The organism is Pseudomonas sp. NFR09 (assembly GCF_900111535.1).
In the GTDB taxonomy this organism is placed as follows: Bacteria; Pseudomonadota; Gammaproteobacteria; order Pseudomonadales; family Pseudomonadaceae; genus Aquipseudomonas; species Aquipseudomonas extremorientalis.
The window spans coordinates 685953-801295 of sequence record NZ_FOIH01000001.1; the positions used below are offsets into that span (position 1 = coordinate 685953).

The following is a 115343-nucleotide window of genomic DNA, read 5'->3' on the forward strand; positions in this document are numbered from 1 at the left end:
AGATGCGCTGCTCAAAGATGCAGTCGCCGCATTCAAGGCTCGCGCCCAACTGGCCACTGATGCGCTGGGCGGCAAGGGCTACAAGATCGTCAACCTGAACTTCAACACCAATGGCTACCCGATGCCTTACGCCCGTGGCGGGATGATGATGAAGGCCGCGATGGCTGATTCAGCACCCACACCTGAAGTGGAAGCCGGCACCAGCCAAGTCAACATGAGCGCCGATGGCGTGATTGAAGTGCAGATGCCATGACCCCTACCTGATAGACATGAACGGCGTTACCCTCGGTGGCGCCGTTTTCGTTTGGGCAGCTTATATACACCTGCCACTTCAGGGGTCTCCATGGAAAGAATTGCCTTAAAACCGCTCCTCCTCGCCGCCGGACTGCTGGCCTTCATGCCAGTGGCCCACGCGGCCAGTACCCTGGTCTATTGCTCCGAAGCCAGCCCCGCCGGCTTCGACCCCAGCCAGTACACCAGCGGCACCGATTTCGATGCGTCGGCCGAGACCGTGTTCAACCGCCTCACGCAGTTCAAGCGTGGCGGCACCGAAGTCGAACCGGGCTTGGCGACAAGCTGGGACATCTCCAAAGACGGCCTGACCTACACCTTCCATCTGCGCGATGGCGTCAAGTTCCACACCACCGATTTCTTCACCCCTACCCGCGATTTCAACGCGGATGATGTGCTGTTTACCTTCAATCGCCTGCTGGATGCCGACAGCCCGTTCCGCAAGGCTTACCCCTCCGAGTCGCCGTACTTCACCGACATGGGCTTGAATACCACGATCAAGAGCGTCGAGAAACTTGACGACTATACCGTGCGCTTCAACCTGAACAACGTCGATGCGTCGTTTGTGCAAAACCTGGCCATGAGCTTTGCCTCGGTGCAATCGGCCGAGTACGCCGCGCAACTGCTCAAGCAGGGCAAGGCCGAAGAGATCAACCAGAAACCGGTGGGCACCGGGCCGTTTGTGTTCAAGCGCTACCAGAAGGATTCGCAGATCCGCTACGTGGCCAATAAACAGTACTGGAAACCCGAGGATGTGAAACTCGACAACCTGGTGTTCGCCATCACCCCGGATGCCGCGTCACGCCTACAGAAACTCAAGGCCGGCGAATGCCAAGTCAGCGGTTATCCGCGTCCTGCCGACATCGAAGTGATGAATCAGGACCCAAACCTGCGTGTACTGCAACAAGCCGGTTTCAACCTGGGTTTCCTGGCCTACAACGTGACCCACCCGCCGCTGGATCAGCTCAAGGTGCGCCAGGCCCTGGACATGGCCATCGACAAGCCGGCGATTATCAAGGCGGTGTACCAGAGCGCCGGACAATTGGCGCAGAACGCGCTGCCTCCAGCGCAGTGGTCTTATGACCCCACCATCAAGGACGCGCCCCATGACCCGGTCAAGGCCAAGGCGCTACTAAAAGAAGCAGGGGTTGCACCAGGAACTACCATCAACCTGTGGGCAATGACCGTGCAGCGCGCTTCAAACCCGAACGCACGCATGTCGGCACAAATGATCCAGCAGGATTGGGAGAAGATCGGCATCAAGGCCAATATCGTCAGCTATGAATGGGGCGAATACATCAAGCGCGCCAAAAATGGCGAGCATGACGCCATGATTTATGGTTGGACGGGCGACAATGGCGACCCGGATAACTGGCTCGGCGTGCTCTACAGTTGTGCTGCGGTGAAGGGCAGCAACTACGCCAAATGGTGTAACCCGGCCTATGACAAATTGGTGCAGCAGGCCAAGGTCAGCAACGACCGCGAACAGCGCATCAAGTGGTATCAACAGGCACAAAAAATCCTTAAGGAACAGGTACCTATAACGCCTATTGCAAACTCGACGGTTTTCCAGCCCCTGCGCAAGGAAGTTCGGGACTTCAAGATCAGCCCCTTTGGCCTGACACCGTTCTACGGCGTGAGTCTAGATAAGTAACAGAAGCGCCCCAACCGAGTGCGCCAGACGCCTCGGATGGGCCTTTTTGGTGCGACGGATGCACCGAAAAAACCCTCGAAATATACGCAAATATGTCGAAACTTTCATAATTGCGACATTCCTGTACGTTCGTACCACTGTTTCAGCCTCGCAACGGTTCAGCATCTTGCAATGGGTATGGCGCCTGCATAAGTATCCGCAGGCCGACTCACGAGGTCGCCCTCACCACCAAAAATGACAACAAATCATGAGGCCAACATGCTTAAACACGCAGTCATTCCGTTAATTGTTAGCGCTGGCCTTATGGCCGCAGCTCCTTTCGCCCAAGCGGCGACTAACCTGGTGTTCTGCTCCGAAGGGAGCCCGGCCGGTTTCGACCCAGGCCAGTACACCACCGGAACAGACTTCGATGCCTCGGCCGAAACCATGTTCAACCGCCTGACCCAGTTCGAACGCGGCGGCACCGCTGTGATTCCTGGGCTGGCTACCAGCTGGGACGTGTCTCCGGATGGCTTGACCTACACCTTCCACCTGCGTGATGGCGTCAAGTTCCATACCACCCCGTACTTCAAGCCGACCCGTACCTTCAATGCCGATGACGTGCTGTTCACGTTCAACCGCATGATCAACAAGGACGATCCATTCCGTAAGGCCTACCCCACCGAGTTCCCGTACTTCACGGACATGGGGATGGACACCAACATCAAGAACATCGAGAAAGTCGATGACCATACTGTCAAGTTCACCCTTGGCACCGTGGACGCCGCCTTCATCCAGAACCTGGCGATGAGCTTTGCCTCGATCCAGTCGGCTGAATACGCCGCCCAACTGTTGAAAGAAGGCAAGGCTGCGGACATCAACCAGAAGCCGGTCGGCACTGGCCCGTTCGTGTTCAAGAGCTACCAGAAAGACTCGAACATCCGCTACACCGGCAACAAGGACTACTGGAAACCTGAAGACGTGAAGATCGACAACCTGATCTTCGCCATCACCACCGACCCGTCGGTGCGCATCCAGAAGCTCAAGAAAAACGAATGCCAGATCACCCTGTTCCCACGTCCGGCCGACCTCAAGGCGCTGGAAGCGGACAAGGACCTGAAACTGCCGAACCAGGCCGGTTTCAACCTGGGCTATATCGCCTACAACGTCATGGACAAGGTCAAGGGCAGCGACCAGCCAAACCCATTGGCTGACCTGCGCGTACGCCAGGCGCTGGACATGTCGGTGAACAAACAGCAGATTATCGACTCCGTGTACCAGGGCGCCGGCCAACTGGCTGTCAACGCCATGCCGCCGACCCAATGGTCGTATGACACCACCATCAAGGACGCCAAGTACGACCCTGAGAAAGCCAAGTCGCTGCTCAAGGAAGCCGGCGTCAAGGAAGGTACTGAAATCGTTCTGTGGGCCATGCCGGTTCAGCGTCCGTACAACCCGAACGCCAAGCTGATGGCAGAAATGCTGCAAAACGACTGGAAGAAGATCGGTCTCAACGTGAAGATCACCAGCTACGAGTGGGGCGAGTACATCAAGCGCTCCAAAGGTGGCGAGAACCAAGCCATGATCATTGGCTGGAGCGGTGACAATGGTGACCCGGACAACTGGCTGAACGTGCTGTTCGGCTGCGACTCGCTGTCCGGTAACAACTTCTCGAAATGGTGCGACAAGAAATTCGATGGCATCGTGAAAGAAGCCAAGGCCACGTCGGACGTCGCCAAACGCACCGAGCTGTACAAGCAGGCGCAACATATCCTCAAAGATGCAGTCCCGATGACACCTATCGCGCACTCGACGGTGTATCAACCCATGCGCAACACCGTACAGGACTTCAAGATCAGCCCGTTTGGCTTGAACTCCTTCTACGGCGTGAGCGTAAGCGGCAAGTAAGAAGCCATGACGGCGACGGTTCATAACGTCGCCGTTATTGCATCCGCCTGGCCCGTAGGAAACAGACCACGCTCGCAATCGTTGCCTCCTACAGCAACGAACTGCGATGCACGGCGCCGTTGCCTACAGGGTCAATCCGATTTGGCGCATTTACTGCGAAGTCCGCGACCCATAACGTCGTAGGACAGCAGAGGCTCCAAACTCGGAAAGGCACTTGCTGCGTGTGGGATCAGTGATGTCCCCCTGGCTGAATGCCGGGGTGATTGCTCGCTGATGACAACTACAAACAAGGATCGGGATCGTCATGCGCCATACCACCGTTCTATCCGCAATTTTTGGTACCAGCCTGCTGGCTGCGGCCACAATGGGCCACGCCGCTGACAAGCGCAGCCTGGTGTTCTGCTCGGAAGGCAGCCCGGCCGGCTTTGACACCGCGCAGTACACCACCGCCACCGATAACGATGCGGCCGAGCCGCTGTACAACCGCCTGGTTGAGTTTGAAAAAGGCGAGACCGGTGTCGTACCCGCGCTGGCAACCAAGTGGGATATTTCGCAGGACGGCCTGACTTACACCTTTCACCTGCGTGAAGGGGTGAAATTCCACAGCAACAAGGAATTCAAGCCGACTCGGGACTTCAACGCCGACGACGTGCTGTTCACCTTCAACCGCATGCTTGACCCCGACCATCCGTTTCGCAAGGCCTACCCCACCGAGTTTCCGTACTTCAACGGGATGAGCCTGAACAAGAACATTGCCAAGGTCGCGAAAACCGACCCGCACACCGTGGTGATTACCCTGAACACGGTCGATGCCGCGTTTATCCAGAACATCGCCATGAGCTTCGCCGCGATCCTGTCGGCCGAATACGCCGAGCAATTGCTCAAGGCCGGTAAGCCCAGTGACATCAACCAGAAGCCGATCGGCACTGGCCCCTTCGTGTTCCAGCGTTACCAGAAAGATTCGCAGATCCGCTATGTGGCCAACAAACAGTACTGGGACCCGAGCAAGGTCAAGCTCGACCAGCTGATTTTCGCCATCAACACCGACGCTTCGGTGCGCGTGCAAAAGCTCAAGGCCGGCGAATGCCAGGTGACCCTGCATCCGCGCCCGGCTGACGTCGACGCCCTCAAGGCCGACCCGAACCTGAAACTGCTGACCAAGCCGGGGTTCAACCTCGGCTACATCGCCTACAACGTGCGCCACAAGCCGTTCGACCAGCTTGAAGTGCGCCAGGCGCTGGACATGGCGGTGAACAAGCAGAGCATCCTGAATGCCGTGTACCAGGGCGCCGGGCAATTGGCCGTAAACGCCATGCCGCCGACGCAGTGGTCCTACGACGAGACTATCAAGGACGCCGCCTACAACCCGGAAAAAGCCAAGGAACTGCTCAAGGCTGCCGGCGTGAAGGAAGGCACCGAAATCACCCTGTGGGCGATGCCGGTGCAACGGCCGTACAACCCCAACGCCAAGCTGATGGCCGAGATGCTGCAAAGCGACTGGGCCAGGATCGGCCTCAAGGTCAAGATCGTCAGCTACGAGTGGGGCGAGTACATCAAGCGCACCAAGAACGGTGAGCACGATGTGAGCCTGATCGGCTGGACCGGCGATAACGGTGACCCGGACAACTGGCTGGGCACCCTCTACAGCTGTGACGCCATCGGCGGGAACAACTACTCCATGTGGTGTGACCCGGCGTACGACAAGCTGATCAAGCAAGCCAAGGTCGTGACCGACCGCGAACAACGGACTGTTCTGTACAAACAGGCGCAGCAACTGCTCAAGCAGCAGGTGCCGATCACGCCCGTCGCCCACTCGACGGTCAACCAGCCGTTAAGCGCCAAAGTCGAAGGGTTCAAGGTCAGCCCCTTCGGCCGCAACGTGTTCTCGGGCGTCAGTATCACCCCATAAGAAAATAACCGGATTGCGCAGGGCGGCCCCCGCCTTGCTGCAAACGCGCGGCCTTTTGTTGGGATTTTTCCTACGCCAAACGTTTGCAATGGCTTGAACGAGTTACACACCCAATAGCCGGATCACCAAAAAAGACCGGCATTAAAAAGAGAACCAAAGGAGCTTCAACCCATGAAACTGAGCAGCAAAGCGCTTCTGGCCCTGGCCATCAGCAGCATCACGGCCACCGCCTACGCGGAACCCGCCAGCCAGGACTTCGTGCCGACCACACTGGCCGGCACCAGCGCGCAAAGCGAGGCCAAGGGCTTCATCGACGGTCAAAGCCTGGGCGGTACCACTCGCAACTGGTATGCGAACGAAATGAAGTTTCGCAACGACCGCTTCAGCTATCGCAAAGACGGCGTGAAGACGCCGATCTCGCGCCGTATCAACTGGGCCCAGGGCACCATCCTCAACTACACCTCGGGCTTCACCCAAGGCACTGTCGGGGTCAGCACTGAAGTCGCTGCCTACAACTTCATCGCCCTCGACCGCGACCGCAAAGATATCGCCGGCGGTTCCAACCGTACCCTGGCGGATTCCGGCGGCGACGCTGTAGGCCAGTGGAGCAAACTGGGCCTGGCCAACGTCAAGTTCCGTGTCTCCAACACCACCTTGACCGCCGGTCGCCAGAACTTCAGCACCGGTATCGTCGACACCATCGGCAACCGTGCGCTGCCTTCGAGCTTTGAAGGTGTGAGCTTCAACAGCGAAGAGTTCAGCAACCTGTCGTTCCAGGGCGGTATCTTCGATCGCGTTTCGCCGCGTACCGAGCAGAGCCTGTCGAAATTCCGTTCCGAATACGGCAATGGCCAGGAAACCGACAAGGTCAAGACCCTGGGCTTCAACTACCAGCCGTTCAAGAGCCTGAAAACCAGCGTGTTCGCCGCCAACGTCGAAGACTTCTGGAACCAGTACTACTTCGGCGCAACCCACGAACTGGGTGATGCTCAGACCCTGGCACTGACCACCGGCCTGAACTACTACAAGACCACCGACACCGGCAGCAAGAAGATGGGCAACATCGACAACGACACCTACTCGTTGTCCCTGGGCTTGACCCACCAGGCCCACAGCCTGACCTTCTCGTACCAGGAAGTGAACGGTGACGAGTACTTCGACTACCTGCACGAAACCAACGGCATCTACCTGGCAAACTCCCTGACTTCGGACTTCAACAGCCCGAACGAGAAGTCTTTCCAGATCGCCTACGCCATCAACATGGCCGAATACGGCGTGCCAGGCCTGAAGTTCAACGTCTACTCGGCGCGCGGTTGGGGCATCGACGGTACTCACTACAACGGCACCGCCTACGGCGAAGCCGGCGCATCGCGTAGCGACCTGCGCCTGATGGACGGCGAGAAACACCAGGAATACGGCGTTGGTACTTCCTACGCAATTCAGAGCGGCCCGCTCAAGGCCACTACGATCCGTGGCACCTACGTGACTCACCGCGCCAGCGCCCAACAAGCTGACGGCAACATCAAAGAGTTCCGCCTGGTCACCACCATCCCGTTCAACATTCTTTAATCAGCGCCAAGTAAGCGGCGGGCTCAGGACGAGCCCGCCGTCTACGCTTGTCTGGTCCCATCGATTGCAGAGGGCTCCGAATGAAATTGCTCCCACTACAAGCCGCCATGGCTGCCGCGCTGTTGAGCGTGGCCATCGGCGTTTCGGCCAAACCACTGGTGGTCTGCACCGAAGCCAGCCCGGAAGGTTTCGACCCGGTCCTGTACACCACGGCCGTGACGGCTGACGCCGCTGCTGAAACCATGTTCAACCGTTTGGTGGACTTCAAGCCAGGCACCACTGAAATTGTTCCCGCGCTCGCCAAGAGCTGGGAAATCAGTGACGACGGCCTGACCTATACGTTCCACCTGCGCGATGACGTCAAGTTCCACACCACCGACTATTTCAAACCCACGCGTAACTTGAATGCCGATGACGTGCTCTGGAGCTTCCAGCGCCAGTTGGACCCGAAACACCCTTGGCATAACAAATCCACCACGGGTTTCCCCTATTTCGAAAGCATGGGCTTCAAGGAACTGCTCAAAAGTGTCGAGAAGACTGATGACCACACGGTGGTCTTCACCCTGACGCGCCCTGAAGCACCGTTCCTGGCCGATGTCGCGATGCCGTTTACCGCCATCCACTCCGCTGAATACGCCGACAAACTGCTCGCCGCCGGTAAGACCGATGAGCTCAATAGCAAGCCGATCGGTACCGGCCCGTTCATCTTCATCCGCTACCAGAAAGATGCCCAGGTGCGCTTCAAGGCCAACCCGGAGTACTTCCGTGGCAAGCCGCCGGCCGATCCGTTGATCCTGGCCATTGCGGTCGACAACAACGTGCGCCTGCAGAAGCTCAAGGCCAACGAATGCCAGGTCGCGCTATATCCCAAGCCCGATGACCTGCCAAGCATCAAGAAAGACCCGAACCTGAAGGTCGATGAACTGGCGGCGATGACCACCGCCTACACCGCACTGAACACCACACACAAGTACATGAGCGACGCGCGGGTGCGTCACGCGATCAACATCGCGTTCGACAAAAAAGGCTACAACGAATCGCTGTACGGCAAAGGCAACGCTGTCGATGCCACCGGCCCGTTTCCCCCCACGCTGCTGGGCTTCAACGACAAGCTGAAAAACCCACCGCGCGACCTCGACAAGGCCCGTGCCCTGCTCAAGGAAGCGGGTGTGCCGGAAGGCACCGAGTTCACCCTGTTCACCCGTAACGGCGGCGGCCCGACCAACCCTAACCCGATGCTCGGCGCCCAGCGCATGCAGGCGGATCTGGCGCAGATTGGCCTGAAGGTGAATATCAAAGTCATGGAATGGGGCGAAATGCTCAAGCGTGCTAAAAACGGTGAACACGACATGGTATCCGCCGGATGGGCGGGGGATAACGGCGACCCGGATAACTTCCTCACGCCGAACCTGAGTTGCGATGCAGCGAAAAACGGCGAAAACTACGCGCGCTGGTGTAACAAAGAGTTTCAAGACTTGATCGACAAGGCGCGCGCTGTGGCTGAACCCGCACAACGCGCTGCACTCTATGAACAAGCCATGGACGTTTTCGACAAGGACCAACCATGGATCCCCATGGCTTACCCGAAAATGTTCACCGCTATGCGCAAGAACGTCGAGGGTTATACCCAAAGCCCTCTGACGAACAATAACTTCGCCACCACCCAGGTGAAGTAAATAAGAAAAACGCTCGGCGCCGTCGACATTGACGGCGCCGGACCTGCCTAACCGGCTGATTGAGGTACACGACAAGATGTTTAGTTTTATTGCCCGCCGACTGGGGTTATTGATCCCCACGTTCTTCGGCATCACGTTGCTCACGTTTGCGTTGATTCGCATGATCCCTGGCGACCCCGTCGAAGTCATGATGGGCGAGCGGCGCGTCGACCCCGAGATGCACGCACAGGCAATGGAACGCCTCGGCCTTAACAAGCCGCTGTATGCGCAATACCTGGATTACGTCGGCAAACTCGCCCAGGGTGACCTTGGCGAATCGCTGCGTACCCGCACCAGCGTGTGGACTGAATTCACCGCCCTGTTCCCCGCGACCCTGGAACTGTCCATGGCCGCCCTGTTGTTCGCCGGTATCCTGGGCCTGTTGGCCGGGGTGATCGCGGCCCTGAAACGAGGATCCCTGTTCGACCATGGGGTGATGGGCATCTCCCTGGCGGGATATTCGATGCCGATCTTCTGGTGGGGCCTGATCCTGATCATGTTCTTCTCGGTGAGCCTGGGCTGGACCCCGGTTTCCGGGCGTATCGACCTGCTCTACGACATCGAGCCGCGCACCGGCTTCATGCTGATCGACACGCTGCTGGCTGACGAGCCGGACGCGTTCTTCGACGCCCTGCACCACCTGATCCTGCCGGCCATCGTGCTCGGCACCATCCCGCTGGCGGTGATCGCGCGGATGACCCGTTCGTCGATGCTCGAAGTGCTGCGCGAAGATTACATCCGCACCGCCAAGGCCAAAGGCCTGTCGCCGACGCGCGTGGTGTTCGTGCACGGCCTGCGTAACGCACTGATCCCGGTGTTGACCGTGGTCGGCCTGCAAGTCGGCACGCTGCTGGCCGGTGCGGTCCTGACCGAGACCATCTTCTCGTGGCCCGGCATCGGCAAATGGCTGATCGAAGCCATTGGCGCGCGGGACTACCCGGTGGTGCAGAACGGCATCCTGCTGATCGCCTGCCTGGTGATCCTGGTGAACTTCGTGGTGGATATCCTCTACGGCTTCGCCAACCCACGCATCCGTCACCAGCGCTGAGATCATGACCATGACCACACCTACTCCAGTGTCAGCAGTCGATCAAAGCCTGCTGTACCCGTCCCCGTACAAAGAATTCTGGCAAGCCTTCTCCAAGAACAAAGGCGCGGTTGCCGGCCTGCTGTTCATGTTGCTGATCGTGTTCTGCGCGATCTTTGCCCCGTGGGTTGCACCGCATAACCCGAGCGAGCAATACCGCGACTTCCTGCTGACCCCGCCAGCCTGGCTGGAGGGTGGGCAGATGCAATTCCTGCTCGGCACCGACGAACTGGGCCGCGACCTGCTTTCACGCCTGATCCAGGGCTCGCGCCTGTCGTTGCTGATCGGCTTGTCGTCGGTGGTGATGTCGCTGATCCCGGGCATTCTGCTGGGTCTGTTCGCCGGGTTCTTCCCGCGCTTGCTCGGCCCGACCATCATGCGTCTGATGGACATCATGCTGGCCCTGCCGTCGCTGCTGCTGGCCGTGGCCATTGTGGCAATCCTCGGCCCTGGCCTGATCAACACCGTGATCGCCATCGCTATCGTGTCGCTGCCGTCCTACGTGCGCCTGACCCGCGCGGCGGTGATGGGCGAACTGAACCGCGACTACGTGACCGCCGCGCGCCTCGCCGGTGCCGGCCTGCCGCGCCTGATGTTCATTACTGTGCTGCCCAACTGCATGGCACCGCTGATCGTCCAGGCCACCCTGAGTTTCTCTTCGGCGATCCTCGATGCAGCGGCCCTTGGCTTCCTCGGCCTTGGCGTACAACCGCCAACCCCGGAGTGGGGCACCATGCTGGCTTCGGCCCGTGACTACATCGAACGCGCCTGGTGGGTGGTAAGCCTGCCGGGTCTGACCATTTTGCTCAGCGTGCTGGCAATCAACTTGATGGGCGACGGCCTGCGCGATGCGCTGGACCCGAAACTCAAGAACGCCGCCTGAGGAGATTCCCATGTCACTGTTAGAAATCAAGAATCTCAACGTGCGCTTCGGCGACAAGACCGCCGTGCCGGTGGTCGATGGCCTCGACATTTCCGTCGACAAAGGCGAAGTACTGGCCATCGTTGGCGAGTCGGGCTCGGGAAAATCCGTGACCATGATGGCGCTGATGGGCCTGATCGAGCACCCCGGCATCGTCACCGCCGACGCCCTGAACTTCGACGGCAAGGACATGCTCAAGTTGAGCAATCGCCAGCGTCGCCAGATCGTCGGCAAAGACCTGGCGATGGTGTTCCAGGACCCGATGACCGCGCTGAACCCCAGCTACACCGTGGGCTTCCAGATCGAAGAAGTGTTGCGCCTGCACCTGAAAATGTCCGGCAAACAAGCGCGCAAACGCGCCATCGAACTGTTGGAAAAGGTTGAAATCCCGGGCGCTGCCAGCCGTATGGATGCCTACCCGCACCAACTGTCCGGCGGTATGAGCCAGCGTGTAGCAATCGCTATGGCGATTGCCGGCGAGCCGAAACTGCTGATCGCGGATGAGCCCACCACCGCACTGGACGTCACCATTCAAGCGCAGATCATGGACCTGCTGCTGGCCCTGCAGAAAGAACAGAACATGGGCCTGGTGCTGATCACCCACGACCTCGCGGTCGTGGCGGAAACCGCCCAGCGCGTGTGCGTGATGTATGCCGGCCAAGCGGTGGAAGTCGGCCAGGTGCCGCAACTGTTCGACATCCCGGCGCACCCGTACAGCGAAGCCCTGCTCAAGGCGATCCCGGAGCACAGCCTGGGCGCCACGCGCCTGGCCACGTTGCCCGGTATCGTACCCGGCCGCTATGACCGTCCGCAGGGCTGCCTGCTGTCGCCGCGATGCCCGTACGTGCAGGAAAACTGCCGGAGCCAGCGCCCCGGCCTTGATCCGAAAACCAACAGCCTTGCGCGCTGCTTCTACCCCTTGAACCAGGAGGTGGCGTAATGGCCGTCGTTCTTACCGCCCGCGACCTGACCCGTCACTACGAAGTGTCCCGTGGCCTGTTCAAGGGCCACGCCACTGTGCGCGCCCTCAATGGCGTGTCCTTTGAGTTGGAAGCCGGCAAGACCCTCGCCGTTGTAGGCGAGTCGGGTTGCGGCAAATCCACCCTGGCCCGTGCGCTCACATTGATCGAAGAGCCGTCTTCCGGTTCCTTGAAAATCGCCGGCCAGGAAGTGGCCGGCGCCGACAAGGCCCAGCGCAAGCAATTGCGCAAAGACGTGCAGATGGTATTCCAGAGCCCGTACGCGTCGCTCAACCCACGGCAGAAAGTTGGTGATCAACTGGGCGAGCCGCTGTTGATCAACACCAACCTGTCCGCCGCCGAACGCCGCGAAAAAGTGCAGGCGATGATGAAGCAAGTGGGCCTGCGCCCCGAGCATTATCAGCGCTACCCGCACATGTTCTCCGGCGGCCAACGCCAACGCATCGCCCTGGCCCGCGCGATGATGCTGCAACCGAAAGTGCTGGTGGCGGATGAACCGACCTCGGCGCTCGACGTATCGATCCAGGCCCAGGTGCTCAACCTGTTCATGGACCTGCAGCAGGAATTCAACACGGCCTACGTGTTCATCTCCCACAACCTGGCGGTGGTGCAGCATGTCGCCGATGACGTGATGGTGATGTACCTCGGTCGCCCGGTGGAAGTGGGCCCCAAGGAAGACATCTACGCACGCCCGCTGCACCCGTACACCCAGGCGCTGCTGTCGGCCACCCCGACCATCCACCCGGACCCGAACAAGCCGAAGATCAAGATTGTCGGCGAGCTGCCCAACCCACTGAACCCACCGCCGGGCTGCGCGTTCCACAAGCGTTGCCCGTATGCGACGGCGCGGTGCAGCAGCGAGGAGCCGCAACTGCGGGCCTTGGATAACCGCCAGGTGGCCTGCCATTATGCGGAGCAGTTCGTCGCGTGATGCTCGGCTGGAGCGGTCTCCCCCACTCCAGCTAGAGGTTGACGCTCCGAGTTCCACAGCCCCTGCCACCAGGTTGCGCATCAGCCTAGCGGCAGGGGCTTTTTATTAATGATTCAAAACACACCACGTGTGTAGTCCATCCTTAAATACTGCTGTTTTCAGTGCAACTTTATTATAGTACGCACGCCTCTATTCCTAAACCTGTAACACCATCTAAGCCTCTATTGTTAATTGCAAAATCAATGATTAGATTCAGTCGCCTCATCATTGAAAATCGATAACGCCATGAAATATCGCCCCGTATCACGTTCTCTTGAGCACTTGCTGAACACCATTTACCAGGACGACGACATCACCATGGGTGAGTTTAAGCGGCTTCAGGCCGAGTCGGATATACGCTGGGAAAACGTAATAAAAGAATTGGGCCACAACAACACTCTGATCTCTTTTCAGAGCGCCATGGATGTAGCCCTGCACCTATTGTATTTGTGTGTCGAACATATCAAGCATCAAGAGCTGAGTGATTTTAACGAGGCCCTTGTGAAAGATGCGGTTCATGCACAAGTTGAGACCGTTCGGGCTGGGGCCAATCTTGCACTGAAACAACTTCAGGTCGGACCAAACACGTTATAAGAGGACGGGAGGTGGCTTGCCACCTTCCATCCTTTAAATCCTCCATAGCCTTGGACACTATGTCTGGCTGTCGCCTTCAGCGTCCGGATCATCGCTGTCCGGCTCGTCGGTGGTGGAGTCATCGTCGTCCTCACTGCCACCCTGGCCCTTGTCGCCAGGCTCCGCCTCGGACTTCGCCAGTTGCAGATCCTGGCAGTGCCCCGAAGCCACAACACCGCTCTGCACCGGGCTATGCGCCCAGGCCGACGACATCCCCAACGACAACAGCACCAGCACTTTTATCAACAGCACAACTCGTTGAAAAATACTCATGGTTGATTCCGTCCAGTCAGTAGGTCAATCCCGCGCGACAGCCGTCTACCGCCGCCAGTATTGACGCTAGCCCCGATGCCGGGTTTACGCCAAGTCTCAGGTCTCACCGTCGTCGAAGGTAGCACTGTCCTCCCCCTCGTTATAGGGATTTTCCGCATCCTCCTTGGGCGCAGGCTGGGCCTGGGGCTGCCAGCTGCCAGAGTTGACCTCCTGCTGCTTTTTCTTGGTGACAGGGCCCGTGTCCTTCCATTGGGGCGTGCCGGCGCCGGCCAGGGCCAATGAGGCGAACAAGCCCAAAGCCCCCAGCAGCACCAGTTGAATGACGCGTTGAGTTATACGCACGGTGGCCTCCTATTCCGTCGATGGGTGAGTGAAATACTTCAAACGCTAGACGGGATGTGGGTTTCTCGCCAATAGCCCTGATCGATGAAGATCAAAATGTGGGAGGGGCGGTGCGACGATTCGACTTGCCCCCGATGGCGGCGTACCAGCCAGCGGATTTATTGATTGACCCACTGCTATCGGGGGCAAGTCGAATCGTCGCACCGCCCCTCCCACATTTTTATTTGTGTTTGGCCAATAAAAAGGGCGAAGCCATCACAGCTTCGCCCTGTTCTTTACCGCTTGGACCTTAATGGTGCTCACGGGTCGCGCGGAATTTCACATCCGGCCAGCGTTCTTCCATCAGCGCCAGGTTCACCCGGGTCGGCGCCAGGTAGGTCAAGTGCCCACCGCCGTCCACCGCGAGGTTTTCCACGGCCTTGTTGGAGAACTCTTCCAGCTTCTTCTTATCGCTGCACTCGATCCAGCGCGCGGAGTACACGGTGATCGGCTCATACGAGCACTCCACCTTGTATTCCTCTTTCAAGCGGCTGGCGACCACATCGAACTGCAGCACACCGACGGCGCCGAGGATGATGTCGTTGCTGCGCTCGGGGAAGAACACCTGGGTGGCCCCCTCTTCCGCCAGTTGCTGCAAGCCCTGGCGCAGTTGCTTGGATTTGAGCGGGTCGCGCAGGCGTACACGGCGGAACAGTTCCGGGGCGAAGTGCGGGATACCGGTAAAGCCCAGCGCTTCGCCTTCGGTGAAGGTGTCGCCGATCTGGATGGTGCCGTGGTTGTGCAGGCCGATGATGTCACCGGCGTAGGCTTCTTCGAGCTGTTCACGCTCGGAGGAGAAGAACGTCAGGGCGTCGCCGATGCGCACGTCCTTGCCGGTGCGCACGTGGCGCATCTTCATGCCTTTTTCGTATTTGCCGGAGCAGATGCGCATGAAGGCAATGCGGTCGCGGTGTTTTGGGTCCATGTTCGCTTGGATCTTGAACACGAAGCCGGTGAATTTCTCTTCGACCGGTTCCACGGTGCGCTCGTTGGCAACACGGGCCAGAGGCTTGGGCGCCCAGTCGACAACGGCGTCGAGTACATGGTCGACACCGAAGTTGCCCAGGGCGGTCCCGAAGAACACCGGGGTCAGTTGGCCGTCGAGGAACTCCTGCTGGTTGAACTCGTGGCAGGCGCCCTGCACCAGTTCCAGCTGATCGACAAAGCGGTCGTACTCGTCACCCAGGTGGGCGCGGGCTTCGTCGGAGTCGAGTTTCTCGATGATCTTGGTTTCGGTGCGCTCGTGACCGTGGCCGGCGGTGTAGACAATGATGTAGTCGTCAGCCAGGTGGTACACGCCCTTGAAGTCGCGGTAGCAACCGATCGGCCAGGTGATCGGCGCGGCCTTGATCTTCAGGACGGCTTCGATTTCATCCAGCAGCTCGATGGGGTCGCGGATGTCGCGGTCGAGTTTGTTGATGAAGCTGACGATCGGCGTGTCACGCAGACGGCACACGTCCATCAGCGCGATGGTGCGGGGCTCGACGCCTTTACCGCCGTCGAGGACCATCAGCGCCGAGTCCACCGCGGTCAGGGTGCGGTAGGTGTCTTCGGAGAAGTCTTCGTGGCCCGGGGTATCGAGCAGGTTGACCATATGGTCGCGATACGGGAACTGCATGACCGACGTGGTAATGGAGATACCCCGTTGTTTTTCCATTTCCATCCAGTCGGAGGTGGCATGGCGGTCGGATTTGCGGGATTTCACCGTGCCGGCCACTGCGATTGCCTTGCCCATCAGCAAGAGCTTCTCGGTGATGGTGGTTTTACCGGCATCGGGGTGGGAAATAATGGCGAAAGTGCGGCGTTTCGCGACTTCGGCGGCCTGGTGGGTCATGGGAAATCGCCTGGCAGGTGAGTCAAAAAAGGGCGGCGAGTATAGCGCAAACCCAGGAGGACGGACCACCGTTCAGCCCATTGGGGGTGGCTAAATGCTGCCAAGTGTGGAACCTTTTAAAAGGTAGAGACGTCCACTCCCCTGCTACCGCACTCGGAACAGGGGCTGATAAATCAGCAAGTTAGCCTGACGAGGCTGCGCTCATGGCTCGATCGCATACCGCGTTGCCGGTATCGGCGAGCTGCATTTCGCGACCACATTCAGAGGCAGCCAGGAATGGCATTGCCGCCGGAGAATGTGGGCGCCGACAGAAGAAAAAAGGAGTCCGCCTGTGGCTATTCGCTATGGCAAAGGGCTGATAGGAGGAGCGGTTGTCGTCGCCCTCTTGGCCCTGCTGGTCCACTGGATCGGCATCAACACGATCGAACTGTACCGCGACGATTTGTTGTTTTACCTGCAAGCTCATCTGATCCTCGTTCTTGTCTCCATGCTGGCCGCCCTGATTGTGGGCATCCCCGCCGGTATCCTGCTCAGCCGACCGCACATGGTCGGGCGCGCAGAACGCTTCATGCAGATCTTCAACATCGGCAACACCGTCCCGCCCCTGGCCGTACTGGCCATCGCCCTCGGCGTCCTTGGCATCGGCAGCGGCCCGGCCATCTTCGCGCTGTTCCTCGCCTCCCTCCTGCCTATCGTGCGCAACACCTACGAAGGCCTGAAAAACGTCCAGGGCTCCCTGAAAGAAGCCGCCACCGGCATCGGCATGACGCCGCGCCAAGTGCTGTTTCGCGTGGAATTGCCCAACGCCGTGCCAATCATCGTCGGCGGTGTGCGTGTGGCCCTGGCGATCAATGTCGGCACCGCGCCGCTGGCGTTCCTGATCGGTGCCAACAGCCTGGGCAGCCTGATCTTCCCTGGCATCGCCCTGAACAATCAGCCGCAATTGCTGCTCGGCGCTGCGTGCACCGCGCTGCTGGCGTTGTTGCTCGACGGTCTGGTGACTCTGGCCAGCCGCCTCTGGCTGGAACGCGGGTTGCGTGCGTCTTAAGGAACCGACATGAAAAAACTGACATTGATAATGAGCTGCGTCCTGCTCTTGGCAGGCGTTGCACAAGGCGCCGAAAAACCGGTGATCCGCATCGGCGCCCGGGTGTTCACCGAACAGACCCTGCTCGCCGAAATCACCTCCCAGTACCTGCGCACCAAGGGCTATGACACCCGCGTGACCGGCGGACTGGGCAGCAACCTGGCGCGCAGTGCCCAGGAAAGCGGGCAACTGGACCTGATCTGGGAATACACCGGCGTGTCGCTGGTGGCCTACAACCATGTCGACGAGAAACTCGACAGTGAACAATCCTACGCTCGGGTGAAAGAACTCGACGCGAAAAAGGGCCTGGTCTGGCTCTCCCCGTCGCGCTTCAGCAACACCTACGCCCTGGCATTGCCGGAGAACGTGGCGAAGGAATTCCCGCAGATCAACAGCATCAGCGACCTGACCCAGGCCCTGGCGGAAAAAACCAAAGGCACACGCCTGGTCGCCCTGGACACCGAGTTCGCCAACCGTTCCGACGGCCTGGCCGGCATGGTCAAGCTGTACGACATGAACCTGACCCGCAAGAACACCCGGCAGATGGACGCTGGCCTGGTCTATACCGCGCTGCGTAATGGGCAGGTGTTCGCCGGTTTGGTCTACACCACCGACGGCCGCCTGAATGCCTTCAAATTGAAGTTGCTGGAAGACGACAAGCATTACTTCCCCGACTACACCGCCGCGCCGGTGGTGCGCCAGGTTTATCTGGATGCGCATCCACAACTGGCCGCCGAGCTCAAGCCGCTGGCCGCGCTGTTCGACGACGAAACCATGCGCCAGCTGAACGCCCGGGTCGACGTCGACCATGAAAGCCCTTCCACTGTTGCCGCCGATTTCCTGCGCCAGCATCCGATCAATCAATAAGAGGAGAAGACATGGAATTCCTGAACGCCTTTTCCCATCTTGATTGGGCCCAAGTCCTGCACCTGACCGGGCAGCACATCACCCTGGTCGGCATTGCCGTGATCCTCGCGATCCTGATCGGCGTGCCCCTGGGCATCCTGATGACGCGCTTCCCGACGCTTGCAGGCCCGCTGCAAGCCAGCGCCACGGTATTGCTGACCGTACCGTCCATCGCCCTGTTCGGCCTGCTGCTGCCGTTCTACTCCAAATTCGGCCAGGGCCTGGGGCCGATGCCGGCGATCACCGCCGTGTTCCTCTACTCCCTGTTGCCGATCATGCGTAACACCTACCTCGCCCTCACTGGCGTGGAGCCTGGCATTCGCGAAGCCGCCAAAGGCATCGGCATGACCTTCGGCCAGCGCCTGCGCATGGTCGAGTTGCCCATCGCTGTGCCGGTGATCCTCGCCGGTGTGCGCACCGCCGTAGTGATGAACATCGGTGTGATGACCATCGCCGCCACCATCGGCGCCGGTGGCCTGGGTGTACTTATTCTGGCTTCCATCAGCCGCAGCGACATGTCGATGCTGATCGTCGGCGCCGTGCTGGTCAGTCTCCTGGCCATCTTCGCCGACCTGCTTCTGCAATGGCTGCAACGCTCGCTGACTCCAAAAGGACTGCTCAAATGATCGAACTTCAAAACCTGTCCAAGACCTTCCAAAGCAACGGCAAGACGGTAACGGCCGTGAACGATGTAAGCCTGACCGTCAACGAAGGCGAGATTTGCGTATTCCTCGGCCCATCGGGTTGCGGCAAGAGCACCACGCTGAAAATGATCAACCGCCTGATCAAGCCCACCTCGGGCAAGATCCTGATCAATGGCGAAGACACCACCGATCTCGACGAAGTGACCCTGCGCCGCAACATCGGTTATGTGATCCAGCAGATCGGCCTGTTCCCGAACATGACCATCGAGGAAAACATCGTGGTGGTGCCCAAGCTGCTCGGCTGGGACAAGCAGAAATGCCACGACCGCGCCCGCGAGTTGATGAGCATGATCAAGCTGGAACCCAAACAGTACCTGCATCGCTACCCGCGTGAGCTGTCCGGTGGCCAGCAACAGCGCATCGGCGTGATCCGCGCACTGGCGGCCGATGCGCCGCTGCTGCTGATGGACGAGCCGTTCGGCGCAGTCGACCCGATCAACCGCGAGATGATCCAGAACGAATTCTTCGAGATGCAGCGCGCGCTGAACAAGACCGTGATCATGGTCAGCCACGACATCGACGAGGCCATCAAGCTGGGTGACAAGATCGCCATCTTCCGTGCCGGCAAGCTGCTGCAGATCGACCATCCGGACACGCTGCTGGCGCATCCTGCCGACGAGTTCGTCAGCAACTTCGTGGGCCAGGACAGCACCCTCAAGCGTCTGCTGCTGGTGAAGGCCGAGGATGCTGCGGACAACGCGCCGTCGGTGAGCCCGGAAACTCCAGTGGCCGATGCCCTGGAGCTGATGGACGAAACCGACCGCCGCTATGTGGTCGTCACTTGTGCCGAGAACAAGGCGCTGGGTTATGTACGCCGTCGCGACCTGCACCGTCAGACCGGGACTTGCGGCCAGTATCTGCGCGAGTTCAACGCCACGGCGGCGTACGACGAGCATTTGCGCATCCTGCTGTCACGCATGTACGAGTTCAACCGCTCGTGGTTGCCGGTGATGGATGCGGAGCGGGTGTTCCTCGGGGAAGTGACGCAGGAGTCGATTGCCGAGTACCTGAGCTCTGGTAAGTCGCGTGGGGGCAAGACCAGTATCGTGTCGCCAGCTGAAACTGCCTTGGCCTGACACAACACAGGTCAACATGTGGGAGGGGGCAAGCCCCCTCCCACATTTGGCTCTATGGTGGGCCAAGGAAATCCCGCTGATTTGCCCCATTCGGGGAACATCATTCCGTCACACCGGTCGGTTACATAAGTAGCTGCACGCGGCTGTGCGACGAGCGCGTGCAAAAACGCGACATTTTTAGTTGATCTATGGCCCCTCACGTCCTAAAGTTCGCGCCGAACGTCCATGCTGGAAACGATCCATCCGGCTCAAGTACTGACGACGAGACAGCAAGGCCAAGGGAAGCGGTTGATCCCATGGCCTTTTTGCTTTCGGCGACATGCCTTGGGAAGTAGGCGAACCAAAGTGGGGATACGGAGGACGTTCATTTGCACCCATTGACTAAATCAGTTTGCCCTTAGGAGTTCCCAGCATGTCGATCAACGTCGAAGATTATTTCGCGCGCGCCACTTTTGACAAAATGAAGGCGTTCGCCGACAAGCAAGAAACCCCGTTCGTGGTGATCGACACCGCGATGATCAGCCAGGCCTACGATGACCTGCGCGCCGGTTTCGAATTCGCCAAGGTCTATTACGCGGTCAAGGCCAACCCGGCCGTCGAGATCATTGACCTGCTCAAGGACAAAGGCTCGAGCTTCGACATCGCTTCGATCTACGAGCTGGACAAGGTACTGGGCCGCGGCGTCAGCCCTGACCGTATCAGCTACGGCAACACCATCAAGAAGTCCAAGGACATCCGCTACTTCTTTGATAAGGGCGTACGCCTGTTCTCCACCGACTCCGAAGCCGACTTGCGCAACATCGCCAAGGCCGCGCCGGGTTCGAAAGTGTATGTGCGTATCCTCACCGAAGGCTCGACCACGGCTGACTGGCCGCTGTCGCGCAAATTCGGCTGCCAGACCGACATGGCGATGGACCTGCTGATCCTCGCCCGCGACCTGGGCCTGGTGCCGTACGGCATCTCGTTCCATGTCGGTTCGCAGCAGCGCGACATCAGCGTATGGGACGCGGCGATCGCCAAGGTCAAAGTGATCTTCGAGCGCCTGAAAGAAGAAGACGGCATCCACCTCAAGCTGATCAACATGGGCGGCGGCTTCCCGGCCAACTACATCACCCGCACCAACAGCCTGGAAACCTACGCCGAAGAAATCATCCGCTTCCTCAAGGAAGATTTCGGCGACGACCTGCCGGAAATCATCCTGGAGCCGGGCCGTTCGTTGATCGCCAACGCCGGTATCCTGGTCAGTGAAGTGGTATTGGTTGCACGTAAATCCCGTACCGCCGTCGAGCGCTGGGTGTACACGGACGTGGGCAAGTTCTCCGGCCTGATCGAAACCATGGACGAAGCCATCAAGTTCCCGATCTGGACCGAGAAGAAAGGCGAGATGGAAGAAGTGGTCATCGCAGGTCCCACCTGCGACAGCGCCGACATCATGTACGAAAACTACAAGTACGGCCTGCCGCTGAACCTGGCGATTGGTGACCGCTTGTACTGGCTGTCGACCGGTGCGTACACCACCAGCTACAGCGCGGTTGAGTTCAATGGCTTTCCGCCACTGAAATCGTTCTACGTGTAAAACGGCCGCACATAAAAAACCCATGACATGTCATGGGTTTTTTTACGCCTCAAGAAAGGCTTACCGCGCGTTGTTGATAGGCATCGGCCATCGCCCGGATCCGCGGATCATTCGCCGCTACCAGGGCCTTGTGCGCCACCCGCAAGAACTTCAGGTTCCCGCCCGCCAACGCCTTGCGCAACCATTCCAGCGCCGCGTCGATCTGACCTCTGTCGGCCAGCACCGCCGCATAGCTGAACTGCCCGCGAAAATCACCGGCCTCGGCTGAGCGTCGATACCAGTCCACAGCGGCGTCCAGGTCCTGTGGGCAGAACCGACCATCTTCCAGGTAACGCCCCAGCAGGTTCATCGACTTGGCATGCCCCTGCTCGGCCGCCCGGCGATAACAGGCCAATGCTTGTCGTTGGTCCTCGGCGACACCGCGCCCCGTGGCCAGCAGATTGGCGTAGTTGTACTGCCCCCAATCCAACCCTGCTTCGGCAGCCGCCCGATATTCCCGCGCCGCCGCCGCCTCATCGACATCACATCCCCAGCCATGCTCGCGGCAACGCCCAACCATGTTGCGGGCCATCAAATGCCCGCTGTGCGCAGCGATCTGGAACCAGCGCAAGGCCAGTGTCTCATCGCGTGCGATGCCACGCCCTTCGAGCAGGATTTGCCCGAGCAACGCCTGGGCATCGACCACTCCTTCCTTCGCCGCCATCAGGATTGCCTGGGCAGCGCGCACGGGGGAATCGTCGAGCATCGCTTGCAGTTGCTCAACGTTGAGCACCTCTTCCCGACGCAATAAAAAGCCCATGTCAGACCTCGACCCAGCGGCGCAGCAGGTTGTGATACGTACCGGTGAGTTGAATCAGCGCGGGGTGGTCAGGCACATCGGCGGTCAGTTGCTGGATCGCACCGTCCATTTCAAACAGCAGGGTGCGCTGGCTGTCTTCACGTACCAGGCTCTGGGTCCAGAAGAACGAGGCATAGCGTGCGCCACGGGTCACTGCGTTGACTTTGTGCAGGCTGGAGCCGGGGTACAGCACCATGTCGCCGGCCGGCAGCTTCACGCGCTGCAGGCCGAATGTGTCCTGGATTTCCAGTTCGCCGCCGTCGTATTCGTCCGGGTCGCTGAAGAACAGCGTCGATGACAGGTCGGTGCGCACCCGCTCGTGGCTGCCCTTGGGTTGGCGCACGGCGTTGTCGATATGAAAGTCGAAACTGCCGCCCGCCGTGTAGCAATTGAGCAGCGGCGGAAACACCTTGTGCGGTAACGCCGCTGACATAAACAGCGGGTTCTGCCAAAGCCGTTCAAGCATCGCCGCGCCGATTTCCTTGGCCAGCGGGTGGCCCTCGGGCAATTGCAGGTTGTGCTTGGCCTTGGCGGACTGGTGCCCGGCGGTGATTTTACCGTCGGCCCACTCGGCGTTTTCCAGGGCCTGGCGGATGCGCTGCACCTCCTCACGAGAGAACAGGCCGGGGATGTGCAGCAGCATGGGGCAGTACCTGAATTCAGAGAGGCGCCAATGGTATTGATTCTTATCCGCCCTGTAAAACGCCAGGACGAACGAGATCGTAAAAACCGTAAGCAAAAAGTGTAAAGAATGTAAATTCAATGCAATTAGCAATGTATCGCAATTGATAGAAAGTCTTGTTCGCCCTATATTCCGCGACCTCACATCCTTGGGGAAAGGACACGTCATGTCGCGCACCACTACAAAAATACCTGCCGGTTCACCACGCATGCTGGCTTCAGCCATCGGCGTTGCCCTCAGCGCCAGCTCTGTCGCCCATCTGGCACAAGCTGCCGAAGACACTGAACAAAAAGGCCAGCGCAACAGCATTTCCCTGGGCGCCACCAGCATCACCGGGGAAGCGCAGGACAACACCTCCTACCAGGTCGAAAAAGCCTCGTCGCAGAAATACACCGCACCGCTGGTGGATACCCCGCGCTCGGTCACCGTGGTGCCGCAACAAGTCCTCAAGGACACCGCCGCCACCTCGTTGCAGGATGCCTTGCGCACCGTGCCGGGCATCACCTTTGGCGCGGGCGAAGGCGGCAACCCCCAGGGCGACCGCCCGTTCATCCGCGGTTTTGATGCCCAGGGCGACACCTACCTGGACGGCGTGCGCGACACCGGTGGCCAGAGCCGTGAGATCTTCGACATCGAGTCGATTGAAGTCAGCAAAGGCCCGAACTCATCGTTCGGCGGTCGCGGTTCAGCCGGCGGCAGCCTCAACCTGGTGAGCAAGACCCCACAAGCGCGGGACTTCACCAACGGCGGCTTCACCTACGGTTCCGACCAGACCCGCCGCTACGTACTCGACGTAAACCGCCAGTTCCTCGATGACAGCGCCGCGTTCCGCCTGAACCTGATGAGCCACGAACAGAACGTGGCTGGCCGCGACGCGGTCAATTACGACCGTTGGGGCGTGGCACCGTCGCTGACCTTTGGCCTGGGCACCCCGACCCGCGTCAACCTCAGCTACTACCACCTGGAAAGCAACGACCTGCCGGATTCGGGGATTCCCTACGGCTATGGTTCGTCGACCGCCACCGCCCATGTGCATGACAAGCCCAACGATGGCGGCGACAGCAATAATTTCTACGGTTTGAAGGACCGCGACTTCCGCAAGACCCGCGCCGATATCAGTACGTTCTCCATCGAGCACGACCTGAACGACACCATGACGCTGAAAAACACCCTGCGCCATGGCAGCACCGGCCAGGACTACATTCTTACCCAGCCGGACGACAGCAAGTTCAACGTCAACCGCTACGGCACCGTGTGGCGTCGCGCCAATAGCCGGGTTTCGACCACGACCACCACCACCAACCAGACCGACCTGTTCGGCACGTTCCAGGCCCTGGGTTTCAAGCACAGCTACTCCACCGGCCTGGAGTTCACCGGTGAAGAAACCCGCGTCAGCAGCTACACCATCAGCCCCAACGCCAACCCGGTGTGCACCGTGGCCAAAGGCAGCCTGGGCGGCCAGTGCACCTCCCTGAGCAATCCGAACCCGGATGACGCCTGGACCGGCAGCATCGCCCGCAACTACTACGGCACCGCCACCAAGGCCACCAGCCGTGGCGCTTATGTATTCGACACCATCGAGCTGGACCCCAAATGGTTGCTGAACGTCGGCCTGCGCTACGACACCTTCGACACCGTGGCCAACACCGACTCGGCCACCGGCCGCAGCAAAATCAAGGAAGACAGCCAGTTCTTCAACTGGCAGGCCGGCCTGGTCTGGAAGCCAGTGGAAAACGCCAGCATCTATGCGTCCTACGCCACATCGGCGACACCTGCCGGTGGCCTGGTCGGTGAAGGGTCGGACGGCAACCCACTCTCAGCCGGTGCCGCCACCAGCGACCTGCAGCCCGAAGAAACCGTCAACTACGAGTTGGGCACCAAGTGGGACCTGTTCCACGATCGCCTGTCCCTCACCGCTGCGGTGTTCCGCACCGAAAAGAAAAACACCCGTATCCTCGTGGACGCGCTCACCTATCAGAACGCCGGCGAATCCCAGGTCGACGGCCTGGAACTGTCCGCCAGCGGCAAGATCACCGACCAGTGGCAAGTGTTCGCCGGCTATAGCTACCTGGACAGCGAGCTGGTCAAATCCGGCCTCAACGGGCGTAACGGTGTCGTCAGCGCGGGTTCGAACAAAGGCAACCAGATGCCGAATACGCCGAAGAACACCTTCAGCCTGTGGACCACTTACGACGTCACCTCCAAGCTCACCCTCGGTGGCGGTGCGTTCTACGTCGACCAGGTTTATGGCGACGCCGGCAACACCGTCTATGTACCGTCCTACACCCGCTACGATGCCATGGCCAGCTACAAACTGACCAAGAACGTCGACCTGCAACTGAACGTACAAAACCTGACCGACAAGGTTTACTACGACAAGGCCTTCTCGACACACTTCGCCAACCAGGCGGCCGGTCGTACGGCCCTGTTGACCACCAGCTTCCATTTTTAAGCAGCAGCGTCGCGCAGCAGAGGGCCCCACGCATCGGATGCGTGGGGCTTTTGCGTGTAAAACAGAATGTTTCTCGACAAGCCACGGCATAATGCGCGCCGTGCCCTACATATCCGGATAGACGAGGCGGTCAGACGTGTTGAAGAAAACCCTGTTCCAGTTGCACTGGTTCTTCGGCATCACTGCCGGGCTGGTGCTGGCCTTGATGGGGATCAGCGGGGCTGCGGTCTCGTTTCAGGATGAAATACTGCGGGCGCTCAACCCCAGCGTGCTGACCGTGGAAAAACGCGAAGCCGGTGTGCTGCCGCCCGCCGAACTGGTGCGCAAGCTGGAGGCCACCGAAGGCCAGACCGTGGCCATGCTGTTCGTCGAAAGCGAAAGCGGCAACGCCGCCCGCGTGTTCTTCACCGCGCCGCCCGGCGAGCGCCGTGGCCAACTGCGCTATTTCGATCCCTACACCGGCGACTACATGGGCGACGTGCTCGGCCAGGATGTCTTCGGCTTTCTGCTGCAGTTCCACCGTTTCCTGGTGATGGGCGATACCGGGCGCAACATCACCGGCGCGTGCACGCTGATCCTGGTGTTCTTCTGCCTCTCCGGCCTGTACCTGCGCTGGCCGCGCCAGGTGGCGAGCTGGCGGGCCTGGCTGACGCTGGACTGGCGCAAAAAGGGCCGTGCCTTCAACTGGGACCTGCACTCGGTGTTCGGCACCTGGTGCCTGCTGGCTTACCTGCTGTCGGCGTTGACCGGCTTGTATTGGTCCTACGACTGGTACAGCCAGGGCCTGACCAAGCTGTTGTCCGACGCCCCGCAAAACGAACGGGTGCGCAAGCGCGGCCCGGCGCCCGAGGGTGCGGCGCCAGTGGCCAACTACGATGCGATCTGGAGCAGCATCTACAGCAACGCCGGCCCAGGCTTGAGCGCCTATAACATCCGCATGCCAGCGGTCGCCGGGCAACCGGCCATCGTCTACTACCTGTTGAAAAACTCGCCCCATGACCGGGCGCTGAACCAGATCAACCTCGACCCGGCCACCGGCGAGGTCAAATCCCACGACCAGTACGCCAGCAAAAGCCTCGGTTCCAGACTGCTGACCAGCGTCTATGCGCTGCACACCGGCAGTTACTTCGGCTTGATCGGGCGGATTGTCCTCACGCTCAGCTCGGTGCTGATGCCGCTGTTCTTCATCACCGGCTGGCTGCTGTACCTGGACCGCCGGCGCAAAAAACGCCAGGTGCGAGAGGCGCGCAAAGGCCTCACAAGCAACCCCAGTAACGCCCCGGCCTGGCTGATCGGTTTTGCCAGCCAGAGCGGTTTCGCCGAACAGCTTGCCTGGCAAACGGCCGGGCAATTGCAGGCCGCCGGCCTGCCGGTGAAGGTGCAGCCCCTGGGCAGCGTCAGCCAGGACGACCTGCGCCAGTCGGAAAACGCGCTGTTTGTGGTCAGCACCTTCGGCGACGGCGAAGCGCCTGACAATGCCCGTGGTTTCGAGCGCAGCGTGCTCGGCCAGGACCTGTCCCTCAAGGGCCTGAACTACTCGGTGCTGGCCCTGGGTGATCGCCAGTACGAACATTTCTGCGGCTTTGCCCGCCGCTTGCATTTCTGGCTGACCCATCAGGGCGGCAACCCACTGTTTGCGCCCGTGGAAGTGGACAGCGGCGACACCACCGCCCTGCTCCACTGGCAACAACAACTCGGCCAACTGACCGGCCACGCCCCGGCATCCGCCTGGCCGACGGCCCAGTATGAAAACTGGACGCTCAGCCACCGCTCATTGCTCAACCGCGACAGCAGCGGCTCGGACGTCTACCTGCTGGGCCTCACCTCACCGTCGCCACAAAGCTGGCAAGCCGGCGACCTGGTGGAAGTGCTGCCACGCAATTGCCCGTGGGCCATCGAACACTTCCTCGAAGGCCTGGGCCTGGCCGGCAGTGACAGCGTATTGATCGACGGCATGGCGCATACGCTCGACCAGGCCCTGGCCACCCGCCAGTTGCCGACCCATCGCGCGCACCTGGTCGGCCTGCACGCCCAGGCGCTGGTGGACGCGTTGGTGCCGCTGGGCATGCGCGAATACTCCATCGCCTCAATTGCCAGCGATGGCGTGCTGGAACTGATCGTGCGCCAGGAACGTCACCCCGACGGCAGCCTGGGCCTGGGCTCGGGCTGGCTGACCGAGTACGCCGCCCTCGGTTCGAGCATCAGCCTGCGTCTGCGCCGCAACAGTGCGTTCCACCTGCCACAGGCGCCGGTGCCGCTGATCCTGCTGGGCAACGGCACCGGCCTGGCGGGCCTGCGCAGTCTGCTCAAGGCCCGCATCGCCGACGGCCAGCAGCGCAACTGGCTGCTGTTTGGCGAGCGCAATATCAAGCATGACTTCCTGTGCCAGGACGAGCTGCAAGGCTGGTTGGCCAGCGGCGATCTGGCCTTGCTCGACCTGGCGTTTTCCCGCGATCAGCAAGAGAAGATCTACGTGCAGGACCGCCTGCGCGAGTCAGCGGATGTGCTGCGTAAATGGCTGGCCGACGGCGCGGCGATTTATGTGTGCGGAAGCCTGCAGGGAATGGCGACGGGGGTGGACCAGGCGCTGGTGGACATCCTCGGCAGTGAAGCCGTGGCGCGGTTGATCGAGCAGGGGCGTTATCGCCGGGATGTGTACTGACCCTCTGAACGAACAACACTCAACCTGTGGGAGGGGGCTTGCCCCCGATAGCGGTGCATCAATAGCTCAGTCATAGACTGACACGCCCTCATCGGGGGCAAGCCCCCTCCCACAATTTTTAATGCATTCCAGGTCAGGTGGGCTGGAGTTTTTGTTCGAACACCGAGACGCCATCCAGGTCCCGCAGCACCACAGTCAACTCCGCAGTCTGCCCATCAATGTTCACCTCGCCAAAAAACTGAAACCCCGCCAGCGGCGAGGTGTTCTGCGCCGGCGGTGCCTTCTCGAACACCACTTCGGGGCCAAAGGTCTTGTCCAGCGGATTAGGCCCGAAACTCCCGGCGTTCAACGGCCCGGCGACAAACTCCCAGAACGGTTCGAAATCCTGGAACGCCGCACGATCCGGGTGGTAGTGATGCGCGGCGCAGTAGTGCACATCGGCGGTCAGCCACAGGTGGTTGCGCACGTTTTGCGCCCGTAGAAAGCCCAGCAGCTCGGCGATTTCCAATTCGCGGCCTTGCGGCGCACCGGGATCGTTGTTGGCGATGGCTTCCCAGCGCGGCACGCCGGGGCTGACTTCACCGTCGGGCACGCCGAGGCCGATGGGCATGTCGGCGGCGATGACTTTCCATTGCGCCTGGGAGCCCTTGAGTTCCCGCTTGAGCCAGTCCAATTGCGCACGCCCGAGGAAGGGTTTTTCGCCGCCGAGGTTGTCATCGTTGGGCCCGCGATAACTGCGCATATCCAGCACGAATACATCCAGCAGCGGACCGTAGCTGAGCTTGCGATAAATCCGCCCGCCGCCGTCCGCTGCCTGGCGGCGCATCGGTGAGTATTCCAGCCACGCCTGGCGCGCACGGCCGACCAGGGTATTGATGTCCTTGACCCGGTAACGCTCATCTAACTGCTTGCTCGGCGACCAGTTGTTCACCACTTCATGGTCGTCCCACTGCCAGATCTGCGGCACCTCGGCGTTGAAGCGGCGCACGTTTTCATCCATCAGGTTGTAGCGGTAATTGCCGCGATACTCCTCCAGGGTTTCAGCGACTTTACTCTTGGCCTCAGTGGTGATGTTGCGCCAGATGCGCCCGTCTTCGACGGTGAGCTGCGCGGGCACCGGGCCGTCGGCATAGATGGTGTCGCCACTGTGGATAAAAAAGTCCGGCAGACGCAGGCGCATGGCTTCGTAGATACGCATGCCGCCGATGTCCGGGTTGATGCCGAAGCCTTGGCCGACGGTGTCGCCGCTCCACACAAAACGAATGTCACGGCGCTGTTGCGGCACGCTGCGCAGGTGGCCGAACCAGGGTTCGCTGGCGATGCCGGTCTGGGCGTCCTCGAAGTGCACGCGGTAGAAGATCGCCTGGTCGACAGGCAGCCCGGTGAGCTCGACGCGGGCGGTGAAGTCGCTGCGCTGGTCGGCCAGCGGCGAAACAAAACGACGAGGGTTGCTGAACACGCTGCGGGTGTCCCACTCCACCACCATCTTGGCCGGGCGGTCGCTGCGGCTCCAGATCATGGCGCGGTCGCCGAGCAGGTCGCCGGACTGCACGCCATCGGTGAGCTGCGGCCGGTCCTTGACCGAAGCGATCACCGCCGGCGCCAGGCCCGGCAACAACAGGCCGGCGCCGACGGCTTGCATCACGCGGCGGCGGCCGAGATCGAAGTGGCTCATGCAGGTGCCCTCTTGAGTATCAAAAGGGCCACTAAAGCACGCCCCGATGAAGCAGAGATGACACCTATACAGCGATCAACGGTGGGAGGGGGCTTGCCCCCGATGGCAGAGTGTCAGCCAGCACATTTATGGCTGACCCACCGCTATCGGGGGCAAGCCCCCTCCCACATTTTCAGCACCGCGTCAGACGGTCACAGTCAGTTCTTGCGCTTCGGGGCGTTTGATCAACGCATAGACCAGGCCGGTCAGCAGGCTGCCGGCGACAATCGCCAGCAGATACGGCAATGCATGGTTCATCGCATTCGGGATCACCAGCACAAACAGGCCACCATGGGGCGCCGCCAGTACGCAGCCGAAGTACATGGACAGGGCACCGGTCAATGCACCGCCGGCGATACTGGCCGGAATCACGCGCAACGGGTCCTTCGCGGCAAACGGGATCGCGCCTTCGGAAATGAAGCACAAGCCGAGGATCATCGCCGCCTTGCCCGCTTCGCGTTCGGTCTGGGCGAACTTGCGGCGTGCCAGGAACGTGGCGATGCCCATGCCGATCGGCGGCACCATGCCGGCCGCCATGGTCGCGGCCATCGGCGCGCCGCTGTGGGCCGCCAGCAGGCCGACGGAAAATGCGTAGGCCGCCTTGTTGATCGGCCCGCCCAGGTCGACACACATCATGCCGCCCAGCAGGATGCCCAGCAGTACCGCATTGGTCGTGCCCATGGTGCTGAGAAAATCAGTCAGCCCCACCAGCATGCGCGCGACCGGCGGCCCCACCAGGTAGATCATCGCCAGGCCGGTGAACAGACTCGCCAGCAGCGGGATGATCAGGATCGGCTTGAGCGCCTCCAGGCTCTGCGGCAATTTCACTGCGCGGGTGATCAACTTGACGCAATAGCCCGCGAGGAAACCGGCGAAGATGCCACCGATAAATCCTGCACCCAGGGTGCCGGCCAGCAGGCCGCCAATCATGCCCGGCGCGATGCCCGGACGGTCGGCAATCGAGTAGGCGATGTAGCCCGCCAGCAGCGGCACCATCAGCATGAAGGCGCGGTCGCCGACGGTTTTCAGCGCAGCCGCCAGGGTGCCTTCCTGTTCAAAGGCGTGAATGCCGAACACGAACGACAAGGCGATCAACAACCCGCCTGCCACCACCATCGGCAACATGAACGACACACCGGTGAGCAGGTGTTTGTACACGCCGGTTTTTTCCGGCTTGGCCACCGCGCCGCTGGCCGCGCTTTCCACCGCACCTTCGGCAAGGGCCTTGTTGAGGGTGGCTTCGGACTGCTTGAGCGCAATACCGGTGCCGCACCGGTAGATCTTCTTGCCGGCGAAGCGCTCGGTGGCGACTTCGATATCGGCGGCCAACAACACCACATCGGCATTGGCGATTGCTTCGGCGCTCAATGGCGTACGGGCACCGACCGAGCCCTGGGTTTCGACCTGCAAGTCATAACCCAGGCGCTTGGCTGTCTGCTGCAAGGCTTCGGCAGCCATGAAGGTATGGGCGACGCCGGTCGGGCAGGCGGTGATCGCAACGATGCGCGGCGCGTTCCTGGCCGGGGCTTCAGCCGCGACATACACCTGCGCCTCTTCGGCGCCACGACGCAATACGGCGTCGACATCCGCCAACGCCTGGGCCGGTGTGCTCTGGAACACGCGCTTGCCGACAAAGCGCTGCATCTCCACCGGGGTGCTGCTGACCAGCAACACCCATTCGGCGTCGTCGATGACCGACTGGGACAATTGGCGCTCCGGGCGCTGCACATCCACCACTTCAACGCTGGTACTCCAGCCCTGGCGCTGCGCGGCGGCGTCCAACAAGCGGGCGCACAGCACACTGGTGACCATGCCGTTCGGGCAGGCAGTAACAATGGCTAACTTCATCACAAACCCTCTTATTGTTCTGTCAGCGTGCGCACGTGGACGCCGCTTTCGAGGCGCGCCAACTGCGCGTCATCGCTGATGCCAAAACCGATCTGCGTCACGGCCATGGCGGCAATTGCCGTGGCACGGCGCAAGGTCTGTTCCGGGGTATCGCCGCTGAGCAGGCCGTGCAGCATGCCGGCCAGCAGCGAGTCACCGGCGCCGACGGTACTGGCCACCGTCACCTTTGGCGGCGTGGCCTGCAACGCCGCGCCTGGGCGGTACCAAGTGACGCCGGCAGCGCCATCGGAAACCACCACATGTTCCACGCCTTGCCGATGCAGTTGGCTGATTGCATCCGGGGCATGCCCCAGGGCATCGGCCAGTTCTTCAGTGTTGGGCTTGACCATCCACGGACCCGCCTTCAAACCGGCGCGCAGTGCTTCGCCGCTGGTGTCCAGGGCGACTTTCAACCCGAGGTTTTTCAGTTGCTCCAACAGCCCCTGGAACCACTGCGGGCTGATGCCACGCGGCAGGCTGCCGGCCACCACCACCGCATCGAATTGCGCACCGATGTCGGCGATGCGCTTGAGCAGCGCGGCTTGCGCCGCGTCACTGACCACCGGCCCCGGCGCATTGATATCGGTGACCCGGCCGTCCTGTTCGGCAATCTTGATATTGCTGCGGGTTTCGCCCGGCACGCGAATGAACGCGTCACCAAACCCACGGCGGGCGATCAGTGCCTCGAAGGCCTGGGGGTTCGCCTCGCCGAGGAAACCGCCCACGCTCACCTGATGGCCCAAATCCGCCAGCACCTGCGCCACATTCACACCCTTGCCGGCGGCATGGGTCAGCAGGGTTTCGCTGCGGTTCACTTCACCCGGTTCCAGGTGCGCCAGGCGCACCGTCAGGTCCAACGCCGGGTTCAGCGTCAGGGTCAGAATCCTTGCCATCTACACGGCCTCCACTAGGGCACGCACTTCGGCGGGCGAACCCACCGCCAGTGCTTGTTGCGCCAGGCCCCGGGCCTCGCTCAGACTGAATTCACGCACCCGCGCCTTCACTTCCGGAATGCTGCGGGCCGACACGCTCAACTCATCCACACCCAGGCCGATCAGCACCGGCACCGCCAGCGGGTCCGCCGCCAGCTCGCCGCACACCCCCACCCATTTGCCATGGGCATGGGCGGCGCGCACGGTGATGTCGATCAGTTGCAGCACCGCCGGGTGCAGGCCATCGGCCTGGGCGGACAAGGTGGGGTGACCACGGTCGATGGCCAGGGTGTACTGGGTCAGGTCGTTGGTGCCGACGCTGAAGAAATCCACTTCCTTGGCCAACACTGGCGCGAGCAAGGCCGCCGAGGGCACTTCGATCATGATCCCCAGTTGCAGGTCCGCCACCGGGATTTCCAGGCGCAGGCGCTCGGTCATATCACGGGCGGCACGCCATTCGTCGACGCTGCCGACCATGGGGAACATGATGCGCAGCGGGCGGCTATCGGCGGACCGTAACAGCGCGCGCAATTGTGCTTCCATGATCTGCGGGCGTTGCAGGGTGAGACGGATGCCGCGCACGCCAAGGAAGGGGTTTTCTTCCTCGGCAATCGGCCAATACGGCAACGGTTTGTCGCCGCCCACATCGAGAGTACGCACCACCAGCGGGCGACCGCCAAGACCGTCGAGCACGCGGCGGTATTCGGCCTCCTGGGTGGCTTCGTCCGGCGCCTGCGGGTGGGCCATGAAAATCAGTTCGGTGCGCAGCAGGCCGATGCCTTCGGCGCCCTGTTCCACCGCGCCGGCAACCCCAGCGCTTTCGCCGATATTGGCGAACACTTCCACGGCATGGCCGTCGCGGGTCAGCGCCGGTTCATGGCGTTGCGCCGAAGCGGCTTGCAGGCGTTGTTCGCGGGTGTCGCGCTCGACCGTGGCGCGTTGCAGGGTGGCGGCGTCGGGGTCGACATGCAGGCGACCGCGCTGGCCATCCAGCAGCAAGGGGGTGCCGGAGGCCAGCAGCAACACCGCCGGGCCGGCGCCGACCAGCGCCGGGATACCGAGGGCACGGGCGACGATGGCGCTGTGGGCCGTCGCGCCGCCTCGGGCGGTGAGGATGCCGGCGACGCGCGCGGGATCAAGACGCGCCACGTCCGACGGACCGACCTCGTCCATCACCAGAATGTAGGGTTCGCTCGGCTCCTGGGCGGTTTCGACGCCGCACAGTTGCGCCAATACACGGCGGCCGATATCACGCAGGTCGGCGGCGCGCTCGGCGAGCAAGGCGTCCTGCAACGATTCCTGCTGCCGGGCGGCCGCTTCGATCACACTCATCCACGCGGCTTCGGCGCTCTCGCCTTGCTTGAGGCGGGTGTCGACTTCGTCGGTGAGTTCCGGGTCGTCGAGCATTTCCTGGTGGGTGATGAAAATCTCGCGGATCGCCTTGGAAGGGTTGCGTTCGATCAGGCCCTGGATGTCGCGGCGCACTTCGCCCAGGGCGCTGTGCAGGCGCTGGCGCTCAATAGCGGAGGACTCGCCGCGCAGGGGGTAATCGAACGTTTGCTGAACCTGGATATGCGCGGGGCCAATAGCGATGCCCGGTGCGGCGGCAATGGCCTGGACCTGGCTGCCGCTGGTCGGCGCACTGACAACCGGCTCGATATCCAGGGCTGCCGGTTGGGCGCTGACCGTCGGTAGCGGCTCGACCTCTTCACCGAGGCCTTCCTCCACAGCGGCGAGCAACGCGGGCAGCGCATCACCGGCAATCGTCGGCTCGGCGACAAACTCCAGCACCTGGCCACGCCGTGCGCCGAGGCTCAACAGCTTGCTCAGGCTTTTCACCGACACGGCGCCGACCGGGCCGTCAACGATGCGCACGCGGATGTCGCCGTCAAAACTTTTCGCCAACTGCGCGAGGATCTTCGCCGGGCGTGCATGCAGGCCATGGGCGTTGGCCAGGGTGACGCGGGCGCTGGGCCAGTCCGGAGGCAGTTCGCCGCCAAGCACTTCGAGCACGGCTCGGCTGCTGGTGGCGCGGCCCAGTTCCTGGCCGCGACCTTCGATGAGCAAGGCGCACAGGCGCTCCAACAGCGCTTGGTGGGCTTCACCGAGGCTGGCCAGACAGAACAGGCCATGGAGCGGCTGACCAAGGTAACGCATGGGCTTGTCCGGGGTGACAAACGCCAGGCCCGGGCGCTTGACGGTCTGTTCACTGTGCAACCACCACAGGCCATCGCCCAGGGGCAGCGCGTCAACCTGCTGCAACACGGCGGCGAAACCATTGCTCACACAATCGGCCTGGCGCAACAGGCGTGCGCCGCGCCAGACCAACTCTTCGAAGTCGTCGGCGGACACACCCAGGCTGATCATCTGTGCATCCAGCGCCAGTTCCTGCGGTGCGCCTTGCAGCAGTTTCAGCAGGACTTCGGCGCTTCCGGCACGGCGCAATGCCTGGCCCAGGTCGGTTTCACCAAGGGCACGGGTGAGCAGTTGCAACAGGCGCAGGTGTTCGTCGGATTTGGCGGCAATGCCAATGGCCAGGTACACGATCTGGCCGTCGCCCCAGTCCACCCCTTCGGGGAACTGCAGCAGGCGCACGCCGGTAGAGAACACCTGGTCGCGGGTTTCGGGGGTGCCGTGGGGGATGGCAATACCTTGGCCGAGAAAGGTCGAGCCCTGGGCTTCACGGGCCTGCAAGCCACTGAGATAACCCTCGGCGACCAGGCCATCAGCCACCAGTTTGTCAGCGAGCAGGTGCAAGGCAGCAGATTTATCCACAGCCACCTGGCCCATGGAAATCTGCTCTACAGTGAGCTCAAGCATGCCGTTCTCCTAGTTAGTGCGGTGACCGCACTAGGTATTGTTTTAAACAAACAGTGTAATGGGTGTGCATCAATAGCTGACTGAGCAGTCAGTTGGCAGTAGCTACTCAGTCGCGAACGTCGTAAAAATACGCTGGCTGAAACGTTTAATCTAGAATTTATGGCAGATTACGCGTTAATTGCGCATCCTTGAACAACCACTCGGCACTTGAGCTGAGACATTAGTCGAGTGCTGGAATCGGTTACGATTGGACAAAATGTCGGGGCAAGCTCCAGAAAACAAGGAAATCCCGGTTTGAAACTCAGTGATATCGCCCGTCTGGCCGGTGTGTCCGTGACCACCGCCAGCTACGTCATCAACGGCAAGGCCGAACAGCAACGCATCAGCAACGCCACCGTCGAACGGGTGCGGGCTGTCGTCGAAGCCCATGGCTTTACTCCTAACCCACAGGCCGCCGGGCTGCGCAGTCGGCACACGCGCACCCTGGGTTTCATCCTGCCCGATCTGGAAAACCCCAGTTACGCACGCATCGCCAAGCTCCTGGAGCAAGGCGCACGGGCGCGGGGCTATCAGTTGCTGATCGCCAGCTCCGACGATGACGCCGACAGCGAACGCCAGTTGCTGCAACTGTTCCGCGCGCGGCGTTGTGATGCGCTGTTCGTCGCCAGTTGCCTGCCGGCCAGCGATGACAGTTATCGCGAGCTGCAAGCCAAGGGGTTGCCGGTGATTGCCATCGACCGGGTGATGGGTGCGGATCAGTTCTGTTCGGTGGTCAGCGACGACCGCCAGGCGTGCCAGCAATTGACCAGCAGCCTGCTGCAACCGTTGCCCAAGCAGATCGTGCTGATCGGCGCACGACCCGAGCTGAGCATCAGCCAGGAACGTGCCGCTGGTTTCCGTGAAGCCCTTGCCGGGTTCACCGGCGAGGTGATCGTTGAACACGCAGAAGCCTTCAGTCGCGATTGCGGCCGACAGCTGATGGAGCAACTTCTCCAGCGACTGGGGCATTTGCCTGACGCGCTGGTAACCACGTCCTACGTGCTGCTGCAAGGCGTGTTCGACGCACTGCATGACTTCCCGCTCAAGTCGCGCCCGCTGCGCCTGGGAACCTTTGGTGATACCCAGTTGCTGGACTTCCTGCCGCTGCCGGTCAACGCCATGGCCCAGCAGCATCAACTGATCGCCGATACCGCCCTGCGCCTGGCCCTGGCGGCGATCGAAGAAGAACAGTATCAACCCGGCGTGCATGCCATCGGCCGGACGTTCAAGCAGCGTATTCACGAGGCTTGAGCGTGGAGCTGATCGACACCCATACGCACCTGGACTTCCCGGATTTCGACAGCGATCGCCGGGAAGTCCTCGCCCACAGCCGAGCGCTGGGCGTGCGGCGCATGGTGGTGTTGGGGGTGTATCAGCAGAATTGGCAAAGAGTGTGGGACCTGGTGCAAGCGGACGAAGGTTTGTTCGCCGCCTTTGGCCTGCACCCGGTGTACCTCGACGATCATCGCCCAACTGACCTGACGGCGTTGGGCGATTGGTTGATGCGCCTGCACGGCCATCGGCAACTGTGCGCCGTGGGGGAAATAGGCCTGGATTACTTCCTCGAACAACTGGACCGCGAACGCCAGCAAAGCCTGTTTGAAGCCCAACTCAAACTGGCCGTGGACGTCCAACTGCCGGCGTTGCTGCACGTGCGCCGCAGCCACGCCGCCGTGATCGCCACCCTCAAGCGCATCCGCCTGCCCCGCGGCGGCATCATCCATGCGTTTGCCGGCAGCCTCGAAGAGGCTCGCGAGTACATCAAGCTCGGCTTCAAATTGGGGTTGGGCGGCGCCCCCACCTGGCCCCAGGCCTTGCGCATGCACAAGGTGCTGGCGCAACTGCCGCTGGATGCGGTGGTGCTGGAAACCGACTCACCCGATATGGCGCCGGCCATGTTCCCGGGCCAACGCAACAGCCCCGAACACCTGCCGGCCATCTGCACCGCCCTGGCCGAGCGCATGGGCATCAGCCCGCTATCGTTGGCTGAGGCGAGCACACGCAATGCGTGCGAGCTGTTCAATTGGTAAGACTGGCGCGACCACTTGCAGATCCAACGTGATCCGCTGCCGGTAACGGGCATAGCGCAGCGCCAGGAAATGCACCAGCAGCACCAGCAGTGACACGTTGAACTGCCCGACTACCGTGATCAACCCCACCCATTCTGTGACCAGTGCCACGATCAGCACCATGCAGGTGAACACCGCCATGCTCGGCTGCACCAGCGCCCAATGCCCCAACAACTTGAACGCCCGCAATTGCCGAGGGCAACTCAACTGCAGGAACTGCTGGCAATACGGGCAATCGAAGGGCTCTTCGATGGCGATGGCATTCAACTGCCAAGGCTTGAGTTCAAACCTGATATCACAATGGGCGCAATGCCCTTTGATGCCGACCGCAATGGTCATCGCCGTGCTCCCTGAACTTGAATTTGTCTGAAACAAATTCTCACCCATTCACCCAGCCAGAAAAGACACCCACGGAAATCAGGACAAGCGCTACACCGGCAAGCAATACGCCCTACCTACATTTCCTACACTCGAAACGCACCGATCAATTGCTTCAACTCAATCACCTGCATCGATAGCTGCCGGCTCGCCGCTTCGGTCTGGTGTGCGCCCTGGGCCGCATGCTCGCCGGCGCGGTTGATTTCGACGATGTTCTGGTCAATGTCGTGGGCGACGGCGGTCTGTTGCTCCACGGCGGCGGCAATCTGCTGGTTCTGGTCGACGATCATACCCACGGCGCCAAGAATATTTTCCAATGCCTGCTGGACCTTTTCCGACTGCCCGACCGTGCCACTGGCCATGGAATGGCTGGTGCCCATGGTTTTCACGGCGGCTGCCACACCGCTGTGCAGGCGGCTGATCATCTGTTCGATTTCTTCGGTGGAATGCTGAGTGCGCCGGGCCAGGGTGCGCACCTCGTCGGCCACCACTGCAAAACCACGTCCCTGTTCACCGGCCCGCGCGGCTTCGATGGCTGCATTGAGTGCCAGCAGGTTGGTTTGCTCGGCAATGCTTTTGATCACCTCCAGTACGCTGCTGATGGACTGGCTGTCAGTGGCCAACTGGTTGATCACCCGTACCGACTCATCGATCTCCGAGGCCAGCCGCGCGATGCTGCCCTGCTGGGATTGCACCAGGCCACGGCCGCTGACGGTTTCATCATTGACACTGTGTGCACTGCTGACTGCCGCCGCCGCGCTGCGCGCGACTTCCTGGGCAGTGGACGACATCTGGTTCATGGCCGTTGCCACCTGCTCGATCTGGCTACGCTGCCCGGACACCGCCTGGTTGCTCTGAGCCGAGATCGTTTCCACCTGGCCGGCCTGGAGCTCGACCTGGCTGACGGTGTGCCCGACGCGCTCGATCAGGTCATGGATCTTCGCCACGGTGCCGTTGAACACCTGGCCCAGGTCGCCCAACTCATCGCGACTATGCGCAACAAAAGTGACGGTCATGTCGCCGGCCGCCACCTTGTCCATCATCGCCCCCAGGCGCCGCAGCGTGGTGCGGGTGGACGCGTAGAAACCGGCGTACAAATAGAAGATCAGCAAGAACACGGCGCTCAGGGCCGACACGAGCACCACCATGTGCGTGCGGTTTTGCGCCAGGCGTTGCTCCAACTGCTGTCCGAGGAACGCCAGGGTGGCGTCATCCAGCTGATAGGTCTGGGCCATCAACTGGCTGACGCCGTCGTAGAAGCCCTGCCAGGGTGCGTCGAGGGTTTCGGCCATCACCACCTGCTCTTCAAACAACTCGCTGCCATGCTTGAGGCTGGCGTTGCTGGCCGTGGCGAGGTTGTCGAGTGCCGCGTGGGCTGCGGTACTGGAGCCCAGGGCATCCTGCAACTTCAGGCCATATTCGGCCTGGAGTTTTTCCAGTTGCTGCAAAAGCTCGTCAAACCGTGTGCTTGACGAAGAATTGAGAAAACCCTGGCCCAGGGAATACGCGCCCATCGCCCGGCCTTCGCCCAGGGCCTGGGTGACCTGCGGGGTGACGCTGGTGATCAGCTCGCCGAGTTGGCGCAGGTCACTCTGGGCGTCTCGGCTGAGCCCGGATTGGCTGGCGACGATCTGGCTGAGCATCTGCGCCTTGTTGAGCAACTTGCCGATCAATGCACTTTTGCTCAGCAGCGACGTTTCCTGTTGCTGGGTCTTGAAGGCCGAAATCAACTCGTCGCGCTTGGCATTGAAAGCCGCAATCTGCTCGGGCTCGGTGGCCATAGCGTTGAGGCCCTGCAGGCGGTTGAGCACGCTTTGTTCCAGGGCGCTGATCTTGCCGTCAAGATCGCCGGCCTTGCCGGACTGGCCGAGGGTGGCGTTGATCTGTACCTGGTTGTTGAGGGTTTCCAGATCGCGGCGCAGGGCCAGGCTGCTGCCAAGTAAATCAAGGCTTTGCAGTTCGACGCGAGTGCCCTGGAATTCACGCCATGAGTCACGCACCAAGTAATAGTTGGTTGCCAGCATCGGTAGCAGGAACAACACGCTGATCAGGCTGAACTTCATGCCGAAGCTCAGGCGATTCATCAAGGCGACGGCGGGATAGAGCAAGCTCTTCACAGGTGAACTCCCTTTCTTTTATTTTTATTGAGGTGCAGGGCGGCAGTTAGCCAGCATCTGTATAGCTCAATTTGAGAGGGAGTTTTGTAACTTAAGGTTAATGGTTGGGGGGGGCTGCTTCGCAGCCCAACGCGGGGCAAGCCCGCTCGCCACAGGCGAGACTGCTCACTACGGCGAGCCGGCTTCTACAGGGTCAGGGTAGGACGGTCCAGATGGCGAAGCCGGCGTACCACAGCACCGCTGCGCGTAGCAGCAGCTCCCAGAGTCGGTCCAGGCTGTTGATGCCATCGGGACCGACCGCAGGGGGTGGGATTTCGGCGGCGACCAGGCCGACTTTTTCCACCAGTTGGGCGGCGCTGATGTCCCAGCTCAGCAGTTCATGGAGCATCACACGGCTGACCGCAACGAAATTTCCGACCAGGGCAAAGCTGGCGGCCAGCAGGCGTACCGGCAGCCAATCGAACGCGTGGCGCAGTTGCCCGGCCCGCTCGGCTACCAAAGGGTTTTTGCTGTGTTCACTGGCCAGTGCGAGCAGCCGATAAGCCAGTGCGGCAACCGGGCCCAGCAGGAAGTACCAGAAAATCACCGCGAAAAAACTCTGGTAGACCTGCCATAACAGATGACCCTGGACGCGTTCGAGCAATTGCTCGCCACTGTCGGCGCTCAGGCTCAGGTCACGTTCGGTCACATGCTCGGCGGCCTGCAGGTCACCCCGTCGCCAGGCATCGCGGAACGGACCAAGCCCGGCGAGCAGGTCACCACGACCCAGGCTGTAGATCACCACCAACAGGTGCACCGGTAGCGCCAGCAGCCCGTACGCCACCGGCTCCAGCACCAGCAGCAACAGCGCCAGCAAGGCCACCGGCAACAACACCAGCAACGCCAGAATCAGCCAGGGCTGCTTGCCCATGCGCGGGCTCGATTCCAGCTTGGCCAGTTCGCGCAACCAACCACCATCTCGCTGCAACCGCTGGCGCAGGGCCGAAAACTTCTCGATCCATACAGCCAGCACCAACACCAGGAAACTCATCGTGCGTGTCCTCCATCCTGCAGGGCGCTGCGAAAGCGCGTCCAATCAAAAGCGGGGCCGGGATCGGTCTTGCGTCCCGGAGCGATATCGCTGTGACCACAAATGCGCTCAGGGGTGATGCCTGGGTAAGCCACCAGCAACTGGCGGGTCAGGTCGATCAGTGCGGCATATTGAGCGTCGGTGAACGGCAGATCATCCGTGCCCTCCAGCTCTATCCCCAGGGAAAAATCATTGCAGGTGTCCCGCCCCTCGAAATACGACACCCCGGCGTGCCAGGCACGGTGGATGCAGGATACAAACTGCGTCACAGCGCCATCACGCTCAATCAGAAAATGCGCTGATACCCGTAGGTCGGCAATCCCTTCAAAGTAGGGATGTTCCGTGACATCCAGGCGGTTCTGGAAAAATTCCTGCACTTTGCCGGTGGCGAACTGCGCCGGTGGCAGGCTGATGTTATGCACCACCAACAGTGAGATTTCGCCGGCGGGGCGCTCGTTGAAGTTGGGCGACGGGCAATGACGGATGCCCTGGCACCAACCGCTGGTGGGGTCCAACTGCATACAGGTTCCTTGAACGATACAAAGTGTGACCAGTATGCCGCGTTAGACCCTCCGGTTGCGATCACTTGCCGCGATTGAGTTGACGCAGCTTGTCCACCACAGCAGTCAGGGCGCGCTCGAACAGGGGCCCGTCTTCCAGCGTGTGCAGTGCGCCACGCTTGAACGCCATTGCCAGTTGGCCGGCGCTCTTTTCCAACACCTTGAGCCCCGTGCGGCTGATGAACACATAAGTGTTGGCCGGCGCCATGATCGCTGTCAGCTTGCAGCGCAGCGTGCTGGCCTGGCCTTCCTGGAAGAGTACCCAGTCGCCCACCTTGAGTTGGAGAGCCTTGTACAGGTCAGGATCGTTACCCGGCAGCTCGGTGACCGGGTCGGGTGACGCCGTACTCAGCACAAATGGCTCACGCACCTCGATCAGCTCATCAACGCCTTCAGGTGCCTGGATATGCAACGCCTGCAAGCGCACAAAGAATTCTCGGGTGCTGAAGGGGTCAAACGCCGCGCTGGTCAAACCGTCGCGCAAGGCCTTGAGCAACCCCGGCAGTTGTTCCAGCAAACGTCGCCCGGCCTCGGTGTCCTGCTGCAGGCCGACGCTCCAGATCAACTCGTCCATGGTGCGCAGCCCAGCTTGCCATTGCACTGACTGCTCGCCGTGCTTGAGGCTCGCCAGCAGCAACACCTGGCTCCAGGCCTGTTGCAGGAACTGCACCACAGGACGCGGCAGGACCTTGCCCAACAGCCGTTTATTCAGCACATCAGCCACACGCTGGCGGGCGGCTTCAGTGCGCACACGCCCGGCTTCGGCATCGCGGGTGTGCTGTTCGAGCAAGTCGCTGCGCCGACGTTCCTCGGCGGCAAACGCGCTGAACTCGGCGAGCAATTGAGAAAAAATCGCCGGATCTTCGACAAATTCGTTGAGCAGGCGCTGCACCACTTGCTCGATGCGCAGGTAGAGAGGGTCGCATGCCTGGCTATCACACGGGCTGCAGCCCATGGCGACGGTCGCGACTTCATTGAGCAGGCGCCGCGCAGGATGGCTGGCGCGACTGAAAAAACTCTTGTCCAGCAACGCCACTTTCAGCAGAGGGATCTGCAAGCGGCCGATCAGGGCCTTGAAGGCATCGGGCACGGTACGATCATTGAGGATGAACTCAAACAGCAGCGCGACCAGATTGATCACGTCTTCGTCCGCGTCCTCCACCACCCGCGACTTACCACTCTTGACGCTGACACGGGTGAGTAATTGTTCAAGCTGGCTGCGCAGGTCGAAATCGTCCTCCGACTCAGGCTCCGGCACGTACTGCTGCAAATGGGAGAGCAGGCGCAGCAGGTCCTGGGTGGAAATGGGCAACGGCTCGGCGCTGGCCTCAAGCGTCGGCGCCACGCTGCCACGCACCGCCGTCAGCAACGGCTGAAGCGCGGCGAAGGCTTCCTGGCCATTTTCGTCACCGGACCGGTCGGCGACTGGCGAAGTTGCTTCGCGCGGATGCTCGGGTGCCGCACGCCCATCGATGCGCCGTGACGGTACGGCCTTGAGTTCAGGCAAGACGCCGGTTGCGACCAGCAGTTGATTGGCTTCACCGTATAGCTGGTCGGCGTCACTGAGCACGTATTTTTCAAAGAGCTTGAGCATGACCAGTTTGACGCGGATCTCCACGCCCAGGCTGCGCCCCGCCCGCAGGAAAAACTCACACAGCAGCGCCGGCCCCAGCGGGTTCTCACGATCATCCAGACGGTTGCCCAGTAAAGCGCTCAAGCGTGCCGTAAGTTGCCCAAGAGCCAGGCCGTCACGGTGGCGCACCCGACCCAACATGGCTTCAAGCGCCACGGCTTTTTCCAGGTCGTCCCTGGTCGAACCCGGCACGCCGTCGTAGGAAACCACCGGCACCAGTTGCAGCTCGCCCCGCCCTGCCTGGCCCAGACTGGCAAAGGCGTCGAAAAGACGCTCCATGAACACACGTTCGAAATTCTTACGCTTGAGGCGCAGATCACGCATGGCTTCAAAGAAAATATGGTGATCGAGGTTGTTGCGCGCCTTGTCGGCCATTTCGAACAGTGTGTCGTCGGCGTTATCGAACAGCTCCTGCAACCCTTGCTGCAACTGTTGCGCCGCTTTGTCGCGAACCTGCAGCAACACCACCGGCAGTCGGGCGAGCGGCGATGGCGTGGCATGCGCCTTCTTGATTGGCACCACCTTTCCGTCATTGTGCATCCTGGCCTCCTGAAACGGCGGTATTGGGCGAGACGTCAAAGCTATGACGCCAATTGCAAGGCGCGAGATTATCTTGCAAACAAGGGGGTTTGCGCCAGCACACTCTGTCATTTGGCGGTAAATGAGCAGGTCGCTGGGTTCAGACGCGCACTGCCCCTATAATCGGGGCACTTTGTCTGTGGAGCCTGTTATGCCGAACCTCCGTCTTGCCGACCTCACCGCCGAAATCGAAGCCAACGTGCGCCGCGCACTGCTGGAAGACATCGGCAGCGGCGACATCACTGCGCAGTTGATCCCGGCCGAACGGCTGGCCACGGCCACCATCATCACCCGCGATGCCGCAGTGATCGCCGGCACCGCCTGGGTGGATGCGGTGTTCCGCCAGTTGGACCCACGGGTAGCCGTGCATTGGCAGGTGGCCGATGGCGAACGCGTCAGCCCCAACCAGGTGCTGTTCCACCTTGAAGGCCCGGCGCGCTCGCTGCTCAGCGGCGAACGCTGCGCACTGAATTTCCTGCAACTGCTGTCCGGCGTCGCCACGCGTGCCCAATTTCTGGCGGACTTTGTTTCCAGCACCCAGGTCAAGCTGCTGGATACCCGCAAAACCCTGCCGGGCCTGCGCCTGGCGCAGAAGTACGCAGTGACTTGCGGCGGCTGCCACAACCACCGCATTGGTTTGTATGACGCTTTTTTGATCAAGGAAAACCATATCGCGGCCAGCGGCGGCATTGCCCAGGCGATTGCGGCCGCACACCGGATCGCACCCGGCAAGCCGGTGGAAATCGAAGTGGAAAGCCTGGATGAACTGCGCGAAGCCCTGGCCGCAGGTGCGGACATCGTCATGCTGGATGAATTGAGCCTGGAAGACATGCGTGAAGCCGTGCGCCTGAACGGCGGCCAGGCCAAGCTGGAAGCCAGCGGCGGGATCAATGAAGACACCCTGTTGCCCATCGCGGAGACAGGGGTGGACTACATCTCGATTGGCGCGATGACCAAGGATGTGAAGGCGGTGGATTTGTCGATGCGCCTGAGTATCTAGACCGTTGCAAGCGGTAGTGAGCGGGGGCAGCCCGCTCACTCACACTTCAGACTACAAGGTCATTCATCTCGCAGTACTCTTCCCATTCGACACCCAGCACTTCGGCCGCCTCTTTGTGCAAGGCCAGTCGTGCCGCTTCGAATTCTTCCGGTGTCGAGGTGTACTTGAGTGTCAGCTCCCAAGGCTGATAGCCCTGGCTCTCGGCTTCATCCTCGAATGCCCACTGGATCTGGTCGCGCTGATCATCGGCGCTCAGGTCCTTGATCTCTTCTTTAAGCTGCGGCGATTCCTCGAGGTATTTTTCGAGGGCTGCTTGATGCCGAACTTCCTGGGTCATTTCAGTCGTGGTCATGTTGTTCTCTTAGATCGAGGAATGGGGATGCATCTGGGTCATCAAGGTTGCGCAGATACAAAAGAGCAGGCTCAAATGCCGGCTCGTCTGGCCTTCAGAACCATTCTGGGATCATCTGAAAACGGTGTTGCCATGGTGCCTTTTTGCCCGAGACAGGAATCGAACCTGCGACCTTCGCGTTACGAGTGCGCTGCTCTACCGACTGAGCTACACGGGCGGTGGGCTAAAGCTAGCACTGCATTGGGAGTCCGGCAACTTGCGGCCTTCAGCGCGCAATCACGCCCTGGGCCCAGAAACGGGGTTGCAGCAGGCCGACATGAGTGTCCAGGTACTGCTGCTGGGCTTGCTTGATGTGAGGCACATCGCGAGCTGCGATAAAAACCAGCAGACCGACAGCCAGCACACTCAGCACTTTCCAGGCTGCCCAGGCCAGTGGCAACGCGGCGGTTCCCGGGGTTTTCCACACATGCAACGCCATCAGCCAGCCCACCACCAGCGCCAGCCAGACCTGGGAATTGGGCATCACCATCACGCCGTCGACCATGGACTGCACCAACGCCCCTACCAAGGCCGCAAACAGGCATAGCCGCAACAGATCAGCACGAGTGTTGGAAAGCGCTCGTTCACGCAACACACCGAACGTCGCCCAGCCGCCTCGCCACGCCAGAGCCACCACGCACAAGGCCGATGGCACCCCCCATTCACTCGCCCATTGCAGGATGGCCTGGTGCGGATGAGCGGCGATTTCATTGGCAATATCGGCAAAATGCATCGGTCCGAAGCCCAACCATGGACACTCCACGATCATATGCCAAGCCTGCCACCAGATCGGACCGCGGCCCGACAGGGAGGTGGTGAGGCGGTCACTGGCGCTCTTGGAGACCTCGACCCCCAGGTAATCCGCCACTACCGTAAACACCAGCCAGTACAGCAGCAGCCCGCCAAACATCGCGGCCAGTTGCCAACCCAGCCATCGTCGCCCCGAGGCGCCAAGTACCGCCAGCACACCCCCGGCCACACACATGCCAAGCCAGGTACCGCGCGTACCACCGGCGATCGCAATCATCCACCACACGCACAGCAACGCGAACACCGCCCCCTTGAGCGGACGCGAGATCACAGGGATCAACAAAGGAAGCACCAACAGCGACAGCGTGAACGTCTGAAACTGGCCGTAGAAGCGCTTGTTGGAAAAACCGGACAGCAGCAGGTCAGGGTCCAGCGTACGTTCAGCGCTGATAAACACGAGTGTGCCTGCATACAGGTATTGAATCGACTTGATCAAACACAGCAGCACCACCACCATGACCAAGGCGCGATCCAAAGGCTCACCACCCTGGCGACGCAGCAAGGCAAACGCCACGGCAATCGACCCGCAACTGACAAACAGCGCCATTTCGGCAAGTGCCCAGAGCGGCTGATGGGCCAGCATGGATGACACCAGGCCAAGCACGATAATCAGTATCAGGCCCAGGGCGGTTGGCCTGTCCAACAACTGGCCGACAGGGACGATGGACAACCCATACATCACCGCACACGCCCCTATGGCAATCTGCATAGCCCGCTGCAAATCATGCCCACTGAAGGGTGCACATATTCCGACCACCAGCAGGCAAACCACTGTCACCAGGAAAACACTGCCACGCTGCTGTATAGATAAAGCCATCGGCCGCCTCAACTTCCCTGTGGATGGTTCGGCAACTATGCCCCGTCGGCGCCGCAGCCCTTGGCAACATATTTCGCATCAGCGGTGGTGCTGCATTTCCAACCGGTGGTGGCGTTGCGCGTCAGGCTGATGGTCTTGCCCAACACCGGCGCAGGGGCGTCGAGTATTTCGCAACTGATGGTGCCCGCGCCGGTAGCCACATCCCCTGTCACGTTGATCGTGCAATTGGCGGTGGGGCTAGTGCCGCCGATCAATGCCAAGGTCGGCACTGTGCCCTGGTTGAGGGTGTCTTCATACCCGGGCTTCAACGCGGTGATTTCAGCCAGCCCTGCAGTGAACTTGGCCTTGGCCTGGTGCGTGGTGTACATGGGCAGGCCAATGGTGGCCAAAATGCCGATGATTGCAACGACAATCAGCAGCTCGATCAGGGTAAAACCTTTTTGACGTCTCACATTCACTCTCCAGGATAGAACTCATGACAAGGCGCTTCCTGCGCCCCGTGTTGTGCAGCGGCGCCAGTGTACTCATCCGCAGGCCGTCAATCGCGCACAGGACGCACATTCTGACATTTTATCCGCCACCGCCCGCCTGTCCGAATCCGTCACCTGACTAAGCTATACATCTTCAACGACCTCTGTGCGGAACGGTGACATGGACAACGCTTCAACGATCTACGCTTGGGAAGGCATCAACCGCAAAGGGCGCAGGGTGTCCGGGCACAGCACCGGGCACAACCCTGCCCTGGTCAAGGCTCAGCTACGCCGACAAGGCATCAGCCCAGGGCTTGTACGCAAGCATTCTCCAGTTCTAGCGGGCCTCAAGCCATCTATCAAATCAGCGGATATCACCCTGCTCACGCGCCAATTGGCAACCTTGCTGAAGGCCGGGATTCCACTGCTGCAAGCCCTCGACATCATCAGCGAAGGCTTTGACAACGCTACGCTGCGTGAGCTGCTACAGGGGTTGCAACAGTCAATCGCCGCTGGCACCAGCCTTGCCGACGCGTTGCGCAAGCATCCGCGCTGTTTCGATGAGTTGTATTGCAACCTGGTGGCGGCCGGCGAACAGGCCGGTGCCCTTGAAACCTTGCTGGAGCGCGTAGCGATTCATAGGGAAAAGAGCGAGCAGTTAAAGGCCAGGATCAAAAAAGCCATGACCTATCCGATCACCGTGCTGATAGTCGCCAGCCTGGTCACCGGCGTGCTGCTGGTCCACGTAGTGCCGCAATTCCAAAGCCTGTTCGCCGGAGTCGACGGCAAACTGCCCGGCTTCACCTTGCAGGTGATCGCTTTGTCCGAGTTCATGCAGCGAGCCTGGTGGGGCGTGGCACTGGGCCTGCTTGCCGCGGGTTTTGGGTTGCGCCACGCCTACCATGCCTTACCGGCTTTCCAGCTGTGGCTGGATGCCGGTTTGTTGAAAGCACCCGTTGCAGGCAAACTGCTGAGAAAATCGGCCGTGGCCCGCTACGCCCGCACGCTGTCCACCACCTTCGCCGCCGGTGTTCCATTGGTGCAGGCGCTGGACTCGGTGGCCGGGGCCGCCGGTTCTGGGCCGTTCAGACAGGCAATCGAGCATATGCGACACGACGTATCCACTGGCATGCAACTGAATCAATCCATGGCCGTCAGCGGCCTGTTTCCCGGCATGGCCATCCAGATGACGGCCATCGGCGAAGAGTCGGGCACGCTTGACCGCATGCTGGAGAAGGTCGCCAACCATTACGAGGCCGATGTGGACACCCTGGTCGATCACCTCACTAGCCTGATGGAGCCTCTGATCATGGTGGTACTGGGGGGCATCGTCGGCGCGCTGGTGATTGCCATGTACCTGCCGGTATTCCAACTGGGGAGCGCATTTTGAGCCTGCTGCTGGGCGAGCATCCCTGGGCGTTTGTTGCGATAGCGTCGGTGCTGGGGCTGATCGTCGGCAGTTTTCTAAACGTGCTGGTGTGGCGCCTGCCGAAAATGCTCGAGCGGGAATGGCGCGCCCAGGCCCATGAAGTGCTGGGCTTGCCCGCAGAACCAGCCGGGCCGACCTACAACCTGATGCAGCCCAACTCCTGCTGCCCACACTGCAACCATCCCATACGCCCATGGGAAAATATCCCGCTGCTCAGCTACCTGTTCCTGCGCGGCCGCTGCGCGCATTGCCAAGGGGCGATCAGCATCCGCTACCCCCTCACGGAACTGGTGTGCAGCTTGATCTCGGCCTGGGTGGCCTGGCATTTCGGAGTTGGCTGGCAGGCAGGAATGGTGATGGTGCTGAGTTGGGGGTTGTTGGCGATGAGCCTGATCGACGCCGACCATCAACTGCTGCCGGATGTGCTGGTAATGCCGCTGCTGTGGCTGGGACTGATCGTCAACAGTTTCGGCCTGCTGACAACATTGGCCGACGCCCTGTGGGGCGCCGTGATTGGCTACATGAGCCTGTGGAGCGTGTTCTGGTTGTTCAAGCTGGCCACCGGCAAGGACGGCATGGGCCACGGCGACTTCAAGTTGCTGGCGGTGCTCGGCGCCTGGGGTGGCTGGCAGATCCTGCCGATGACGCTGTTGATGTCGTCACTGGTCGGGGTATTTGTCGGCTTGATCCTGATGCGCCTGCGCAACACCCTGGCATCGGCACCGATGCCTTTTGGACCGTATCTGGCGACTGCCGGCTGGATTGCATTGCTCTGGGGTGGTCAAATAAGCGACTTCTATTTGCAGTCTGTCGGTTTCAGATGACCACTCGCGTTGCAACACCCTGGATTCTAGGCCTTACCGGCGGCATCGGCAGCGGCAAAAGCGCGGCGGCCCAACACTTTATCGACCTGGGTATCGACTTGGTGGACGCCGATCACGCCGCCCGCTGGGTAGTAGAGCCTGGTCGGCCGGCATTGGAGCGCATCGCCGAGCACTTTGGTGCTGGCGTACTTCAGCCAGACGGCCAACTGGACCGCGCCGCATTACGCAAGCTGATCTTTGAAGTACCCGAAGAGCGGCGCTGGCTCGAAGCCTTGCTGCACCCGTTGATTGGCGAGGAGATCCGCAGCCACCTGGCACGCGCAAAATCGCCTTACGCGATACTGGTGTCGCCGCTGCTGATCGAATCCGGCCAGTACAGCATGACCCAGCGCATCCTGGTGATCGACGTGCCGCAATCGCTGCAGATTCAGCGTACCCTGCAGCGCGACGGCATCAACGAGCAACAGGTGCAGGCGATCCTCAAGGCCCAATCCAGCCGCGAAGACCGCCTGAAACATGCCGATGATGTACTGGTCAATGACCAGGACCTTGCCTGGCTGCACAGCGAGGTCGAGCGACTGCACCACTTTTACCTTACTTTGCGTGGAGGCCGATCATGAGCCAACCCTTGACCGTCGACTGCCCGACCTGCGGCGCACCCGTGGAATGGAAAGCGACCAACCTCAACCGGCCGTTCTGCTCGGACCGCTGCAAACTCATCGACCTGGGCGCCTGGGCCGCTGAAGAACACAAGATTCCCGTAGCCCCGGATGCCGAAGACGAGCTGTTTTCCGAAGACCTGCCGCCGCGCCACTAAGGGCGCATGAAGGCGTATTCCTGCTGGTCGTCGAGGTTCTCTGCAAGGTATTGCAGCTCGTCGGCCAGGTCTTCGAAACTGCGCACCCCCTTGCTCTGCTGCACCACTGCGCTGAGCATGGCGCGCAAGGTCAGGCCTGGGTCAAAACCGATTTCCTGTGCCGCATCCTGGCTTCTGCGCAACTCCTGCCGAGCCCATTCGTACACACTCATGATCCGCGCTCCTGGAAAAATTTCGCAGAGCATGGGCCTGCTCGGCGGCGCGGGATTTGATCCAGGTCAACGCTGCGAATCGTCGTCCTTCCAGGGCGCCGAGAGGTAGCGCGTGCGGTTGAAGGTCTCCAGCCATTCGGGGCAAAACACCACCAGGGCACTGATGACCATGCCGTTGATAAAGGCCTCGGGGAAGATGATCAACCACAGGTAGCCGACGAAATCCTCCAGCCATTCCGGCATGGCGAAACGCCCGTCGAACCACAACAGCCCCAGCCCACACAGCAGGCACAAGAGCGCCGACAGGGCTGCCGCGAAAAAACCGGAACAGAAGATATACACGAAGGGATTGCGCGGTTGGGCACGCTCGACCAGCAGCGCGCAGGTTTCAGTGACCAGCACCGGTAACCCGATAAGCAACAGGCCATTGACGCCCAGGGCAGCGAGATCCTGGCGCCCCAACAGCATCAAGCCCAACTGGGCGGCAAAACCGCCGACGATTGCCAGGGGCCAGTCCAGCAACAAGGTCACGGCCGTCATACCGATGAAGTGGTAAGACACGCCGGTATCAAAATCCCGCCGCACCAGCCACAGCATGAACAACGCGAACACCGTGCCGAACAGCAAATGCTGGCGGCGCCGGTCGGCGAACAACTCGACCCACGGCGAACGCAGGATCGCCCACAGTACCACCGGCGCGTACAGGAGCGAGCCGATGCTCATGGTTGTCGGCGCCAACATGGCGGCACTGATCACGGCGATACTCCCCGGGTCGAATAGAGTCGGATGATCAGTCTACACCGACGTTTCACAGGGGTACTTCCTGCGGTCATCGTTTGGGCGCTAAGCTACTAGCTATGGATGACTCAGATTACTTGCGCCTGCTCACCGTAGCGGCCGAACAAGCCAACGCGTTCTTGTCCAATGCCCGCAAATGGGAGCGTGAGCGTTGGGTCTGCCAGCGCCTGCTGCAAGGCTTGAACGTGCCCTACCGTGCCGAAGAATTCCACGCCGCCGGGCAAGAGCCGCCGGACGTGCTGTTTCGCGACGCCAGCTTCGAGGTGTTTTTCGTGCTGGACGAGGGTCGCCGCCTGAATGACGAATGGCGCGATGAACTGCTGCGTCGGCGCAGTGCGTTTTCCCTGAGCCAACTGGTACGGCGCGAAGCCAAGCCGAGGCGCATCCCGGCCCACGAGTTTCTGCTGCGCCTGGCGCCCACGCTGCGCAAGAAGGCGCATAACTATAAAGAGCGCGGAATGGACCTGGGCGAACTGGATATCGTCGCTTTCACCAGCCTCAAGCGCGAAGTGCTCGACCTCAACAGCCATTTTCCGCCGCCCACGGAATACCTGCGCCAGGGCTGGCGCTCGCTGTCGCTGGTGGGGCCGACCTTTGCACGGGTGCTGTTCGCTCACCCCGACGCACCGGATTTCTTGCGCAACAACCTGGGCCGCAGCATAGTGTTCGACGTAGGTATCAGCCTCTGAGCCCACCCGGACTGTAACGTGGCGCCCTTTTGCAACGTCTACCTGACGAGGCCTTTATGACCAGCCGCCTGAACCCCGATGACCAACAGCATGTCGAAGAGTACCTGCAACTCTCCCAGAACCGAGTCGAGCGCAAGCCTTTCCGGCCGTGGCTGCTCCTCGGCGTGGTGCTTGCCGTGGTAATCGGCCTCGGCTTGCTGAGTCGCCTTTTGAGTTACCTGACGCTATGAGCTGCCTGGCGCTCGCGGGGGTAACTGCTCCGATTTCTTTTAGCCTTGCGAGATATCCCCATGACCCATCGTATTATTATCGTCGGCGGCGGCGCCGGCGGCCTGGAGTTGGCTACCCGCCTGGGTAAGACCCTGGGCAAGCGCGGCACCGCCAACATCACACTGGTGGACGCCAACCTGACCCATATCTGGAAGCCACTGCTGCACGAAGTGGCGGCCGGCTCGCTGAACTCTTCGGAAGACGAACTCAATTATGTCGCCCAGGCCAAATGGAACCACTTCGAGTTCCAACTGGGGCGCATGAGCGGGCTTGATCGTGAACAGAAGAAGATCCAGCTGGCCGCCACCCTCGACGAAGAAGGCCGTGAACTGGTGCCCGCGCGCGTGCTGGGCTATGACAGCCTGGTGATTGCGGTCGGCAGCACCACCAACGACTTCGGCACCGAAGGTGCGGCGCAGCACTGCCTGTTCCTCGACACCCGCAAGCAGGCCGAACGTTTCCACCAGCAGTTGCTCAACCACTACCTGCGCGCCCATGCCGGGCAGACTGACGTGGTAGAAAAAATCAGCGTCGCCATCGTCGGCGCCGGTGCCACCGGGGTCGAGCTGGCCGCCGAACTGCATAACGCCGCCCATGAGCTGGCGGCCTATGGCCTGGACCGTATCAAGCCGGAAAACATGCACATCACCCTAATCGAAGCCGGCCCACGAGTACTGCCGGCCCTGCCGGAGCGTATTGGCGGGCCTGTGCATAAAACCCTGGAGAAGCTTGGGGTGACGGTACTGACCAACTCGGCGGTCAGCGAAGTGACGGCCGATGCGCTGATCACCAGCAGTGGCCAAGTGATCCCGGCCAGCCTCAAGGTATGGGCTGCCGGCATTCGCGCGCCGGGTTTCCTCAAGGACATCGATGGCCTGGAAACCAACCGCATCAATCAATTGCAGGTTTTGCCAACGCTGCAAACCACCCGCGACGAGAACATCTTCGCCTTCGGCGACTGCGCCGCCTGCCCGCAACCGGGCACCGACCGCAACGTGCCGCCACGGGCTCAGGCGGCTCACCAGCAGGCCTCGTTGCTGGCCAGGTCGCTGAAGCTGCGTATCGAGGGCAAGGACCTGCCTTCCTACAAATATACCGACTACGGCTCGTTGATCTCGCTGTCGCGGTTCTCGGCGGTCGGTAACTTGATGGGCAACCTCACCGGCAGCGTGATGCTGGAAGGCTGGCTGGCGCGGATGTTCTATGTGTCGCTGTATCGCATGCACCAGATGGCGCTGTATGGGTTCTTCCGTACGGCGATGCTGATGCTGGGGAGCAAGATTGGGCGTGGCACCGAGCCGCGACTCAAACTTCACTGACAACTCGGCCCCTGAGGGCACTCAATAAATGTGAGAGGGGGCTTGCCCCCGATTGCGGTGAAGCAGTCATTGATTTGTCGACTGACACACTGCCATCGGGGGCAAGCCCCCTCTCACATTTGATTTTCACCGGACTTGAGTTTTGCACGCACAAAAAAAATCCCCGTATCTTTCGATACGAGGATTTTTAATATGGTCGGGGTAAGGGGATTCGAACTCCTGACATCCTGCTCCCAAAGCAGGCGCGCTACCGGACTGCGCTATACCCCGGTAAAAAAAAGGCGACCTCTCAGTCGCCTTCTTCGATCAGTGCTTTTGGCCTCTGATCTTAAGATTCGATTCCAGCGCTAACTGGTCTCAAAAATGGTGGGTCGTGTGGGATTCGAACCTACGACCAATTGGTTAAAAGCCAACTGCTCTACCAACTGAGCTAACGACCCAAATATGGTCGGGGTAGGGGGATTCGAACTCCCGACATCCTGCTCCCAAAGCAGGCGCGCTACCGGACTGCGCTATACCCCGATATTGAAATTGGCTCCGTGACCAGGACTCGAACCTGGGACCCAATGATTAACAGTCATTTGCTCTACCGACTGAGCTATCACGGAACTACATATTTCAAAGTACTACGTTGCTGCTTACTACCTTCTCTTCGACTTGCCCGTATCGCTACGTTCATGTCTCTGAGGCGCGCTATTCTACAATCTTAAAAACCCCTGTCAACCCCTTAAATTGCTTTTAAGACAATGATTTGCGCTTGTTTCTGATTTCTTCTTGGGGAGAAGAAACCCGTGGGCTGACGTTGCTGCGGGGCGCACTTTACAAGCCTTTGCCTTACAGTTCAACGCCCTATCGAAAAAAAAGGCCCCGCAATGCGGGGCCTCCCATTTTTGCTTTGCCCTTTGGGCTTAGTGGAAGACGATCTCGTCGTTTTCCACGGTCGCCTCGACGCTGGTGCCCGGCATGAAGCTGCCCGATAGGATCAACTGGGCCAGCGGGTTCTCGATCCAGCGCTGGATCGCACGCTTCAAAGGCCGTGCGCCATACACCGGGTCGTAACCCACCGCGATCAGCTTGTCCAACGCCTCCTGGCTCAGGTCCAGGGACAGCTCGCGCTCTGCCAGACGGCCGCGCAGACGACCCAGCTGGATCTCGGTAATGCCCGCGATCTGATCCCGCGCCAGAGGCTCGAAGATCACCACTTCGTCGACCCGGTTGATGAATTCCGGGCGGAAGTGCGTAGTCAGCGCATCCATCACCGCCGCACGTTGCGCTTCACGATCACCCACCAGCTCCTGGATCTGCGCCGAGCCCAGGTTGGAGGTCATCACGATCACCGTATTACGGAAATCCACGGTACGCCCGTGACTGTCGGTCAGGCGGCCGTCTTCCAGCACTTGCAGCAGGATGTTGAACACATCCGGGTGCGCCTTCTCGACCTCATCCAGCAGGATCACCGAGTAAGGCTTACGCCGCACGGCTTCGGTCAGGTAACCGCCCTCCTCGTAGCCCACGTAGCCTGGTGGCGCACCGATCAAGCGAGCCACCGAGTGTTTCTCCATGAATTCGGACATATCAATCCGCACCATGGCCTCTTCGGTATCAAAGAGGAACTCGGCCAAGGCCTTGCACAGCTCGGTCTTACCCACGCCGGTCGGGCCGAGGAACATAAACGAGCCACTCGGACGGTTCGGGTCGGACAACCCGGCCCGCGAACGCCGTACCGCGTTGGACACCGCCACCACGGCCTCTTCCTGGCCGATCACGCGTTGGTGCAACAGGCTTTCCATCTTCAGCAGCTTGTCGCGCTCGCCTTCGAGCATTTTCGACACGGGAATCCCGGTCCACTTCGAGACGACTTCGGCAATTTCTTCCTCGGTCACCTTGCTGCGCAGCAGTTGGTTCTCAGGCTTGCCGTGCTGGTCGACCATCTGCAGGCTGCGCTCCAGGTCCGGGATCACCCCGTACTGCAACTCGGCCATGCGGTTCAGGTCACCTTTACGGCGTGCCGCTTCCAGTTCCTGGCGCGACTGCTCGATCTTTTGCTGGATCTGCGCAGAGCCCTGCACTTCGGCTTTTTCCGAGGTCCAGATTTCTTCCAGGTCCGAATACTCGCGTTCCAGGCGGACGATTTCTTCCTGGAGTTTTTCCAGGCGTTTCTTCGCCGCGTCGTCTTCTTCTTTCTTCAGGGCCTGGGACTCGACTTTCAGTTGAATCAGGCGTCGATCCAGGCGATCGAGCACTTCCGGCTTGGAGTCGATCTCCATGCGGATGCGGCTGGCCGCTTCGTCGATCAGGTCAATGGCCTTGTCGGGCAACTGACGGTCGGTGATATAGCGATGGCTCAACTTGGCCGCCGCAATAATCGCACCGTCGGTGATCGCCACCTTGTGGTGGACCTCATAACGCTCTTTCAGGCCACGCAGGATTGCGATGGTGTCTTCTTCGCTCGGCTCTTCCACCAGTACTTTCTGGAAACGACGCTCAAGGGCCGCGTCCTTTTCTATGTACTGGCGATATTCGTTGAGCGTGGTAGCACCGACGCAGTGCAACTCACCCCGCGCCAGGGCCGGCTTGAGCATGTTGCCGGCATCCATGGAGCCCTCGCCTTTACCGGCGCCGACCATGGTGTGCAGTTCGTCAATAAACAGAATGATCTGCCCTTCCTGCTTCGACAGCTCATTAAGCAGGGATTTCAGGCGCTCCTCGAACTCGCCACGGAACTTGGCACCGGCGATCAAAGACCCCATGTCCAGGGACAGCAGGCGCTTGCCTTTAAGGCCATCCGGCACTTCACCATTGATGATGCGCTGGGCCAAACCTTCGGCAATCGCGGTTTTACCCACGCCGGGCTCACCGATGAGCACCGGGTTGTTCTTGGTGCGACGCTGCAGGACCTGGATGGTGCGACGGATTTCATCGTCACGGCCGATCACCGGATCAAGCTTGCCCTCTTCGGCGCGCTTGGTCAGGTCGACGGTATATTTATCCAGGGCCTGGCGCGACTCCTCATGGTTGGGGTCGTTGACCGCATCACCGCCACGCAGGTTGTTGATAGCGTTTTCCAGGGCTTTCTTGCTCACACCCTGGCCCAGCAACAACTTGCCGAGCTTGCTGTTCTCGTCCATGGCGGCGAGCAGCACCAGTTCGCTGGAGATGAACTGGTCACCCTTCTGCTGGGCCAGACGGTCCGCCTGGTTGAGCAGGCGCGCCAGGTCCTGGGACATGTTCACGTCGCCAGTCGGGTTTTGGATTTTCGGCAGTTGGTCGAGCTCTTTGCTCAACTCCTTGCGCAGGCTGTTGACGTCAAAGCCCACCTGCATCAGCAAGGGCTTGATAGAACCACCTTGCTGTTCCAGGAGAGCCTGCATCAAGTGCGCAGGCTCGATGGCCGGGTGGTCGAGGCCCACCGCCAAGGATTGAGAGTCAGACAGTGCCAACTGCAATTTGCTGGTTAAACGATCAATACGCATTAGTCACCTTCCTTTTGAGCAGGCCGGATCTATGAAACATCCTGAATGAAGAAACCTGCCAGATACCCTTATAGATGGGGTGGGTTCTGGAAGATTCAAGCGCGCGACGGCGGATATGGACCGGGTTTGACCCAGATCAAAGGAGTCTAGCGTTCAAGCCAGACAAGGGAGGCAAAACGTCCGGTGCGAGGGCTACGCCGGTAGGAAAAGAAGCGTGGGTCGGTCACGGTGCAGTACCCTCCACCATAGACAGCAGTAACGCCGCGCGCAGCGAGGCGCAGGCGCGCGAGCTTATAGATGTCGGCCATGAACTTGCCTGGGTTGTGGCTGGGCACAAACGCTTCGGCAGTGATCGGCAACGGCTGCATGAAGGCTTGGCGTACTTCCGGGCCGACTTCGAAGGCTTGTGGGCCAATTGCCGGGCCAAGCCACACCAGTACGTCTTCAGGTTCGGCGCCGAGGCTTTCGAAAGCCGCTTCCAATACCCCTGCCGCTAGGCCACGCCAGCCAGCATGGGCCGCAGCCACGCGGGTGCCGGCGCGGTTGCAGAACAATGCGGGCAGACAGTCAGCGGTCATTGAGGTGCAGGCGATGCCAGGGGTGCTGGTCCAGCTGCCATCGGCTTCGGCAATGCGTGACGGGTCAGCCTCGACCACGCTTATCCCGTGGACTTGGCGCAACCAGGCAGGCTGAATATTAAATGCGTCGGTAAGACGGCGGCGGTTTTCGAGGACCGCTTCGAGGTTATCCCCAACATGATCGCCCAAGTTGAGACTGTCGAACGGCGCCAGACTGACGCCGCCCGCTCGAGTGGTGACGCAGGCTTTCACCTGAGCCGGCGCGGGCCAGTCAGGTATCAGCCAGTCACTCATCCGACAAACGCCTCGCGATCCTGCTTGAGCAGCGTCAACAACCAGACCAAATCGTCCGGCAGAGGCGATTCCCAGCTCATCCGCTTACCGCTCGTCGGATGATCCAATTCCAGGAAGCGTGCATGCAACGCCTGGCGCGGGAAGTTTTTCAGCGATTCAACCATGGTCTGGCTCGCCGCCGGTGGGATGCGGAAGCGCCCACCGTAGGCCGGATCACCGACCAACGGGAAGTTGATGTGTGCCATGTGCACGCGAATCTGGTGGGTACGGCCGGTTTCCAGCTTGACCCGCACGTGGGTGTGGGAGCGGAAACGTTCGAGTACTCGGTAATGGCTGACGGCCTGCTTGCCACCTTCCATCACCGCCATACGCTGGCGTTGCTGGCCGTGACGACCGATCGGGGCGTTGATCTTGCCGCCGGCTACCACCACACCAATCACGATGCATTCGTAGATCCGGCTGACGCTGCGGCTCTGCAACTGTGTAACCAGCTGCGTCTGCGCCTGAATGGTCTTGGCCACCACCATCAGACCGGTGGTGTCCTTGTCCAGGCGGTGCACGATGCCGCAGCGCGGGACATTGATGATGTCCGGCACATGGTGCAACAAGGCATTGAGCAGGGTGCCATCAGCGTGCCCGGCTGCCGGGTGAACCACCAGGCCTGCGGGTTTGTTGATGACCAGGATGTCGTCGTCTTCGTAGACGATATCCAGCTCGATGTCCTGGGCGACCCATTCTCCCTGGGCTTCCTGCTCGGCAGTCAGCTCAAGAATCGCACCGCCATGGACTATGTCTCGCGGGCGGATAACCGCTCCATCCACAGTCAGGCGGCCGTCTTTGATCCAGGCGGAAAGGCGCGAGCGCGAGTGCTCAGCGAATAATTGTGCGGCGACTTGATCGAGGCGTTGGCCGCCCAATTCGGACGGCACCTCTGCGCGAAGTTCAATTTTATCGGACATGCTCAGACTAGGCGTGGCACAGCCTTTGGTTTCGGCTGCGCGCTTGTGGTTAAATACGGCGTCTTTTGCCCCGAGGCTTTCAACGGGGCGCTCATCATAACAGGACGGCCCCGCCCAAGACAGCGGCCGTCATAGGGACGCAAGCCGCCATGCAAGTGAAACACCTGCTGCTGATCGCCATCCTCGCCATGACTGCTGCTTGCTCGTCAACAAAGGAAGTCGTCGACGAAAACCTGAGCGAAGTCGAGTTGTACCAACTGGCTCAGAAAGACTTGGACAATAATAGCTACACCAGCGCCACAGCGAAGCTGAAGGCCCTGGAGTCGCGCTATCCGTTCGGGCGCTATGCCGACCAGGCCCAGCTCGAGCTGATCTACGCCAACTACAAGAACGCCGAGCCGGAAGCCGCCAAGTCCGCCGCCGAGCGTTTTATCCGTCTGCACCCACAGCACCCGAACGTCGACTACGCCTACTACATGAAGGGCCTGACCTCGTTCGACCAGGACGTTGGCCTGCTGGCGCGCTTCCTGCCGCTGGACATGACCAAGCGTGACCCAGGCGCTGCCCGCGATTCCTACAACGAGTTCGCCCAGCTGACCAGCCGCTACCCCAACAGCCGCTACGCGCCGGACGCCAAGCAACGCATGATCTACCTGCGCAACCTGCTGGCTTCCTACGAGATCCATGTGGCCCACTACTACCTGACCCGTCAGGCATACGTGGCCGCCGCTAACCGTGGCCGCTACGTTGTGGAAAACTTCCAGGAAACCCCTTCCGTAGGTGACGGCCTTGCCGTGATGACCGAGGCTTACCAGCGCCTGCACCTGGACGAACTGGCCAGCACCAGCCTGGAAACCCTGAAGCTCAACTACCCGGACCACCCAAGCCTGAAAGACGGCCAGTTCGTGCCTCAGGTGGCCGAAGCGGACAACCGCTCGTGGCTGAGCAAGTACACCCTGGGCCTGATCGAATCCCGTCCACCGCTGCCGCCGGGCGAAACCCGTGCCAACCAGGACGTGATCAAGCAGTACCAGGACGCCAAGGACGCAATTCCTTCGGAGCTCAAGCCCCACGACGAGAACGGCGACGTGATCGAAGAGGAAGAACCGCAGGCCCTGGGCAATAACCAGGACCGTTCGTGGTTCAGCTACATGACCTTTGGTGTGTTCGACTGATTGCACCCGGCGTCATCAAGAAGGAGCCTTGCGAGGCTCCTTTTTTGTGGGTGGTATTATTGCGCTGTGCGCCTGGCACGTCCTTGGCTAAACTGGCGCATTCCTTGTCGAGAAACTGCCCATCATGCTTCGTCTACTGTTCTGGATTGCCGTCATTGCCGCCGCAGTATGGTTCTGGCGCAAGTTCAAAAGCCCGGCCGCCAGGCAGCAGCGTGCCAGCGAGCCCGACGCGGCCCTGATGGTGCGCTGCGCCCACTGCGGCGTGCATTTGCCGCAGGATCGCGCCTTGAGCTCACGCCAGGAGTGGTATTGCACCCAGGCGCACCTGGAGCAAGGGCCGAAATCTATCCAGCGTTGATCCGACCTTCCGGCGCATAAGGCGCAGGGTCGATGATCGGCGCACGTGCCAGTAGCAGGTCAGCAAACAATTGGCAGGACGCCGGCGCAAGCACCAGGCCGTTGCGGTAATGCCCGCAGTTGAGCCAGAGGCCATTGAAGCCCGGCACCCGGCCTATATAGGGAATGCCTTCCGGCGAACCGGGGCGCAGCCCGGCCCAATGTCCGGCCACCTCGGCGTCCGCCAGGGCGGGGATCAACTCCACCGCTGACGCTTTGAGGCTTTCCAGCGCGGTCAGGGTGGGGGTCTTGTCGAAGCCTTCATGTTCCAGGGTGCTGCCGATCAGAATGTGCCCGTCCCGCCGAGGAATCGCATAGCGGCCCTTGGCCAAGACCATGCTCGACAGGAAGTCCGAGGCACATTTGTACAGAATCATCTGGCCTTTGACCGGTTCGACCGGCAGCGACAGGCCCAACGTGCCGAGCAACTCACCGCTCCAGGCGCCGGCGGCCAATACGACCTGATCGCCGAAGATCGAACCATCAGCTGTGTTCACGCCCACGACATTACCCGCATCCAGGACAAAGCCAGTCACTTCGCACCGTTCATGAATGGTCACGCCAGGCAGCGCCAGCAGCGCGGCCTTGAGGGATTTGACCAGGCGCGGGTTGCGTACATTGGCGACATCGGCCATGTAGATCGCCTGGGAGTAGCCGCCACCCAAGACCGGAACGGCGTCATGAGCGGCCGACACGTCCACTTTGCTCAAGGGTCGGCCTTCACGCGCGGCCCAAGCCAGCGCTTCGGCTTCGTCATCCAGGTCCAGCCAGTAGAGCCCAGTGGTGTGAACCTCCGGGTCAACGCCCGTCGCAGCAAACAGACGCTGCGCCAGCTGTGGATAAAAATCCTGGGACCAATGGGCCAGGGCCGTGACCGCCGGGCTGTAGCGCCACGGATACAGGGGCGAGACGATGCCGCCGCCCGCCCAGGAAGACTCCTGGCCCAACCCTGCGCGCTCCAGCAGCACCACCGACTGCCCCTGCGTGGCGAGGTTGAACGCCGTCAACAAGCCGATGACTCCGCCACCGACAATCACTACCTGCTGTTGCTCTGCCATCATTTGATCCAGCCGATAAATAGGAACAAGCGCACCCGGCGCCCAATCGTCGAGCACCCTCATCATTGCCCCCAGCACAGCTTGCGCGACATCTCCGGCGCAGCGCCCGGGTTGGTTCGCGTGCCCGTGCCGGTCAGGCCGAAGTCACCGCAAGGATCGCCAGCCATCACCGAGTCGGTGACCGGTGTGGCCACCAGTTGGAAGTCCTGAGGGTTCAATGCAGCGGTGATTCTATAGTGATCATTGCCTGCACTGACGCCGCCTGCATCAATAAAACTGCCGTTCCTCGCATAAAAACGCTCCAGGTGCTGGGCTTGCTCGGTCAACAGCGCGACGATTTCAGCGCGATAGACTTTTTTCAGATAGCCGGTGTATCCGGGGTAAGCAATCCCGGCCAGAACCGCAATGATCATCCCGGCAATCAGTAACTCGATCAGGGTAAAACCCTGGCTGTCCATGCCCATTCCACTACTCCTTATTGAAGTTGTCGCCACGCCACTCGCCGAAAACGCGAGCCACCCTCCTCTTCTACCCGCGCATAGGTACTCTCCAGCACCGTGCGCAATTGCCCGTGCAGCCCGACTGCCGTCACTCGATACACCGCTGCAGGGATTTGCGCTGGCAAATGCGCGAGCCCTACCGCAGGCCCGAGGGATTGAACCCCGTATAAGCCGCCTTTCAGTGCCACCCAACTGATGCCTGAAACAGGGTCCACTCCAGGCCCGACCACCAAAAATGCCGCCTCCGGCGGTGCACAGTCGACGATCGATTGACATAACGGCAACGCTGCAAATGAACGCTGTATGGCAGATTCGCCGCGCCTCAGGCCACTCTCGGCACTTTGCAGCGACTGATTACGGTGCCAGAAACTACCGGCAATCTTTTGCTGAGTGAGCGCAGCCTGCATCGAGGACAAGCCGATCAGCGATAACAGCAGCAGCAACACCAGGCTGACCAGCAGCACCATGCCTGCCTGTCGTAGACGAAAACCTTCTGCAAGTGTCATGGCAGCCCTACCCCAGCCGGTTCCGCAGCGCCGCCACGACGGCGTAGGTTTGGTCTTTCACCCCGGCAGTCGGGTCTTGCAGCGTCATCACAATGCGCACGCTGCGTATCAAGGATTCGTCGGCCGGGCCGGCGTCGTAGCGCACCACCTCCGTTGACGCAGGCTTGGCCGACACGCCAAAACTGATATCGAACGCCTTCACGTTATCCACCAATACCGCCTTGGCGGGTGATGCAGGTGTACTGAATTTCAACTGCCCTGCTTCGAAGGTGTAGGTAACTTGGCGTAACGCAAAACGGATTTGCCCGGGTGCCGATGCCGGGGCGCTTCCAGCGTAGGCCTGGGCGCTGCCAGTGCAATCGGACAACACAGTCCAGTCAGGCGTGCCGCCCCCAACGGCGACATCCGCGGTCACCAGCGTCAGCGAGGTTGACCCACCTCCGACACGCCAAGCGACAGGCCGGTCAAAAGCGGGCGGGGCGTTGTCGATAAACGCTGTCGCCAGACAGCCGAACATGCCCGCCTGACGGATATCCTGGAGCAGCTTGCCCAGCACAAACCGCGCATCATCCTGCATCAACAAAGCGGCCTGCTGGCTGGCGTTGGTGGCCCTGGTGTTGATTGCCACCTGGCTGGCCCAGAGCACCAGTACCAACCCCATCGCCAAGGCCAGCAGCAACTCCATCAGGCTGAAACCTCGAACAAGACACCTCATTGCGCCACTCCCGGTTCATCGCGGATGCGACTGGTCAGGGTGAAGGTTTCCCGGGCGCCCGGCCTGCCAGTACCTCGACTGTCGTCCCAACTGATGCTGACCGTCACCTCGTCGCCACCGATCGACACCGAGCCTTTGGCGCTCTCCCCGGCAAAACCGCGAATGTTGGCCTCGAAATCATGCAAGTCCAGGTCGCGCACACTGGCGGCAACGTTGCTGGCCAAGGCACGCTCGGTACGCCCCCACGTGTAGTCGGCACCGGAATTGGCACGGATCCGGTCGAGCATATCGTAGGCAATGAAACTGGCCTGGCTGATCATCCTGGAACTGTCGGTGTACTTGAGCGCATTGAGCTGGATCACCGCCGCGCCAAGCAGGCCGATGGTGAGAATCGACACTGCGACCAGCACTTCGATCAGTGTCGTACCGGCTTGGTCGCGGGATAAGGCATTGGGCAAAAAGGGGTTCGTACAGGCAAGCATTACCGTCGTCATCCGTGTCGAGGTCCAAAAAAAGAGCAGTTAAAACCTGCTGTGCGGCCCAAGACTAGCGCCGGTTTTTCACCTGCGCTGCAACCGGAACAAAGGGAAATACTTTGGACATGAAGGCCATCATCCGCCCCCCAGACGGGACGCTATACCTAGGACTGCACCCAAATCCACGGAGGGATGGCCCATGCAACAACGAGGTTTCACCTTGATCGAACTGCTACTCGGGCTGATCCTGAGCGGCATCCTGGCCAACATGGCGCTGCCCAGCTTCAAGAGCCTGCTGGAATCACAGCAGCGACAGAGCGCGGCACATGCCTTGGCGCAAGGCCTGCGATATGCACGCACCGAAGCCATCGCACGCAACCGGGCGGTGGTTATTTATGCACTGAAGGACAATTGGGGCCTGGGGTGGCGGGTCATCGTGGACATCAGCGGGCGCGGCCCCCAGGACGATGACAACCCGGTGCTGCTGGAGCGCCAGGCCAGTGGGCAAGTGCTGATCGTGGGCAATGGGCCGCTCAAGACCCAGGTGCGCTTCAGCGGGCTGGGTGAACCCATCTTTTCAGGAGGAGGTTTCCGTGCCGGCACCGTGCATGTGTGTGCCACGGACCAGGCGCAGAGCCTGCACCAGGTAGTGCTGGCGCCCAGCGGGCGTATCAGCCTGCGCAGCGAGCGTGCCGAGCAGGCATTGTGCCGGAGTTGATCCGGCACACCGGGTCGTCACAGCAGCGAGCGAACCCGCAGCTCCTTGGGCATGGAGAACGTAATGTTTTCTTCGCGGCCAGCCAGTTCATCGGCACCGGTGGCGCCCCAGGCGTGCAACTGCTGGATAACGCCGCGCACCAGCACTTCCGGAGCGGAAGCACCCGCCGTGATGCCAATGCGCTCGACGCCATCGAACCAACTGCGCTGCATATCTTCGGCACCGTCGATCAGGTACGCCGGTGTTGCCATGCGCTCAGCCAACTCACGCAGGCGGTTGGAGTTGGAACTGTTGGGGCTGCCGACGACCAGGACCACATCACATTCGTCTGCCAGTTGCTTGACCGCGTCCTGGCGGTTCTGGGTGGCGTAGCAGATGTCGTCCTTGCGCGGGCCGCCAATGGCCGGGAAGCGACTGCGCAGCGCGTCGATCACGCGACTGGTATCGTCCATGGACAGGGTGGTCTGGGTCACGAATGCCAGGCGCTCGGGGTTCTGTACCTGCAGGTTGGCGACATCCTTTTCGTCTTCCACCAGGTAAATGGAGCCGCCATTGCTGGCATCGTACTGCCCCATGGTGCCTTCGACTTCCGGGTGGCCGGCGTGGCCGATCAGGATGCACTCGCGACCGTCACGGCTGTAGCGCGCGACTTCGATGTGCACCTTGGTGACCAGTGGGCAGGTAGCATCGAAGACTTTCAGGCCGCGGCCTGCCGCTTCGGTACGCACCGCCTGGGAAACACCGTGGGCGCTGAAGATGACGATCACATCGTCTGGCACCTGGTCGAGCTCTTCGACAAAGATGGCGCCACGTGCACGCAGGTCTTCGACCACGAATTTGTTGTGGACGACTTCATGACGCACGTAAATCGGCGGCCCGAAGACTTCCAGGGCGCGGTTGACGATTTCGATCGCCCGGTCCACACCGGCGCAGAAGCCACGGGGGTTGGCGAGTTTGATTTGCATGCTGTGCCTCGTGTCTTGCCCTGTAGGAGCGAGCTTGCTCGCGAAGAGCGTTAACGGCGTCGCGTCCATTCTGGTTAAACGCAGCGCCTTCGGGTCTTTCGCGAGCAAGCTCGCTCCTACAGTAGGCCAGAGTCGTCAGTTAGAGCGCTTTAACGTCGATGATTTCAACGTCAAAGGTCAAGGTTTTACCGGCCAACGGATGGTTGAAGTCGATGGTCACTTGCGCGTCATCAAAAGCTTTCACCACACCCGGCAGTTCGGTATTGGCCGCATCGTTGAAAATCACCAGCAGGCCTTCCGACAGGTCCATGTCCTGGAACTGCGAACGCGGGATGATCTGCACGTTTTGCGGGTTGGGCTGGCCAAAGGCGTTTTCCGGCTGGATCTGCAGGGTGCGCTTGTCGCCGGCCTTGAAGCCGAACAGGGCCGCTTCGAAACCCGGCAGCAGGTTGCCGTCGCCGACCTTGAAGGTGGCCGGGGCTTTGTCGAACGTGCTGTCGACCGTGTCGCCATTCTCCAGGCGCAGTGCGAAATGCAAAGTGACTTCCGTGTTCTGGCCGATGCGTTGCTCAGCCAATACCTGATCAGTCATTGACGGTCTCTCCGGTTTTCTTGCTTTTGAACATATCCAGCGCCAGCATGATTGCACCGACGGTGATGGCGCTGTCGGCGAAGTTGAACGCCGGGAAGTAATGGCGGTTCTGCCAATGCACCAGGATGAAGTCGATCACATGGCCCAGGGCAATGCGGTCATACAGGTTGCCGAGCGCGCCGCCCAACACCAGGGCCAGGGCGATGGCCAGCCAGGTGTCATCGCGACCCAGGCGCTTGAGCCACACCACCAGCACCGCACTGACCACCACGGCGATCAGGGCAAACAGCCAGCGCTGCCAGCCACCGCTGTCAGCCAGGAAGCTGAAGGCGGCGCCGGTGTTGTAGGCCAGGGTCCAGCTGAAGTAATCCGGGATCACCACGATTTGCTGGAACATCTGCAGGGAGCCTTCGAAATGAGCCTTGCTGACCTGGTCGATGACCAGGACCAGCACACTCAGTACGAGCCAGCCCAGACGTCCGAAACGACTGGCGTTAGGCATAGTGACGAACCTCGCCAGCGCCCGAGATGTTGTCGACGCAACGACCGCAGATTTCCGGGTGCTCAGGGTTCACGCCAACGTCCTCGCGGCAGTGCCAGCAACGGGCGCATTTAGGGAAGGCCGACTTGACCACTTTGAGCTTGAGGCCCGGCACTTCGGTGGCAACCGCGTCCGCCGGGGCCTGGGCGAATGGCGCCAGGCTCGCGGTTGAAGTGATCAGCACGAAGCGCAGTTCGTTGCTCAGCTTGGCCAGGTCGGCGGTGAGGCCGTCTTCGGCAAACAGGGTGACTTCGGCTTGCAGGTTGCCACCGACAGCCTTGGCCGCACGCTGTACTTCCAGCTCCTTGTTCACCGCAACCTTCACGGCCATCACGCCTTCCCAGTAATCGCGGCCCAGTTCGAAGTCAGCCGGCAGTTCGGTCAGGCCTTCGTACCAGGTATTGAGCATCACCGACTCGTTGCGCTCGCCCGGCAGGTATTCCCACAGCTCGTCGGCGGTGAACGCCAGGATCGGCGCGATCCAGCGCACCAGCGCTTCGCTGATGTGATACAGCGCGGTCTGCGCCGAACGGCGCGCCTTGCTGTTGGCGCCGGTGGTGTACTGGCGGTCCTTGATGATGTCGAGGTAGAAACCACCCAACTCCTGCACGCAGAAGTTGTGGATCTTCGAGTAGACGTTCCAGAAACGGTATTCGCCGTAGTTTTCCTGCAACTCGCGCTGCAGCAACAGGGTACGGTCCACCGCCCAACGGTCGAGGGCGAGCATGTCTTCGGCCGCCAGGAGGTCGGTGGCCGGGTTGAAACCGGTCAGGTTCGACAACAGGAAGCGCGCGGTATTACGGATACGACGGTAGGCATCGGCGCTGCGAGCCAGGATCTGGTCCGACACGGCGATCTCGCCCGAATAGTCGGTCGACGCGACCCACAGACGCATGATGTCGGCGCCCAGGGTGTCGTTGATCTTTTTCGGCTCGATCACGTTCTTCAGCGACTTGGACATCTTGCGGCCCGTCTCGTCGACGGTGAAACCGTGGGTCAGCAGTTCGCGGTACGGCGCATGGTTGTCGATGGCGCAACCGGTCAGCAACGACGAGTGGAACCAGCCGCGGTGTTGGTCCGAACCTTCCAGGTACAGGTCGGCACGCGGGCCGGTTTCGTGCCCCATCGGGTGCGAGCCGCGCAGCACATGCCAGTGAGTGGTGCCCGAGTCGAACCACACGTCGAGGGTGTCGCTGATCTTGTCGTACTGCGGCGCTTCATCGCCCAGCAGTTCGGCGGCGTCCAGCTTGAACCAGGCTTCGATGCCTTCCTGTTCGACACGCTGGGCCACTTGTTCCATCAACTCGACGGTGCGTGGGTGCAGCTCGCCGCTTTCCTTGTTCAGGAAGAACGGGATCGGCACGCCCCAGTTACGCTGGCGCGAGATACACCAGTCAGGGCGGTTGGCGATCATCGAGTGCAGGCGCGCCTGGCCCCAGGCCGGGACGAACTTGGTGTCTTCGATGGCCTTGAGCGAGCGGACACGCAGGGTGTCGCCATTGGTCGGCTCTTTGTCCATGCCGATGAACCACTGCGCGGTGGCGCGGTAGATCAGCGGGGTCTTGTGCCGCCAGCAGTGCATATAGCTGTGCTTGATGGTTTCGGTGTGCAGCAGCGAGCCGACTTCCGACAGTTTTTCGATGATCGAATCGTTGGCCTTGAAGATGAACTGGCCGCCGAAGAACTCCAGCGACGGTGCGTACACGCCGTTGCTCTGCACCGGGTTCAGGATGTCATCGTTGACCATGCCGTAGGCTTTGCAGGTCACGAAGTCGTCCACGCCATAAGCGGGCGCGGAGTGAACGATGCCAGTGCCGGCGCCCAGTTCAACGTAGTCAGCCAGGTAAACTGGAGACAGACGGTCATAGAACGGGTGACGGAAATTGATCAGTTCCAACGCGGAGCCGGTGGTGGTGGCGATGACCGACCCTTGCAGCTCGTAGCGGGCCAGGCAGGCTTCGACCATTTCTTCGGCCAGCACCAGCAGGCGGTCACCGACGTCCACCAGGGCGTAGGTGAATTCCGGGTGCACGTTCAGCGCCTGGTTGGCCGGGATGGTCCACGGGGTGGTGGTCCAGATCACGATGGCGGCCGGCTTGCCCAGGCTTGCCAGGCCGAAGGCCTCGGCCAGCTTGGCGTCGTCGGCGACCGGGAAGGCCACGTCGATAGTCGAGGACTTCTTGTCTTCGTACTCGACTTCCGCCTCGGCCAGGGCCGAACCACAGTCGAAGCACCAGTTCACGGGCTTGAGGCCCTTGAACACGAAACCGCCCTTGACGATTTCGGCCAAGGCACGGATTTCACCGGCCTCGTTCTTGAAGTTCATGGTCTTGTAGGGGTTATCCCACTCGCCGAGCACGCCCAGGCGGATGAACTCGGACTTCTGTCCTTCGATCTGCTCGGTGGCGTAGGCACGGCACAGTTCGCGGGTCTTATCCGCGCCCAGGTTCTTGCCGTAGGTCACTTCGACTTTGTGTTCGATCGGCAGGCCGTGGCAGTCCCAACCCGGGACATAAGGCGCGTCGAAGCCCGACAGGGTTTTCGAACGCAGGATCATGTCCTTGAGAATCTTGTTCAGCGCATGACCGATGTGAATCGTGCCGTTGGCATAAGGAGGGCCGTCGTGCAGGACGAATTTCGGACGATCCTTGCCAATCTCGCGCAACTTTCCGTACAGGCCAATACTGTCCCAGCGCTGCAGGATCTGCGGTTCGCGCTGTGGCAGGCCGGCCTTCATTGGGAAGGCGGTGTCCGGAAGGTTTAGCGTGGCTTTATAGTCGGTCATTTAAGGCTCTTCGGTTAGCGATGGGCGCTAGGTGCGGCTAGTGCACGGGCGGCGGCGACATCCGCATTGATCGCCGTTTTCAACGCCTCAAGGGAGGCGAAACGCTGCTCTTCACGCAGCTTTTGGTGGAAAACCACCGTCAAACGCCGGTCATACAGATCACCGGCAAAATCCAGCAGGTGTACTTCCAGGTGGGCCTTGCCATCACCTGCAACCGTGGGCCTGACGCCTATGTTGGCGACTCCCGGCCACGATTGGCCGTCGATGGCGACGCTTACCAGGTAAACCCCGGTCAACGGCACACGACGGCGCTTGAGTTGCACGTTGGCGGTTGGCGTGCCCAGTTGGCGCGCCAGCTTCTGGCCGTGCAGGACCCGTCCGGCAATGCGGAACGGGCGACCGAGCAAACGCTCGGCCAAGGCGAAGTCGGCGGCGGCCAGTGCGTTACGCACCTGGGTACTGCTCACGCGCAGGCCGTCCAATTCGACGGTTTGCGCGGCTTCGACGGTAAAACCCTGGTTGACGCCGGCCTGTTGCAGGAAATCGAAATCCCCGACGCGGTCGCAACCGAAACGGAAGTCGTCGCCGACCTCCAGATGCTGTACGCCCAGGCCATCGACCAGGATGCGGTCGACGAACTCGGCCGCACTGAGGCTTTGCAAACGCTGGTTGAAAGCCAGGCAGAGGACGCGGTCCACGCCCTCTTCAGCCAGCAACTGCAGCTTGTCGCGCAGACGGGCCAGGCGTGCCGGCGCAGTCTCGGGCGTAAAGTATTCCCGCGGCTGCGGCTCGAAAATCACCACGCAGCTGGGCACGCCCAACTCGACCGCACGTTCGCGCAGCCGGGCCAGGATAGCCTGGTGGCCACGGTGAACACCGTCAAAGTTGCCAATAGTGGCGACGCAGCCCCGATGCTCGGGGCGCAGGTTGTGGAGACCTCGAACCAGCTGCATAACGCGCTTCTTGCTCATAAAGTGGTCGATTATAACCACACCCGGCCCCGGACGACAGGCAACTGAACAGGCCAAATGGGTCGAATCGATAAAACAACCGTTTTATCGCGGCAAACTCTCTAACCCAGGGACTTGCGATTGAAATCCCGCAATCGGAAGCCTTGCAGCAGCAACATCCCGAAGTACACCACCACACCGGCAACGACCAGCGCACCCAGGCGCAGGAAGCGCTCCAGCATATGGCCCTCATCCCAAGCGGGCATGAAGTGCATCAACCCCAGCAACACAGCCGACATCGCCCCGACCGCCACCAGCAGCTTGAGGGTGAACAGGCCCCAGCCGGCCTGTGGCTGGAACATCTGCTGCTTGCGCAACTGGTAAAACAAAAGCCCTGCGTTGATGCACGCGCCCGCACTGATGGCCAGGGCCAGGCCGGCATGGGCCAGCGGACCGATAAACACCAGGTTGAGCAGTTGCGTGACGATCAGCGTGAAAATCGCGATTTTCACTGGAGTACGGATGTTTTGCTGGGCGTAGAAGCCTGGGGCGAGCACTTTGATCACGATGATGCCGAGCAAGCCGACGGAATAGGCGACCAAGGCATGTTGCGTCATCAGTGCGTCGTGGGCATCGAATTGGCCGTATTGAAACAGTGACACAGTCAGCGGCTCAGCCAGGATCCCCAAGGCCAGTGCGCATGGCAACACCAGCACGAAGCACAGGCGCAGGCCCCAATCGAGGATGCGCGAGTATTCCTGGCGGTCCTTGCTGGCGTAGGTGCGCGACAGGGTCGGTAACAAAATCGTGCCCAGGGCCACGCCGAGCACGCCGGACGGCAGCTCCATCAGGCGGTCGGCGTAGTACATCCACGACACCGAGCCCGATACCAGCAGCGAGGCGAACGCCGTGTTGATGATCAGGGAAATCTGGCTTACGGAAACACCCAGGATCGCCGGCAGCATATTGCGCATCACGCGCCATACGCCAGTGTCCTTGAGGTTCAGGCGTGGCAATACGAGCATGCCGATCTTTTTCAGGTGTGGCAGTTGGTAGAGCAGTTGCGCCAGGCCACCGGCCAATACGGCCCAGCCGAGCGCCATCACTGGCGGGTCGAAGTACGGCGTGAGAAACAGCGCGAAGATGATCATGCTGACGTTCAGCAGGGTCGGCACGAAGGCTGGCACCGAGAAGCGGTTCCAGGTATTGAGGATCGCCCCGGCCAGGGATGACAGGGAGATCAGCAATATATAAGGAAAGGTCACTCGCAGCAGATCAGTGGTGAGCGCGAATTTTTCCGGGGTATTGGCAAAACCGGGGGCCGTGGCCCAGATCACCCAGGGGGCGGCGAGCATGCCAAGGATGGTCACCAGCATCAGCACCAGGGTCAACAGGCCGCAGACGTAGGCGATGAAGGTGCGGGTGGCTTCTTCGCCTTGCTGGGTCTTGTACTCGGCCAGGATCGGCACGAATGCCTGGGAGAAAGCACCTTCAGCGAAGATCCGCCGCAGCAGGTTGGGCAATTTAAACGCAATAAAGAAGGCATCCGTGGCCATGCTGGCGCCAAAAATGCGCGCCAGCAGGGTGTCACGCACAAACCCCAGGACCCGGGAGATCATCGTGATAGAGCTGACGGCGGCCAACGATTTGAGCAGATTCATTGAAAGAGTTTGCGCCTTTAGATAAAGAGCAGGCGTACAAAGCGCCCACTTATGCGATACTGCGCGCCTGCAACAGCACAGAGCCAAAGCTCGCGAGTTTACAGGTCAAGCGCCGGAAATAAATCACCCGCCTCTTCAGATCGACCACTCAGCAGTTCGCATCAGCCGCCCTTGACAACCCATCAAGTCATCGGCATGATTCGCGGCCTATTTTGTTTGCTATTTCCTAAAAAGTCTTTCGAGGAGCTCGACGGTGGCCAACACACCTTCCGCCAAAAAACGTGCAAAACAGGCTGAGAAGCGTCGCAGCCACAACGCCAGCCTGCGTTCCATGGTTCGTACCTACATCAAGAATGTAGTTAAAGCCATCGACACCAAAGACGCTGAAAAAGCCCAAGCTGCTTACGTTCTGGCTGTGCCAGTTATCGACCGTATGGCCGATAAAGGCATCATCCACAAGAACAAGGCCGCTCGCCATAAGAGCCGCCTGAATGGCCACATCAAGGCTCTGAGCGTTGCTGCTGCAGCCTAAGTGGTAACAACTGCCACGCAGCCCCGGTTGCGAAACAGTTAAGAAATGCCCCGTACCGAAAGGTCCGGGGCATTTTTGTTGTGGGAGGTGGCAAGCCCCCTCCCACATTTTTTCAAGCGCAAAAAAACGCCCCGAACCAGTCGGGGCGTTTTTGCTACCGATTGATCAAACCATAATCAATGGTGGTGACCGCCTTCACCGTGAACGTGGCCGTGGGCCACTTCTTCCTGGGAAGCGTCGCGGATGGCAACGATCTTCACTTGGAAGTTCAGGCGCTGACCAGCCAGCGGGTGATTGCCGTCGACGGTGACGTCGTCGCCGTCCAGATCACGGATGGTGACGATCTGCATTTGGCCGTCCGGCGCGGAAGCGTGGAACTGCATGCCCACTTCCAGCTCGTCGACACCTTCGAACATGCTGCGGCTCAGGGTGCTGACCAGTTCGGCCGAGTACTCGCCGTAGGCATCTTCAGGTTCTACGGCAACGGTCAGCTCATCACCGACGCTCTTGCCTTCCAGGGCCTTTTCCAGGCCTGGGATGATGTTACCTGCGCCTTGCAGGTAGACCAGCGGCGCGCCGCCGGCTGAGCTGTCGATGACCTCACCAGCGTCGTTGGTCAGGGTATAGTCGATGGAGACAGCCTTGTTAGCGGCGATCGTCATGGGGCGAGACCTTTTGCATAAGAATGAAGAACGGACAAGTCTAAACAAGGATTTGCCCGAAAGCGAACAGAACCCGGACAGACGGGACCGATCAACGGCATCCTTCATCATCGGGTTCCACCAGGACGACGACCAGCACTGGGTTGCCGAGCTGTCCTGCGGCCACACCCAGCACCTGCGCCACCAGCCGCCGTGGCAGTCACGCGCCTGGGTACAGGACCCCGCGCAACGTATTGAAAAAATAGGCCAGCCCTTTGCCTGCGGCTGGTGTGCGCGGGAGCGCGAATAACGATAACCTTGGCGCCTGATTCGCGGTAGACGCTCAGCCATAGAGCGCCACCCAAGCCATGCACCTCCAGAGAATCCGCATGCAGACTTTTTTTATCGCGCCCACCGATTTTGGTGTGGGTCTGACCTCCATCAGCCTTGGGCTGGTGCGTACCCTCGAACGGGCCGGACTGAAAGTCGGTTTTTTCAAGCCGATTGCCCAGCCGCACCCCGGCGACACCGGCCCCGAGCGCTCCACCGAACTGATAGCGCGCACTCACGGCCTCAAGCCGCCGCAGCCGCTGGGCCTGGCCCACGTAGAGCGCATGCTCGGCGACGGCCAGCTCGACGAGTTGCTCGAAGAGATCATCACGCTGTACCAGCAAGCCGCCGTGGGCAAGGACGTATTGATCGTCGAAGGCATGGTACCCACCCGCAGCGCCAGCTATGCGGCGCGGGTCAACCTGCACCTGGCCAAGAGCCTGGATGCGGAAGTGATCCTGGTGTCTGCCCCGGAAAACGAGGTGCTCACCGAACTCTCAGGTCGCGTGGAATTGCAGGCCCAACTGTTCGGCGGCCCGAAAGACCCGAAAGTGCTCGGCGTGATCCTCAACAAAGTGCGCACCGACGAAAGCATGGAAGCCTTCTCGGCTCGCCTGAAAGAACATTCGCCGCTGTTGCGCAGCGGTGATTTCCGCCTGCTCGGCTGCATTCCCTATCAACCGGAACTCAACGCACCGCGTACCCGCGACGTGGCCGACCTGATGGGCGCGCAGATCCTCAACGCCGGCGACTACGAAACCCGGCGCATGACCAAGATCATCATTTGCGCGCGCACCATGCGCAACACCGTGGAGCTGCTCAAGCCCGGCGTGCTGGTGGTGACCCCCGGCGACCGCGACGACATCATCCTCGCCGTCAGCCTGGCCGCGATCAACGGCGTCCCCCTGGCCGGCCTGCTGCTGACCAGCGACACCCTGCCCGACCCACGCATCATGGAGCTGTGCCGTGGCGCGTTCCAGGCCGGGCTACCGGTGCTGTCGGTGAGTACCGGCTCCTACGACACCGCCAACCAGCTCAACAGCCTCAACAAGGAAATCCCGATTGATGACCGCGAGCGCGCGGAAATCATCACGGATTTCGTTGCCAGCCACCTCGATGCGCGCTGGCTGCACCAACGTTGCGGCACACCACGGGAAATGCGCCTGTCGCCGGCGGTGTTCCGCTACCAGCTGATCCAGCGCGCCCAGGCTGCCAACAAACGCATCGTGTTGCCCGAAGGCAGCGAGCCGCTGACCGTGCAAGCCGCCGCGATCTGCCAGGCGCGGGGCATTGCCCGGTGCGTGCTGCTGGCCAAGCCGGCTGATGTGGAAGCGGTTGCCCGCGCCCAGGGCATCGAATTGCCCGAAGGCCTGGAGATTCTCGACCCGGACCTGATCCGCCAACGCTATGTCGAGCCGATGGTGGCGCTGCGCAAGAGCAAAAGCCTCAACGCCCCCATGGCTGAGCAACAGCTGGAAGACACCGTGGTGATCGCCACCATGATGCTCGCACTGGATGAGGTGGACGGCCTGGTGTCTGGCGTCATTCACTCCACCGCCAACACCATCCGCCCTGCCCTGCAGCTGATCAAGACCGCACCGGGTTGCACCCTGGTGTCATCGGTATTCTTCATGCTGTTCCCCGAGCAGGTGCTGGTGTACGGCGACTGCGTGATGAACCCGCACCCGAGCGCCGCCGAACTGGCGGAGATCGCCCTGCAAAGCGCTGACTCGGCGGCTGCGTTCGGCATCACCCCGCGCGTGGCGATGATCAGCTATTCCAGCGGCGATTCGGCCAGCGGCGAGGAAGTGGAAAAAGTCCGCGAAGCTACCCTGCTCGCCCACGAACAGCAAAGCTCGCTGCTGATCGACGGCCCGCTGCAATACGACGCCGCCGCCAACGAAAACGTGGCCCGGCAATTGGCCCCCAACAGCCAGGTCGCCGGCAAGGCCACAGTGTTTGTGTTCCCCGACCTGAACACCGGCAACACCACGCACAAGGCCGTGCAGCGCAGTGCCGATTGCGTGAGCCTGGGGCCGATGCTCCAGGGCCTGCGCAAACCGGTCAACGACCTGCCGCGCGGCGCCCAGGTGGACGACATCGTGTACACCATCGCACTGACTGCGATCCAAGCCGCCAACCGACCTATGGATATCTAAATGCTGGATTTTCTACCTGCCGCTGTGCGCGGGGTGATCGCGTCGCTGTTGTTGGCGCTGAATACGATCCTGTTGTGTTCGTTCCTGTTTATCGTGGCGTTGTTCAAGGCCTTGCCGTTTGCCAAGCGCTTCAGCGAATGGCTGATGAACCACACCCATGAGGCCTGGGTGACCAACAACAAGGGCTGGATGAACCTGGTACGGCGCACCCGCTGGCACATCACCGGGCTGGAAGGGCTGGACTACCAGCACTCGTACCTGGTGACCAGCAACCATCAGAGCTGGGTCGACATCATGGTGCTGCAATACGTGCTGAACCGGCGGATTCGCCCACTGAAGTTCTTCCTCAAGCAGGAGCTGATCTGGGTGCCGGTAATTGGCCTGGCGTGGTGGGCGCTGGGCTTCCCGTTCATGAAGCGCTACACCAAGCCCTACCTGGAAAAACACCCGGAAAAGAAAGGCAAGGACCTGGAAACCACCCGCAAGACCTGTGCGAAGTTTCGCGACAACCCCGTGGGTATTTTCAACTTTGCCGAGGGCACGCGGTTTACTGCCGGTAAACATGCCCAGCAGAAATCGCCGTTCCGCTACCTGCTCAAGCCCAAGGCCGGAGGCATCGCGTTTGTGCTGGATGCCATGGGGGAGCAGTTGAAGTCACTGGTGAACGTGACCATTCACTACCCGGCTGGGCGCCCAGGTTATTGGGATTTGCTGTGCGGGAATGTGCGGGACGTGGTGGTGCACTTTGAGGAAGTGCAGATTCCGGCTGAGTTCATTGGCAAGAATTATGAGCAGGATGGGACGTATCGGTTGGCGTTCCAGGGGTGGATCAATCGGTTGTGGGAAGACAAGGACCAACTGCTGGAAAAGCTGCACAAAGACTTCCCAGGTAAACAGTGATCAAAATGTGGGAGCTGGCTTGCCTGCGAAAGCGGTGGATCTGTTGTAAATATATCAACTGGCAGGCCGCTATCGCAGGCAAGCCAGCTCCCACATTGGCAGTGTGCACATTTGTTAATAGGTAAAAAGCCCGCCACCGATCACTCGGTGGCGGGCTTTTTCGTGGCCGCGAGGGTTAGATCGCGCCGCGCTGACGCAACAGCTCCAGCACTTGCTTGACGCTCTCTTCCAGCGACAGGGCCTGGGTGTCGATCACCAGATCGGCATTCAACGGCACGTCGTACGGGAAGGATTCGCCCGGGATGTTATCCCCACCGGCCGCGTACAGGCCTTGCGGATCACGCTCGGCGCACACCAGTGGCGAGGCCTGCACATAGACGGTCAGCAGGCGATCATCGCCGATCAACGCCTTGGCCTGTTCACGGCCTTCGGCATCCGGCGCAACGAACGCAGCCAGGGTCAGCAGGCCCGCTTCGTTGAACTGACGCGCCACATGCGCGGCACGACGCCAGTTCTCGGTGCGACCGGCACGGTCCTGCGGCAAGCCCCTGTTCAGGTCGTGGCGCAGGTTCTGGCCATCCAGCACAAATACCGCACGCCCCATGTCGAACAGCCTGCGCTCGACCGCATAGGCCAGGGTGCTCTTGCCGGCGCCAGACAGGCCGCTGAACAGTACGGTCGCCGGTTGCTGGCCGAAGCGCAGTGCGCGCTCCTCGGTGGCGACATGCGCAAGGCTGCCGTGTTGCGCAGAGCCGCCATGATTGACCGGCGGCGCGATGATCATGCCCGCAGCCACCGTGCCATTGGTCAGGCGGTCGATAACAATGAACGCGCCAGTGGTGCGGTTGCTGTCGTAGCCGTCCAGGGCGATGGCCGCATCAAGGCTGACCTTGACCCGGCCGATCTCATTCAACTGCAACGAACTCGCCGGGCCTTCAGCCAGGGTGTTCACGTCCACGCGATGCACGATGCTGGTGATGGAACCCGGCACGTAGCTGGTGGCGCGCTTGATGTCGTACTTCTTGCCCGGCAGCATCGGTTCTTCGGCCATCCACACCAGCATGGCGTCGAAGGCGTCGGTCACTTGCGGCACGTTGTCGGCATGTACCAGCAGGTCACCACGGGAGATGTCGATCTCGTCTTCCATGGTCAGCGTCACCGCTTGACCAGGGCCGGCGTGCTCCAGCTCACCTTCGAAGGTGACGATGGATTTGACGCGACTGCTCTTGCCCGACGGCAGCACCACGACTTCATCGCCCTTGTGCACGATGCCGCTGGCCAGGGTGCCGGCGAAACCACGGAAGTTCAGGTTCGGACGGTTGACGTACTGCACCGGGAAACGCAGGTCGGTGTAGTTGCGATCGTTGGCGATCTCGACGGTTTCGAGGATCTCCATCAGCGACTGGCCGGTATACCAGGGCGAACGCTCGCTCTTGTTCACCACGTTGTCGCCCTTGAGCGCCGACATCGGCACAAAGGCCAGGGTGCTCGGCTTGAAGGCGATACCGTCGGCGAACTTCAGGTAATCGGCCTTGATCTGCTCGAATACGCCTTGGTCGAAGCCATTGATGTCCATCTTGTTGACGGCCACCACGATGTGCTTGATGCCCAGCAACGAGGCGATGAAGCTGTGACGACGGGTCTGGGTCTGCACGCCATAGCGCGCGTCGATCAGGATGATCGCCAGGTCACAGGTGGAGGCACCGGTGGCCATGTTGCGGGTGTACTGCTCATGGCCGGGGGTGTCGGCGATGATGAATTTGCGCTTGGCGGTGGAGAAGTAGCGGTAGGCGACATCGATGGTGATGCCCTGCTCCCGCTCGGCCTGCAGACCGTCGACCAGCAAGGCCAGGTCGATGTCGTCACCGGTGGTGCCGGATTTCTTCGAATCGCGGGTGATGGCTTCCAGGTGATCTTCGTAGATCATCTTGGAGTCGTGCAGCAGGCGCCCGATCAGGGTGCTCTTGCCGTCGTCGACGTTGCCACAGGTCAGGAAGCGCAACATTTCCTTGCGCTCGTGCTGGCCCAGGTAGGCGAGGATGTCCTCGCTGATCAAATCAGATTGATGCGACATGACAGCCCCTTAGAAATAGCCTTGACGTTTTTTATCTTCCATCGAGCCGGCACCATCGTGGTCGATGACACGGCCCTGGCGCTCGGAAGTTCGCGTCAGGAGCATTTCCTGAATGATGTCCGTCAGCGTCTCGGCTTCGGACTCCACCGCGCCCGTCAACGGGTAGCAGCCAAGGGTACGGAAACGTACTTTCTTTTTGACGATTCGGGCTTTGTCTTCGTCGGACAGGTGCTCGAGGATGCGGTCGTCGTCGATCATGATCAACGTGCCGTTCTTTTCGATCACTTCACGTTCGGCGGCGAAGTACAGCGGCACGATTGGAATGCCTTCCAGGTAGATGTACTGCCAGATGTCCAACTCGGTCCAGTTGGACAGCGGAAACACGCGGATCGACTCGCCCTTGTTGACGTTGCCGTTGTAGACGTTCCACAGCTCGGGGCGCTGGTTCTTCGGGTCCCAGCGGTGCTTGCTGTCGCGGAACGAGTACACGCGCTCTTTGGCGCGGGACTTCTCTTCATCGCGACGGGCACCGCCAAAGGCTGCGTCGAAACCATGCTTGTCCAGGGCCTGCTTGAGGCCTTCGGTCTTCATGATGTCGGTGTGCTTGGCGCTGCCGTGGGTGAAGGGGTTGATGCCCTGCGCCACGCCGTCCGGGTTGACGTGGGTGATCAGGTCCAGGCCCAGCTCTTCGACCATTTTGTCGCGGAACTTGTACATCTCCTGGAATTTCCAGCGGGTGTCGACGTGCATCACCGGGAACGGCAGCTTGCCCGGGAAGAAGGCTTTGCGCGCCAGGTGCAGCATCACGGCGGAGTCTTTACCGATCGAGTAGAGCATCACCGGGTTGTCGAACTCGGCGGCGACCTCGCGGATGATGTGGATGCTTTCCGCCTCCAGCTGTTTCAGATGCGTCAGTTTGTCGACCATGGTTACTCACGGAAAAACGATCTTATGGACGGCCAGCGGGCCGTGTTCGAGCGGGGCATGCTAGCACAGCACCTGCTTCTATTCAGGCGGCCTACTAGACCGAAACGGTATATGAATATGCCCCCAGGTTTGGCCCTCAAATCGGGTTGGGGCAGTCGATGAACAAATGCTCCAACGCGAAGCGCCGCGCCAGGTAATCGCCCAGCGCCTGTACGCCGTAGCGCTCAGTGGCATGGTGACCGGCGGCGATGAAGCTGATGTCGTTTTCGCGGGCGCTGTGGAAGGTTTGCTCGGAAGCCTCGCCGCTGAGGAACAGGTCGACACCGGCCGCAATCGCGTCGTCGATGTAGCCCTGGCCACCACCGGTGCACCAGCCGACGCGGCGGATCATCTCGCTACCTTCGATCAGCAATGGCTCGCGGCCCATGACGTCCTGCACGCGGCGTGCAAAGTCGCGGGGCGACAGGGGCTCGGCGAGCGAGCCGACCAGCCCGACGATTTTGGGATTGTCCGGGTCCAGCGGGCCCTCGACGGTAATGTCCAACTGACGGGCCAACTGCACGTTGTTGCCGACCTCGGGGTGCAGGTCCAGCGGCAGGTGGTAGGCCAGCAGGCTGATGTCATGCTTGAGCAACGTCTTCAGGCGGCGCTGCTTCATGCCAGTGATGCAAGGGTTTTCGCCTTTCCAGAAGTAACCGTGGTGCACCAGGACCAGATCAGCCTGGGCTTCGACGGCCGCGTCCAACAGGGCCTGGCTGGCGGTCACGCCGCTGACGATGCGCATGACCTGGGGCCGGCCCTCGACCTGCAGGCCATTGGGGCAGTAGTCGGCAATTTTCGCGCTGCCGAGGTAGCGGTCTGCTTCCTCGACGAGGGTGGTAAGGGGGACGGCCATAAAAGACTCCTAAATATCCGGTTCGCAGGCGTCACAGCCTCGTATAATGCGCGACATTATGGGCGCTCTCCCGCCCCCTGCAACCTGTCAGGACTTACTTGATGCTCAAGGCGCTGCGTTTTTTTGGATGGCCATTGCTGGCTGGCGTGCTGATCGCGATGCTGATTATTCAGCGTTACCCCGAGCTGGTGGGTCTGCCCAGCCTGGATGTGAACCTGCAACAGGCGCCGCAAAGCAACTCGGTGGTGCAAGGCCCGGTGACCTACGCCGATGCCGTGGTGATCGCCGCTCCTGCCGTGGTCAACCTGTACACCACTAAAGTCATCAACAAACCGGCCCATCCACTGTTTGAAGACCCGCAGTTCCGCCGTTACTTCGGTGACAACGGGCCCAAGCAGCGTCGCATGGAATCCAGCCTGGGTTCCGGGGTGATCATGAGCCCCGAAGGTTACATCCTCACCAATAACCACGTGACCACTGGCGCCGACCAGATCGTGGTCGCCCTGCGTGACGGCCGCGAAACCCTGGCCCGCGTAGTGGGCAGCGACCCGGAAACCGACCTCGCGGTACTGAAGATCGACCTGAAGAGCCTGCCGTCGATCACCCTCGGCCGTTCCGACGGTTTGCGCGTGGGTGACGTGGCGCTGGCCATCGGCAACCCGTTCGGCGTAGGCCAGACCGTGACCATGGGCATAATCAGCGCTACCGGGCGCAACCAGTTGGGCCTCAACAGCTACGAAGACTTCATCCAGACCGACGCCGCGATCAACCCAGGTAACTCCGGCGGCGCATTGGTGGACGCCAATGGCAACCTGACGGGCATCAATACGGCAATCTTTTCCAAGTCCGGCGGCTCCCAGGGCATCGGGTTTGCGATCCCGGTGAAGTTGGCGATGGAGGTGATGAAGTCGATCATCGAGCATGGTCAGGTGATTCGCGGCTGGCTGGGGATTGAAGTACAACCATTGACCAAGGAACTGGCCGAGTCGTTTGGCTTGACCGGACGCCCAGGCATCGTGGTCGCCGGGATCTTCCGCGATGGCCCGGCACAGAAAGCCGGCCTGCAACTGGGGGATGTGATCCTCAGCATCAACGGCGAACCGGCCGGTGATGGCCGCAAGTCGATGAACCAGGTGGCACGGATCAAGCCGACCGACAAGGTGGCGATCCAGGTCATGCGCAACGGCAAAGAGATCAAGCTGCTGGCGGAAATCGGGCTGCGTCCGCCACCTGCGCCGGTCAAGGAAGAGCAATAAGCCACCTTGAACAGGTGCCCGCTCTCGGGCACCTGTAAACAGATATTTCAAAGCAATTCATTCTCATTAGGCATGTTATATTGTTTCAATATCGCTATTGGAACGCTCTATCATGCCGTCTCGAAGAATCGCCCCCTTGGCTGGCCTGGCCTTGGGTTTGTTGCTCGACCCCGCCTTCGCCGAAGAAAACACCCTGGAACTCGATACCATCAGCGTCACCACCGATGCCTATGAGTCCACCACCGGCCCGGTCAAAGGCTACCGTGCCACCCGCTCCGCCAGTGCGACAAAAACCGACGCCGCCATTCGCGACATCCCGCAATCCATCAGCGTGATTCCCGCCACTGTGCTCAAGGACCTGGGCAGTACCAGCGTGGAGCGGGCCCTGGAATTTGCCGGCGGCGTGTCCAAGCAGAACAACTTCGGCGGCCTGACCCTCTACGAGTACAGCGTGCGTGGCTTCACCACGTCGGAGTTCTATCAGGACGGCTTCAGCGCCAACCGTGGCTATCCGAGTACACCGGACGCGGCGAACATCGAGCGTATCGAAGTGCTCAAGGGCCCCGCCGCCAGCCTGTATGGGCGCGGCGATCCCGGTGGCACGGTGAATATCGTTACCAAGAAGCCCCAGCCTGAAGCCTTCACAACCTTGCAAACCAGCGCCGGCAGTTGGGACCGCTATCGCACCGCGGTGGACGTGAACACCCCGCTGGACAGCGAAGGCAACGTGCTGTCGCGGGTCAACCTGGCGGTGGAAGACAACCACAGTTTCCGCGATCACGTGCAGAGCAAGCGGGTATTCGTCGCGCCGTCGTTCAGTTGGCAACTGGACCCGGATACCAGTCTGCTCGTCGAGAGTGAATTCGTCCGCCACAGCTCTACCTTCGACCGTGGCATCGTCGACGCCCCCGGCGTATCTCGCGCCACCTTCCTCGGCGAACCCAACGACGGCGATATCGACAACCACAACAACCGTCTCCAGGCCACCCTTGAGCATCACCTCAACGATGCGTGGAAACTGCGCCTGGCCAGCCACTACAAACAAGGCAGCCTGTGGGGTGACGCCTCGGAAAACCGTGCGCTGAACATCGACGGTCATACCGTTAACCGCCGCTACCGCGAACGCTCAACCGGCTGGCACGACAGCATTACCCAACTCGAACTGCGCGGCCTGTTCGACATCGGCAGTTGGCAGCACGAACTGCTGGTCGGCACCGAATACGAGGACTACCGCAAGAAGGAGCGCGTGACCACTATCGCCGACAGCGCCTACGCCATCGACATCTACAACCCGGTCTACGGCCAACCCAAGCCCAACGGCCTGCGCTCCGGCACCGACTTCTTCGAACAGACCAAGAGCCACGCGCTGAACCTGCAAGACCAGATCGTCTTCACCGATCGCCTGCGCGGCATGGTTGGCGCGCGCTTCGAGCATTTCGAGCAGAGCACCGATGACTTCACGCGCAACCACATCAAGAGCCGGCAAACCCACGACGCCTTGACCCAACGCGCCGGCCTGCTTTACCAGCTCACACCGCAAGTCGGGGTGTTCGCCAATGCCTCCACCTCGTTCAAACCCAACAGCGGCCTGGACGCCAACGGCAAAACCTTCAAACCGGAAGAAGGCGTGGGTTACGAAGTCGGGATCAAAAGCGAACTGTTCGATGATCGCCTCAGCACCACCCTCGCCGCGTTCCATATCGAAAAGGAAAATGTGCTCGCGCTGGACCCGTCCACCAATACCAACCGCGCCATGGGCAAGGCACGTAGCCAGGGCTTCGACCTGCAACTGACGGGGCAAGTGACGGAGGCCGTACGCGTAATAGGTGCCTTTGCGTACATCGACGCCGAAGTCACCAAGGGCGACACGACCATTCCCGCCGGCAGCCGGATTCTCGGCGTGGCCAAGCGCAGCGGCAGCCTGTTGGGGGTGTATGAGTTCCAGGATGGCGCGTTGCGGGGTTCAGACCTGGGGGCGGCGTTCACCTATGTAGGGGATCGCTCCGGCGAGGCTGGCACGGGTTTCGAGCTGCCGGCCTACCACACGGTTGATCTGCTGGCCCATTACAAGGCCACCGACAACATTACCGTGGGCTTGAACCTCAACAACCTGTTTGATGAGAAGTATTACGAGCGGTCGTACAGCAACTACTGGATCAGCCCGGGCGAACCGCGCAATTTCACGGTCAGCCTGACCCTCAACCTGTAACAAAACCAAATGTGGGAGGGGGCAAGCCCCTCCCACACCTTGATCTTCACTTTGTTCGGTTACAGCGCCGTCGGTGCGCGCTCGCAAAGGGTATTGAGCGCCTTCGCCCACTGCGGATCATCATTCAGGCACGGCACCAGCACCAGCTCCTCGCCGCCGGCCTCGCGGAACTGCTCCAGCCCGCGATCGCCGATCTCCTCCAGCGTCTCGATGCAATCGGCGACGAACGCCGGGCACATTACCAGCAGCTTTTTCACGCCCTGCTGGGCCAATGCTTCAAGGCGAGCCTCGGTGTAGGGTTCGATCCACTTGGCGCGGCCCAGGCGCGATTGGAAGGCCACCGACCACTTGTCTTCGGGCAAGCCCAGGCGTGCGGCAAAGTCGCGGGCGACGCTGAAGCACTGCGCGCGATAGCAGGTCTTGAGCACCTCGGCGGACGCATTCTTGCAGCAGTCGGCATCCTTGAAGCAGTGCTGGCCGGTAGGATCGAGCTTGGTCAAGTGGCGCTCAGGCAAGCCGTGGAAACTCAGCAGCAGGTGGTCGTAATCCTGTTCCACGTAGGGCCGCACGCTGGCGGCCAGAGCGTCGAGATATTCGGGCTGGTCGTAGAACGGCTGCAGGATCGAGAATTGCACGTCGAGCTTTTTGTCGCGCACCACACGCTTGGCTTCCTCGATCACTGTGGTCACGGTGCTGTCGGCAAATTGCGGGTACAACGGCGCCAGAGTGACCTGGCGGATGCCTTGGGCTGCGAGGCGGGTCAGCACACTTTCAATCGATGGCTCGCCATAACGCATTGCCAATTCCACCGGGCCCTGGGTCCACTGCGCGGTCATCTGCTGTTGCAGGCGACGACTGAGTACCACCAGCGGCGAACCCTCGTCCCACCAGATGGAGGCGTAGGCATGCGCCGACTGCTCGGGGCGCTTGATCAGGATCAGCGACACCAGCAAGCGCCGCACCGGCCACGGCAGGTCGATCACATAAGGGTCCATCAGGAACTGATTGAGGTAGCTGCGCACATCCGCCACCGAAGTGGACGCCGGCGAGCCCAGGTTGACCAGTAACAACGCGTGATCCGTCATGCAACATCCTATCTTTAGAGGCGGCCGGACAAGTCATCCAAAGCCGCACGCAACTCAGTGAACTGAAAAGTGAAACCGGCAGCCAGCAAGCGCTCGGGCAGCGCCTTCTGCCCGCCCAGCAACAGGCCGGACAACTCACCCAGGCCCACCCGCAATACAAAGGCCGGCAACGGCATGAGCGCCGGGCGGTGCAGCACCTGGCCCAGGGTTTTCGCAAACTCGCGATTGCGCACCGGGTGCGGCGCGCAGGCATTATAGGGACCGCTGGCGTCAGGCTGGTGCAGAAGAAAATCAATCAGGGCGATTTGATCCTTGATATGCACCCACGGCATCCACTGCCGACCACTGCCGACAGGCCCGCCCAGCGCCAGTTTGAACGGCAGCAACAGCCGCGACAAAAAGCCGCCCTGCGCCGCCAGCACCAGGCCGGTACGTACAAGGACCACACGAATCCCCAGGGCTTCGGCGCGCTGGGCGGTTTCTTCCCAGGCGATGCACAACTGACTGGGGAAATCGTCCTGCACCGGGCCGCTGGCTTCGGTCAATTCGCGCTCGCCGCCATCGCCGTACCAGCCCACCGCCGAACCGGAAATCAACACCGCTGGTTTTTGTTCCAGGCCCTCAAGCCACGCCAGCAAGGTCTCGGTAAGGCTGATGCGGCTGCTCCACAACAACGCCTTGCGCTTGTGGGTCCAGGGGCGGTCGGCAATAGGCGCGCCCGCCAGGTTAATGACCGCGTCGACCGGGCCGATAACCTCTTCAAGGCGGCTGACTCCCGACACCTGGGCGCCGCATACCTTCGCGACCTGGTCCGCGTGGCGACTCCACACGGTCAGGCGATGGCCCTGGGTGAGCCAGTGTTGGCAGAGTTGGCGGCCAATCAAGCCAGTACCGCCGGTCAGCAAAATATGCATGGGACGCTCCTCATGTAACGTTCGCCGCCGATCACTGGTCTATTTTATAAACAGGGATCATTTGTTAGCAGGCGTAACGCTGGCTTAAGCCTCAGCTTTAACCATAGGTTACGCCGTTAGAACTGGTACGCCAAAACTTATACCAAAAAACAATATTGTACAGCTATTGGTGTCCGCGTAGTCTGTGCACAACGGTAAAACGAGGCCTCCCATGACTGTTCCCATCGCGATCATCGGCACCGGCATCGCCGGTCTCTCCGCCGCCCGAGCGTTAAGAGACGCGGGGCACGCTGTACAACTCTTCGATAAAAGCCGCGGCAGTGGTGGCCGCATGTCCAGCAAGCGCAGCGATGCCGGCTCCCTGGACATGGGCGCGCAATACTTCACCGCCCGCGACCGGCGCTTCGTCAACGAAGTGCAACGCTGGCAAAGCAACGGCTGGGCCGAGCAATGGAAGCCCCAGCTGTACAACTTCAAGTCCGGCCAACTCACCCCGTCTCCCGATGAACAGATCCGCTGGGTCGGCACGCCGCGCATGAGCGCGATCACTCGCGCCCTGCTCGACGACCTGCCAGTGGAGTTCGGTTGCCGCATTACCGAGGTGTTCCAGGGCAAACACCACTGGAACCTGCTGGACGCGGACAGCGAAAACCATGGCCCCTTCAGCCACGTGATCATCGCCACACCTGCGCCCCAGGCCACCGCCCTGCTGGCCGCCGCGCCCAAGCTGGCGAGTGCCGCCGCCGGGGTGAAAATGGATCCGACCTGGGCCATCGCCCTGGCCTTCGATAAACCCCTGGATACCCCCATGGAGGGCTGCTTCGTGCAAGACAGTCCCCTCGACTGGCTCGCGCGCAACCGCAGCAAACCTGGGCGTGATACCACCCTCGACACCTGGGTGCTGCACGCCACCAGCGCATGGAGCAAGGCCCACCTGGACCTGCCCAAAGAGGCGGTGATCGAGCACCTGCACGGCGCCTTCGCCGAACTGCTGCACAGCGCGATGCCGGCGCCGTCGTTCAGCCTGGCCCACCGCTGGCTCTACGCACGGCCGTCCAGCAGCCACGAATTCGGCGTACTCGCCGATGCCGACCTGGGCCTGTACGTGTGTGGCGACTGGTGCCTGTCGGGCCGCGTGGAAGGGGCCTGGCTCAGCGGCCAGGAAGCCGCGCGACGCTTGATCGAGCACCTGCAATGAACCGCATCAACCCCGCCAAATTGCTGCTGTCGAAATGGACAGCAGCCCACCCTCGCAACAAAGAAAAACACTTTCTGGTCACCGAGCTGTTTCGTGATGAAGAAGGCACGGTGCTCTACATTGAACTGCAAGCCGTGATGACGCACCGCAGCGAACGCCTGCCCTGGCAAACCCTGCAGGATATGGAAGCCTGGAAAATCGGCTGGAAATAGATCACTCGCAAAACTTGTACAAATAATTTGACTTGTACAGTATCGAACCTATGATGAGATTTAGTTGTACAGGATTTATATCTTGTACAGGAATCTTGCAGAGGGTTCGTGTATGTCCAGCACCACCAAACCGAAGATCGCCATCAGCGCCTGCCTGCTGGGCGAGAACGTGCGCTTCAACGGCGGCCATAAACAATCCCTGTTGTGCAGCCAGACCCTCGCCGACTATTTCGACTTCGTGCCGCTGTGCCCCGAAGTCGCCATCGGCCTGGGCATTCCACGCGAACCGATCCGTCTGGTGGGCGATCCCGCCCACCCGCAGGCCGTCGGTACCGTGCACCGCGAGCTGAACGTCACCCAACCGTTGGACGAGTACGGCCAGCAGATGGCCGCGGAACACACCGACCTGTGCGGCTATATCTTCATGCAAAAATCGCCGTCGTGCGGTCTGGAGCGGGTCAAGGTCTACCGCGACAACGGCACCCCTGTGGACGGCGGTGGGCGCGGCATCTACGCCCAGGCCTTCTGTGCGCGCCATCCCAACCTACCGGTGGAAGAAGACGGTCGGCTGAACGACCCGGTGCTGCGGGAAAACTTCCTGACCCGGGTATTCGTCTACGCCAGCTGGCAGAAACTGTTGGCCGAAGGCCTGACCCGTCACCGTCTGCTGGCCTTTCATTCGCGCTACAAGTACCTGCTGATGGCCCACAGCCCGGCGCACTACAAGCGCCTTGGCCACCTGCTGGGCAGCATGAGCAAGGATGCCAACCTCGACGAGTTGGCGGCGGGCTACTTCAGCGACCTGATGTCCGGCCTCACCAAGTGCGCCACCCGTGGCACCCACACCAATGTGCTGCAACACATCAGCGGTTACCTCAAACAGGTCATCAGCGCTGATGACAAGCAAGAAATGCAGACCGTCATCGGCCAGTACCGCCACGGCATCGTGCCGCTGGTGGTGCCGCTGACCCTGCTCAAACACCACTTTCGCCAACACCCGGACCGCTACATCGCGCAGCAGGCCTACCTGCAACCGCACCCGGAAAACCTCAGCCTGCGAAATGCGATCTAGACCATGAAAGCTGCCCTGCTAGACGAACCAGGCGACGACATCGCCCAAGCGCTCGAAGACGGCTGGCTGCCGATCCGCGAAGTGGCGCGCCAGACCGGCGTCAACGCCGTGACCCTGCGCGCCTGGGAACGCCGTTACGGCCTGATCGTGCCCCAGCGCACGCCCAAGGGCCATCGGCTGTTCAGCGCCGAGCATGTGCAGCGCATCCATACCATCCTCACCTGGCTCAATCGCGGCGTGCCGGTCAGCCAGGTCAAAGGCCTGATCGACTCGGCCCAATCCCTTCCCGAGGCGGTGGAAAACGAGTGGCACAGCCTGCGCCAGAACCTGGTGCACGCTATCAGCGAATTGACCGAACGCCGGGTCGATGACGCCTTCAACCAGGCCATGGCGCTATACCCGCCACGCACGTTGTGCGAGCAACTGATGCTGCCGCTGCTGCGAGCGTTGGAACAGCGTTGGCAAGGCCAGTTCGGCGCGCAGATGGAGCGGGTGTTTTTCCTCTCATGGCTGCGCAGCAAATTCGGCGCACGCATTTACCACAACAATCGCCAGTTGCACGGCGCACCGTTGTTGCTGATCAATCAGTCCGATCTGACCCTGGAGCCACACCTGTGGCTCAGTGCCTGGCTCGCCAGCAGTGCCGATTGCCCGGTGGAAGTGTTCGACTGGCCGTTGCCCGCCGGCGAACTGGCCCTGGCGGTGGAGCACCTGCAACCGCGGGCCGTGCTGCTGTATTCGAGCAAGGCGCTGCATTTGTCGGGTCTGGAAAAACTTTTGGGCGGCGTCCGTTGCCCAAAGCTGATCGTCGGACCAACGGTATGCATCCACCAGGCCGAGTTGGCCGTATTAGCCCAGGACATCCCTGAATTGTTCGTCGCCGAAGAGTTGTTGTCGGCCCACCAGCTACTGATCCAGCGTGGACTCGTTTAAATGCATTTGATCTGGCTGCGCACCGACCTGCGCCTACACGACAACACCGCCCTGACCGCCGCGAGCCAGCGGGGCCCGATCGCCGCCGTGTACCTGATCACGCCCGAACAATGGCTGGCCCATGACGATGCACCGTGCAAGGTGGATTTCTGGCTGCGCAACCTGGATGACCTGAGCAAGACACTCGGCGAACTGAACATTCCCCTGCTGATCCGTACGGCAGCCACCTGGGACCAGGCACCCGACGTGCTGGGCACGCTGTGCCGTGAACTGGCCGTGGAGTCGGTGCACGTCAACGAGGAATACGGCATCCATGAAAGCCGTCGTGATGCGGCCGTGTCCAAGGCATTGGAGTCGGCGGGCATCAGCTTCCACAGCTACCTGGACCAACTGTTCTTCCAGCCCGGCAGCGTGCTGACCAAGACCGGCACTTACTTCCAGGTGTTCAGCCAGTTCCGCAAGGTCTGCTACAGCCGTCTGCACAGCGCCCTGCCCCGGATAGTCCCGGCACCCAAGGCCCAGGCTGCGCTCAAGCTGAAAAGCGACCCGATCCCAAAGACAGTCGACGGTTTCGAGCCACCCAGCGAGACCCTGCGTGCCCTCTGGCCCGCCGGTGAAGACGAAGCCCGGCGCCGCCTCGACGCTTTCGCCGACCAACAGATCAGCTACTACAAGGACGAACGCGACTTCCCCGCCAAGCCCGGCACCAGCCAGTTGTCGGCTTACCTCGCCGCCGGCGTGGTGTCGCCGCGCCAGTGCCTGCACGCTGCACTGCAGACCAACGGCGGCGAGTTTGAAAGCGGCGACATGGGCGCCATTACCTGGATCAACGAACTGCTGTGGCGTGAGTTCTACAAGCACATCCTGGTGGGTTACCCACGGGTGTCGCGCCACCGGGCGTTCCGCCCCGAGACCGAAGCCGTCGCCTGGCGCAACGCGCCCAAGGACCTGGCCGCCTGGCAGCAAGCGCGCACCGGCCTGCCGATCATCGACGCCGCCATGCGCCAACTGCTTGAAACCGGCTGGATGCACAACCGCCTGCGCATGGTCGTGGCGATGTTCCTGACCAAGAACCTGCTGATCGACTGGCGCGAAGGCGAGCGCTTTTTCATGCGCCATCTGATCGACGGCGACCTGGCGGCCAATAACGGCGGCTGGCAGTGGAGCTCGTCCACCGGCACCGACTCGGCGCCGTACTTCCGGATTTTCAGCCCCTTGAGCCAATCGGAAAAATTCGACAGCGAAGGGGTATTCATCAAGCGCTGGCTGCCGGAACTGGCCGCGCTGAATAAAAAGGAAGTGCACAACCCCGAAGCCGCCGGTGGTTTGTTCGGCGTGGCCGATTACCCGCGTTCGATTGTCGACCTGAAAAAGTCCCGTGAACGCGCCCTGGCCGCCTTCCGCAGCCTGCCCTCGCGACAAGCCGCTGGGGGCGAGTATGAGTGACTTCCTGCGTCGCTTCGCCCAGGCCTTTTCCACGCTGGACAAGCACAACCTGCACCTGCTCGACAGCCTGTACAGCCAGGACATCCGCTTCGCGGATCCACTGCATGAAGTGCAGGGCCTGCCCGCCCTGCACCGCTACTTCGCCGAGCTGTACAGCAACGTCAGCCAGTTACGCTTCGACTTCCACGGTTTCGATCAGGTGACCGAAGGTGAAGGTTACCTGCGCTGGAAAATGAGTTTCTGCCACCCACGCCTGGCCAGCGGCAAGGTGATCCGGGTGGAAGGTTGTTCGCACTTGATGTGGCGTGACAAGGTGTACCGCCACCGCGATTATTTCGATGCCGGCGCCATGCTGTACGAACACGTGCCCGTGCTGGGCAGCGTCGTTGGCTGGCTGAAAAGGAGAATGGGATGAGCGATACATTGCCTCGACGTTATTGGCTGACCGGCGCCAGCAGTGGCATCGGTGCCGCGCTGGCCGTGGAGTTGCTCAACAGCGGCGCCCACGTCGCCTTGAGCTCACGCTCGAAAGGTCCGCTGGAAGCGCTCGCCCACCGTTACCCTGGCCAGGTGCTGGTGGTGGCCGGCGACCTGACCAACAGCCAGACCGTGCGCGAGATTGGTGAGCGCATTGGCGAGGCCTGGGGCGCCCTGGACACGGTCATTCTCAATGCTGGCACCTGTGAATACGTGGATGCCCGACAGTTTGACTCATCGATCATCGAGCACGTGGTGCGTACCAACCTGCTGGCCAGCAGTTATTGCATCGAAGCCGCCCTGCCACTGTTGCGCGCCGGGCGCACCCCGCACCTGGTAGGCGTCGCCAGCGCCGTGACCTACCTGCCGATGCCACGCGCCGAAGCCTATGGCGCGTCCAAGGCGGGTCTGCGCTACCTGTTCGAATCCCTGCGTATCAGCCTGTCGCCGGAAAACATCGACGTCACCGTGATCAGCCCGGGCTTTGTCGATACTCCGCTGACCGAGCGCAATGACTTCCCCATGCCGCTTAGTTGGTCAGCGGATAAAGCCGCACGGCACATTTTCGCCAAGCTGGAAAAGCGCCCGCTGGAAATCGCCTTTCCTGCACTGTTCATCGCCACGTTGTGGCCCCTGTCGAAACTGCCGAACCGTGCGCAACTGATCATCGGCAAGCGCATGTTGCGCAGCCCGCCGCCGAAAAAGGACGACCTGTGAAGATCGCCATTATCGGCAGCGGCATCGCCGGCCTGACCAGCGCCTATCTGCTCAGCCGCCGTCACGACATCACCCTGTTCGAAGCGGGCGACCGCATCGGCGGGCATACCCACACCGTCAATGTCACTGTCGAGGGTAAAAACTACGCGGTCGACACCGGCTTCATCGTGTTCAACGACTGGACCTACCCCAACTTCATCCGCTTGCTGGGGCAGATCGGGGTGGCGTTCAAACCGACCGAGATGAGCTTTTCGGTGTGCGACGAGCACACCCGGTTCGAGTACAACGGCAACAACCTCAACAGTTTGTTTGCCCAGCGTCGCAATATTTTGTCGCCGGGGTTCTGGGGCATGTTGCGCGATATCCTGCGCTTCAACCGCCAGGCGCCGCTGGACCTGCAGCAGCAGCGCATCAGCGCCGACATGACCCTGGGCAGCTACCTCACCGCCGGCGGCTACGGCGAGCGGTTTGTCCGGCACTACATCGTGCCGATGGGCGCGGCGATCTGGTCGATGTCCCTGGCCGATATGCTGAAGTTTCCGTTGCAGTTCTTTGTGCGTTTCTTCAAGAACCACGGGTTGCTCTCTGTGAACAACCGCCCGCAATGGTGCGTGATCGAAGGGGGATCAAGCCGCTACATCGAGCCGTTGACCCGCAGCTTTCGCGAACGGATCCGCCTCAATTGCCCTGTGCATAAAGTGGCACGCACCGACGACGGCGTGGTTATCCACAGCCCGGCCGGCAGTGAGGCATTTGATCGCGTGGTGTTCGCCTGCCACAGCGACCAGGCCCTGGCGTTGCTGGCCGACCCGAGCCAGGCCGAACAGGAGATCCTGGGCGCCATGCCCTACGCCGATAACGACGTGGTATTGCACACCGACACGCGCCTGCTGCCCGACCGCAAACTCGCCTGGGCCAGTTGGAACTACCGGCTGACCGGCAATCGCCAGGCACAGGCGGCGGTGACCTATGACATGAACATCCTGCAAGGCATCCACAGCACCACCACGTTTTGCGTCAGCCTCAACCAGACAACCATGATCAACCCGCTGAAGGTACTGGCCCGCTACACCTACGCCCACCCGCAGTACAGCCTGGCGGCGGTGGCAGCGCAGGCACGTCGCGAAGAAATATCCGGCGTGAGCAATACCTTCTACTGCGGCGCCTACTGGGCCAACGGCTTTCACGAAGACGGCGTGGTCAGCGCACTGCGCGTGGCCGAAGCCTTTGGGGAAACCCTGTGAACAGCGCCCTGTACAGCGGGTGGATCGCCCATCGGCGGTTTGCGCCCAAGGCCCATGCCTTTCGCTACCGCATCGGCCTGCTGTACCTGGATTTGAGCGAAGAACACCAAGTGCTGGGGCTTTCACCCCTGGCCGGGCGCAGCCGCCTGGCCCCCTTCGGTTTTCGTCAGCAGGACTACCTGCGTGAATGGACGCGCAGCGGCATGAACTTGAGCGATGCCGTGCGCCAGGAAGTCGGCAAGGCACTGGGGCGTACACCCCAGGGCGTTATCTGCCTACTGACCCAGGCCCGCAGTTGGGGCCTGGCTTTTAACCCCGTGAGTTTCTTCTACTGCTTCGAGGCCGACGGACGTCTGGCCGCGATCCTGTGTGAAGTGACCAACACCCCATGGCGCGAACGCTATCACTACGTGTTGCCGGCCCAGGCCCTGGACGCCGATGAACACCAGCATTTCGCCGTGGCCAAGGCCTTCCATGTGTCGCCGTTTCTACCCCGCGACCTGGAATACCGCATGAGCTTCAGCCCTCCCTCCGCCAGGCTGGGCGTGCACATGGCCGATTGGCAGGGCACGCAGAAAATCTTCGACGCCACGTTGAGCCTGGAGAAAGAAACGCTGGATCGCGCCAGCCTGCATCGCTACCTGTGGCGTTTCCCCTGGATGACCGCCAAGACCTGCCTCGCTATTTACTGGCAGGCCCTGCGCCTGTTGCTCAAACGCACGCCGATTTTTTCCCACCGGGCCGCCGATGGCGCCTCTCGCACCGCAGTCGGTTACACCAAGGATCGCCGCCATGAAATCCCCTAGCTTATCGGTCAAGACTCACCGCCTGAACGTCAACGGCATGACCGCCGCGCTGCTGCGCAAGGCGGTGTTGCGCCAACTCAGCCAACTGCGCCATGGCCAACTGGTGGTGATCGAGGACGGCGAGCGCCAAGTGTTCGGCGCACAGGAAGCGCACTTGATGGGGGAAATCCAGATCCTGGACTCTGCCGTGTGGGGCCTGGTGGCGGCCAACGGCTCCATCGGCGCCGGCGAAGCGTTTATCCACGGTTACTGGACCAGCCCGGACCTGACCGCCGTGGTGCGCGTGATGGTCAGCAACCTGGACGTGCTCGATGCAATGGAAGGCGGCCTGGCACGCCTGGCGCGGCCGTTCACCCAGGGCCTGCACTGGCTCAACCGCAACACGCGCAAGGGTTCACAGAAAAACATCGCCGCCCACTACGACCTGGGCAACGACCTGTTCGAAGAATTCCTCGACCCGACCATGATGTACTCCGCGGCACAGTTTCTGACGCCCGACGACACCCTCGAACAGGCGCAGTTGAACAAGCTGGAGCGCATCTGCCAGAAGCTCGCCCTCAAACGCACCGACCACCTGCTGGAAATCGGCACCGGTTGGGGCAGCATGGCGCTCTATGCGGCGCAGCATTACGGCTGCCAGGTCACCACCACGACCTTGTCCAGGGAACAGTTCGCCTACACCCAACAACGCATCGACGCCCTGGGGTTGCAAGGCCAGGTCACGCTACTGCTGCAGGATTACCGCGACCTCACCGGCCAATACGACAAGCTGGTGTCCATCGAAATGATCGAGGCGGTGGGCCATCGCTTCCTGCCGACCTACTTCAAACAATGCGCGCGCCTGCTCAAGAACGATGGCCTGATGCTGCTGCAAGCCATCACCATCCGTGAGCAACGCTTTGAACAGGCCAAGCGCAGCGTGGATTTTATCCAGCGCTATATCTTTCCTGGCGGCGCCCTGCCCTGTGTGCAGAACATGTTGCATATCGTCAGCCGCGACACCGATATGAACCTGCTGCACATGGAGGATTTCGGCCTGCACTACGCACGAACCCTGCGCCTATGGCATGAGAACTTTCGCCGCGCCCACGGTCGCCTCGCCGAGCTGGGCTACGACCAGTATTTCCTGCGCCTGTGGGAGTTCTACCTGTGCTACTGCGAAGGTGGCTTCATGGAACGCACCATTGGCACTGCGCAGTTGCTGCTGGCCAAGCCGTCGGCGATCAACCCACCGCTGCTCGGGCGCTTCAGTGCTTAAGACGCTGGCCAATGCCGTGCTGTTTCAGTGCGGCTGGTTTGCCTGCGTGCTTGGCGGGGACAGCGCGTGGTTAATGGTGGGGCTTGCCGTGTTGGCGGTTCACCTGCTGTGGATAAGTTCATGGGCTGAGGACGGTAGGTTGATCCTGCGCGTGATGGTTCTGGGCACCCTGTTGGACACCACGTTGCGCATGCTGGGGGTGTTTGAGTTCACGGAACCGGGCACGTTGATTCCCTTCTGGTTGATCCTGCTATGGGCATTGCTGGCGACGACGTTGCGCCATTGCCTGGCCTGGAGTGCCCGTCCCTGGTGGCGTGCCGCTGCGCTGGGCGCGCTGGGCGGCCCGCTGTCTTATTACGCCGGTAGCCAACTGGCCGGGGTGCAGTTTGGTTTCGGCTTCGCGCCAACAATGGTTGCGCTGGCGTTGCTGTGGGCGATGGTGTTCGTGGGTTTGCATCGGCTGGCGCGCTGACGTCCGTCAGCCGTATCACACGTGCGTCACCCGCTTGCCTTACACTGCACGCCTATGACCAACATCCCCCATATCCAAATCGCCGAACCCGCCGTCACTTGCTCGACGTGTGCGGCCTGCTGCTGCCAGCTGGAAGTGATGCTGATCACCGACACCGGCGTGCCGGAACGCTATATCGATACCGATGACTGGGGCGGTGAAGTGATGCTGCGCCTGGATGACGGCTGGTGCGCGGCACTGGACCGGGACACGATGATGTGCACGATCTACGAGCGACGACCGCTGATTTGCCGGGAATTCGAGATGGGTGCGCCGGAGTGCCTGGAAGAGCGACAGGGTATCGCTACCGCCTACCGCTGATGCTGAATGTGGGAGGGGGCTTGCCCACTCCCACATGGGTTTTGCAGTGTTCTGAAGGGTTACAACGGCAAGGTGTAGTGCAACGAGTAGCTCTCTACCCCGTCGTTATTGCTGCTGATACCCGCGTTGGAGTAATGCGTGGCACGAATGCCCACCTCATGCCCACCCGCGAAGCGCAGGCCGAAACCCAGGCGGTCTTCGAACTGAAAGGCCTGGCCGATGTTATTGTCTTCCAGCTTGGTGCGGGAAAACACCGCCACCCCGATCCCGGCCTCGATATAAGGCTTCACCGACTCCCCGGCAAATTCATACACAAACACCGGCGAGAACGACAGGCTGCTGGCGCTGGCTCGCTTGTCCCCATCCCAATAGGTGTAGGCGCCGCTCCAGTAGCCGGTCAATCGACCGGTATCGCTCTGCCACCAGCTTTTATCCCAGTCCGATGTCAGCCCCAGGCGATAGGTCATGGTCGAATCACTGGTGCTCCCCACCCCGAACTCCAGGCCAGCAGCTTGTGCCGAAACAGAGTGCCCCACTACAGCGGCCGCAATCGCAGCCAAACAGAACAAGCGCTTCATAAGAAACATCCTTTCCGAACGAAGTTATATGGTTGTGTACAGGCTATCTCGCTATAGAAGCTGGCGTGTAGCCAGAAGTTCCAGCTAATAACGCAGGCATTTCACGAAATTTTCACGAGTCGAAGCTTCTCACAACGCCCGGATATTTCCATAGTGTCGGTAGGATATTTCTTAGGTGATACACATCACCGCTGGTCCAGAACTGTGCCGGTGCTGGATTGCCGACGGCCAACAGGTCGCGCTCACCCAGCAAACGCTTGAGTTGACGGGCCACGGCGGCGCCGGTGTCGATGAGGATAATGCTGGGGGGCAGCATCTGCGCCAAGAGCGGCCTGAGGAAGGGATAGTGGGTGCAGCCGAGGATGATGGTGTCGCAACCGGCGCTGAGCAGCGGGTCGATATACCCCTGCAACAACTGGCGCAAGGCCGGGCTGGTCAGGTCACCGCTTTCAATCAGCTCCACCAGGCCCGGGCATGGCTGGGTGATGACCTTCACATCGGTAGCGAAGCGGTCGAGCAACGCGGCGAACTTGGCGCTTTGCAGCGTGCCGGTGGTGGCAAGCACCCCAACCACGCCGCTGCGGGTGGCTGCCGCCGCCGGTTTGACAGCAGGTTCCATGCCCACCAGCGGCCAATCGGGAAAATCCCGACGCAGATCAGCCACGGCGGCAACCGTAGCGGTATTGCAGGCAATAACGAAGGCTTTGGCGCCCTGCGCCTGGAAAAATGCCGCCACCTGCCGGGAGCGCTCAAGGATAAACGCCGGGCTTTTCTCGCCGTAGGGGATGTGCCCGCAATCGGCCACGTACAGCAGTGATTCCTGGGGCAATAGCTGCTGGATTTCATCCAGCACGGTCAACCCGCCGATACCGGAATCGAACACACCGATCGGCGCGCCCTTAACCATGTGGCGCCCCGCACACAGTGCAACCGGGGTCACGCTTGACGCGCAGCTCGCGAAAACGTGTGGCCAAGGCGTCGATCAGCAACAAGCGTCCCACCAACGGCTCACCGAAACCGGCCAGCAGTTTCAAGGCTTCCAGGGCTTGCAGGCTGCCGACCACACCGACCAGTGGGCCGACCACGCCAGCCTCACTGCAGGTCAGTTCGGTATCGCTGCCGTGCCCATACAGGCAGTGATAGCACGGGCTCTCGGCGCGACGCGGGTCGAACACCGACAGTTGCCCTTCAAGACGGATCGCAGCGCCGCTGACCAAAGGCTTGCCGGCACCGACACAGGCCGCGTTGACGGCTTCGCGGGTGGAGAAGTTATCACTGCAATCAAGCACCACGTCTACCGCTTCGACCGCCGCAGCGAGGGAATCGGCATCCAGCGCACTGCGATGGGCCACCAGTTTGATTTCAGGGTTGAGGGCGGTCAGGCGACGCAGGGCCGAGTCGACCTTGGTCTGCCCGACGCTGTCGGTGTCATGGATGATCTGGCGCTGCAGGTTGGTCAGGTCGACCGTGTCGAAGTCCGCCAGATGCAACTCGCCGACGCCGGCGGCAGCGAGGTACAACGCAACGGGCGCACCCAGGCCACCAAGACCTACGATCAGGGCACGGCCGTTTTTCAGGCGAAATTGGCCGTCTATGTCGACATGCTGCAACAGAATCTGTCGGCTATAGCGCAACAGCTCCTGATCGGTCAGCACGGCCGGCGCCCCAGGGTGATGCGTTCGTGGCCACCGAGGTCGATGCGGCTGTGCACTTCTTCGAAACCTTCACTCAACAGCAGGTCACGCACCGCCGGGGCCTGGTCGTAACCATGTTCCAGCAGCAACCGCCCACCGGCATTCAGGTGGGCCGGGGCCTCCTTGATGATCAGGCGCAGGTCGTCCAAGCCATCATGACCGGCCACCAGTGCGCTGGCTGGTTCGAAACGCACGTCGCCGGCCACCAGGTGCGGATCGTTGGCGGCAATGTACGGCGGGTTGCTGATGATCAGGTCATAGCGATGACCTTGCAGCGCGCTGAACCAATGGCTGTTCAGCACCGTAGCGTTAGCGAGGTGCAACCGCTGGCGATTGCGCTCGGCCAGGGCCACGGCTTCCAGCACACGGTCGACGGCGGTGACCTGCCAGGCCGGGCGTTCGCTGGCCAGGGCCAGGGCGATGGCGCCGCTGCCGGTGCCCAGGTCGAGGACCTTGGCGAGGGTGGCGGGCAACAATTCCAGCGCGGTTTCCACCAGCAACTCGGTATCTGGCCGCGGGATCAGCGTGTGAGGCGCGACCTCCAGGTCCAGCTTCCAGAAGCCTTGTTGACCGAGGATATAGGCCACCGGCTCACCGCCACGACGGCGCTGCAGGTAGCCGGCAAAGATCAGCGCATGCTCGCTGCTGACGATTTTCTCGGGCCAGGTGTGCAGGTAGCTGCGGGACTTGCCCAAGGCAGCCGCCAGCAACAATTCGGCATCCAGGCGTGCCGTGGGCGAATCGGGCAGGTCGGCGGCACGCAGCAGGCTGGCGATGATGGTCATTTATTCACCTATCGCGGCCAGTTGATCGGCCTGGTATTCGGCGAGCAACGGTTCGATCACCGCGTCCACACCACCGGCAAGGATTTCGTCCAGGGAGTAAAGGGTGAGGTTGACCCGGTGGTCGGTGACCCGGCCCTGGGCAAAGTTGTAGGTACGAATGCGCTCGGAGCGGTCGCCCGAACCCACCAGCAACTTGCGCTCGCTGGCAATCGCGTTGGCGGCGGCGCTGGTCTGCTGGTCATTGAGCTTGGCCGACAGCCAGGACATGGCCCGCGCACGGTTCTTGTGCTGGGAGCGCTCTTCCTGGCACTCCACCACGATGCCCGACGGCAAGTGGGTGATGCGGATCGCCGAGTCGGTCTTGTTGACGTGCTGGCCACCGGCGCCCGAGGAGCGGTAAGTGTCGATGCGCAGGTCGGCCGGGTTGATCTCGATGGCCTCCTGTTCGTCCGGCTCGGGCAATACGGCCACCGTGCAGGCGGACGTGTGAATACGACCTTGGGATTCAGTCGCTGGAACCCGCTGCACGCGGTGCGCGCCGGACTCGAATTTGAGCTTGCCGTAGACGTTGTCGCCCTCGACCCGTGCAATCACTTCTTTATAGCCGCCGTGTTCGCCTTCGTTCTCCGACAGGATCTCTACCCGCCACCCGCGACGTTCGGCATACCGCGAGTACATACGGAACAGGTCGCCGGAGAAGATCGCCGCCTCGTCGCCGCCGGTGCCGGCACGGATTTCGAGGAACACGTTGCGCCCGTCGTTCGGGTCCTTGGGCAGCAGCATGCGTTGCAGGTCGCCTTCCAGCTCGGCGAGTTTTTCCTTGGCTTCGCGGACTTCTTCCACGGCCATTTCACGCATGTCCGGGTCGCTGTCCTTGAGCAGTGCCTGGGCACCTTCAAGGTCCGCCTGCACTTTCAGCAGGTTTTTATAGGTGGCGACCACGGGCTCAACTTCGGCGTATTCCTTGGAATAGGCACGGAACCTGGCCTGATCGGCGATGATCTCGCCATCGCCGAGCAGGGCGGTCAGTTCTTCGAAACGATCCTGGAGCACGTCCAGTTTATTGAGCAGTGACGCTTTCATTGCGGTTTTTTATCCGAAGAGCTATCTGACGCGCCCTCACCGAGGGCAAAGAGTTCCTGGGCCATGGCCAGCGCATCGAGGCGGCCTTCGGCGGTAAGCTTTTTCAGCTGCACGCTGGGCGCATGCAGCAATTTATTGGTGAGGCCACGGGCCAGTTGCATCAGCACTTCTTCGGCGCTGCTGCCATTGGCCAGCAAGCGCTGGGCCTTGATCAATTCCTCGTCGCGCAGGCGTTCGCCTTGCTGACGATAGGCCTTGAGCACGTCCACCGCCGCCAGTTCACGCAGGCGCACCATGAAGTCTTCGGCGCCGGTGCTGACCATTTCCTCGGCGGCCTGGGCAGCACCCTGGCGGCTCTTGAGGTTTTCGGCGACCACTTCGTGCAGATCGTCGACGCTATAGAGGTAAACGTCGTCCAACTCGCCGACTTCGGGCTCGATATCCCGGGGAACAGCAATATCCACCATGAAGATCGGCTTGTGCTTGCGCAGCTTCAGCGCGCTCTCGACCGCGCCTTTGCCCAGGATCGGCAGTTGGCTGGCGGTGGAGCTGATGACGATATCGCTGCGTACCAGCTCCGCCGGAATGTCCGCCAGTAACACCGCATGGGCGCCGAACTGCTCGGCGAGGATGCTCGCGCGTTCCAACGTACGGTTGGCGACCACGATACGCTTCACGCCCAGGTCATGCAGGTGGCGGGCGACCAGGGTGATGGTCTCGCCGGCGCCGATCAGCAGGGCCTGGCTGCGTTGCAAGTCACTGAAAATCTGTTTGGCCAGGCTGACGGCGGCAAACGCCACAGACACCGGGTTTTCACCGATGGCAGTGTCGGTGCGCACCTGCTTGGCGGAATTGAAGGTGGCCTGGAACAGCCGCCCCAGCAGCGGGCCTACTGTGCCGGCCTCGCGCGCCACGGCGTAGGCGGATTTCATCTGGCCCAGAATCTGCGGCTCGCCCAACACCAGCGAATCGAGACCGGCCGCCACACGCATCATGTGACGAACTGCCGCATCCTCTTCGTGCACATAAGCGCTGGCGCGAAGGTCATCGAGGTCCAAATGATGGTAATCGGCCAGCCAGCGCAGTACGACATCCGCTGAAAGATGCTCCTGCTCTATATAAAGCTCGCTGCGATTGCAGGTCGAAAGGATCGCAGCTTCGCGACTGTCGGTGAGCCGGCAGAGCTGCTGCAGGGCCTCAACCAACTGCTCCGGCGTAAACGCCACGCGCTCGCGCACGTCTACGGAGGCAGTCTTGTGGTTAATACCGAGTGCGAGGAAGGCCATTCAATATCGCTGATGATGTCGGGAAGCCGACAATTGTCCTACTTCGAAAGATTCAGAACAACCACCGTCGTCTATTGTCCTAATGCCTTGTGTCTATAAAGGCATCAACTGAGACTCGGTTATGTTTGGCCGAAGGCTTGTGTCATGATGATCCGACCGCAGGTTAGTCGTCCTCTTCCTATATGAATAGATCTTCCGCGTTGCTCCTCGCCTTTGTCTTTCTCAGCGGCTGCCAGGCCATGGCTCCCGTGTCGCCGGACGGTACGCCACCGGTGGAAGACAGCGCCCCCGCCCCTGAAAAGCCCAAGGTTTATTCTTCGTTCACCGAAGAAACGGTGTACAGCCTGCTGACTGCGGAACTGGCCGGCCAGCGCAATCGCTTCGACATTGCGTTGGACAACTACGTGACCCAGGCCATCAACACCCAGGATCCGGGGATTTCCGAGCGGGCCTTCCGCATCGCCGAGTACCTGGGGGCCGACCAGGCTGCGCTGGACTCTTCGCTGATCTGGGCGAAAAACGCCCCGGACGACCTGGAAGCACAGCGGGCGGCAGCCATTCAACTGGCACGCGCCGGGCGCTATGACGACTCCATGGTCTATATGGAGAAAGTCCTGCAGGGCAAAGGCGACACCCATTTCGACTTCCTCGCGCTGTCGGCTGCCGACACCGACCAGGACACGCGCAATGGCCTGATGAAGAGTTTCGACCGCCTGCTGCAAAAGCACCCGAAGAACAGCCAGCTGATTTTCGGCAAGGCGTTGCTGCTGCAACAGGATGATGAAGCCGACGCCGCACTGAAGCTGCTGGAGCAGAATCCGCCGGAAGAAGGCGAAATCGCCCCGATCCTGCTGCGTGCACGCCTGCTTCAGAACCTCAACCGTGGCAAGGAAGCGATTCCGCTGCTGGAAAAAAGCCTCAAGAAGTATCCGGACGACAAGCGCCTGCGCCTGACTTACGCCCGCATGCTGGTCGAACAGGACCGCATGGAGGACGCCAAAGTGCAGTTCGCCAACCTGGTCCAACAATACCCGGACGATGACGAATTGCGTTATTCCCTGGCACTGGTCTGCCTGGAAGCCAAGGCCTGGGACGAGGCCAAGGGTTACCTGGAAGAGCTGATCCAGCGTGAAAGCCATGTAGATTCGGCACACCTGAACCTCGGGCGCATCGCCGAAGAGCGCAACGATCCGCAAGCCGCCCTGCTCGAGTACGCCCAGGTCGGCCCCGGCAACGACTACCTGCCCGCCCAATTGCGCCAGGCCGATATCCTGATGAGCAACGGCCGCACCGACGAGGCGGAGAAACGCCTGGCCGCCGCACGGGATGCCGAACCGGATTACGCGATCCAGCTCTACCTGATCCAGGCCGAAACCTTGTCGGCCAACAATCAGGGCGAGCGCGCCTGGAAGCTGCTGCAACAAGCGTTGCTGCAATTCCCGGACGATTTGAACTTGCTATACACCCGCGCCATGCAGGCGGAAAAACGCAATGACCTGGCGCAGATGGAAAAAGACCTGCGCCTGATCATCAAGCGCGATCCGGACAACGCCATGGCCCTCAACGCCCTGGGCTACACCTTGTCCGACCGCACCACGCGCTACGACGAAGCCAAGGTGCTGATCGAGCAAGCCCACAAGCTGAACCCGGAAGACCCGGCCGTGCTCGACAGCCTGGGCTGGGTGAATTACCGCCTGGGCAACCTGGACGAGGCCGAACGCTTGTTGCGCCAGGCACTGGAACGCTTCCCCGACCAGGAAGTCGCCGCGCACCTGGGCGAAGTGCTGTGGGCCAATGGCAAACAGCGTGAAGCACGGCAAATCTGGGAGAAATTCCTCAAGGAACAACCAGAAAGCCCCATCCTGCGCGGCACCATCAAGCGCCTGACCGGATCCGAGACCCTTTAAACCTATGTTTTTGCGCCATGTTGTTATTTTCAGCTTCATCGCCCTGCTCGCCGGTTGTGCGGGCATCGGCAGCCGCGAATCCGTTGAAGGCCAGGGCAACCCGGCGCAATGGAAGCAGCACAAGGACCAGCTCAGCAGCATCGATGGCTGGCAGATCGAAGGCAAAGTGGGGGTTCGCGCGCCGAAAGACTCCGGCAGCGGCACCTTGTTCTGGCTGCAGCGCCAGGACTACTACGATATTCGCCTGTCGGGTCCGCTGGGCCGTGGCGCCGCACGCCTGACCGGCCGGCCGGGGCAAGTCAGCCTTGAAGTGGCCAACCAGGGCCGTTATGAGGCGACCTCGCCGGAAGCGTTGCTGGAAGAACAGATCGGCTGGAAACTGCCGGTGTCTCACCTGGTGTGGTGGGTCCGTGGCCTGCCAGCGCCTGATAGCAAGAGTCGCCTGAGCCTGAACGGCGACAGCCGCCTGGCCAGCCTGGAGCAGGATGGCTGGCAGGTCGAATATTTGAGCTACGTGGAGCAAAGCGGCTATTGGTTGCCCGAGCGCGTCAAGCTGCATGGTCCCGACCTTGATGTCACGCTGGTGATCAAGGACTGGCAACCACGCAAACTGGGGCAATAACGTGTCCGTACAAAAATTGACCCTGCCCTCCCCGGCCAAGCTCAACCTGATGCTGCACATTCTCGGTCGCCGTGAAGATGGCTATCACGAGCTGCAGACGTTGTTTCAATTCCTCGACTATGGCGACGAGCTGACCTTCGCCGTGCGCGACGATGGCGTGATCAGGCTGCATACCGAATTCGAAGGCGTGCCTCACGACAGCAACCTGATCGTGAAGGCCGCAAAAAAACTTCAGGAGCAATCCGGCTGTCCGCTCGGCATCGATATCTGGATCGATAAAATCCTGCCCATGGGTGGCGGCATCGGTGGTGGCAGCTCGAATGCCGCGACAACTCTGCTGGGTCTGAATTACTTGTGGCAACTGGGTTGGGACCATGATCGCCTCGCCGCGCTGGGCCTGACGCTGGGTGCCGACGTCCCGGTTTTCGTGCGTGGGCACGCGGCTTTCGCCGAGGGCGTGGGGGAGAAACTCAGCCCGGAATACCCCGAGGAGCCGTGGTATGTCGTGCTTGTTCCGCAAGTATCTGTAAGTACAGCAGAAATTTTTTCAGATCCGTTGTTGACACGTAACTCTTCTCCCATTAAAGTGCGCCCCGTTCCCAAGGGAAACAGTCGAAATGACTGCTTACCGGTTGTAGCAAGGCGTTATCCAGAGGTACGTAACGCTTTGAATTTGTTAGGTAAATTTACCGAAGCAAAATTAACCGGAACTGGAAGTTGTGTGTTTGGGGGCTTCCCAAGCAAAGCTGAAGCTGATAAAGTCTCGGCCCTTCTTACAGAGACCCTTACAGGGTTTGTAGCAAAGGGAAGCAACGTTTCGATGTTGCATCGCAAGCTGCAAAGTCTGCTCTAAAGGAATCGAGTGTCAGGCACTCGTTGCAACAGATACAGGGGCGTCGCCAAGCGGTAAGGCAGCAGGTTTTGATCCTGCCATGCGTTGGTTCGAATCCAGCCGCCCCTGCCATTTTCCTATACTCATCCAGGTTACCCTCAGCCTCTAGGTACTGCGCGTGTCCAAGATGATGGTCTTTACGGGGAACGCCAACCCCGATCTGGCTCGACGTGTCGTACGTCAGCTGCATATCCCTCTCGGTGACATCTCTGTCGGTAAATTCTCCGACGGTGAAATTACAGCCGAGATCAATGAAAACGTTCGCGGTAAAGACGTCTTCATTATTCAGCCGACTTGCGCTCCGACCAACGATAACCTGATGGAACTCGTCGTGATGGCTGATGCCTTCCGCCGCTCCTCAGCGACTCGAATCACAGCTGTAATCCCTTACTTTGGTTATGCCCGTCAGGATCGCCGTCCGCGTTCCGCACGTGTGGCCATCAGCGCGAAAGTCGTTGCTGACATGCTGACCGTGGTAGGCATCGACCGTGTTCTCACGGTTGACCTGCACGCTGACCAAATCCAGGGGTTCTTCGATATTCCGGTAGATAACATCTACGGCTCCCCCGTATTGGTGGATGACATCGAAGACCAGCGCTTTGAAAACCTGATGATCGTGTCCCCGGACATTGGTGGCGTCGTGCGTGCACGGGCCGTTGCCAAATCCCTGGGCGTGGACCTCGGGATCATCGACAAACGCCGCGAGAAAGCCAATCACTCTGAAGTGATGCATATCATCGGTGATGTCGAAGGGCGTACCTGTATTCTGGTTGATGACATGGTCGACACCGCCGGCACCCTGTGCCACGCGGCGAAAGCCTTGAAAGAGCACGGTGCGGCCAAAGTCTTCGCCTACTGCACACACCCTGTGCTGTCGGGCCGAGCGATCGAGAACATCGAGAATTCCATGCTGGACGAACTGGTGGTGACCAACACCATCCCGCTGTCCGCTGCTGCTCAAGCCTGTTCGCGTATCCGTCAACTGGATATCGCACCGGTTGTTGCCGAAGCGGTTCGCCGCATCAGCAATGAAGAATCGATCAGCGCGATGTTCCGCTAAGGGTAAAACCTTCGGCACATCCTACTGACGAAAAGCGCCCCGCCCCGACATTCTGTTGGGGCGGGGCTTTTTTGCCCATGTCGAGGCCGGCGCTGGTCGCAAACGCCGCTCGATGATGGCTATTTTGGAGATACAAAATGACTGACTTTACTCTGAACGCCCAAGCGCGTACTGACCTGGGGAAAGGTGCGAGCCGCCGCCTGCGTCACGCCGCCAACATCCCAGCCGTTGTATACGGTGGTAACAAGCCTGCTGAATCCGTGACCATCCTGGCCAAGGAAATCGCCAAGCTGTTCGAAAACGAAGCGGCCTACAGCCACGTTATCGAGCTGAACGTCGACGGTGCCAAGCAGAACGTCATCGTTAAAGCAATGCAGCGTCACCCATCCAAGCAATTCATCATGCACGCTGACTTCGTTCGCGTTGTCGCTGGCCAGAAACTGACCGCTATCGTGCCAGTGCACTTTGTTGGTGAAGAAGCTCCGGTCAAGAAAGGCGGCGAAATCTCGCACGTTGTGAACGAAGTTGAAGTAACTTGCCTGCCGAAAGACCTGCCTGAGTTCATCGAAGTCGACCTGTCGGCCGCTGAAATCGGCACCATCGTTCACCTGTCCGACCTCAAAGCCCCTAAAGGCGTTGAGTTTGTCGCACTGGCTCACGGTGATGACAAAGCAGTTGCCAACGTTCACGCTCCACGCGTTGCTCCAGAAGCTGAAGAAGGCGCTGCAGAGTAATCCACTCTGTATTGCCGGAGCTTGAGGAAACATCGCGGACCGAAACGTAGCGAGAAAGCGGGCGATAACGCGGCGTTTACTCTTGAGTAAATGATGTAGTGTCGTCCACTTTCGCCGCACTCAGGTCTGGCGATGTTATCCACAACTCCAAAGGAAGGGCCCCTGTCGTGACTGCCATTAAACTGATCGTTGGCCTGGGAAATCCAGGCGCCGAATACGAACAGACGCGGCATAACGCGGGGGCCCTTTTTGTTGAGCGCATCGCCCACGCACAAGGTGTAAGCCTTGCGGCCGATCGCAAATATTTCGGCCTGACCGGGCGCTTCTCGCATCAGGGCCAGGATGTTCGTCTGCTGATTCCCACCACCTACATGAACCGCAGCGGCCAGGCTGTCGCGGCGCTTGCGGGCTTCTTCCGGATCAAACCCGAAGAAATCCTGGTGGCCCATGACGAACTGGACCTGCCACCCGGCGTTGCCAAGCTCAAGCTCGGCGGCGGGCATGGCGGGCACAACGGCCTGCGCGACATCATCGCGCAGCTGGGTAATCAGAATAATTTCTACCGCCTGCGGCTCGGCATTGGCCACCCAGGCGTCGCCAGTATGGTTTCAAATTTCGTCCTGGGTCGTGCGCCACGCGCCGAACAGGAAAAACTCGATGCCAGCATCGACTTTGCCCTCGGCGTGCTGCCGGATATCTTCGCCGGTGAATGGAACCGCGCGATGAAAAACCTGCACAGCCAGAAGGCCTGACTCTTACCGAGGGGAAACACCATGGGATTCAATTGCGGCATCGTCGGCCTGCCCAACGTCGGCAAATCCACCCTGTTCAACGCCCTGACCAAGTCCGGTATCGCAGCGGAGAACTTCCCCTTCTGCACCATCGAGCCCAACAGCGGTATCGTGCCGATGCCGGATCCACGCCTGGACGCCCTGGCGGCCATCGTCAATCCCAAGCGCATCCTGCCGACCACCATGGAATTCGTCGACATCGCCGGCCTGGTTGCTGGTGCGTCGAAAGGTGAAGGCCTGGGCAATAAGTTCCTCGCCAACATCCGCGAGACTGATGCCATCGCCCACGTGGTCCGCTGTTTTGAAGACGAGAACGTGATCCACGTCTCCAACAGCGTCGACCCGAAACGCGACATCGAGATCATCGACCTGGAACTGATCTTCGCCGACCTCGACAGCTGCGAGAAGCAACTGCAGAAAGTCGCGCGCAACGCCAAGGGCGGCGACAAGGACGCAGTGGTCCAGAAAGGTCTGCTTGAGCAACTGATCGCGCACTTCACCGAAGGCAAGCCGGCACGCAGCCTGATGAAGAACATGGGCGCTGACGAGAAGGCCGTGATCAAGGGCTTCCACCTGTTGACCACTAAGCCTGTGATGTACATCGCCAACGTCGCTGAAGACGGTTTCGAGAACAACCCGTTGCTCGACGTAGTCAAGGCCATCGCCGACGAAGAAGGCGCCATCGTGGTGCCGGTGTGCAACAAGATCGAAGCGGAAATCGCCGAGCTTGATGACGGCGAAGAAAAGGACATGTTCCTCGAGGCCCTGGGCCTGGAAGAACCTGGCCTGAACCGCGTGATCCGCGCCGGTTACGAAATGCTCAACCTGCAGACCTACTTCACCGCCGGTGTCGAAGAAGTCCGCGCATGGACCGTCAAGGTCGGTGCTACCGCACCACAGGCTGCTGGGGTGATCCACACGGACTTCGAAAAAGGGTTTATCCGCGCCGAAGTGATTGCCTACAACGACTTCATCCAGTTCAAGGGTGAGGCCGGTGCCAAGGAAGCGGGCAAGTGGCGCCTGGAAGGTAAGGAATATATTGTTAAAGATGGCGACGTGATGCACTTCCGTTTCAACGTGTAAGTATTACCTGCCCTCTAAACAGTAAAAAAGCCGATGCTTAGCATCGGCTTTTTTGTGGGCGACTATTTATATATCGCACCGATTAAAAGTTTAAGCCAAACATTCAGAAAGCTTCAGACTTCTCCTATCGCCTCTTTGGCCGTTAGCTAAAACACAAAGCATCAATATTAGAATACAACTTATCTTACGCAGCCTGAGGTACATAAAGACCCAAGGAGCACGTGACAACCGTCTTAAAATTCTATCTACTGAAGCGAGCCTTCGACAGCATTACCTGCAATGACGTAATAGCAATTATGGAGTTATCATTCGATGTCGGCGCTCGACCACATGGAAAATGAGACGGAGTTATACCTGATTGACGACCCCGATATTAGAAGCATGTTGGGTAGCACGGCTACGTTTAACATCGATATCTTATTACTAGGGGAAACCGGCACTGGCAAGGATACATTGGCTCAGCGAATTCATCATCTATCCGGCCGGCGGGGTAACTTCATCGCCGTAAACTGCGCAGCTATCCCTGAAAGTCTTGCCGAAAGCCAATTGTTCGGCGTCAACAGCGGCGCTTATACCGGCGCGATACAATCACGCGCCGGTTATGTCGAGGCCGCCCACCTGGGCACGCTGTACCTGGATGAAATCGACAGCATGCCACTGAGCTTGCAAGCCAAATTGCTGCGCGTACTGGAATCACGCGGCGTGGAGCGCCTGGGTTCGACCCGCTTTATCCCGGTGGACATGCGCGTCATAGCGTCAGCCCAGCATTCGTTGCACGAAATGGTAGAGCAAGCCACCTTTAGGCGCGACCTGTACTTCCGCCTGAACGTAGTCAACATTCAGCTACCTACCTTGCGGGATCGACGCGACTGTATCGTTTCACTGTTTCTGGAGATGATCCAGAAAGAAGCAGAATATTTCAAACTTCCTGCCCCTCCTCCACCCGAGAGCCTGCTGCAGCAACTGTTCGCTCACTCCTGGCCGGGCAACGTTCGCGAGCTGCGTTCAACGGCGAAGCGATTTGTATTAGGACTGCCAGTGCTCTCAAATTCGCCCACGCCCCACCAGGACAAAAAAACAAGCCTGAAGTCAAGTCTGCAGCAAATAGAGAAAATGCTGATTGAGGCGTCTTTGCGCCGCCATGGATACTGTGTAAATACAGTGGCCACTGAATTAAGTGTTTCCAAGCGTACGCTGTACCACAGGATCAAACATCTGGAAATTTCACTGGCGTGAGGCCAATGTCGTTCGTTTTCTGACTGAAAGGCCACAGTGTTTTAATCATAAACATCCCTGGAATGCCTTGCCTATCAAGGCATTGGCTGCATACATAAATACACTCATTGAAATATACAATTAGAAACATTTAATCCCGGCGCACAGGGAACCCAACCTTCTCGACAGCCACACAGATAACACCCAAGCAATTATATGCTGGGATAACTAAACTCAAATATAGCTAGGAGATCATATGACTAATCCAGTCGGTCAAGGCTACGCTCCCTCTTTCCTATACCCTGGTCTAAGTGACGTAGAGGCGGAGAGTAAAATAATAAAGGAGAAGATCCAAAGAGACACCTTAGATAATAACTGGCTAGGCGCCGAGATGAAAAACGTTAACGACATGCTACAAAAAGCCAAAGGTCAGTAAATAATCAGTTGATCTACCGGTTGCCTCTTGTCCCTATGGACAAGAGGTAACCCTGTTGCCAGCCTAAAGGTCACTACATCTGCTCTCATACAAAGTTACTTTACGTAATCAATGAGCCCACATGCCATGCGAATAAAAGAAACTTACTTTTCAGATCAGTCCGATAGCGATGGCGTTACCTACTCAGCATCTGAGCAACCAGTTTCCGGTAGTGATGCTAGTTTTTTTTCATCAATGCTTGAAGGCTCAAGCGATGCGAAGGCAGTGCCCTCAAGGTCGGCTGCCCCGCAGCTTTTTATTGAGGCATCCAATCAGCTCAGCGCCTCAATGAACCGTTTTACCAAACTGGTCCGCGCACCTAAAAAAGAGCTGGATTTTGAAGTCTACAAAACGTTCCCTCGCGACTTCTTCAACGCACAACTTACTCCACATCTATTGACGAAATGCCTCGCCAAGACGACCCAAGGCCTCGACAAAATATGTAACCTGCAGTAATGACAATGAGCCCTTCTCTCCTTGCCGTCATGTTCATTGGTATTGTATCCCTATTAGGCGGATGCAGTGATCGCGTGGAACTTCATCGCCAGCTCTCCGAACAGGAGGCCAATGAAGTCGTTGCCGAATTGGCTGATAAACATATTCGTGCCACCAAATTTCCGGCCAAGGACGGTGTTGTCATCACGGTTAACACCGCTGATATCGGGCGTGCCGTAAGAACGCTGGAAGCCGTAGGACTACCCAGAGTCGCGCGCACCACGCTGGGGGATACATTCCGCAAGGAAGGGGTAATTTCAACGCCGCTGGAGGAACGGGCACGCTACATCTATGCCTTGTCCCAGGAACTTGAGGCCACCTTGTCCAACATTGACGGCGTCATCGTCGCACGCGTGCATGTGGTACTGCCTGAACGCATCGCTCCGGGGGAGCCAGTACAACCGGCATCTGCTTCTGTATTCATCAAGCACGATCCACGGCTGGACCCCGATAATATCAGAGCACGGATCCGCAGATTGGTGGCGAGCAGTATCCCTGGCATGTCTACGGCAGTGGACAACTTGCAGAAACTCTCGGTGATATTCGTGCCTGCGGCGATTTACCAGGAACCTCAACGGCTAGTGTACTTCGGCCCTTTCCTGGTGCCCGGGGATGATCTCGGTTTCTGGCAAACCAGCATGATCGTTTTACTACTCGGCATGGTCTCGCTACCGCTCGCCATATTGTTCCTATACAAACGGCGTCAAAACGGTCTTCATCAGGCGGGCTCAACCGACAAATCAACGGTTTCGACTCATGACGCCTAGTCTCGACCATCAGTTTCATGAACACCTGTCGTGGGCGCGATGGTGGGTGTATCCCTGGCAATCTGCCCACGAAGACTGGAAGGGCGAAGAGTACACTGTGATTGAAACGCTTTTTCGTAGTGGACAGTCAGCACCCGACAACCTCTCAGGTTATGCAGCCTGTTTGCCCGTTGACCCACACCCCACAGTAATCCGCCTGGTTCTGGCCTCGAGGGAACAACTCAACCTAATGTTGGCGTTGGTTCACGACACCTTTAACCCCCAGGACTCAGCCCTCCTGACTAACATTCATCACCAATGGTGCAGGCGTCTTTCCAAGGCGCTGCCCCCCGTGATGCTGCCGCCCGGTTCTGACCCGCTACAACTGCTCTATAGCTGGGTAGAACCCGCGATCTGGCAGCGTCTTAGATTGCGATTCCCCCGTAAATGTGTAATCGAGATTGAGGCAAAACACCCTCTGCACGGAATCACAGGTAACCGACTCGACACACTCTGGCAGGCCGTCGTATGGCGCGCTACTACATCGGAGATGTGATGACATGCCCACCGCAGACACACGTGAGGAGTTCAACAATGTTATGCCGCTCCAACATTGAGTTATCCGGGCGCTCGTCTAGCGTGCCACGCAACATAATCCCTCGGGAAGAGCTAGCAGACTGGAAGCATGCTAATCAGTTGTTGCGTGACACAAGCATTCAAGCTGAGGAGTTGATCAGGTGTGCAGAAAAACAATGTGAGGAGTTGCTGGAAAAGGCCTCGCTTGAAATCTGGCAACGCGCCGACGCTCAGCTCAAGCGGTGGGAACGTAGTAGGCAAACGATGTGCGACAACTTAGAGCATTACGCCACCCAGATCACCAAGCAGGCTATTGGTAGCCTGCTTGACGAGACTGTAGCCTCCCAACGAGTGGCAGCCCTCGTTAAGCAATTGCTGAAAAGCCAAGTCGATGAAATCAGCGCGACACTAATGTGCCACCCACATGACCTTACAGAAGTAACGCACTGTTTAGCCCATCATGGGAGCACGCTCTGGAAGCTTACCGCCGACAATTCAATCCACTCCCAAACACTTGTATTGAAGACAGACGAAGGAGATTTCCGAATCAGCTGGCACGACATGCGCAACGCTCTTTACGAACAAGGCAAAGATCGTTGGATCGATGTCTGACCTCGCGACGCTCCAGTCGTTTATTAATATTCCCTATTTAGCAATGAATTTTCCACTCACTCGACAATCATCAGTCATACAGGTAGATCATGGACTTCTATAGCACCTTCACTTCAGAAGTTACAAGAATCCGGAAGAACGCTGACAAGGAATTCAAGTCTTTTTTCAGTGAAGCGTCACCCGACAATTGGGATGGCGAACTTTTTTTCAGGTTGGCACTTAACAAAGAGATGGCCAATTCGTTTGATCAGGATCACGCAAAACTTGTCAATCAGTCACTCAAAACTACCATTGATTTTTTCACGTAAATGAACCATTCAATTGGCAACTGGCTGTGCAACAAAGAAGAACAAATGACATTATTTGAAGAGGACGGTGACGTCACCTTGACCAATCAGACAAACGTTCTGTTGCTTGGCGCCGAACTGACTTCAACTCGAACTGACGGCGTCGCTCTACAGTATTGGGCGCGCCTGGGTACCGCCAATCTCGCGCATTTCCAGCGGGCACTGGCTCAGAATCGAAACACGGGTGCGCTATGGCTTACTCAGCGTCTGAAAGGCGAACTGATGAGGCGCATGTGCTCAACCGTGTGGTCGCCTTGCTCAATCAGCGCGATACATGGCGAGCCATCTTCGCACGTCTTGGGCGCCCCTCCCTGAGCGTCAAGCCCTTCCCACTACGTTCACAGTTGTACTAACCAGAGCACTTTCCATGAATAACAAGACCCGCGAGCGCAGGAGTCTGCGTTTTTATTCGTCCGGCGTTTTATCAAAATGCGCCCTTTGGTGCAGCCTTTGCCTGCTTTGCTCGCTATTGATCCCGCTAAGCAGCACGTTGGCTGCCGTTCCCGCAGAATGGAAAAATACCGCCTACGCCTACGAGGCGGAGCACAAACCCCTACGAGACGTACTCGAGGACTTCGCCCAAACCTTCGGTACTCAATTGCAAATCGAAGGCCTGCTGGAAGGCAACGTCAACGGCAAGATCCGCGCGAATACTCCTCAGTCACTGCTGGACAGACTAGGGATTGAGCATCGCTTTCAGTGGTATCTCTACAACAACACCCTCTACATCAGCACGCTGGACCAACAGGACTCCGCGCGCCTGGAAGTCTCGTCGGAAACGATCAGCGACCTCAAGCAGGCGCTGACTGATATCGGACTGCTCGATAGCCGTTTCGGCTGGGGAGAATTACCGGAAGATGGTGTGGTACTTGTCTCCGGCCCCAAGCGCTACATCGAACAGATCAAGCAGTTCAGCAGTCAACGCCGCTCAGCGGATGAAAAACAGAGCGTACTGAGTTACCCGCTGAAGTTCGCCAACGCAGCTGATCGCCAAGTGGACTATCGCGGCGAAAAACTCAACATCCTCGGCGTCGCCAGCATTTTACGAGGGTTGCTGGAACCACGTTCTGGCTCAGCACTCTCCGCCCTGAGCCAACGCCCCACGCACCAGCCTGCTTTTATCACGCCAAACGTACCTCGGCTGGGCAACCCGCTGCTGGGCCAAATGCTCGGTGCAAACGGCAACACAGGGCAAGTGGACGCAGGGCCGGCGCTGCCCCCACGAGCACCGGTATCCGGCGGCCGAATACGCGTCGAAGCCGATGTGCGCAACAACGCTGTGCTGATTTATGACTTGCCTGAACGCCAGGCCATGTACCGCGAGCTAATCAACCAGCTCGACGTCGCGCGCAAGCTGATCGAAATCGATGCGATCATTCTCGATATCGATCGTACGCAGTTGCGCGAATTCGGGGTGAACTGGGGCTTCCAGAACAGCCGCTTCAAGGTCAACATGGCACCCGGTACCTCATCGCAATTGTCGATTAAGAACCGTGACCGTTTCTACGCCGATATCCGCGCGTTGGAAACAAAGGGACTGGCAACCATGGTCTCGAACCCTTCAGTGCTCACCCTGGAAAACCAACCAGCGGTAATCGACTTCAACCGCACCCAGTACCTCAGTCGTGGCACTGAATACGCAACAATTTTGCCGGTCACCGTGGGCACCAGCTTCCAGGTGGTCCCCAGGGTTACCACCAGTCGCGGCAGTCACCAGATCCATTTGGCAGTGGACATTGAAGATGGCAATTTCGACGAGTCCAACCCTGACCCCAACCACCTTGATGTCCGCCGGGGCAAGGTCAGCACCCAAGCCGTAATGGCGGAAAAGCGCTCGCTGGTGGTTGGCGGTTTCCAGGTCACTGAAAGTGCCGACAAGCAAAGCAAGATTCCCCTCCTGGGCGATATCCCACTGTTGGGCAAAGCGTTATTCTCCTCGACAGAACGCCAGAACAATCGGCGCGAACGCTTGTTCATCCTCACCCCACGGGTTATCGGCGACCAGGACGATCCGTCGCGTTACTTGCCACAAGCTGACCAAGCCGAACTGCAAGCCGCCCTCGCACCGCTGGCAAGGCGCTACTCCCCCCATCAACCGGTAGTAAAACGCAGTGACATCATTACTACCCTGGCACATCTGGTCAGTGGGGAAGTGCCCAAACCTTTCAAGGC

The 115343-nt window shown here is 60.5% G+C and carries 105 protein-coding genes, 6 tRNA genes and 2 pseudogenes (2 of these 113 cut by a window edge); 62 read left to right on the forward strand and 51 right to left on the reverse strand.

From position 1 onward, the window contains the following. The 11 genes from BMX59_RS03105 to BMX59_RS03155 all read left to right on the forward strand — a co-directional run. Window positions 1–253, forward strand: partial view of an SIMPL domain-containing protein gene (locus tag BMX59_RS03105; RefSeq protein WP_071491113.1) — the 3' portion only. It extends 461 nt beyond the left edge of the window; the window shows 253 of its 714 coding nt (coding positions 462–714); the start codon falls outside the window, past its left edge; the stop codon is at window positions 251–253. A 90-nt stretch (window positions 254–343) separates the two neighbouring features. Beyond that, window positions 344–1945 (forward strand): ABC transporter substrate-binding protein, encoded by a 1602-nt coding sequence (locus BMX59_RS03110; protein ID WP_093119883.1) that lies wholly within the window; start codon window positions 344–346, stop codon window positions 1943–1945. Window positions 1946–2203: 258 nt separating this feature from the next. Then, entirely contained in the window at window positions 2204–3832 is a 1629-nt protein-coding gene (locus BMX59_RS03115) for an ABC transporter substrate-binding protein (protein WP_092240696.1), read from the forward strand. 304 nt (window positions 3833–4136) lie between these two features. Further along, window positions 4137–5741, forward strand: coding sequence for an ABC transporter substrate-binding protein (locus BMX59_RS03120; RefSeq protein ID WP_093119887.1), 1605 nt, complete (start codon window positions 4137–4139; stop codon window positions 5739–5741). Window positions 5742–5912: 171 nt separating this feature from the next. After that, the gene (locus tag BMX59_RS03125) at window positions 5913–7310 is read left to right on the forward strand and encodes an OprD family outer membrane porin (RefSeq protein WP_092240692.1); all 1398 of its coding nucleotides are present in this window, start codon (window positions 5913–5915) and stop codon (window positions 7308–7310) included. 80 nt (window positions 7311–7390) lie between these two features. After that, a complete protein-coding gene (locus tag BMX59_RS03130; protein WP_093119891.1) occupies window positions 7391–8986 on the forward strand; it encodes an ABC transporter substrate-binding protein in 1596 nt (531 codons plus the stop codon). A gap of 76 nt (window positions 8987–9062) precedes the next feature. Then, window positions 9063–10073 (forward strand): ABC transporter permease subunit, encoded by a 1011-nt coding sequence (locus BMX59_RS03135; RefSeq protein WP_025856266.1) that lies wholly within the window; start codon window positions 9063–9065, stop codon window positions 10071–10073. A gap of 10 nt (window positions 10074–10083) precedes the next feature. Beyond that, window positions 10084–10995: an ABC transporter permease subunit gene (locus BMX59_RS03140; protein ID WP_010213191.1), complete on the forward strand. Its 912-nt coding sequence runs from the start codon at window positions 10084–10086 to the stop codon at window positions 10993–10995. Between the two features lie 10 nt (window positions 10996–11005). Further along, window positions 11006–11974, forward strand: a complete 969-nt coding sequence (locus BMX59_RS03145; RefSeq protein WP_071491107.1) for an ABC transporter ATP-binding protein — start codon at window positions 11006–11008, stop codon at window positions 11972–11974. After that, window positions 11974–12945, forward strand: coding sequence for a peptide ABC transporter ATP-binding protein (locus BMX59_RS03150; protein WP_016971590.1), 972 nt, complete (start codon window positions 11974–11976; stop codon window positions 12943–12945). The genes BMX59_RS03145 and BMX59_RS03150 overlap by 1 nt, the downstream gene beginning before the upstream one ends. A gap of 285 nt (window positions 12946–13230) precedes the next feature. Then, the gene (locus BMX59_RS03155) at window positions 13231–13578 is read left to right on the forward strand and encodes a hypothetical protein (protein WP_092240686.1); all 348 of its coding nucleotides are present in this window, start codon (window positions 13231–13233) and stop codon (window positions 13576–13578) included. Window positions 13579–13635: 57 nt separating this feature from the next. Here the strand turns inward: BMX59_RS03155 and BMX59_RS03160 are convergent, their stop codons facing one another. The 3 genes from BMX59_RS03160 to BMX59_RS03170 all read right to left on the reverse strand — a co-directional run bounded on the left by BMX59_RS03160 (window position 13636) and on the right by BMX59_RS03170 (window position 16105). After that, the gene (locus tag BMX59_RS03160; RefSeq protein ID WP_092240684.1) at window positions 13636–13890 is read right to left on the reverse strand and encodes a hypothetical protein; all 255 of its coding nucleotides are present in this window, start codon (window positions 13888–13890) and stop codon (window positions 13636–13638) included. A 96-nt stretch (window positions 13891–13986) separates the two neighbouring features. Beyond that, window positions 13987–14232, reverse strand: coding sequence for a hypothetical protein (locus BMX59_RS03165; protein ID WP_071491105.1), 246 nt, complete (start codon window positions 14230–14232; stop codon window positions 13987–13989). A gap of 289 nt (window positions 14233–14521) precedes the next feature. Then, window positions 14522–16105, reverse strand: a complete 1584-nt coding sequence (locus BMX59_RS03170) for a peptide chain release factor 3 (RefSeq protein ID WP_078046847.1) — start codon at window positions 16103–16105, stop codon at window positions 14522–14524. 295 nt (window positions 16106–16400) lie between these two features. On the opposite strand from BMX59_RS03170, the gene BMX59_RS03175 reads away from it, so the two are divergent. From BMX59_RS03175 to BMX59_RS03195, 5 genes are all read left to right on the forward strand, one after another. Beyond that, window positions 16401–17153: an ABC transporter permease gene (locus tag BMX59_RS03175; protein WP_258539690.1), complete on the forward strand. Its 753-nt coding sequence runs from the start codon at window positions 16401–16403 to the stop codon at window positions 17151–17153. Between the two features lie 9 nt (window positions 17154–17162). Further along, a complete protein-coding gene (locus BMX59_RS03180) occupies window positions 17163–18059 on the forward strand; it encodes a glycine betaine ABC transporter substrate-binding protein (RefSeq protein WP_093119897.1) in 897 nt (298 codons plus the stop codon). A gap of 11 nt (window positions 18060–18070) precedes the next feature. Then, complete coding sequence (locus BMX59_RS03185) at window positions 18071–18724, forward strand: ABC transporter permease (RefSeq protein ID WP_058423040.1); 654 nt, start codon at window positions 18071–18073, stop codon at window positions 18722–18724. Continuing rightward, window positions 18721–19878: an osmoprotectant ABC transporter ATP-binding protein OsmV gene (locus BMX59_RS03190; protein WP_071491102.1), complete on the forward strand. Its 1158-nt coding sequence runs from the start codon at window positions 18721–18723 to the stop codon at window positions 19876–19878. The genes BMX59_RS03185 and BMX59_RS03190 overlap by 4 nt, the downstream gene beginning before the upstream one ends. Window positions 19879–20290: 412 nt before the next feature. Further along, on the forward strand, window positions 20291–21454 hold the full coding sequence (locus tag BMX59_RS03195; protein WP_071491101.1) for a type III PLP-dependent enzyme: 1164 nt from the start codon (window positions 20291–20293) through the stop codon (window positions 21452–21454). A gap of 49 nt (window positions 21455–21503) precedes the next feature. Here the strand turns inward: BMX59_RS03195 and BMX59_RS03200 are convergent, their stop codons facing one another. Next, window positions 21504–22253, reverse strand: a complete 750-nt coding sequence (locus tag BMX59_RS03200) for a tetratricopeptide repeat protein (protein WP_093119899.1) — start codon at window positions 22251–22253, stop codon at window positions 21504–21506. Window position 22254: 1 nt separating this feature from the next. After that, window positions 22255–22935, reverse strand: coding sequence for a Fe2+-dependent dioxygenase (locus BMX59_RS03205; RefSeq protein ID WP_071491099.1), 681 nt, complete (start codon window positions 22933–22935; stop codon window positions 22255–22257). Window positions 22936–23140: 205 nt separating this feature from the next. On the opposite strand from BMX59_RS03205, the gene BMX59_RS03210 reads away from it, so the two are divergent. Further along, window positions 23141–25426 carry a TonB-dependent receptor gene (locus BMX59_RS03210; RefSeq protein WP_071491098.1) on the forward strand — a complete coding sequence of 762 codons (2286 nt, stop codon included), beginning with the start codon at window positions 23141–23143 and terminating at the stop codon, window positions 25424–25426. Between the two features lie 136 nt (window positions 25427–25562). Beyond that, window positions 25563–28088, forward strand: coding sequence for a sulfite reductase flavoprotein subunit alpha (locus BMX59_RS03215; RefSeq protein ID WP_093119901.1), 2526 nt, complete (start codon window positions 25563–25565; stop codon window positions 28086–28088). A 133-nt stretch (window positions 28089–28221) separates the two neighbouring features. On the opposite strand, the gene BMX59_RS03220 is transcribed toward BMX59_RS03215, so the two are convergent. From BMX59_RS03220 to ptsP, 4 genes are all read right to left on the reverse strand, one after another. Further along, window positions 28222–29763 (reverse strand): alkaline phosphatase D family protein, encoded by a 1542-nt coding sequence (locus BMX59_RS03220; protein WP_093119903.1) that lies wholly within the window; start codon window positions 29761–29763, stop codon window positions 28222–28224. A 183-nt stretch (window positions 29764–29946) separates the two neighbouring features. Next, complete coding sequence (locus tag BMX59_RS03225; protein ID WP_092240672.1) at window positions 29947–31650, reverse strand: PTS fructose-like transporter subunit IIB; 1704 nt, start codon at window positions 31648–31650, stop codon at window positions 29947–29949. Window positions 31651–31661: 11 nt separating this feature from the next. Continuing rightward, window positions 31662–32582, reverse strand: a complete 921-nt coding sequence (pfkB, locus tag BMX59_RS03230) for a 1-phosphofructokinase (RefSeq protein WP_092240670.1) — start codon at window positions 32580–32582, stop codon at window positions 31662–31664. Further along, window positions 32583–35441, reverse strand: a complete 2859-nt coding sequence (ptsP, locus tag BMX59_RS03235) for a phosphoenolpyruvate--protein phosphotransferase (protein WP_093119906.1) — start codon at window positions 35439–35441, stop codon at window positions 32583–32585. Window positions 35442–35735: 294 nt separating this feature from the next. On the opposite strand from ptsP, the gene cra reads away from it, so the two are divergent. Together cra and BMX59_RS03245 are read left to right on the forward strand one after the other, a co-directional pair. After that, entirely contained in the window at window positions 35736–36731 is a 996-nt protein-coding gene (gene cra, locus BMX59_RS03240; protein WP_071491092.1) for a catabolite repressor/activator, read from the forward strand. Window positions 36732–36733: 2 nt separating this feature from the next. Beyond that, on the forward strand, window positions 36734–37510 hold the full coding sequence (locus BMX59_RS03245; RefSeq protein ID WP_093119908.1) for a TatD family hydrolase: 777 nt from the start codon (window positions 36734–36736) through the stop codon (window positions 37508–37510). Here BMX59_RS03245 and BMX59_RS03250 read toward each other — a convergent pair. The 6 genes and pseudogenes from BMX59_RS03250 to BMX59_RS03270 all read right to left on the reverse strand — a co-directional run bounded on the left by BMX59_RS03250 (window position 37457) and on the right by BMX59_RS03270 (window position 43846). Continuing rightward, window positions 37457–37888: a hypothetical protein gene (locus BMX59_RS03250; RefSeq protein WP_092240664.1), complete on the reverse strand. Its 432-nt coding sequence runs from the start codon at window positions 37886–37888 to the stop codon at window positions 37457–37459. The genes BMX59_RS03245 and BMX59_RS03250 overlap by 54 nt on opposite strands. A gap of 125 nt (window positions 37889–38013) precedes the next feature. After that, a complete protein-coding gene (locus BMX59_RS31010; protein ID WP_371914362.1) occupies window positions 38014–38943 on the reverse strand; it encodes a methyl-accepting chemotaxis protein in 930 nt (309 codons plus the stop codon). Then, a pseudogene (locus tag BMX59_RS31015) lies at window positions 38920–40011 on the reverse strand (methyl-accepting chemotaxis protein); the annotation flags it as partial. The pseudogene BMX59_RS31015 and the gene BMX59_RS31010, both read right to left, overlap by 24 nt. Window positions 40012–40237: 226 nt before the next feature. Further along, window positions 40238–41074 carry a regulatory signaling modulator protein AmpE gene (gene ampE, locus BMX59_RS03260; RefSeq protein ID WP_093119912.1) on the reverse strand — a complete coding sequence of 279 codons (837 nt, stop codon included), beginning with the start codon at window positions 41072–41074 and terminating at the stop codon, window positions 40238–40240. Then, entirely contained in the window at window positions 41071–41634 is a 564-nt protein-coding gene (gene ampD, locus BMX59_RS03265; protein ID WP_071491087.1) for a 1,6-anhydro-N-acetylmuramyl-L-alanine amidase AmpD, read from the reverse strand. Before ampD ends, ampE begins: the two co-directional genes overlap by 4 nt. Window positions 41635–41695: 61 nt before the next feature. Continuing rightward, window positions 41696–43846, reverse strand: a complete 2151-nt coding sequence (locus BMX59_RS03270) for a DUF1631 domain-containing protein (RefSeq protein ID WP_093119914.1) — start codon at window positions 43844–43846, stop codon at window positions 41696–41698. Window positions 43847–44036: 190 nt separating this feature from the next. Here BMX59_RS03270 and nadC point away from each other — a divergent pair, with 190 nt between their 5' ends. After that, complete coding sequence (gene nadC, locus BMX59_RS03275) at window positions 44037–44885, forward strand: carboxylating nicotinate-nucleotide diphosphorylase (RefSeq protein WP_093119916.1); 849 nt, start codon at window positions 44037–44039, stop codon at window positions 44883–44885. Between the two features lie 46 nt (window positions 44886–44931). On the opposite strand, the gene BMX59_RS03280 is transcribed toward nadC, so the two are convergent. The 4 genes from BMX59_RS03280 to BMX59_RS03295 form a co-directional block, all read right to left on the reverse strand. Continuing rightward, window positions 44932–45237, reverse strand: a complete 306-nt coding sequence (locus BMX59_RS03280) for a DUF6388 family protein (RefSeq protein WP_033903347.1) — start codon at window positions 45235–45237, stop codon at window positions 44932–44934. Between the two features lie 144 nt (window positions 45238–45381). Then, window positions 45382–45454 (reverse strand) — tRNA-Thr (locus BMX59_RS03285). Between the two features lie 48 nt (window positions 45455–45502). Further along, the gene (locus tag BMX59_RS03290; protein ID WP_093119918.1) at window positions 45503–46903 is read right to left on the reverse strand and encodes an O-antigen ligase family protein; all 1401 of its coding nucleotides are present in this window, start codon (window positions 46901–46903) and stop codon (window positions 45503–45505) included. A 35-nt stretch (window positions 46904–46938) separates the two neighbouring features. Then, window positions 46939–47361, reverse strand: a complete 423-nt coding sequence (locus tag BMX59_RS03295) for a pilin (RefSeq protein ID WP_093119920.1) — start codon at window positions 47359–47361, stop codon at window positions 46939–46941. A 193-nt stretch (window positions 47362–47554) separates the two neighbouring features. Between BMX59_RS03295 and BMX59_RS03300 the strand changes: the two genes are divergently transcribed. The 4 genes from BMX59_RS03300 to yacG are packed head-to-tail and all read left to right on the forward strand — an operon-like array spanning window position 47555 to window position 50443. Beyond that, window positions 47555–48763, forward strand: coding sequence for a type II secretion system F family protein (locus BMX59_RS03300; protein WP_093119922.1), 1209 nt, complete (start codon window positions 47555–47557; stop codon window positions 48761–48763). Further along, window positions 48760–49626, forward strand: a complete 867-nt coding sequence (locus BMX59_RS03305) for a prepilin peptidase (protein WP_093119924.1) — start codon at window positions 48760–48762, stop codon at window positions 49624–49626. The genes BMX59_RS03300 and BMX59_RS03305 overlap by 4 nt, the downstream gene beginning before the upstream one ends. Beyond that, window positions 49623–50246, forward strand: a complete 624-nt coding sequence (gene coaE, locus BMX59_RS03310; RefSeq protein WP_071491080.1) for a dephospho-CoA kinase — start codon at window positions 49623–49625, stop codon at window positions 50244–50246. The genes BMX59_RS03305 and coaE overlap by 4 nt, the downstream gene beginning before the upstream one ends. Next, window positions 50243–50443 (forward strand): DNA gyrase inhibitor YacG, encoded by a 201-nt coding sequence (gene yacG / locus BMX59_RS03315; RefSeq protein WP_003188437.1) that lies wholly within the window; start codon window positions 50243–50245, stop codon window positions 50441–50443. Before coaE ends, yacG begins: the two co-directional genes overlap by 4 nt. Here yacG and BMX59_RS03320 read toward each other — a convergent pair. Further along, window positions 50440–50655, reverse strand: coding sequence for a hypothetical protein (locus BMX59_RS03320; RefSeq protein WP_003171680.1), 216 nt, complete (start codon window positions 50653–50655; stop codon window positions 50440–50442). The genes yacG and BMX59_RS03320 overlap by 4 nt on opposite strands. A 66-nt stretch (window positions 50656–50721) precedes the next feature. Then, window positions 50722–51411 (reverse strand): energy-coupling factor ABC transporter permease, encoded by a 690-nt coding sequence (locus BMX59_RS03325; RefSeq protein WP_093119926.1) that lies wholly within the window; start codon window positions 51409–51411, stop codon window positions 50722–50724. A gap of 101 nt (window positions 51412–51512) precedes the next feature. Between BMX59_RS03325 and BMX59_RS03330 the strand changes: the two genes are divergently transcribed. From BMX59_RS03330 to BMX59_RS03340, 3 genes are read left to right on the forward strand one after another with little or no spacing between them, the layout of a single operon-like run. Further along, window positions 51513–52142: a DUF1780 domain-containing protein gene (locus BMX59_RS03330; protein WP_010213242.1), complete on the forward strand. Its 630-nt coding sequence runs from the start codon at window positions 51513–51515 to the stop codon at window positions 52140–52142. A 56-nt stretch (window positions 52143–52198) separates the two neighbouring features. Beyond that, the gene (locus tag BMX59_RS03335; RefSeq protein ID WP_046034083.1) at window positions 52199–52372 is read left to right on the forward strand and encodes a DUF3094 family protein; all 174 of its coding nucleotides are present in this window, start codon (window positions 52199–52201) and stop codon (window positions 52370–52372) included. A 60-nt stretch (window positions 52373–52432) separates the two neighbouring features. Beyond that, window positions 52433–53731, forward strand: a complete 1299-nt coding sequence (locus tag BMX59_RS03340; RefSeq protein ID WP_093119928.1) for an NAD(P)/FAD-dependent oxidoreductase — start codon at window positions 52433–52435, stop codon at window positions 53729–53731. 193 nt (window positions 53732–53924) lie between these two features. On the opposite strand, the gene BMX59_RS03345 is transcribed toward BMX59_RS03340, so the two are convergent. The 7 genes from BMX59_RS03345 to rluD all read right to left on the reverse strand — a co-directional run bounded on the left by BMX59_RS03345 (window position 53925) and on the right by rluD (window position 59035). Further along, window positions 53925–54001, reverse strand: a tRNA-Pro gene (locus BMX59_RS03345). Between the two features lie 94 nt (window positions 54002–54095). Beyond that, window positions 54096–54171 (reverse strand) — tRNA-Lys (locus tag BMX59_RS03350). A 5-nt stretch (window positions 54172–54176) separates the two neighbouring features. Continuing rightward, window positions 54177–54253: transfer RNA gene (locus BMX59_RS03355), tRNA-Pro, on the reverse strand. Window positions 54254–54263: 10 nt separating this feature from the next. Continuing rightward, window positions 54264–54339 (reverse strand) — tRNA-Asn (locus tag BMX59_RS03360). Window positions 54340–54639: 300 nt separating this feature from the next. Further along, complete coding sequence (gene clpB / locus BMX59_RS03365) at window positions 54640–57204, reverse strand: ATP-dependent chaperone ClpB (protein WP_092240645.1); 2565 nt, start codon at window positions 57202–57204, stop codon at window positions 54640–54642. Between the two features lie 146 nt (window positions 57205–57350). Next, window positions 57351–58076 carry a peptidoglycan editing factor PgeF gene (pgeF, locus tag BMX59_RS03370; RefSeq protein WP_093119931.1) on the reverse strand — a complete coding sequence of 242 codons (726 nt, stop codon included), beginning with the start codon at window positions 58074–58076 and terminating at the stop codon, window positions 57351–57353. Continuing rightward, window positions 58073–59035: a 23S rRNA pseudouridine(1911/1915/1917) synthase RluD gene (gene rluD / locus BMX59_RS03375; RefSeq protein WP_058423068.1), complete on the reverse strand. Its 963-nt coding sequence runs from the start codon at window positions 59033–59035 to the stop codon at window positions 58073–58075. The genes pgeF and rluD overlap by 4 nt, the downstream gene beginning before the upstream one ends. Before the next feature lie 149 nt (window positions 59036–59184). Here rluD and BMX59_RS03380 point away from each other — a divergent pair, with 149 nt between their 5' ends. Both BMX59_RS03380 and BMX59_RS03385 read left to right on the forward strand, forming a co-directional pair. Next, window positions 59185–60210, forward strand: coding sequence for an outer membrane protein assembly factor BamD (locus tag BMX59_RS03380; protein WP_058423069.1), 1026 nt, complete (start codon window positions 59185–59187; stop codon window positions 60208–60210). 124 nt (window positions 60211–60334) lie between these two features. Continuing rightward, window positions 60335–60568: a PP0621 family protein gene (locus BMX59_RS03385; protein WP_092240641.1), complete on the forward strand. Its 234-nt coding sequence runs from the start codon at window positions 60335–60337 to the stop codon at window positions 60566–60568. Here the strand turns inward: BMX59_RS03385 and thiO are convergent. From thiO to pilV, 5 genes are all read right to left on the reverse strand, one after another. Further along, the gene (gene thiO / locus BMX59_RS03390) at window positions 60555–61664 is read right to left on the reverse strand and encodes a glycine oxidase ThiO (protein WP_093119934.1); all 1110 of its coding nucleotides are present in this window, start codon (window positions 61662–61664) and stop codon (window positions 60555–60557) included. The two genes, BMX59_RS03385 and thiO, sit on opposite strands and share 14 nt — an antisense overlap. Before the next feature lie 62 nt (window positions 61665–61726). Then, a complete protein-coding gene (locus tag BMX59_RS03395) occupies window positions 61727–62128 on the reverse strand; it encodes a type IV pilin protein (RefSeq protein ID WP_093119936.1) in 402 nt (133 codons plus the stop codon). 11 nt (window positions 62129–62139) lie between these two features. Next, complete coding sequence (locus BMX59_RS03400; protein WP_256572930.1) at window positions 62140–62670, reverse strand: PilX N-terminal domain-containing pilus assembly protein; 531 nt, start codon at window positions 62668–62670, stop codon at window positions 62140–62142. A 7-nt stretch (window positions 62671–62677) separates the two neighbouring features. Then, window positions 62678–63385 carry a PilW family protein gene (locus BMX59_RS03405; protein ID WP_092240635.1) on the reverse strand — a complete coding sequence of 236 codons (708 nt, stop codon included), beginning with the start codon at window positions 63383–63385 and terminating at the stop codon, window positions 62678–62680. Next, complete coding sequence (gene pilV / locus BMX59_RS03410) at window positions 63382–63867, reverse strand: type IV pilus modification protein PilV (protein ID WP_092240633.1); 486 nt, start codon at window positions 63865–63867, stop codon at window positions 63382–63384. Before pilV ends, BMX59_RS03405 begins: the two co-directional genes overlap by 4 nt. Window positions 63868–64060: 193 nt before the next feature. On the opposite strand from pilV, the pseudogene BMX59_RS03415 reads away from it, so the two are divergent. After that, window positions 64061–64643: pseudogene (locus BMX59_RS03415) on the forward strand (GspH/FimT family pseudopilin). Here BMX59_RS03415 and ispH read toward each other — a convergent pair. The 6 genes from ispH to murJ form a co-directional block, all read right to left on the reverse strand. After that, a complete protein-coding gene (gene ispH / locus BMX59_RS03420; protein WP_071491070.1) occupies window positions 64597–65544 on the reverse strand; it encodes a 4-hydroxy-3-methylbut-2-enyl diphosphate reductase in 948 nt (315 codons plus the stop codon). The pseudogene BMX59_RS03415 and the gene ispH overlap by 47 nt on opposite strands. A gap of 139 nt (window positions 65545–65683) precedes the next feature. Next, window positions 65684–66121, reverse strand: a complete 438-nt coding sequence (fkpB, locus tag BMX59_RS03425; RefSeq protein ID WP_170856031.1) for an FKBP-type peptidyl-prolyl cis-trans isomerase — start codon at window positions 66119–66121, stop codon at window positions 65684–65686. Between the two features lie 7 nt (window positions 66122–66128). Beyond that, on the reverse strand, window positions 66129–66638 hold the full coding sequence (lspA, locus tag BMX59_RS03430; RefSeq protein ID WP_058423077.1) for a signal peptidase II: 510 nt from the start codon (window positions 66636–66638) through the stop codon (window positions 66129–66131). Then, window positions 66631–69462 (reverse strand): isoleucine--tRNA ligase, encoded by a 2832-nt coding sequence (gene ileS / locus BMX59_RS03435; RefSeq protein ID WP_093119940.1) that lies wholly within the window; start codon window positions 69460–69462, stop codon window positions 66631–66633. The genes lspA and ileS overlap by 8 nt, the downstream gene beginning before the upstream one ends. 14 nt (window positions 69463–69476) lie before the next feature. Then, window positions 69477–70415 (reverse strand): bifunctional riboflavin kinase/FAD synthetase, encoded by a 939-nt coding sequence (gene ribF, locus BMX59_RS03440; protein ID WP_170856023.1) that lies wholly within the window; start codon window positions 70413–70415, stop codon window positions 69477–69479. A gap of 119 nt (window positions 70416–70534) precedes the next feature. Next, window positions 70535–72073, reverse strand: coding sequence for a murein biosynthesis integral membrane protein MurJ (murJ, locus tag BMX59_RS03445; protein ID WP_092240625.1), 1539 nt, complete (start codon window positions 72071–72073; stop codon window positions 70535–70537). A 253-nt stretch (window positions 72074–72326) separates the two neighbouring features. Here murJ and rpsT point away from each other — a divergent pair, with 253 nt between their 5' ends. Continuing rightward, a complete protein-coding gene (gene rpsT / locus BMX59_RS03455) occupies window positions 72327–72605 on the forward strand; it encodes a 30S ribosomal protein S20 (RefSeq protein WP_016976313.1) in 279 nt (92 codons plus the stop codon). A 176-nt stretch (window positions 72606–72781) separates the two neighbouring features. Here the strand turns inward: rpsT and BMX59_RS03460 are convergent, their stop codons facing one another. Next, a complete protein-coding gene (locus BMX59_RS03460) occupies window positions 72782–73267 on the reverse strand; it encodes an FKBP-type peptidyl-prolyl cis-trans isomerase (RefSeq protein ID WP_027606858.1) in 486 nt (161 codons plus the stop codon). Between BMX59_RS03460 and BMX59_RS03465 the strand changes: the two genes are divergently transcribed. The 3 genes from BMX59_RS03465 (at window position 73266) to BMX59_RS03475 (ending at window position 76635) form a co-directional block, all read left to right on the forward strand. Beyond that, entirely contained in the window at window positions 73266–73556 is a 291-nt protein-coding gene (locus BMX59_RS03465) for a DUF3565 domain-containing protein (protein ID WP_102591632.1), read from the forward strand. The two genes, BMX59_RS03460 and BMX59_RS03465, sit on opposite strands and share 2 nt — an antisense overlap. 79 nt (window positions 73557–73635) lie before the next feature. After that, window positions 73636–75735, forward strand: a complete 2100-nt coding sequence (gene pta, locus BMX59_RS03470; protein ID WP_058423082.1) for a phosphate acetyltransferase — start codon at window positions 73636–73638, stop codon at window positions 75733–75735. Then, window positions 75736–76635: an acyltransferase gene (locus BMX59_RS03475; RefSeq protein WP_092240623.1), complete on the forward strand. Its 900-nt coding sequence runs from the start codon at window positions 75736–75738 to the stop codon at window positions 76633–76635. A 175-nt stretch (window positions 76636–76810) separates the two neighbouring features. On the opposite strand, the gene cysN is transcribed toward BMX59_RS03475, so the two are convergent. The 3 genes from cysN to BMX59_RS03490 form a co-directional block, all read right to left on the reverse strand. Beyond that, window positions 76811–78709, reverse strand: a complete 1899-nt coding sequence (gene cysN / locus BMX59_RS03480; protein WP_092240621.1) for a sulfate adenylyltransferase subunit CysN — start codon at window positions 78707–78709, stop codon at window positions 76811–76813. A 9-nt stretch (window positions 78710–78718) separates the two neighbouring features. Next, a complete protein-coding gene (cysD, locus tag BMX59_RS03485) occupies window positions 78719–79636 on the reverse strand; it encodes a sulfate adenylyltransferase subunit CysD (protein WP_005784641.1) in 918 nt (305 codons plus the stop codon). 136 nt (window positions 79637–79772) lie between these two features. After that, window positions 79773–80531 (reverse strand): Nif3-like dinuclear metal center hexameric protein, encoded by a 759-nt coding sequence (locus tag BMX59_RS03490; RefSeq protein WP_071491061.1) that lies wholly within the window; start codon window positions 80529–80531, stop codon window positions 79773–79775. 101 nt (window positions 80532–80632) lie between these two features. Here BMX59_RS03490 and algW point away from each other — a divergent pair, with 101 nt between their 5' ends. After that, window positions 80633–81787 carry a Do family serine endopeptidase AlgW gene (gene algW / locus BMX59_RS03495; RefSeq protein WP_092240619.1) on the forward strand — a complete coding sequence of 385 codons (1155 nt, stop codon included), beginning with the start codon at window positions 80633–80635 and terminating at the stop codon, window positions 81785–81787. A 112-nt stretch (window positions 81788–81899) separates the two neighbouring features. Further along, the gene (locus tag BMX59_RS03500; protein WP_093119945.1) at window positions 81900–83996 is read left to right on the forward strand and encodes a TonB-dependent siderophore receptor; all 2097 of its coding nucleotides are present in this window, start codon (window positions 81900–81902) and stop codon (window positions 83994–83996) included. Between the two features lie 59 nt (window positions 83997–84055). Here BMX59_RS03500 and hemH read toward each other — a convergent pair whose 3' ends face one another. Next, a complete protein-coding gene (gene hemH, locus BMX59_RS03505) occupies window positions 84056–85081 on the reverse strand; it encodes a ferrochelatase (protein WP_093119947.1) in 1026 nt (341 codons plus the stop codon). A gap of 14 nt (window positions 85082–85095) precedes the next feature. Continuing rightward, window positions 85096–85995, reverse strand: coding sequence for a TIGR01777 family oxidoreductase (locus BMX59_RS03510; RefSeq protein WP_093119949.1), 900 nt, complete (start codon window positions 85993–85995; stop codon window positions 85096–85098). Between the two features lie 211 nt (window positions 85996–86206). Here BMX59_RS03510 and BMX59_RS03515 point away from each other — a divergent pair, with 211 nt between their 5' ends. The 12 genes from BMX59_RS03515 to BMX59_RS03570 all read left to right on the forward strand — a co-directional run bounded on the left by BMX59_RS03515 (window position 86207) and on the right by BMX59_RS03570 (window position 96190). Then, window positions 86207–87193, forward strand: a complete 987-nt coding sequence (locus tag BMX59_RS03515; protein WP_071491056.1) for an NAD(P)/FAD-dependent oxidoreductase — start codon at window positions 86207–86209, stop codon at window positions 87191–87193. Then, entirely contained in the window at window positions 87190–87405 is a 216-nt protein-coding gene (locus BMX59_RS03520) for a TIGR02450 family Trp-rich protein (RefSeq protein ID WP_093119952.1), read from the forward strand. Before BMX59_RS03515 ends, BMX59_RS03520 begins: the two co-directional genes overlap by 4 nt. A gap of 112 nt (window positions 87406–87517) precedes the next feature. After that, window positions 87518–88477: a YbgA family protein gene (locus BMX59_RS03525; protein ID WP_093119954.1), complete on the forward strand. Its 960-nt coding sequence runs from the start codon at window positions 87518–87520 to the stop codon at window positions 88475–88477. A 3-nt stretch (window positions 88478–88480) separates the two neighbouring features. Continuing rightward, window positions 88481–89410: a MerR family transcriptional regulator gene (locus tag BMX59_RS03530; protein ID WP_093119956.1), complete on the forward strand. Its 930-nt coding sequence runs from the start codon at window positions 88481–88483 to the stop codon at window positions 89408–89410. Continuing rightward, window positions 89411–90856 (forward strand): deoxyribodipyrimidine photo-lyase, encoded by a 1446-nt coding sequence (gene phrB, locus BMX59_RS03535; protein WP_093119958.1) that lies wholly within the window; start codon window positions 89411–89413, stop codon window positions 90854–90856. Next, on the forward strand, window positions 90849–91271 hold the full coding sequence (locus BMX59_RS03540; protein WP_092240603.1) for a nuclear transport factor 2 family protein: 423 nt from the start codon (window positions 90849–90851) through the stop codon (window positions 91269–91271). Before phrB ends, BMX59_RS03540 begins: the two co-directional genes overlap by 8 nt. Beyond that, on the forward strand, window positions 91268–92050 hold the full coding sequence (locus BMX59_RS03545; protein ID WP_092240601.1) for an SDR family NAD(P)-dependent oxidoreductase: 783 nt from the start codon (window positions 91268–91270) through the stop codon (window positions 92048–92050). The genes BMX59_RS03540 and BMX59_RS03545 overlap by 4 nt, the downstream gene beginning before the upstream one ends. Then, entirely contained in the window at window positions 92047–93294 is a 1248-nt protein-coding gene (locus BMX59_RS03550) for an NAD(P)/FAD-dependent oxidoreductase (RefSeq protein ID WP_092240599.1), read from the forward strand. Before BMX59_RS03545 ends, BMX59_RS03550 begins: the two co-directional genes overlap by 4 nt. After that, on the forward strand, window positions 93291–94100 hold the full coding sequence (locus BMX59_RS03555) for a DUF1365 domain-containing protein (RefSeq protein ID WP_092240597.1): 810 nt from the start codon (window positions 93291–93293) through the stop codon (window positions 94098–94100). The genes BMX59_RS03550 and BMX59_RS03555 overlap by 4 nt, the downstream gene beginning before the upstream one ends. Next, window positions 94087–95358: an SAM-dependent methyltransferase gene (locus BMX59_RS03560; RefSeq protein WP_092240595.1), complete on the forward strand. Its 1272-nt coding sequence runs from the start codon at window positions 94087–94089 to the stop codon at window positions 95356–95358. Before BMX59_RS03555 ends, BMX59_RS03560 begins: the two co-directional genes overlap by 14 nt. Beyond that, complete coding sequence (locus tag BMX59_RS03565; protein WP_093119965.1) at window positions 95351–95830, forward strand: DUF2878 domain-containing protein; 480 nt, start codon at window positions 95351–95353, stop codon at window positions 95828–95830. Before BMX59_RS03560 ends, BMX59_RS03565 begins: the two co-directional genes overlap by 8 nt. A 54-nt stretch (window positions 95831–95884) precedes the next feature. Next, window positions 95885–96190 (forward strand): YkgJ family cysteine cluster protein, encoded by a 306-nt coding sequence (locus BMX59_RS03570; RefSeq protein WP_092240591.1) that lies wholly within the window; start codon window positions 95885–95887, stop codon window positions 96188–96190. Between the two features lie 59 nt (window positions 96191–96249). Here the strand turns inward: BMX59_RS03570 and BMX59_RS03575 are convergent, their stop codons facing one another. The 6 genes from BMX59_RS03575 to hemA form a co-directional block, all read right to left on the reverse strand. Beyond that, window positions 96250–96768: an acyloxyacyl hydrolase gene (locus tag BMX59_RS03575; protein WP_071491044.1), complete on the reverse strand. Its 519-nt coding sequence runs from the start codon at window positions 96766–96768 to the stop codon at window positions 96250–96252. A gap of 112 nt (window positions 96769–96880) precedes the next feature. After that, a complete protein-coding gene (murI, locus tag BMX59_RS03580; RefSeq protein ID WP_071491043.1) occupies window positions 96881–97675 on the reverse strand; it encodes a glutamate racemase in 795 nt (264 codons plus the stop codon). After that, window positions 97668–98423 (reverse strand): molybdopterin-synthase adenylyltransferase MoeB, encoded by a 756-nt coding sequence (locus BMX59_RS03585; protein WP_092240589.1) that lies wholly within the window; start codon window positions 98421–98423, stop codon window positions 97668–97670. Before BMX59_RS03585 ends, murI begins: the two co-directional genes overlap by 8 nt. Then, window positions 98417–99247, reverse strand: a complete 831-nt coding sequence (gene prmC / locus BMX59_RS03590; protein ID WP_071491041.1) for a peptide chain release factor N(5)-glutamine methyltransferase — start codon at window positions 99245–99247, stop codon at window positions 98417–98419. Before prmC ends, BMX59_RS03585 begins: the two co-directional genes overlap by 7 nt. Continuing rightward, window positions 99248–100330 (reverse strand): peptide chain release factor 1, encoded by a 1083-nt coding sequence (prfA, locus tag BMX59_RS03595; protein WP_092240587.1) that lies wholly within the window; start codon window positions 100328–100330, stop codon window positions 99248–99250. It lies immediately after the preceding gene. Further along, a complete protein-coding gene (gene hemA, locus BMX59_RS03600) occupies window positions 100327–101616 on the reverse strand; it encodes a glutamyl-tRNA reductase (RefSeq protein WP_058423108.1) in 1290 nt (429 codons plus the stop codon). Before hemA ends, prfA begins: the two co-directional genes overlap by 4 nt. Before the next feature lie 182 nt (window positions 101617–101798). Between hemA and BMX59_RS03605 the strand changes: the two genes are divergently transcribed. From BMX59_RS03605 to sctC, 13 genes are all read left to right on the forward strand, one after another. Further along, a complete protein-coding gene (locus tag BMX59_RS03605; RefSeq protein ID WP_071491039.1) occupies window positions 101799–103523 on the forward strand; it encodes a tetratricopeptide repeat protein in 1725 nt (574 codons plus the stop codon). A 4-nt stretch (window positions 103524–103527) separates the two neighbouring features. Further along, complete coding sequence (lolB, locus tag BMX59_RS03610; protein WP_092240584.1) at window positions 103528–104145, forward strand: lipoprotein insertase outer membrane protein LolB; 618 nt, start codon at window positions 103528–103530, stop codon at window positions 104143–104145. Window position 104146: 1 nt separating this feature from the next. Further along, the gene (gene ispE / locus BMX59_RS03615; RefSeq protein ID WP_071491037.1) at window positions 104147–104998 is read left to right on the forward strand and encodes a 4-(cytidine 5'-diphospho)-2-C-methyl-D-erythritol kinase; all 852 of its coding nucleotides are present in this window, start codon (window positions 104147–104149) and stop codon (window positions 104996–104998) included. 36 nt (window positions 104999–105034) lie between these two features. Further along, window positions 105035–105109 (forward strand) — tRNA-Gln (locus BMX59_RS03620). Window positions 105110–105155: 46 nt separating this feature from the next. After that, entirely contained in the window at window positions 105156–106097 is a 942-nt protein-coding gene (locus tag BMX59_RS03625) for a ribose-phosphate pyrophosphokinase (RefSeq protein ID WP_003208392.1), read from the forward strand. Between the two features lie 137 nt (window positions 106098–106234). Then, window positions 106235–106831, forward strand: a complete 597-nt coding sequence (locus tag BMX59_RS03630) for a 50S ribosomal protein L25/general stress protein Ctc (protein ID WP_092240582.1) — start codon at window positions 106235–106237, stop codon at window positions 106829–106831. Between the two features lie 167 nt (window positions 106832–106998). Beyond that, a complete protein-coding gene (gene pth / locus BMX59_RS03635; RefSeq protein ID WP_071491035.1) occupies window positions 106999–107583 on the forward strand; it encodes an aminoacyl-tRNA hydrolase in 585 nt (194 codons plus the stop codon). A 21-nt stretch (window positions 107584–107604) separates the two neighbouring features. Next, window positions 107605–108705, forward strand: coding sequence for a redox-regulated ATPase YchF (ychF, locus tag BMX59_RS03640; protein WP_003171595.1), 1101 nt, complete (start codon window positions 107605–107607; stop codon window positions 108703–108705). Between the two features lie 312 nt (window positions 108706–109017). Continuing rightward, window positions 109018–109941 (forward strand): sigma 54-interacting transcriptional regulator, encoded by a 924-nt coding sequence (locus tag BMX59_RS03645; protein WP_092240579.1) that lies wholly within the window; start codon window positions 109018–109020, stop codon window positions 109939–109941. A gap of 541 nt (window positions 109942–110482) precedes the next feature. Further along, window positions 110483–110851, forward strand: a complete 369-nt coding sequence (locus BMX59_RS03655) for a hypothetical protein (RefSeq protein WP_092240575.1) — start codon at window positions 110483–110485, stop codon at window positions 110849–110851. Between the two features lie 5 nt (window positions 110852–110856). Continuing rightward, on the forward strand, window positions 110857–111657 hold the full coding sequence (gene sctJ / locus BMX59_RS03660) for a type III secretion system inner membrane ring lipoprotein SctJ (RefSeq protein WP_092241378.1): 801 nt from the start codon (window positions 110857–110859) through the stop codon (window positions 111655–111657). Between the two features lie 573 nt (window positions 111658–112230). Continuing rightward, window positions 112231–112824 carry a type III secretion system stator protein SctL gene (gene sctL / locus BMX59_RS03670; protein WP_092240573.1) on the forward strand — a complete coding sequence of 198 codons (594 nt, stop codon included), beginning with the start codon at window positions 112231–112233 and terminating at the stop codon, window positions 112822–112824. 714 nt (window positions 112825–113538) lie between these two features. Further along, window positions 113539–115343 carry the 5' portion of a type III secretion system outer membrane ring subunit SctC gene (sctC, locus tag BMX59_RS03685; RefSeq protein ID WP_092240570.1) on the forward strand. The gene runs 325 nt beyond the window's last position, so only the first 1805 of its 2130 coding nucleotides appear in the window; it begins with the start codon at window positions 113539–113541; the stop codon falls past the right edge of the window.

Excerpts from the sequence above, each read along its gene's own strand:
- BMX59_RS03185 (WP_058423040.1), top strand. The coding sequence starts at position 18,071 with ATGGAATTCCTGAACGCCTTTTCCCATCTTGATTGGGCCCAAGTCCTG.
- BMX59_RS03490 (WP_071491061.1), bottom strand. The coding sequence starts at position 80,531 with ATGGCCGTCCCCCTTACCACCCTCGTCGAGGAAGCAGACCGCTACCTC.
- BMX59_RS03475 (WP_092240623.1), top strand. The coding sequence starts at position 75,736 with ATGCTGGATTTTCTACCTGCCGCTGTGCGCGGGGTGATCGCGTCGCTG.
- BMX59_RS03120 (WP_093119887.1), top strand. The coding sequence starts at position 4,137 with ATGCGCCATACCACCGTTCTATCCGCAATTTTTGGTACCAGCCTGCTG.
- BMX59_RS03335 (WP_046034083.1), top strand. The coding sequence starts at position 52,199 with ATGACCAGCCGCCTGAACCCCGATGACCAACAGCATGTCGAAGAGTAC.
- BMX59_RS03210 (WP_071491098.1), top strand. The coding sequence starts at position 23,141 with ATGTCGCGCACCACTACAAAAATACCTGCCGGTTCACCACGCATGCTG.
- BMX59_RS03385 (WP_092240641.1), top strand. The coding sequence starts at position 60,335 with ATGCTTCGTCTACTGTTCTGGATTGCCGTCATTGCCGCCGCAGTATGG.
- BMX59_RS03200 (WP_093119899.1), bottom strand. The coding sequence starts at position 22,253 with ATGGGCTTTTTATTGCGTCGGGAAGAGGTGCTCAACGTTGAGCAACTG.
- BMX59_RS03465 (WP_102591632.1), top strand. The coding sequence starts at position 73,266 with ATGGGGCGAGACCTTTTGCATAAGAATGAAGAACGGACAAGTCTAAAC.
- ampD (WP_071491087.1), bottom strand. The coding sequence starts at position 41,634 with ATGCAGTTGGACCCCACCAGCGGTTGGTGCCAGGGCATCCGTCATTGC.
- BMX59_RS03405 (WP_092240635.1), bottom strand. The coding sequence starts at position 63,385 with ATGAGGTGTCTTGTTCGAGGTTTCAGCCTGATGGAGTTGCTGCTGGCC.
- sctJ (WP_092241378.1), top strand. The coding sequence starts at position 110,857 with ATGAGCCCTTCTCTCCTTGCCGTCATGTTCATTGGTATTGTATCCCTA.
- BMX59_RS03225 (WP_092240672.1), bottom strand. The coding sequence starts at position 31,650 with ATGAAGTTAGCCATTGTTACTGCCTGCCCGAACGGCATGGTCACCAGT.
- pilV (WP_092240633.1), bottom strand. The coding sequence starts at position 63,867 with ATGCTTGCCTGTACGAACCCCTTTTTGCCCAATGCCTTATCCCGCGAC.
- clpB (WP_092240645.1), bottom strand. The coding sequence starts at position 57,204 with ATGCGTATTGATCGTTTAACCAGCAAATTGCAGTTGGCACTGTCTGAC.
- BMX59_RS03655 (WP_092240575.1), top strand. The coding sequence starts at position 110,483 with ATGCGAATAAAAGAAACTTACTTTTCAGATCAGTCCGATAGCGATGGC.
- BMX59_RS03510 (WP_093119949.1), bottom strand. The coding sequence starts at position 85,995 with ATGCATATTTTGCTGACCGGCGGTACTGGCTTGATTGGCCGCCAACTC.
- BMX59_RS03520 (WP_093119952.1), top strand. The coding sequence starts at position 87,190 with ATGAACCGCATCAACCCCGCCAAATTGCTGCTGTCGAAATGGACAGCA.
- rluD (WP_058423068.1), bottom strand. The coding sequence starts at position 59,035 with ATGTCCGATAAAATTGAACTTCGCGCAGAGGTGCCGTCCGAATTGGGC.
- BMX59_RS03545 (WP_092240601.1), top strand. The coding sequence starts at position 91,268 with ATGAGCGATACATTGCCTCGACGTTATTGGCTGACCGGCGCCAGCAGT.
- BMX59_RS03180 (WP_093119897.1), top strand. The coding sequence starts at position 17,163 with ATGAAAAAACTGACATTGATAATGAGCTGCGTCCTGCTCTTGGCAGGC.
- prmC (WP_071491041.1), bottom strand. The coding sequence starts at position 99,247 with ATGACCATCATCGCCAGCCTGCTGCGTGCCGCCGACCTGCCCGATTCG.
- BMX59_RS03190 (WP_071491102.1), top strand. The coding sequence starts at position 18,721 with ATGATCGAACTTCAAAACCTGTCCAAGACCTTCCAAAGCAACGGCAAG.
- BMX59_RS03380 (WP_058423069.1), top strand. The coding sequence starts at position 59,185 with ATGCAAGTGAAACACCTGCTGCTGATCGCCATCCTCGCCATGACTGCT.
- hemH (WP_093119947.1), bottom strand. The coding sequence starts at position 85,081 with ATGACGGATCACGCGTTGTTACTGGTCAACCTGGGCTCGCCGGCGTCC.
- BMX59_RS03125 (WP_092240692.1), top strand. The coding sequence starts at position 5,913 with ATGAAACTGAGCAGCAAAGCGCTTCTGGCCCTGGCCATCAGCAGCATC.
- BMX59_RS03205 (WP_071491099.1), bottom strand. The coding sequence starts at position 22,935 with ATGCTGCTGCACATCCCCGGCCTGTTCTCTCGTGAGGAGGTGCAGCGC.
- BMX59_RS03395 (WP_093119936.1), bottom strand. The coding sequence starts at position 62,128 with ATGGGCATGGACAGCCAGGGTTTTACCCTGATCGAGTTACTGATTGCC.
- BMX59_RS03570 (WP_092240591.1), top strand. The coding sequence starts at position 95,885 with ATGACCAACATCCCCCATATCCAAATCGCCGAACCCGCCGTCACTTGC.
- BMX59_RS03340 (WP_093119928.1), top strand. The coding sequence starts at position 52,433 with ATGACCCATCGTATTATTATCGTCGGCGGCGGCGCCGGCGGCCTGGAG.
- BMX59_RS03250 (WP_092240664.1), bottom strand. The coding sequence starts at position 37,888 with ATGACCATTGCGGTCGGCATCAAAGGGCATTGCGCCCATTGTGATATC.
- BMX59_RS03575 (WP_071491044.1), bottom strand. The coding sequence starts at position 96,768 with ATGAAGCGCTTGTTCTGTTTGGCTGCGATTGCGGCCGCTGTAGTGGGG.
- BMX59_RS03150 (WP_016971590.1), top strand. The coding sequence starts at position 11,974 with ATGGCCGTCGTTCTTACCGCCCGCGACCTGACCCGTCACTACGAAGTG.
- pfkB (WP_092240670.1), bottom strand. The coding sequence starts at position 32,582 with ATGGCAAGGATTCTGACCCTGACGCTGAACCCGGCGTTGGACCTGACG.
- BMX59_RS03525 (WP_093119954.1), top strand. The coding sequence starts at position 87,518 with ATGTCCAGCACCACCAAACCGAAGATCGCCATCAGCGCCTGCCTGCTG.
- lolB (WP_092240584.1), top strand. The coding sequence starts at position 103,528 with ATGTTTTTGCGCCATGTTGTTATTTTCAGCTTCATCGCCCTGCTCGCC.
- sctL (WP_092240573.1), top strand. The coding sequence starts at position 112,231 with ATGTTATGCCGCTCCAACATTGAGTTATCCGGGCGCTCGTCTAGCGTG.
- BMX59_RS03400 (WP_256572930.1), bottom strand. The coding sequence starts at position 62,670 with ATGACACTTGCAGAAGGTTTTCGTCTACGACAGGCAGGCATGGTGCTG.
- BMX59_RS03330 (WP_010213242.1), top strand. The coding sequence starts at position 51,513 with ATGGATGACTCAGATTACTTGCGCCTGCTCACCGTAGCGGCCGAACAA.
- yacG (WP_003188437.1), top strand. The coding sequence starts at position 50,243 with ATGAGCCAACCCTTGACCGTCGACTGCCCGACCTGCGGCGCACCCGTG.
- BMX59_RS03500 (WP_093119945.1), top strand. The coding sequence starts at position 81,900 with ATGCCGTCTCGAAGAATCGCCCCCTTGGCTGGCCTGGCCTTGGGTTTG.
- ispH (WP_071491070.1), bottom strand. The coding sequence starts at position 65,544 with ATGCAAATCAAACTCGCCAACCCCCGTGGCTTCTGCGCCGGTGTGGAC.
- BMX59_RS03175 (WP_258539690.1), top strand. The coding sequence starts at position 16,401 with ATGTGGGCGCCGACAGAAGAAAAAAGGAGTCCGCCTGTGGCTATTCGC.
- ampE (WP_093119912.1), bottom strand. The coding sequence starts at position 41,074 with ATGAGTTTCCTGGTGTTGGTGCTGGCTGTATGGATCGAGAAGTTTTCG.
- BMX59_RS03530 (WP_093119956.1), top strand. The coding sequence starts at position 88,481 with ATGAAAGCTGCCCTGCTAGACGAACCAGGCGACGACATCGCCCAAGCG.
- BMX59_RS03300 (WP_093119922.1), top strand. The coding sequence starts at position 47,555 with ATGGACAACGCTTCAACGATCTACGCTTGGGAAGGCATCAACCGCAAA.
- BMX59_RS03160 (WP_092240684.1), bottom strand. The coding sequence starts at position 13,890 with ATGAGTATTTTTCAACGAGTTGTGCTGTTGATAAAAGTGCTGGTGCTG.
- BMX59_RS03170 (WP_078046847.1), bottom strand. The coding sequence starts at position 16,105 with ATGACCCACCAGGCCGCCGAAGTCGCGAAACGCCGCACTTTCGCCATT.
- BMX59_RS03290 (WP_093119918.1), bottom strand. The coding sequence starts at position 46,903 with ATGGCTTTATCTATACAGCAGCGTGGCAGTGTTTTCCTGGTGACAGTG.
- BMX59_RS03135 (WP_025856266.1), top strand. The coding sequence starts at position 9,063 with ATGTTTAGTTTTATTGCCCGCCGACTGGGGTTATTGATCCCCACGTTC.
- algW (WP_092240619.1), top strand. The coding sequence starts at position 80,633 with ATGCTCAAGGCGCTGCGTTTTTTTGGATGGCCATTGCTGGCTGGCGTG.
- BMX59_RS03220 (WP_093119903.1), bottom strand. The coding sequence starts at position 29,763 with ATGAGCCACTTCGATCTCGGCCGCCGCCGCGTGATGCAAGCCGTCGGC.
- BMX59_RS03605 (WP_071491039.1), top strand. The coding sequence starts at position 101,799 with ATGAATAGATCTTCCGCGTTGCTCCTCGCCTTTGTCTTTCTCAGCGGC.
- BMX59_RS03460 (WP_027606858.1), bottom strand. The coding sequence starts at position 73,267 with ATGACGATCGCCGCTAACAAGGCTGTCTCCATCGACTATACCCTGACC.
- BMX59_RS03320 (WP_003171680.1), bottom strand. The coding sequence starts at position 50,655 with ATGAGTGTGTACGAATGGGCTCGGCAGGAGTTGCGCAGAAGCCAGGAT.
- BMX59_RS03515 (WP_071491056.1), top strand. The coding sequence starts at position 86,207 with ATGACTGTTCCCATCGCGATCATCGGCACCGGCATCGCCGGTCTCTCC.
- BMX59_RS31010 (WP_371914362.1), bottom strand. The coding sequence starts at position 38,943 with ATGACCGTCACTTTTGTTGCGCATAGTCGCGATGAGTTGGGCGACCTG.
- pgeF (WP_093119931.1), bottom strand. The coding sequence starts at position 58,076 with ATGAGTGACTGGCTGATACCTGACTGGCCCGCGCCGGCTCAGGTGAAA.
- prfA (WP_092240587.1), bottom strand. The coding sequence starts at position 100,330 with ATGAAAGCGTCACTGCTCAATAAACTGGACGTGCTCCAGGATCGTTTC.
- murI (WP_071491043.1), bottom strand. The coding sequence starts at position 97,675 with ATGGTTAAGGGCGCGCCGATCGGTGTGTTCGATTCCGGTATCGGCGGG.
- pta (WP_058423082.1), top strand. The coding sequence starts at position 73,636 with ATGCAGACTTTTTTTATCGCGCCCACCGATTTTGGTGTGGGTCTGACC.
- ileS (WP_093119940.1), bottom strand. The coding sequence starts at position 69,462 with ATGACCGACTATAAAGCCACGCTAAACCTTCCGGACACCGCCTTCCCA.
- BMX59_RS03540 (WP_092240603.1), top strand. The coding sequence starts at position 90,849 with ATGAGTGACTTCCTGCGTCGCTTCGCCCAGGCCTTTTCCACGCTGGAC.
- coaE (WP_071491080.1), top strand. The coding sequence starts at position 49,623 with ATGACCACTCGCGTTGCAACACCCTGGATTCTAGGCCTTACCGGCGGC.
- nadC (WP_093119916.1), top strand. The coding sequence starts at position 44,037 with ATGCCGAACCTCCGTCTTGCCGACCTCACCGCCGAAATCGAAGCCAAC.
- BMX59_RS03155 (WP_092240686.1), top strand. The coding sequence starts at position 13,231 with ATGAAATATCGCCCCGTATCACGTTCTCTTGAGCACTTGCTGAACACC.
- lspA (WP_058423077.1), bottom strand. The coding sequence starts at position 66,638 with ATGCCTAACGCCAGTCGTTTCGGACGTCTGGGCTGGCTCGTACTGAGT.
- cysN (WP_092240621.1), bottom strand. The coding sequence starts at position 78,709 with ATGTCGCATCAATCTGATTTGATCAGCGAGGACATCCTCGCCTACCTG.
- phrB (WP_093119958.1), top strand. The coding sequence starts at position 89,411 with ATGCATTTGATCTGGCTGCGCACCGACCTGCGCCTACACGACAACACC.
- ribF (WP_170856023.1), bottom strand. The coding sequence starts at position 70,415 with ATGCAGCTGGTTCGAGGTCTCCACAACCTGCGCCCCGAGCATCGGGGC.
- BMX59_RS03145 (WP_071491107.1), top strand. The coding sequence starts at position 11,006 with ATGTCACTGTTAGAAATCAAGAATCTCAACGTGCGCTTCGGCGACAAG.
- BMX59_RS03280 (WP_033903347.1), bottom strand. The coding sequence starts at position 45,237 with ATGACCACGACTGAAATGACCCAGGAAGTTCGGCATCAAGCAGCCCTC.
- ptsP (WP_093119906.1), bottom strand. The coding sequence starts at position 35,441 with ATGCTTGAGCTCACTGTAGAGCAGATTTCCATGGGCCAGGTGGCTGTG.
- cysD (WP_005784641.1), bottom strand. The coding sequence starts at position 79,636 with ATGGTCGACAAACTGACGCATCTGAAACAGCTGGAGGCGGAAAGCATC.
- BMX59_RS03140 (WP_010213191.1), top strand. The coding sequence starts at position 10,084 with ATGACCACACCTACTCCAGTGTCAGCAGTCGATCAAAGCCTGCTGTAC.
- BMX59_RS03110 (WP_093119883.1), top strand. The coding sequence starts at position 344 with ATGGAAAGAATTGCCTTAAAACCGCTCCTCCTCGCCGCCGGACTGCTG.
- BMX59_RS03630 (WP_092240582.1), top strand. The coding sequence starts at position 106,235 with ATGACTGACTTTACTCTGAACGCCCAAGCGCGTACTGACCTGGGGAAA.
- BMX59_RS03115 (WP_092240696.1), top strand. The coding sequence starts at position 2,204 with ATGCTTAAACACGCAGTCATTCCGTTAATTGTTAGCGCTGGCCTTATG.
- BMX59_RS03195 (WP_071491101.1), top strand. The coding sequence starts at position 20,291 with ATGTCGATCAACGTCGAAGATTATTTCGCGCGCGCCACTTTTGACAAA.
- thiO (WP_093119934.1), bottom strand. The coding sequence starts at position 61,664 with ATGGCAGAGCAACAGCAGGTAGTGATTGTCGGTGGCGGAGTCATCGGC.
- BMX59_RS03645 (WP_092240579.1), top strand. The coding sequence starts at position 109,018 with ATGTCGGCGCTCGACCACATGGAAAATGAGACGGAGTTATACCTGATT.
- murJ (WP_092240625.1), bottom strand. The coding sequence starts at position 72,073 with ATGAATCTGCTCAAATCGTTGGCCGCCGTCAGCTCTATCACGATGATC.
- BMX59_RS03560 (WP_092240595.1), top strand. The coding sequence starts at position 94,087 with ATGAAATCCCCTAGCTTATCGGTCAAGACTCACCGCCTGAACGTCAAC.
- BMX59_RS03270 (WP_093119914.1), bottom strand. The coding sequence starts at position 43,846 with ATGCACAATGACGGAAAGGTGGTGCCAATCAAGAAGGCGCATGCCACG.
- ychF (WP_003171595.1), top strand. The coding sequence starts at position 107,605 with ATGGGATTCAATTGCGGCATCGTCGGCCTGCCCAACGTCGGCAAATCC.
- BMX59_RS03130 (WP_093119891.1), top strand. The coding sequence starts at position 7,391 with ATGAAATTGCTCCCACTACAAGCCGCCATGGCTGCCGCGCTGTTGAGC.
- hemA (WP_058423108.1), bottom strand. The coding sequence starts at position 101,616 with ATGGCCTTCCTCGCACTCGGTATTAACCACAAGACTGCCTCCGTAGAC.